Here is a 112,612-nt window from a genome sequence, read left to right as displayed (position 1 = left end):
AACTGAACCGGAATCGCGTTCACCAGATGCGCGAGCTCCACCGGCGAAAGCACCGCCAGCGAACGGCCGGAGGCGATGGCCGCTTCCTGCATCAGGCCGATGCCGACCGGCGACAATTGCGCTGCCTTGCGCAGGAAATTTGCGAGCGATTGCTTGCCGCGCGTGCCCGACATTCGCGTCGTCAGCGCGGCGGTATCAAGATCGGGCCGCAATGCGATCATCAGCGTTGCCTGCCCAATGCCGAGCACGGCTTCGCGTAGCTCTGCCGAAAGCGCGTAGATCGCGCCGCCTTCGATGCCGCTACGGGTGATCATCGCTTCGCCGCGCACGGTGTGCGCGCCGATCGTCAGACCCACGCCCTTCAGAGGCTGCCCCTCGAAACGATCGCGGAACACATCGGACCATGCGACCGTAAAGCCGGAATTGGCCGGCCGGAATTTTGAGACGCAAACGCCCTTCGCAGCGAGACCACTGACCCACGCGCCATTCGACCCAAGTCGCGGCCAGCTCGCACCGCCCAGTGCGAGCACTGTTGCGTTAGCGGCGACGGCAAGGGAGCCATCGGGCGTTTCAAATTGCAGACGCCCCTCGGCATCCCATCCGGTCCAGCGATGCCGAAACGCGAACTGCACGCCAGCGGCATCGAGCCGGCGCAGCCAGGCGCGCAGCAAGGGCGAGGCCTTGAATGTTTTTGGAAACACGCGCCCGCTGCTGCCGACAAAAGTCAGCTGCCCCAGGCCTGCGCTCCAGTCCCGTAGCGCGTCGGGCGGAAACAACTCCACTGCAGCACGCAGGTGCGGCAGCGCTTCGCGGTAGCGCGACAGGAAATCCGCCAGCGGCTCGCTATGGGTAAGATTGAGCCCGCCGCGGCCGGCCATCAGGAATTTGCGGCCCGCCGACGGCATGGCGTCATAGACCGTGACGCTGGCGCCGCCTCGCGCCAGCACCTCCGCCGCCATCAGCCCGGCGGGACCGGCCCCGATGACGGCGACGTCAGTCAGAGCTTGATCCCCGCCCGCACTGCTGCCTGCGCGACGTATTTCTGCGTCTGCTCGAACGCGCCAGCGAGCGCCCTCGCCTTCGACATGTCGCTGATCTCGGCGAAATGCGCGGCAATAGCATCCGGCGTCCATTCGGACTCCGGCAGGTTGATACCTTCGCTCTCGAGGATCTTGATCACGGCGAAGGAGCCGGCGCCGGCGCCCATGATGGTACGGGTCGGTGCGTCCTCGCTGAGCATGTACTCGACCGCCGGTGTAATCGCGTTCGGCTTCATCAGCTGCAGCGCCTGCGGCGGCAACAGCTCTTCGGTCATGCGGGTCGCGGCCGTCGGCGAGATGATGTTGACGCGAATGTTGTTTTTGCGGCCTTCCTCGGCGAGCACATTCATCAGGCCGACCATGCCCGACTTGGCCGCGCCGTAATTGGCCTGGCCGAAATTGCCGTACAGGCCGGACGACGACGTCGTCAGCACGATGCGGCCGTAGTTCCGGTCGCGCATGCCGGCCCAGACCGCCTTGCAGCAATAGAAGGTGCCGACGAGGTGCACGTCCAGCACCTTCTGGAAATCGGCCGCTTCCATCTTGCCGAACGACTTGTCGCGCAGGATGCCGGCATTCGCGCACATGATGTCGACGCTGCCCCACTCCTTGGTGGCGCGCTCGACCATGGCGGTCACCTGCTCGAAATTCGAGACGTCGGCGCCGTCGGCCATCGCGGTGCCGCCGGCTTTGCGGATCTCCTCGACCACTGCTTCGGCCGGCGAGAGCGAGGCGCCAGTGCCGTCGCGTGCACCGCCGAAATCGTTGACGACGACTTTGGCGCCGCGGCTCGCAAGGCCCAGCGCATGCGCCTTTCCGAGACCATTGCCCGCGCCGGTGACGATGGCGACGCGTCCGTCGAACCTGATTGCCATTGTGCGTTTCCTAGATGTTAGACCGTCATGGCCGGGCTTGACCCGGCCATCCATCAAAATCGACAGGCTTTTGAGCAGCGATGGGTTGCCGGGTCAAGCCCGGCAACGACGCCTCAGGTCAAGCGAAATAGGTCAGGCCGAGCCACTCGGCGACCAGCGCGGGCTTGTCCTCGCCCTCGATCTCGATCGTCACATTGGTGCGGGACTGCAACTCGTTGGGCTTGCGAAGCTTGGCCTCGGCCAGCACGAAACGGCCGCGGACGCGCTTGCCTGAACGGACCGGCGAGATGAAGCGCAGCTTGTCGAAGCCGTAATTGACGCCCATCGTGGTGCCCGCAATCGCCGGCATCACTTCGTAGGACATCACCGACAGCATCGACATGGTCAGGAAGCCGTGCGCAATGGTGGTGCCGAACGCCGTTTCCTTGGCCCTTTCAGGGTCGACATGGATGAACTGGTGATCCTCGGTCACGTCGGCATAGGTGTCGATGCGGGGCTGATCGATCAGATGCCAGGACGAAACGCCGATCTCCTTGCCGACCATGGCCTGATAGGCCTCTAGCGTGATCGGCGGCGACTTCCAGATTTGGTTCACTTAGGTCTCACTTCTTGTTTTCGGCAGCTCCGGAAAATCCTCCTCGCGGAATTCCCGGCCGCGCAGCGGATCGTCGCGATCATTGTCGCGTTCGAGCCGTCGTAGCTGCACGCGGCGGATTTTGCCAGAGATCGTCTTCGGCAGCTCAGTGACGATCTCGAGCCGGCGGATGCGCTTGAACGGCGCAAGCCGCGTGTGCAGGTGCTTGAAGATGGACAGCGCCGTCTCCGGCGTCCGCTCCGCGCCCGACGTTAGCAGCACGAAGGCCTTTGGGATCGCGAGCCGGATGGGGTCCGGGCTTGGCACCACCGCTGCTTCCGCGACGAGCTCATGCTCGAGCAGGACGCTCTCCAGCTCGAACGGGCTGATGCGATAGTCGGAGGATTTGAAAACGTCGTCGGAGCGGCCGACGAAGGTGAGATAGCCGTCTTCGTCTTCGAAGACCACGTCGCCGCTGCGATAGAGCTCGCCTTCGGCGCCGGACAGTTTGCCGTCGTCGCCCTGATAACCCTGCATCAGACCGGCGGGCCTGTTAGCGCCGAGCAGCAGGGCCACCTCGCCCTCCTTGACCCGATGGCCATCGGCGTCGCTGACCTGCACGCGGTAGCCTGGCAACGGCCGGCCCATCGAGCCGATCTTGATCTTCTGGCCCGGCGAATTGCCGGCGAGCGCCGTGGTCTCGGTCTGGCCGTAGCCGTCGCGGATGGTGAGCCCCCAGGCCGCTTGCACCTGGTCGATCACTTCAGGATTGAGCGGCTCGCCGGCGCCGCAGACCTCGCGCAAGCTCACTTTGAAGGACGCAAGGTTCTCCTGAATGAACAGCCGCCACACGGTCGGCGGCGCGCACAGCGTGGTGACGCCGCAGCGGCCGATGGTGCCGAGCAGCCCCTTGGCATCGAAGCGCGGCTGGTTCACCACGAACACGGTGGCGCCCGCATTCCACGGCGCGAAGAAGCAGCTCCAGGCGTGCTTGGCCCAGCCGGGCGATGAGATGTTGAGATGGATGTCGCCGGGCTTCAGCCCGATCCAGTACATGGTGGAGAGATGGCCAACGGGATAGCTGCGCTGGCTGTGCCGGACGAGCTTCGGTTTTGCCGTCGTGCCCGAGGTGAAATAGAGCAGCATCGGGTCGTCGGCATTGGTCGGACCATCGGGCGTAAAATTCTCCGACGCCTGCGCAGCCTCGTCAAAAGCGAGCCAGCCGTCGGATGCCTCGCCCACAACGATGCGGGCCACGCCTTCGACGCCAAGGCTCGCAAACTTCGCGACCTGGTCCTGCGCAGCCACCACCGCCTTCGCTCTGCCGCGATCGAGCCGGTCGCGCAATTCATCGGCGGTGAGCAGCGTCGTCGCAGGAATAACGACGACGCCGAGCTTGATCGCCGCCAGCATCGTCTCCCACAGCGGAACCACATTGCCGAGCAGCAGCAGCAGATGATCGCCGCGCTTCAGGCCCCGTGCGCGGAGGAAGTTGGCAACCTGGTTCGAGCGCTTCGAGAGCGCCGCGAAGGAGAGTTTTGTCTGCTTGTCCTGCGCAGCATCGACAATCCAGAGCGCGGGCCGGTCCCTGGCGTCCGCATCCTTCGCGAGCTCGTCGAACCAGTCGAGCGCCCAGTTGAAAGGGTCAGGATCGGGCCAACGGAAATCCCTGACCGCTGTCTCGTAATCCGTACGGTTAGCAAGCAGAAACGCGCGCGCTTCCTGAAATGTCGTCATCAAGCTTTCCCGGCTAGCCCCCTAACGTGCTTGATAATTCCGGAAAAATCCACCCCGCCCTGGCCGGCTGCGTCGAAAGACTGATAGATCTCCTGCGCATGCTTGCCGAGCGGCGTGGCCGCACCCGCGGCCTTCGCGGCGTCCTGCGCCAGGGTCAGGTCCTTCACCATCAGCGCCGAGGCGAAACCCGGCTTGTAGTCGTTGTTGGCCGGCGAGGTCGGCACCGGGCCAGGAACCGGGCAATAGGTGGTCAGCGACCAGCACTGGCCCGACGAGGTCGAGGCAACATCAAATAGGGCCTGATGCGAGAGACCGAGCTTTTCGCCAAGCGCGAACGCTTCGCTCACCGCGATCATGGAAATGCCGAGGATCATGTTGTTGCAGATCTTTGCTGCCTGCCCCGCGCCGGCGCCGCCGCAATGGACGATCTTCTTGCCCATCTTCTCCAGCACGGGTTTTGCCGCCGCGAACGCGCTCTCCTCGCCGCCGCACATGAAGGTGAGGGTCGCGCCCTTTGCACCACCGGTGCCACCGGACACCGGCGCGTCGACCGAGAGCACGCCATTCTTGGCGGCAAGCGCATGCGCCTGACGGGCGCTCTCGACGTCGATGGTGGAGCTGTCGATGATCAGCGTGCCCTTGGTCATAACAGGGACGACCTCGTTCCAGACGCCAAGCACGTGCTTGCCTGCGGGGAGCATCGTGACGACGACGTCGGCGCCCTTCACCGCGCCCACGGCGCTGTCGGCAATGCCGGCGCCATCGGCCTTGGCCTGATTGCGGGAGGCCTCGACGAGGTCGAACGCCACGACCTTGTGGCCAGCCTTGACCAGATTGGCGGCCATCGGGCCACCCATGTTGCCGAGACCGATGAATGCGATCGTGGCCATTGTCGTTTCCTCCGCTCGTTCCGTTGATTAGTTGAACTTCAGCTCATTAGCGCCGATCTCGGCGAGATACGGCGCCAGCATTTGCGGCGTGACATCCTCGATTCGCGGCGGCGACCAGGTCGGGTTGCGGTCCTTGTCGATCACGGCGGCGCGCACGCCCTCACGGAAATCATCGCTGCGGAAAACTTCGCAGGCGGCCCGATATTCGCGCACCAGGCATTCTTCCAGGCTTGATGCGGTGCGCGCCAGCCGCAGCAGTTTGAGCGTCACCACCATGCCGCGCGGCGATTTTTCGTTGAGCGTCTTCAGCGTCGCCAGCGCGAACTCGGAGCCGTCGCGCTTGAGCGCGGCAAAGATGTCTTCCATGCGGTCGAAGCCGAACAAGGCGTCGATGACCGGCTCCTTGGCGGCGACCGGCCCCGCGGTCTCCCCCGTCGCAAAGCCGTTGATGAGCTTGGTCACCTCGGCCGCGGTCGCGCCCTGGCGAACCCTGGTCAGCGCCTCGCGCAGCTCCGGCCATTTGGCTGCGGAGACCACGGCATCCGCGAATTTCGCGTGGATCGCGTCGGGCCCGTTCATGGTCTGGCCGGTCAAGCCAAAGTAAGTCCCGATCTCGCCGGGCGATCGCGACAGCAGCCATGTGCCGCCGACATCGGGGAAGAAGCCGAGGCCGACCTCGGGCATCGCCAGCCTGGTGCGGTCAGTGACCACGCGGTGGCTGGCATGGCCCGACAGCCCAACGCCGCCGCCCATCACGAGGCCGTCCATGAACGCGACATAGGGCTTCGGATATCTCGCGATCCGCGCGTTCATGACGTATTCCTGGCGCCAGAACCGCGCGCCGAGATCGCCGCCCTCGCACGAGCTCTCCCAGAGGCCGCGAATGTCGCCACCAGCGCAGAGACCGCGCTCGCCGGCGCCTTCCAGAATGATCAACGCGACTTCAGGATCTGTCTCGAAGCGATCGAGCGCCGCGTCGATGCCCTCGGACATCTCCAGCGTCATGGCGTTGATCGCCTTGGGACGGTTGAGGCGAATCACACCTGCCGCGCCCTCGCGGCGAACGATGAGGTCGCCTTCTTCCACTGAACTCATCGCGCGCCCTCGATCAGTTTGCGCGCCACAATGAGCCGCATGATTTCATTGGTGCCTTCGAGGATCTGGTGCACGCGCAGATCGCGCACGATCTTCTCGATGCCGTATTCGCTGAGGTAACCGTAGCCGCCGTGAAGCTGAAGGGCATGGTTGGCGACCTCGAAGCCAACATCGGTGCCGAAGCGTTTGGCCATCGCGCAGAGCATGGTGGCGTCGGGGTCCTTGCGGTCGAGCGCGGCGGCAGCGCGCCACAGGAATGTGCGCGCCGCCTCGAGCTCGATTGCCATGTCGGCGAGCTTGAATTGCAGCGCCTGGAATTCGTCGAGACGCTTTCCAAAGGCTTTGCGCTCCTTCATGTAGGCGCGCGCCTTGTCGAGCGCCGTTTGGGCACCGCCAAGAGAACACGCCGTGATGTTGAGGCGGCCGCCATCGAGGCCGGCCATCGCGATCTTGAAGCCTGTGCCCTCCTCGCTCAACCGGTTGGTAACCGGCACACGGGCGTTCTCGAACATCACCGCGCGGGTCGGCTGCGCGTTCCAGCCCATCTTGCGCTCGTTGGCGCCGTACGACACGCCTGATGTCTTGCCGTCGATGACCAGCGTCGAGATTCCGCCGGGGCCGTCGCTACCGGTGCGCACCATCGCGACCAGCAGATCGGTGCCGCCCGCGCCGGAGATGAACTGCTTCTGGCCGTTGAGTACGTAGTGGTCGCCGTCGCGCACGGCGCGCGTACGCAGCGCCGCCGCATCCGAGCCCGCGCCCGGTTCGGTCAGGCAGTAGCTCGCGATCAGCTCCATGGAGCAGAGCTTCGGCAACCACTGATGGCGCTGGGGGTCGCTGCCGAAGGCATCGATCATCCAGCTCGCCATGTTGTGGATGGAAATGAAGGCCGAGGTGGTCGGACAGCCCGTCGCCAGCGCCTCGAAGATCAGCGCCGCGTCGAAGCGTGTCATAGCGGAGCCGCCGACGTCCTCGCGAATGTAGATGCCGCCCATACCGAGCGTGGCTGCTTCGCGCATCACGTCGACGGGGAAATGCTTCTCCTCGTCCCAGCGCAGCGCGTGCGGCGCGATCTTTTCCGCCGCAAACGCCAGCGCCATGTCGCGAACCGCGACCTGATCCTCGTTCAGAGCGAATTGCATCGCGCCCTCGCTCTAAGCGTTTAGATTTTTCGCATGATCTTGCTCGGAAAACCGGTGTCCACTTTTCCGGATCATGCGAGATTACTTCATCAGCGGGATCGAGAACTCCGCACCTTCCTTGACACCCGACGGCCAGCGCGAGGTCACCGTCTTGGTCTTGGTGTAGAAGCGGACCGAGTCCGGGCCGTGCTGGTTGAGATCGCCGAAGCCGGACTTCTTCCAGCCGCCGAAGGTGTAATAGGCGATCGGCACCGGGATCGGCACGTTGATGCCGACCATGCCGACATTGACCTTGGCCGCGAAGTCGCGCGCCGCGTCGCCGTCGCGGGTGAAGATGGCAACGCCGTTGCCGTAGTCATGCTCCGACGGCAGCGCCAGCGCTTCCTTGTAGTCATGCGCGCGCACGACCGAGAGCACGGGGCCAAAGATCTCTTCCTTGTAGATACGCATGTCCTTGGTGACGTTGTCGAACAGCGAACCGCCGAGATAGAAGCCCTTCTCGTAGCCTTGCATCTTGAAGCCGCGGCCGTCGACGGCGAGGGTTGCGCCTTCCTTGATGCCGATGTCGATGTAGCTCTTGACCTTCTCGACCGCCTCGCGCGTGACCAGCGGACCGTAATCGGCCGACGGATCGATCGAGGTGCCGATTTTGAGGCTCTCGACGCGCGGAATCAGCTTTTCCATCAGCCGGTCGGCGGTGGACTTGCCGACGGGAACAGCAACCGAGACGGCCATGCAGCGCTCGCCGGCCGAGCCGTAGCCCGCGCCGATCAGCGCGTCGACGGCCTGGTCCATGTCGGCGTCCGGCATGACAATGGCGTGGTTCTTGGCGCCACCGAAGCACTGGCAGCGCTTGCCGGTCTGCGCCGCGCGCTCATAGATGTACTGCGCGATCGGCGTGGAGCCGACGAAGCCGATGGCCTTGATGTCGGGGTCGTCGAGGATGGCGTCGACCGCTTCCTTGTCGCCGTTGACGACGTTGAGGATGCCGGCCGGCAGGCCCGCTTCCATCATGAGCTCGGCGAGGAGCATCGGCACGCCGGGGTCACGCTCGGACGGCTTCAGGATAAAGGCGTTGCCGCAGGCGATCGCAGGGGCGAACTTCCACATCGGGATCATCGCCGGGAAGTTGAACGGCGTGATGCCGGCGACGACGCCGAGCGGCTGACGCATCGAATAGATGTCGATGCCGGGGCCGGCGCCCTCGGTGTACTCGCCCTTCATCAAATGCGGGATGCCGCAGGCGAACTCGGCAACCTCGAGGCCGCGCTGAATATCTCCCTTGGCATCGGGCACGGTCTTGCCGTGCTCGCGGGCGAGCAGCTCGGCGAGCTTGTCATAATCGCGCTGCACCAGCTCCACGAACTTCATCATGACGCGGGCGCGGCGCTGCGGGTTGGTCGCAGCCCATTCCGGCTGTGCGGCACGCGCGTTCTCGACGGCGGCGCGGACCTCGGCCTTGGACGCCAGCGCGACCTTGGCCTGAACGTCACCGGTCATCGGCTCGAAAACGTCGGCGGTGCGGCCCGAGGTGCCCTTGACCTCCTTGCCACCGATGAAATGTCCGATTGAACGCATGGAATGGTCTCCTTCAGGCCAGCCTGTTCGCTTTGACAAATCCTATCGACCTGCATTTTATAGGATTCAAGTCTGAGATAATGCACCATAGATGTGCGGAAATGCTGGATCAAGGTCACATCGACTGGGACGACTTTCGCTTCGTGCTGGCCATCGTGCGGGGCGGCTCGGTGTCGGCTGCGGCCAAGCAGCTCGGCGTCGACCATGCGACCGTGATCCGCCGCGTCGACCGGCTGGAAAAGCACCTCTCGGCAAAACTGTTCGACCGGCGCAAGACCGGCTACCTCCTCACCGAAGCGGGCCAGCGCGTCGCCGACAGCGCGGAAGCGATGGAATCGACCATCGTCGCCAACCAGGAGCAGGTCGGCGGCTCGGTGGCGCGGCTGACCGGCACGGTCCGGATCGGTGCGCCTGATGGCTTCGGCACCGCCTTCCTGGCGCCGCGGCTCGCCCCTTTCGCCGATCGCTATCCCGACCTCGATCTGCAACTTGTGGCGACCGCACGGCTATTCAGTCTCTCCAAGCGGGAAGCTGACATCGCGATCAGCCTGACCATGCCGAAGGAAGGCCGCATCGTCGGCCGCAAGCTGCTGGACTATCGGCTCGGACTTTACGCGGCTCCCGCCTATCTTGATCGTTTCCCGAAGATCGCCTCGCGGGAGGTGCTGCCCCAGCACCGCTTCGTCGGCTACATCGAGGAGCTCCTGTTCACGCCAGAGCTCGACTATCTGCCGCAAGTGTCACCGCGCATCTCCGCGCGCTTTCGCAGCGCCAATCTGATCGCACAGCTCAATGCCACGCTCTCGGGCTTCGGCATCGCCGTGCTGCCGCACTTCATGGCGAGCGATTATCCGCAGCTCGTCGCGGTGCTGCCGGAGGAGATCTCGATTGTCAGGACATTCTGGATGCTGATGCACGCCGACAGCAAGGATCTCGCGCGGATCCGGGCAGTGGCGGATTACATCGGCGAGATCGTGGAGCGCGAGCGGGCGTTGTTTGCGGGGCGAAACGTCTCGGCCTAGTTCTGCTTTGCTTTCTTCGCAGCCGCCACCTTCGGCTCCCGCTTCGCTCCCTCCAGCACGCTGTCCTTGCCCGCCTTCAACACTTCGTCCGACAATTCGCTGGAGCCGGCGATGCGCGCCAGCAGCATGGTTCCGGCCATCGTCGCCAACGTCGCGATCGCCTGCTTGCGCGCGGTCTTGCGGGGAAGATTGGGGATGAAATCGGTCATCATCTCGACCATCTCGTCGAGCTTGCCGGCAAAGGCTCTTCGCGTCTTCGGACTCTCGCGGGCGATCTCAGCGCCGAGCGCCGGGATTGAGCAGCCATGGCCGGGGTCGTCCCGGTGCAACGCCGAGAGATAGGTCTCGACCATCTGGCTGAGCTGCTTCTCGGGTGCGACCTGATCGGATCGCTTGCGCCAGTGCTCCATGGCGCGATCCATGGCGTAGGCAAAGGCCTCGATCACCAGCGCCTCGCGGGAATCGAAATGCGCGTAGAAACCGCCATGGGTCAGCCCCGCTTCCTTCATGAGGTCGGCGACACCAATGCCGTGGGCCCCCTTTTCGCGGAGCCGCACTGAGGCCTTCTTCACGATACGATCGTGGGTTTCCTGCTTGTGTTCCCGAGAATAGCGCATGCGGATCTCATTGGATGTCGGAAATCATCTTATAACACGGATATCGCCCAAGCGGCGCATTAATTCCCGGTAAAGATGTTGCCGATCATGGAAAAGGTTGCAGTTGCATGGACCGCAAGTGCCCCCTTACCGTCGCGCACAAAGCCCTCGGCGTAGCTGGTCTGGCGGCCGAGCTTGATCACCTTGCCTTCGGCCGAGATCAGCCCTGACCGGACCGAGAGCGGGCGCAGGAAGGTCATTTTCAGATCAAGCGTCACCGACGACTGCCCGGCCTGCAGCCGCGTTGAAATCGCGCAGCCCATGGCCGTGTCGAGGAGCGCCGCAGCGGTCGCCCCGTGCAGGAGGCCGATGGTGTTTTCAAGGTCCTCGCGCGGCTCCAGTTCCATCACGATCCGGCCCGGCTCGACCACGGCCATGGTGAAGCCGATTACCTTGGCGAAGGGCGGCGGCGGCAGCCGGCCATCGCGGATGCCGAGCATGGCGTCCATGCCCGACAGGCCCATCGCCACTTTCGCGACGGGCGCCGGGACCTGCCATTCCACAACGCGTTCGCGCCGCTGCGCGGGTGTAAACAGGTCGAGTTCAGCGTGGTCTGTCATGAGGCGCCTCTTTATATGATGTAAGTAATACTACGCTGCGGGCTTCGTGCTGGCAACTCCAGCGCGGCCGCTTGACAAGCGGGACGTTTCGGCCCGGAAGTGGCCCTGACGGACGCACCTGGCGCCTGTGCACCAAACCTTTGAGATGCCACGATGGAAATGCTCAACAATCACTGCGGCGTCACGCGCGATGCGCGGGGCGTCGTTCAGGTCGCGATCTGCAACGCCGGCTCGCTCAACATTCTGGGCTCGCCCGTGACCGATGCGGTCCGCGAAGGGCTGCAACAGCTCGCCACTGACCGCAGCATCCGCGTCGTGGTGCTGCGCGGCCAGAGCGAGAAAAGCATGATCGGGGGCGCCGACATCAAGGAGATGGCGAAGCTCGACCAGACATCGGCCGAGGCCTTCATCAGCCGGCTGCGCGATCTCTGCGAAGCCGTGCGCCAATTCCCTGCTCCCATGATCGCACGCATGCCCGGCTGGTGCCTCGGCGGCGGGCTCGAGGTCGCCGCCGCCTGCGACTTCCGGATCGCCGCGCACGATGCGCATTTTGGCATGCCGGAGGTGCGCGTCGGCATCCCCTCGGTGATCCACGCCGCGCTGCTGCCGCGCCTGATCGGCTGGGCCCGCGCGCGCTGGCTGGTGATGACGGCCGGGAACATCGACGCAGCCACGGCGCTGGCCTGGGGCCTGGTCGACAGGGTTGCTCCAGAGGACGGACTGGATGCCGAGATCGAGCACCTCGTGACCGCGCTGCTCGAATGCGGCCCCGAGGCACTGCGCTCGCAGAAGGCGCTGCTGCGGCAATGGGAGGAACTTCCGTTGACCGAGTCGGTGAACCTGAGCGTCAAGGTGTTCGGCGAATCGTTCCTCACCGACGAGCCGACCCGGCTGATGCAGGCTTTCGTGAACAGGAAGCGGTAAGCCACCCTCGTCCGCTCGAACGACCAAATCTCATCCGAACCACGACAATTTCTCATGCCGGGTATGGTTGCATTTTCCGCACCGCATCATATGATGGATATAATCTTATCCATCATTGCTGGGAGTTTGTCATGGCCGAAGCCGCCGATCCCGTCGTCATCGTCTCCGCCGCCCGCACCCCGCTCGGCCGCTTCATGGGCGAACTGTCGCCGCTCCCGGCGCACAAGCTCGGATCCCATGTGATCAATGCCGCGCTCGAACGTGCCAGGCTCGCGCCCGAGAAGGTCGACGAGGTCTTGATGGGTTGCGTGCTCCCGGCCGGCCAGGGCCAGGCACCGGCGCGGCAGGCGGCACGTAGCGCCGGCCTGCCTGATGCCACCGGGGCCACAACGGTGAACAAGGTCTGCGGTTCCGGCATGAAGGCGACCATGCTGGCGCACGACATCATCCGCGCCGGCTCGGCCGAGATCGTCGTCTCCGGCGGCATGGAGAGCATGAGCAATGCGCCTTATCTGCTGGCGAAGGCGCGCGGAGGCTATCGCGCCGGCCACGACCGCATCATCGACCACATGATGATGGACGGCCTCGAGGACGCCTACGAAACGGGCCGCTCGATGGGTGATTTCGGCGAGGCCACCGCCGAAGCCTATCAGTTCACCCGCAAGGACCAGGACGCCTATGCGATGGAAACGCTGAGCCGCGCGCGCAAGGCGGTCGAGGGCGGCGCGTTCAAGGCCGAGATCGCGCCGATCACGCTGACCGAGAAGGCAGGTCCACGCATCGTCGCCAATGACGAGCATCCGCTGAAGGTCGATCCCGCCAAGATACCCGGGCTGAAGCCAGCGTTCCGTGCCAACGGCACGATCACGCCGGCGGCCTCGTCCGCGAATGCCGACGGCGCTGCCGCGCTGGTGCTGACCAGGCGCTCGCTCGCCGATCGTACCGGCCTTCCGGCCATCGCCGAGATCAAGGGCCACGCTACCCATAGCCAGGAGCCGCAATGGTTCACCACGGCGCCGATCCCGGCGATCAGAAAACTGCTCGACAGGGTTGGCTGGAGCGCTGGTGATGTCGACCTGTTCGAGATCAATGAAGCCTTCGCCGTGGTGGCGATGGCGGCCCAGCGCGACCTCGGCATTCCGCGCGAAAAACTCAACATCAACGGCGGCGCCTGCGCGCTCGGCCATCCCATTGGCGCCACCGGCGCGCGCCTGATCGTGACGCTGCTGCATGCGCTCGAGGCCAACAACCTCAAGCGCGGCGTTGCGGCGCTCTGCATCGGCGGTGGTGAGGCCACGGCGATCGCCGTGGAACGTCTCGCGCACTAAAGGCGAATGACCTGAATTGAGGGAAGTCTGTCATTTCAGACTTCCCGTTTTCGTGCCAGACTGCAACGATGACGCGGGTCTTCCGGAGCCCGCCAAACTGGATTGACGGGCAATGATCTCGAACTCGCTTTCGGCCGCGCTCGGTCGTCGCAACATCCATTATGGCTGGGCGATGGTCGGCGTGACCTTCTTCGCCGCGCTGATCAGCGCAGGTACGGTCGGCGCGCCCGGCGTGTTCATCGTTCCGCTTCAGAAGGAGTTCGGCTGGAGCACGGCGGAGATTTCATCCGCGCTGTCCATTCGCTTCATCCTGTTCGGGCTGATGGCGCCGTTCGCGGCCGCCCTCCTCAACCGCTACGGCCTGCGCAATGTCACGCTGACGGCGCAGTTGATCGTCGTCTCGGCGCTCGTGCTCTCGCTCGGCATGACGCAGGTCTGGCAGCTCGTGGCGTTGTGGGGCGTGGTGATCGGTATCGGCACCGGCATGACCGCGCTGGTGCTCGGCGCCACGATCGCGACGCGCTGGTTCGCGGCGCGCCGCGGCCTCGTCATCGGCATTATGACCGCGAGCGTCGCGACCGGTCAGCTCGTGTTCCTGCCGCTGCTGGCGAGCCTCACCGAACGCTACGGCTGGCGCCTGGCGCTCGGCTTCGTCTGCATCATGCTCGGCGTTTCCGCGACTGCGGTCATGCTCATCATGCGCGACCGGCCGAGCGATTTGGGCTTGCGTCCCTTCGGCGACGAAGGCAGCGAGCCCCTGCCCGCGCCGCCCGTGAACCACGGCTCGATCACGGCGGTAGCGCTTGGCACCCTGCGCGATGCCTCGAAGTCGAGTGCGTTCTGGATCCTGTTTGCGACCTTCTTCGTCTGTGGCGCCTCGACCAACGGTCTCGTGCAGGTGCATTTGATTCCGATGTGCCTCGACTTCGGCATTCCGCAGGTGCAGGCGGCGAGCCTCCTGGCGGCGATGGGCATCTTCGACTTCTTCGGCACCATCATGTCGGGCTGGCTGTCGGACCGCTACGACAACCGCTACCTGCTGTTCTGGTATTACGGCCTGCGCGGGCTCTCGCTGATCTTCCTGCCGTTCAGCGATTTCTCGTTCTATGGCCTGTCGATCTTCGCGATGTTCTACGGCCTCGACTGGATCGCAACTGTGCCGCCGACGGTGCGGCTGACCGCGCAGAAATTCGGCCCCGAACGCGCCAATCTGGTGTTCGGCTGGATTTTTGCCGGCCACCAGCTCGGCGCCGGCACCGCCGCGTTCGGCGCAGGCTTGTCGCGGACGCTGCTGGCGAGCTATCTGCCCGCCTTCTTCGTCGCCGGCGCGCTCTGCGTGTTCGCCTCGCTGATCGTGCTGGCCCTGTCGCGGCAGCCGAAGCCGCAAGCAAAGCCAGCGATGGCTTAGTATTTGATCGTGGTGGTGACGCCGAACACGGCGGCGTCGCCGATGCGCGACACTACGATCCGGCGGACTGTAGGCGATGCGACCGAACGCCGTCACACCGGGGATCGAGGCCGAAACGATCTTCTCGGGCTCGGACCCTGGCGGTCGCCAGAGCGTCTGCTCGACGACTGCGTAGATTCCGTAATTGCCGCGAAGTTTGGCCGGGATGCCGGACCCGGTTGGGTCTGCGAGCGAGAAACCGTCCGCGGTGAAGCGCTGACTGTCGAAGTCGCCGAAATGATACCAGCCGCCGGGCGTGATGTTGCCGGCGAGCGAGCTTCCGCCGACATCGAGATGATAGTCGAAATGAATCTGCCCGATAAACCAGGGCGGATCATTGAGGCGAAACGCCAGTCCATGATTGTCGCGTGTCTGCGGATCGCCGTCGCCGGGTCGTGCCGGATTGCCGTTGAACACCGCACCGAAGACGGTGACGTTGTCCGCAACCTGATCCTTGACGCGAATGCCGGGCACCGCGATCGGCGGTGCGGGACCGCCAGCCGGCAAGTTGCTTGCCTTGATGGCCGGCCAGCCGAACGTACCGTTGATGAAGAGATCGTCGGTCTCGCTGTCGAAGAACTCGACATCGGCAGCCTGCTGACCGGCCTTGATGTTCAGCCTTCCGTCAAAGAGGCTCTGCTCGAAATAGGCGTTGTAGAGCCGCTGGTCAGGCAGCGCCTCGATCTCGCTGATAGTGGCGAGATTGTAGATATAGTTGCGGGTTAGCCCCCGGCCATAGATCACGAACCCGTTGGCGTAGAAGCGGCCGCCGGTCCAGCCGACCAGCTTGTCCAGATCCGCATCGACCGACAGGTCGAGTCGGCCGAAATGGATGGCACCGCGCGAGACGCCGCCCGAGACATTGCCGATGTTGTCGGCAATGTATGTGGCGCCGAAATTGAGGCCCTTGTTGGCGAGCCCGTCATGCCACTCGTTGGACCCTTTTGGAAACAGCCAGTCGGCGGCGCTCTCGTCCTTGGCGCCGGCGAAGGCGCCCGTGCTGGCGAGCAGCATCGCCGCGATCACGAGCGAAGGTCGCAACAAAGAGGTCTGGGCAGGCCCGCTCACGGCTGATTTCGCCGGCTATGCGCTACTTCTTGAAGATGCCCATGCGGCGCATGAACAGATAGGCAAGGCCGATCGAGCCCACCATCAGCGCCGCCGCCCCGAGAAAGCCCTCGTCGACGTCGGTCAGCGGCAGCCCCTTGGTGTTCATGCCGAAGATACCGGTGATCAGCGTCGGCGGCAGCAACAGCGTCGTGACAATCGAGAGCGTGTGAAGGTGACGATTGCCCTCTTCCTCGTTCTTGAAACGCAGCTCCTCCTCGAGCAGGCGGCTGCGCTCGCGGAGCTCGACGATGTCGTGATCGAGACCGTCGAGCCGCTGGGCGAGCTTGCCGGCCTGAATGCGCAGGCCCGGCGACAAGTGATCGGTGTTCTTTTGATCCAGCCGATGGAACAGCACGCGCAGGCCGGTGAGCTGGCGGTGAAGCCTGACGCAGGTCCTGCGCAGCTTTCCAAGCGTCCGGCGCATCTCCGGCCTGGCATCGTCCGCGAGGATGCGTTCCTCGATGCCGTCAATCTCCTGACCGAGCCTGTCGGCCATCCGATCCAGCGTATCGGCGACCTCGTCGACGATCTTTTCGAGGAGATGGGCGACGTTGTCCACGCGGTAGCCGCCTTCCAGCACGCGGCGCGTCGCATCGGCCGAGCACAGCGCCCGATGCCGGCCGGAGACCAACAGATGCTCGGTCATGGCGAAGCGCAGGAACGCGGTCTCTTCCGTCGCGCTGTCGATATCGCGGACGAGATCGGAGAACACGCCGTAGAAGCAGTGATCGATGACGTGCAACTGTTGGAACGTGTCGTTCGATAGCAGGAGCTCGCGCGCCAGCGGTGGCAGCGTTGAGGCGACGATCCACGGGCGCACGCGAGCATCCGTCAAATTGAAATGCAGCCAGAGTCGTCCATCATGGCTGAACTCGATCGGCTCATCGATCGGCAGCGCCTCGGCACTGCCGTCACTATGCAAACGAAACGCCCACACCAATCCAGGAATGACAGGCGCGACATCCGATGTCGCGCTGACAAGCATTGCCGGCTCAGCCATGCTGACCCCACATCATTGCAGCCCAATCCCGGGGGCCGTTGATCGGCCTCCTCCGGGTCCTTCGCGTGCAGTCAATTGCGGCAGTGTTACAGCTTGATGATGGCGCGCCGCCCTACTCCGCGGCCAGCCCCGTCGCGGCCGCAGCCTCCTTGACGTAGTCGTGCACCACGCGACCGAACGGCAGCGTGAGGTCGGCGATGTAATGATGCGCGCCGATGCAGCGGCGGACCGGGAAATCCGCAACCGGCGCGTTGACATGAGGCACAAGATGCAGCCGGCCCGGCCCCATCCAGGAGCCCTTCGGCACGATGTCGATCAGGTTGATTGCGACGAGCTGGCAGACCTCGAGATGGCCGTCGACGCCGGGGATCATCTTCAGATTGATCTGCGTCTTCGACAGCGTGGCGCGGGTGAGGTCGCCGTTGCCGGCCATGCTCTCGTGCTTGTAGCCCATGGTGCCCATGGCGACGAGCTGGCCGGCATATTCCAGCGTGCCCGTCAGCGTGTCCTTGACGATCTCAAGCTTGGGGTGGGCATATTTCTTCGGGAAGCCCCAGATCTCGCGGCCGGCCGCGATCGGCGGATCATCGTCGAGATACATCTGCGAGACGAAGTTGACCTCCTCGCCGTGCAGCCGCGCCGGGATCACAAGGCCTGACTCGGTGTAGCTACCGAAGCCGGAGGAATCAGGCATCTTGATCCATTCGTAATGCACGATCGGCTGCTCGACCGGCTCGAGCGGCTCGGGCAGGCCGGCGCGGATCAGGTCCGGATCGGTCTCGTAGGTGATGACGAGGAATTCGCGGTTGACGAAGCGATACGGTCCGGCCGGATAGCTCGGCCCGGCAGCCGGCATGGACGGAAGCCTCAGCACGTCTTCCCTGCGCATCCTGATCTCCTCTCGTGATGTCTGTGATGCCCGGCAGCTTCCAAGCTTACGTAAATTGCTAGCCGCCGTCATTGACTGCGATGTGACCGATTTCCGTCAGGGACACGATCTCCCCGCCATTCCCGCCAAGACCAAGGTGCATTCAAAGGATGCATTGGCCTGCTTTGTCATCACACCGTCACCGCGCGACTGAATCCTCGACAGACAGGCAGGAGGCATCGCCATGGACGCTCGCACGTCGCAACCGACACACCAGACCCATCAGCCTCCCGCGCGGAGCTGGCGGCCCGAGCGCTGCGACCGTGTCGCGCTGGTCCTGCAAGGCGGCGGCGCGCTCGGCGCCTACCAGGCCGGCGTCTACCAGGCGCTGCACGAGGCCGGCATCGAGCCCGACTGGGTCACCGGCGTCTCGATCGGCGCGATCAACTCCGCCATCATCGCCGGCAACAGGCCGGAAAAGCGGCTCGATGCGCTGCGCGTGTTCTGGGAGCGCATCACCAACCGCAAGATCTGGCACTACACGCCGGACGGCGACATCTTCCGCCAGTGGCGCAACCTCACCAGCGCCTGGATGACGTCGGCGATGGGCCAGCCGGGCTTCTTCACCCCGCACCAGGTCAACCCCTGGTTCAGCCCGGTTGGCGCCCGGACCGCGACCAGCTACTACGACACGACGCCGCTGAAGGAGAGCCTGCGCGAGCTCGTCGATTTCGACCTCATCAACGAGAAGAAGGTACGTTTCGCGGTCGGCGCGGTGAACGTGCTCTCAGGCAACTTCATCTATTTCGACAACGCCCATGACGAGATCGAACCGGAGCACATCATGGCCTCCGGCGCCCTGCCCCCGGCGCTGCCGATGGTGCGGATCGGCACCGACCATTTCTGGGACGGCGGCATCGTTTCCAACACGCCACTGCAACATCTGCTCGACCAAGAAGACGCGCTCAATTCGTTGGTGTTCCAGGTCGACCTGTTCAGCGCCCGTGGCGTGCTGCCGCGCTCGATCCAGGACGTGATGGCCCGCCACAAGGACATCATGTATTCCTCGCGCACCCGCCACAACACCGACGTCTACCGCCGCACCCATAATCTCAAAGTGCTGCTGTACAAGGCGCTGGCGAAGATTCCGGACGAGCAGCTCTCCGACGATGATCGCCAGCTGAAAGCGAGCCTGTGCAACATGCCGGAGATCGCGATCCTGCATCTGATCTACCAGCAGAAGGCCTACGAGGGCGACGCCAAGGACCACGAATTCTCGGGCACATCGATGCGCGAACACTGGACCAGCGGCTATGAAGACACCAAGCGCACGCTGAAGCGGCGCGACTGGATCAAGATGCCGGAAGAAGGCATGGGCCTCGTCGTGCACGACGTGCACCGGGAGACGGAGAGCGCGTGAGCGGCGGCCCCAACGGCCCTAGCAACTCTTCTGTTGCAGGTGCTGGATGCAGGTGCAGGTCGTCGTTGCCGGATATTTCACATCGTAGTACGGAAAGCTCGAATTGGCCGGGCCGTTGGTCGAGCAACGCGGGAACAGGTAGTAGCTGTCGGACAGCGTCACGGTCCCGCTGATCGTGTAGCCGAGGTTCGGCGTATAGGCGTAGGACACCTCGCTCAGGATCAGCGAAATGTTGGCGTTGTTAGTGCTCGAACCGGCGGTGTAGGACGACAGGGTCATCGTCTGCCCGACCGGCCGTGCGCCGGTCGAGCTGGTCGACTTGCTCCATTGAACCGTCGCCTTGCCGCTGCTGTCGGTGGAGACTTCGGAGACGGTGATCGTGATCAGGGAATTGCCGTTGGTATCCGTAACGGCGTAAGGCGCCATGATCGCCGTCGACGCCTGAAGGATGCCGGCCATCTGGGACGACGTCACCTGCGTGTTCTGCGAGATCATGTCCGCGACGCTGTGCGCCGTCGCAGTCACCTTGACGTTCGTGGCCAGCCCGTTGCCGAGCTCGACGCCACCGACATAGAGCACCAGCATGAACGGAACCACGATGGCGAACTCGGTCGCCGCCACGCCGCGGTCGTCGGTCCACAGGCGCCGTGCGCGAAACGACAGGCCGGCAATCATCAGCTAGCTCCTGGCTCGTTCTGGAACGCGGCGGATGACATGATCAGCCGGTTGCCGTTGGAAAGATTGGAGAGGTTGAAACCGAGCGGCCCGAGCATGACGGGCCAGACATACATCACCCGGAGCACGACGATGTCGCCGGCATTGCCCGGGTTGAATTGCCAGGTATTCGTGATGTTCCCGTTGCTGTCGAACGTTAGCGTGGGCATCGCCGTATTCGTGGACGACCAAGCATTAGCGACCTGCATGTCGACCATCAAGCCGTTGCAAGTGAACAGGATAACCACCTGATTGCAGACGGCCTGCTTGAATGTCGCCGCCGTCATCTGCTGCGACTGGACCTGCCCGGTCATGACCAGGCGCGCCGATTGACGCACAACGGATTCAAGCAGCTCCTGGGCGAAGAACACCAGAAAAGTCTGGATCAGCGCAATGATGAGGGCGAGGAACGGCGCGCCGACGAGTGCGAATTCGACGGCCGTGGCGCCTTTGCTGTCTTTGACGAAGGCGGCGCAGCGATGGCGGCGTCTTGTCCTCGATGCGGCGTTCAGTCCGAACATCGTGCTTTCCTTACTGAACGAGGCTGGCCGTGCTGGACGCGACCTTGATGAAGAGGTTCGTCAGCGCCGTGGAAATGTCGCCACCGTTCTGCACGTCGGCGAACAGGCCGGGCGAGGCACAGGATTGCAGCCGCGTTGCGATCGTGCCGGTGGAGGACGAGGGATTGTTGAACTGCGAGATGCGGCTCTGATACCAGGAATCCGCCAATTGCAGATACTCGGTGTAGAGGATCGCGATGCGAATGCCGCGGTTCTTGATGGTCGTGCAGACCGTCGTGTCGAGCGGCTGCTGACAGCGCAAGGTCGTGCTGTTCGCCGTCGGGAGCGCATAGGTGGCATTGGGGTCACAGCTGCCTCCCGTCTTCGGGATAAGCTTGTCGTCGACGCCGTCAGTGACGAGAAAGATCACCTCTTGCGGCGTATCGCCCTGCTGATTGGTGCCGGTGCCGGGCGCAGGCATCAGGTTGTTGACGCCCGTCAGCCCGCCCGAGATATCCGTGCCGAAGTCGGTGGTATAGGTGCAGGCGCCCTTGCTGTCGACAACGGGGCAGTTCTGGTGGTCGACTGTCAGGAGCGAAATGTTGGAGATCTTGGTGCCGGCGGTGCTCGGGGTCGTCAGCGTCTGGATCGTATTCAGATTGTAGTCGAAGGTGTAGATCGCCGCCTTGTAGGTCGTGTTGTTGATCGCCGACATGCACTGCATGACGCCGCCCGTCGTGCCTGACTGCGGGCAGTTCCAGGGACCGACGAGCAACTGCGTGACGGCATTCTGCACGAGATCGATGCGCAGCGTGATGTTGTTGGCACGCGCGACTGTCAGATTGTCCTTGTTCGAAGAGCTTGGAGCCTTGTTGTTGGGATTCGCCTCATGGCAGGCAAAGGCGCAATTCGCCGCATAGGAAGGCTGGTTCTTCGTCGCGGCGATCATGTTGGTGATGTCAGTCTGCGTCGCTGCGAGCGCCATCGACGGAGAATCGTCCAGCAATAGATAGAAATTCATATTGGGCGCACTGGAAGCCTTCGCGGTCGCCGAGCCAGAGATCTGCCAGGTGTCCTTGCCGAGCACGCCGGGGAAATTGTTGATTGACTGAGCGGTGTACGCAACGGTGATGGTCCGCGAGAGCCCGGAGTCGGTGACATTGATCGTGGGCGTCGGGACCGTCGATAGACCGGGAAGGTTTGCCTTGGCCGCAAACACGGCCGCCGCGGTCGCCTGGACGATGCTGTCGTCGGTTTGCGTCAGCATCGCCGGCCTGACCGCCGCGATGGCCGCCGCGTCGGCGGCGGCGTTCAACTGTTCCTGCTTGCGCAGAGCCAGCGTGTAGTCGAGCGCCATGCCCAGCAGGAAGATGATGGGGACCAGCATGAGCGCGAAGATGATGGCGACGTTGGCCTTCCGATCTCTCGCGAAACGATGCACTATGCGGCGGAGCATGAACCTTGATCCTGATTACCGTCGCTGCGGTAAGACACTTCCCTGGATTCGCGCGGATGAACGTGACGGGCCGACTTCATCGTCGGTCACTTTCGCTCGTCAGCGGACGGAACTATGGGTTTGGGCTCGTTACTCAAAACTTACGGAAATTCATAAACACAGCCCGCATTGGATTGCGCTGTGTCAGATTGAGACCGCATCATTAATGGCGACTAAATGCGATCACCGGGATTCCGGCATCGCTGGTATGGGAAAACTGACGTCGGCGTCCACCGACTGCGCGCTCGGCATCAAGATGTGCCCGCAAGACGACGCATCAAGACTACTGCGTATCCTTGTTCAATTCGATCGCGACCTCCGACATCCAGGATCCCGGCGCTTCCATCAGGAATGACTGATGACTGGCCCTGGTCTGGATCGTCACCAGCGCAGCGACGGTGTTTCCCTCAATGCGCGCCTCGATCAGGCCGTCTTTGTTCGTGCCATAAACCTTGCCGCCTTGCCGGTATTCGTGCTCGAACCAGTTGCCCGAAAGCTCGGTGCCGTTCTGATCGATATTCGCAGACAGCACCATTTTGTACGCATCGCTTGCGCAGCGCAGGTCGAGGCTTACGGAACGACCGGGCTTGGTGATGTTGTACGCCACCTTGCAGCGAACCTTCTCACGCGGACCGTCCGATGGCTTCATGGTGCCGCTGCCCGACCATGTGCCGCCCAGACTGTCGAACACCGGCTCCCCGCGCGCCGGATTGACGCCTGCCAGCATCAGGCAGGCCGCGCCTGCAGCCAACAATATCGCCGAGGAATTCGGTCGCATCTGCGAATCCTGATCGTTGAGGTCCTGCAACCTCCTAGGCCGCGACGGGCGCAAGATGTTGGCGAAGATGTTGAAAGATGTTGCGGGAAATTGTCCCGGCGTTGCCGATATTGCCGTTAGACTTCACGGCCCAAACGTGGACAATGGGACTCAAGCGCTTCGCGCGCGCAGTGCACACCAAGATGCGCCAGAGGAAACGATATGCCGACCGCCTTCCCCTCGCCCGTTCCCACCATTCCGACCGTTCCCTTGACCGCCCAGCTCCGCGACGCATTGCGCGCGATCGTCGGTGAGAAGGGTTTCATCGAAGACGCGCACGGCATGCAGCCGTTCGTGACGGACTGGCGCGGTGTTCTGTCCGGCAGCGCCGGCGCCGTCATACGACCCGGCAGCACCGAAGAAGTCTCCGATGTCGTCCGGCTTTGCAATGCGCACGGCGTCGCAATCGTGCCCCAGGGCGGCAACACCGGCCTGATGGGCGGCGCCACGCCTTGGCCTGATCATACCGGCATCGTGCTGTCGCTCGGCCGGATGAATCGCGTGCTCGACGTCGATCCCGTCGGCTATGCCATGACGGTCGAGGCCGGCTGTGTGCTGCAGACGCTGCAGGAGACCGCAGCTGGTCACGACCGGTTCCTGCCGCTCAGCCTCGGTGCCCAGGGCTCCTGCATGATCGGCGGCAATCTCTCCACCAACGCCGGCGGCGTACAGGTGCTGCGCTATGGCAATGCGCGCAATCTGGTGATGGGGCTCGAGGTGGTGCTGCCCAATGGCGATATCTGGAATGGGTTGCGCGCACTGAAGAAGGACAACACCGGCTACGACCTCAAGCATCTCTTCATGGGCGCCGAGGGAACGCTCGGCATCATCACCAAAGCCGTCCTCAAGTTGTGGCCGGCGCCCAAGGACGTCAGCACGGCGTGGCTGGCGGTGCGCGATCCCCGCGCAGCGTTGGAGATCCTCTCCGAAGCGCATGCGGCATCGGAGGACAATGTCGGCTCCTGCGAGCTCTTGAGCCGCGCAGCCGTCGACCTCGTGATGCGCCACATTCCCGGCGTGCAGGATCCGCTCAAGGCGGATACGCCGTGGTACCTGCTGCTGGAATGGTCGTCCTCACGCCCACGGCAGGAGGGCGCCGATGGCATGTCCGAAAAGCTGGAGGCGTTTCTCGCCGACCAGCTCGAGGCCGGCCGCGTACTGGATGCCACGATCGCACAAACCGTCAGTCAATCGCGCAACATGTGGCGCATCCGCGAAGCCATGGCGGAGGCGTCGCGCGCCGAGGGACCGGGGATCAGCTACGACATCTCGGTCGCGATCTCCAAAATCCCCGAATTCATCGACAAGGGGCTCACGGCCACGCTCAAGATTCTCCCGAGCATTCGTCCCTATCCGCTGGGACACATCGGCGATGGCAATCTGCATTTCTCGTTCATGGGGCCTGATGGCATGGATCAGCAGACGCTGAACCAATACGCCGCCGCCATCACGCGCGCCGTGAACGATCTCGTCACGTCCATGGGCGGCTCGATCTCGGCGGAGCATGGCATCGGCATCGAAAAGCTCGACGAGCTCAGCCACTACCGCTCGAAGACCGAGCTCGACATCATGCGTACCATCAAGCGCGCGCTCGATCCGCAGAACATCATGAATCCGGGCAAGGTGCTGCGGGTGTGAGGGAGCGCAATGATGGGGTTGAAAACGCGCGCCTCACTCGCGTTGCGTGCCCCGGACGCAATGCAGCGCGCCGCGCTTGCGGCGTGAAGCGTTGCAGAGCCGGGGCCCATCCCTCGGCAATCCAGCTTGTGGCTTGCTGGGTCCCGGCTCTGCGCGACAACGCTTGCGCGTTGCCGCTTGTCCGGGACACGAGAGCCTCACGGCCTGATCGAGAAATTCTCCGGCGGTCCCGCTTTCCGCAGCGGCTCGGCGAGGCGTGCGAACTCGCAGAGCAGCGAGCGCGTCTTCCTGGGATCGATGATCTCCTCGACCCAGAATTTTTCGGCCGAGCGGAACGGCGAGCGCAGCTTGTTGAGCCGCTCCTCGATCTCCTTCAGCTTGGCCGCCTTGTCCTCGGCCGCATCGATGTCGGCGCGATAGGCGGCTTCGATGCCGCCTTCAAGCGGCAGCGAGCCCCAATAGGCCGACGGCCAGGCATAGCGGATCGAGAAGCGATCGGCGGGCTGATGGACGACACCCGCAACACCAAACGCATTGCGCAGGATCACGGTGCACCAGGGCACGGTGGTCTGGTTCACCGCGGCCATGGCGCGGACGCCGTGGCGGATGGTCGCCGCCTTCTCGGCATCGAGGCCGATCATGAAGCCGGGGCAGTCCATCAGATAGACGATCGGCAGATGGAAGGTCTCGGCGAAGTCGACCCAGCGCACCACCTTCTGGCAGGCATCCGCCGTCCAGGAGCCGCCATAGTGAAAGCTGTCGCTGGCAAGCACCATCACCGCCCTGCCCTCGAGCCGCGCGAGACCGACGATGAGGGGCTTACCGAAATTGCTGGCGACCTCGAAGAACGAGCCCTTGTCGACGACCTGCTCAATGATCGGCCTGACCTTGTAGACCTGCTTGCGGTTGCGCGGCACCGCCTTCATCAGCGCTTCTTCCGCGCGCTCCGGATTGTCGATGCAAGGCAGGGTCGGCGGCAGCTCGTAGACCGACGACGGCAGATAGGACAGGAAACGCCGCGCGCAGGCAAAGGCCTCCTCCTCCGTGTCGACGGCATGATCGACCGCACCGGCCTTGGTCTGGATGTCGGCGCCGCCGAGCTCCTCTTTCGAAAGATTCTGGCCTAGCGCCTTCACCACCGGCGGCCCCGCGACGAACATCGCGGACTTCCGCGTCATGATGGAATAGTGGCTGGCGGCAAGACGCGCGGCACCCAAGCCCGCAACCGAGCCGAGGCCGAGCGCGACAACAGGCACGCGCGACAAATTCTCCGTTGTGAAGCGATACCAGCGGGTGCCGCCGATGCCGCCCGGCAAATTTGCTGCGCCCTTGGTCTCGATGGTCTTGACCGAGCCGCCGCCGCCGGAGCCTTCGATGATGCGGACGATGGGCAGACGGAAGTCGTGCGCCATCTCCTCCGCCATCAACGGCTTTGCCGAAATCGACGCATCGGCGGAGCCGCCGCGCACCGTGAAATCGTCACCGACCACGACTACGGTACGGCCGTCGACCTTGGCGCGGCCGAACACGCAGTTCGCCGGCGTCACGGTCTTCAGCTCGCCCCTGGGATCGTACTCACCGATGCCGGTGACGGCACCGATCTCGTGGAAGCTATTCTTGTCGATCAGTCTGTCGATGCGTTCCCGAACAGTCAGCCGGCCCTGATCATGCTGTCGCTTGACCTTGTCAACGCCGCCCATCTCCCGCGCGAAGGCTTCGCGCCGGGCGAGCTCGTCGAGTTCCGGCTTCCAGTTCATTCACTCCCTCCGAACTCATCGGCTTGTTATTGTTATGCACTGATATTGCGACCGGTTTGCGCGAGATGCGGTTGGCGAACGCGTCGCCTTCGGCGCCTTCCATCAGGCTGCCGAGCGAACGGCCGAGCGCGACCATCACCGGCGCGACTTCGGCATGCAGGCGCTGCTCGTCATACATCGCCGAGAGAAGGCCGATCGTGACGACGACGAAGGTCTGGTATTGCGGCGACCAGATCGGTACCGCGAGGCCATTGATGTGCGGGCTCCACAAGCCACAGGCCGTGACGTAGCCGCGCTCGCGCAGCGACTGCCTGTTGGCCTCAATGCGAGGCTTGAGGATCTTGGCGGCCTCGGGAGCCTCGCGCTCCATCTCGGCAATGTAGGCATCACCGACTTCGGGCGACAGCGCCGCGGTGTAGGCCGCGCCCGCGGCGGTCGAGGCCATCGAGATGCGGCTGCCCGTGCCCTCGTGAAGGCCGAGTGCGGCCGCCGAGCGCGCGAACTGCAGATAGACCAGATGGAAGCGATCCGGCACGACGAAGCCGACGGTGCCCGGAAGCTGCTCGGCCACTTCCTGCAATCGCTGCCGGATCATGCTGCGCAGCTGCGCGCCCTTCATCATCGAGGCGCTCATCGCCACCGCGCTCGGGCCGATGCGATATTTCTGGTCGCGTGGCAGATAGACCAGCTGGCCCATGCGCGTAAGCGTGTGCGTGAGACGCGACACGGTTGAGCGCGGCAGGCCGCAGCGATTTGAAATCTCGAGATTGCCGAGCCGGGCCTCATGGCCCTCGAAGCATCGCAACACGTCGAACGCGCGCGACACCACCTGGATCACGTCACCTTCACCGGCATCGCCAGCGAGTGCACCTTGCCTGCTTAACCGCTCCGAACGTCGTCCCATGTTCCCTACCGTTTGTTCCGCTGTGCGGAATTAAATTCCACATTGTGAACGACGCTACCTCAGGCATTCCGCGACGACAACAAAAAGGCGATGGCATGCCAGAAATTAAGATCGCACTGATGTCGCGGGCCGCATCTGCGCAACTCCCGTGCAAGTTGGAGGAACACTCGTCGATGGCGATGACGTTGTGGTCGTCGAAGCCATGAAGATGGAGATACCGGTGCCCTCGCCTGCGTCAGGCACCTTGAAATCACTGCTCGTAGAGATCGACGACCTCGTCGCCGAAGATCAGGCAATCGCGATCGTCGCAAGCTGAGCGCGCAGCCCTGCGGCTTTTCATCCGCGACATCATGAAACAGACAACACTGCAATGCCACGCGGCGTCTTGCGTCCGGACGCCACGACAGCGCGTCATCACGCGCCCGACGGTTGCGTGTATGCTTAATGCGTTGCACAAGGGAGGCGATGATAGCGCAACCGCCACATGCCTCCGCCTGGACCCGCTCGAAGCCGCCGCTGCTGCGGTTTCTCGACACATGCCTTAATGAGTTCTCCGCGGAGACTTCAGGCCATGTCGCGGATTACATTCCCGAATTGAGCAAAGCCGATCCTGCCTATTTTGGCATCAGCCTCGCCACGCTCGACGGTCATGTCTACGAAGTGGGCGACAGCCGCGTGCCCTTCACCATCCAGTCGATGTCAAAGCCGTTCGTGTTCGCGCTGGCACTCGACCTGCTCGGCGCGAGCAAGGTGGAGAGCGCGATCGGCGTCGAGCCTTCAGGTGATCCCTTTAACTCGATCCGGCTCAATGCGGAGAACCATCCATTCAACCCGATGGTGAATGCCGGCGCGATCGCGTGCACCGGGCTGATCCATGCCAGCAAGGGCGAAGGGGCGTTCGAGCAGATCAGGCTTGCGCTCAGCCGCTTTGCCGGGCGCGACCTTACTGTCGATGAGGCCGTCTACACCTCGGAGAGCCAGACCGGCGATCGCAATCGCGCGATCGGCTATCTGCTCAAGACCAATGCGGTGATCTCGGACAATGTGGCCGGCGTGCTCGACGTTTATTTCCGGCAATGCGCGGTGCTCGTCACCGCGCGCGACATCGCGGTGATGGCGGCGACGCTCGCCAATCGCGGCGTCAATCCGGTCACCGGCGAGCAGGTGCTGACGCCGTATGCGATCTCGCGCACGCTCTCGGTGATGACGTCGTCAGGCATGTACGACTATGCCGGCGAATGGATCTACCGCATCGGCATTCCCGCCAAGAGCGGCGTCGGCGGCGGCATCCTGGCCGCGCTTCCCGCCCGTCTCGGGCTCGGCAGCTATTCGCCGAAGCTCGACAAGCACGGCAACAGCGTGCGCGGCATCAAGGTCTGCGAGGCACTGTCCTCGCATTACGATTTGCACATGCTCAACCGCAGCGACGACGCCCGCAACGCCGTCATCGCCGACTACGACATCGGCAAGAGCCCCTCTCGCCGTGTCCGCCGTCAGCAGGAGCGCGACATCCTCGCCGCGCACGAGCAGGACGTACGGATCATCGAGCTGGTCGGCACGCTGTCGCTTTCGGCGGTCGACTATGTCTCGCGGCGGCTGGCCGAACGGCCGCGGCCGCAATTCGTGATCTTCGACCTGCACCGCGTCACCTCCACCACCCGTGCCGGCGCGCGGCTGATCGCCGAGGCCTTCGAGGACCTCGCCGCGCTGAACGTGACCGTCGTGCTCTCCGGCGTCAGGCGCGCGTCCAAGGAATGGAACACGCTACGCGAATGGACCGCGGAACTGAAGAACGTCCGCGATTTCTATCTGCTCGACACAGCGATCGAATGGGCGGAAGACCAGATCGTCTACCGCTATGGCGGCGCGATCGATTTTCACGAGACCACGGAACTGTCCGAGCAGCCCCTGCTCGACGGCCTCAGCATGGAAGAGCTGACGGATCTCGCCTCGATCTGCACTGTTAGGACCTATCAGTCCGGCGCCAAGATCCTCACCACCGGCGATCCCGCCGATGCGCTGTTCTTCCTGCGCAGCGGCGCGGTGCATGTCACCCTGCCTGACGGCGTCAGGCTGGCAACGCTCACCGCCGGCATGGCCTTTGGCGAGATGGCCCTGATCGAGACAACCCGCTCGGCCGACGTGTTCGCGGACATGGCTGCGACAGCGTTCGAGGTGCCACTGAAGGATTTCGAGCGCTTCCGCAAGCAGCACCCGCGCGCCTCCGAGCGTATCATGCGCAATCTGGCGCTGCTGCTAGCCGATCGCCTGATCGTCGCCAACACCAAGGTCGATATCCTGACGTCGACGTGAGCGGCTATCGGCTTGCCGCTTCGCTGATCCGCCGCTTGATCTTGGCAGCACTGGCTTGCAGCAATTCTGATGGCTGCTGGCCGGTCGCGGCGCACAGGCAGGCCCAATAGTAGATGACGTCGCCGAGCTCCTCGACGAGACCCGCCTTGTCGAGCCAGTCGTCGCGGAGCAGCTTCTTGATGTGTTCGGCGACCTCGCCGGCTTCACCGGCAAGGCCAAGCCCCAGGTAGGACAGCCGCTCGTTCGAGGGATGCGCATCGACTTTCGCAATGGTCGCAGCCCAGGCCGCATATTCATCGATCGTCATGACATCCCTCGCGAGCCTGGCCTGGATCAGCCCACCACTTCGGTGACGGGCTGGAGATCAATCTCGAATGTCTCGAGGAATTTCGAGGTCATGATGTAGAAGCCGACCGAGAGCTGCAGCTCGACCAATGCTGCCGGCGTCAGCTTCGCGGCGATCGCCTTGAAGATCGCATCCGTCGGCTTCTTCAGCTTGACGATCTCGTCGGTGAAGGCGAGCGCGGCCCGCTGGCTCTCGTCGAAGCAACTCGCTGCCTGCCAGTTCTCCAGAGCCTCGTTCTGCTCATCCGTGACGCCGACATTCTTGCCGATGCGCTTGTGCGCGATGATCTCGTACGGCGCCTCGCACAGAATGCCGGTGCGTGTGATCGCAAGCTCGCGCACGACAGGATCGAGTTCGCCCTTGTGGCGGATCGCGCCGCCGAGCCGGCAGTACTGCTCAAAATAGCTCGGCGAATGCGACATCATGCGGAAGATGTTGGCGTTGCGGTTCTTGTCGAGGATTTCGCGGGTGCGGTCGGACGCGTTGATCGGATCGCTGTAGGGGATGCGGGCCATAAGGGAATTTTTTCCTTGAGCTTTTGATGCTTGTTGTCGTTGTCGGAGCAAGTTCCAAAAAACTGTATTCGCGCGGCGACGCAGGAGCAACAACATCGAGTCAAAATGCCGCCGCATTGCTGATCGACCTTGGCACAGTCGATATTCGCCGCGTGGGGACTTGATCGCGGCGAATACTCGAAGTGGGGTGTTCCGAGTAAAACAATTGGCCGTCGGTGTGTGAGTAGCGCACAACGATGAGTCACGCCCAAGTCTAGGGAGAAAACGGCATGAAGGAAGCCACCAAGGGGGCGGCCTCGGAATCGCTCGCGCATGTGCTGGCGGTGATGGCAATGCTCGTCATCGCCAGCATCCTGTTCTACGCGCGTTAGTTTGAGTTTTGCAGTTTTCGTCATTCCGGGGTGGCTCTCGCACAGGCCAGGCCCAGAATACCCGTTCCAGGCTCGGTCCTTCGGACCGCCCCCGAATGACGGAATCCCCTTAAGTCTCCTTCGTGAAGAACGGCACGAGCTTACCGGCAAACGGCTTGAAGCTCGCAGTGACCGAATCGCCGATGGCCAGATCATTCTCGCCATGCGCCATCATCCGAAAACCCTCGGCACAATCGACCAGCAGGATGTTGTAGGGCACGTGCGCGCGGGTCTCGGGCGTGGCGGCGCGGCAGACCAGCGAGGTCGCGTAGACCCTGCCCTTGCCGCTGGCACGCTGCTCGCGGGGATCGGCGGCTCCGCAGGCCGCGCAGAAGGCACGATGAAAATACTGCACATGGCCACATGAGGCGCAGGTCTGAAAGGTGATCGCCTGCTCGCCCTTGGTCCAGTCTGCGAGACGCTCGCTCATCGCACCTGCTCCAGAAACATGCTGACATGGGACGACAGCACGCCGCCGTCGCCATGCAGCAACGCGATGGACGCGTCGCGCACCTGACGGGTAGCCGCCCGTCCCGTCATCTGCAAATGCGTTTCGACCAGATGCGCCATGGCGCCGCCAACGCCGCAATGGCCATAGCTGAGCAGGCCGCCATGGGTGTTGAGCGGCATCGCGCCGCCGCGGCTGAAATGGCCGGAGCGCACGCGGGCCGCCGCCTCGCCGCGGCCGGCAAGGCCGAGATCTTCCAGCAGCATCGCGAGCGTGATGGTGAAGCTGTCGTAGATCGCGGCGTAGCGCACGTCGGAGATCGCAAGGCCTGTGGCCTCCTTGGCGCGCGCGATGGAGATTTCGGCGCCAAGTTCGCTCAAGGCTGGCGCGGCGGTGACATGCTGATGCGTATGCGCCTGGGCGCAGCCACGGATGCGCACGCCGGCCTCCCCGGTCCGCTCGCGGCTGATGACGAAGGCGGCGCCGCCGTCGGACACCGGACAGCAGTCGAGCAGTTTTAGCGGCATCGCCACCGGCTTCGAGGCCATGACGTCGGTGACCGTGATGGGATCGTGGAATTGCGCGCCTGGATGAGTGCAGGCGTGAGCGCGCATCAGCACCGCGAATTCGGCGAGGTCCCTTTCGGTCACGCCGTATTCGTGCATGTAGCGCGTGGCGACCAGGCCGTAATAGGCGGGAATGGTCGGCCCGAGCGGCACCTCGTAGTCGGGGTGACCGACCTGGGCCAGCGCCTGGATCGAGGCGTCGCGGCTCTGCCCGGTGAGGCGGTTCTCACCGGCAACCACGAGCACATTGCGGCAGACACCTGACACAACGAGGTGATGCGCGAGCATGGTCATTGCAAGGCCCGTGGCGCCGCCGACTTGCACGGCATGGGCGTAGGACGGACGAATGCCGAAATGTTCGGCGAACACGGTCGCCAGCATGATGTGCGGCGAGACGGTGGAATAGCCGCAGAGGATGCCGTCGATCTCGGCGCGCTTCAGCCCGGCATCGTCGAGTGCGGCTTGCGCGGCCTTGCTCATCAGGTCGAGCGAGGACGAGCCTTCGTGCTTGCCGAAAGGCGTAAGGCCAACGCCGGTGATGAAGCTCATGACCTCTCCTCCTCGCCATTCCCCCTACTCCGGCGCCGATCGCGTGACGCCGTCACGGACCATGGCCGCGATCTCGTCGGGGGAGTAGCCGATCTCGCCCAGAATCTCCGCACCATGCTCGTTGAGCCGCGGCGCCAGGCGCACCGATTCGGCTTCGGTGTCCGACCAGGTCGCCGTTACCTTCATGCTGCGGATCGGCCCCTCGGTGGGGTGGTTCACGACGGGGAAGAAGCCGGTCGCCTCGAGGTGCTCATCATGCAGGATCGAGGCGAGGTCGTGCATCGGCATCACAGGCACATCGGCTTTGGTGAGCAGCTCGATCCACTCGGCCGTGGTGCGCGTTTCGAAGATTCGCGCGAGCTCGGCATAGACGACGTCGATATTCGCGGCGCGACCGGCGAAGGTTGCGAACTTGGGATCGGCGCGCAGGTCATCGCGGCCCGTCGCCTTGAAGAAATTCTCCCACTGCTTGTCGTTGTAGACGATGACGCTGAGATAGCCGTCCGAAGTCTTGTAGGGCCGGCGATCGCGCGAGAGGTGGCGGGCATAGCCGCCTTTGTCGAGCGGAGGCTCGTAGGTGAGCCCGCCCATGTGGTCGCCCATGACGAAGCCGGCCATGGTTTCGAACATCGGGATGTCGACGCGCTGGCCGCGCCCGGTGCGATCGCGATGGACGAGGCTGGCGCAGATCGCGCCGACCGCCGTGAGGCCTACGATGCGGTCGACCAGCGCGTTCGGCACATAGCGGGGCACGCCGTCGCCGGTCTGCGCCATCAATGCGGGGAGCGCGGTGGCGCCCTGGATGAGGTCATCATAGGCGGGCTTTGCGGCATAGGGCCCGTCCTGGCCGAAGCCGAACACGCCGGCATAGACGAGGCGCGGATTGATCGCGGAGACGACGTCATAGCCGAGTTGCAGCCGCGCCATCGCCTGCGGACGGACGTTGTAGACGAGGACGTCGGCGTCCTTCAGCAACCGCAGCACGGCTTCGCGCCCCGCCGGCTTCTTCAGGTCGAGGCAGATCGAGCGCTTGCTCCGGTTGGTGTTGAGGAAGACCGGGCCCATGCCGGTATGACGCATCGGGCCGATCAGGCGGGTAACATCGCCATCGAGCGATTCCACCTTGATCACGTCGGCGCCGTAGTCGCCGAGCATCTGGGTCGCATAGGGCCCCATCAGCACGGTGGTCATATCGACGACCTTGATGCCCTTCAGCGGCCCCATTCATTCGCTCCCGATTGCGCAGGCTCAAGGCGTCCTGCGATTTCGGTTCAGCTAAGGGCAGCAATGCCGCGTGCGCAAGGCCGGCCAGGGTATGGCCGCATGCGTCGCGCGGCCTGCTATTTCTTCTGACGGGATTCGCGGATTTTCATGAGGCGATCGAGCTCGTCGTTCTGCTGGTTGATGCGGTCGGCGATGCGCGACTCGCTCTGCTCGCCTGAAGCAGCGGCAGCCTGCTCGATCAGCTGGCGAATATTATCCTCGAGGATCGCGATACGATCGTTGAGGGCTTCGATAGAGAGTGAATCTTCGTAGTCATTGCTCATGATGCATTCCCTGCAAATCAATCAGAAGCATTAAGGCCAGCCGGAACCGGCCCACCATGATCTAACGCAAGGAAAAGGTGGGCCCGCATTTTCGCGCCTTTGCCCACCCGACAACACCTATTTCAATCGTTCGAGAACAGAGACGTAGTTGGCCACCGCAGCGCCGCCCATGTTGAAGATGCCGCCGAGCTTTGCGTTCTTGAGCTGCATGCCCTCGGGCGCCTGGCCGGCGAGCTGCATCGCGGTCATCACATGCATCGACACCCCGGTGGCGCCGATCGGGTGGCCCTTGGCCTTCAGGCCGCCGGACGGATTGACCGGCAGCTTGCCGTCCTTGAGCGTCCAGCCTTCCTTGATTGCGCGGGCACCCTGCCCCTTCGGCGTCAGGCCCATCGCTTCGTACTCGATCAACTCGGCGACGGTGAAGCAGTCATGGGTCTCGACGAAGGAGAGATCGGAGAGCGTCACGCCCGCCTGCTCCAGCGCGCGCTGCCAGGCGACCGTGCAGCCCTCGAACTGGAGGATGTCGCGCTTGGACATCGGCAGGAAGTCCTGAGCATGCGCGGTGGCGCGGAAGCCGATCGACTTGCTCATGCCCTTGGCGGTCTCGGCGTCGGCCAGCACCAGCGCAGCCGCCCCGTCGGAGACGAGCGAGCAGTCGGTGCGCTTCAGGGGACCAGCGACGTAAGGGTTCTTCTCGCTCTCGGCGCGGCAGAAGTCGAAGCCAAAATCCTTGCGCATCTGGGCGAAGGGATTGGCGACGCCGTTCTTGTGGTTCTTGGCCGCGATCAGCGCCAGCGCGTCGGACTGGTCGCCGTATTTCTGGAAGTAGGAGCTGGCGATCTTGCCGAACACGCCGGCAAAGCCGCCGACCGTATCGCCGTCCTCAGGCAGGTAGGACGCCTTGAGCAGGTTTTTGCCGATCTCAGGACCGGGCGTACGGGTCATCTGCTCGACGCCGACGACCAGCACGACCTTGGCCGCGCCTGCGGCGATCGCACGCAGGCCCTGGTGGACAGCCGCGGAGCCGGTTGCGCAGGCGTTCTCGACGCGGGTCGCCGGCTTGAAGCGCAGCTTCGGGTCGGCCTGGAGTACCAGCGAGGCGGTAAAATCCTGCGCCGAGAAGCCGGCGTTGAAATGGCCGAGCACGATCTCGTCGACATCGGAGGCCGAAATGCCGGCATCGGCCATCGCTTCATTGGCGACGCGGATGACGAGGCTTTCGACGGTTTCGGTGTCGAACTTGCCGAACGGCGTATGCGCCCATCCGACGATGCTGGCGGTCATGGTCTCTTCTCCCTAGGGGTCTTTTACCTGACCTAAATCTTAGCCTAGGGATGGCAAGACTTCACGCAGGTTTAAGGGCCTGGAGGGTGCGCTGGCAGATGGCAGTTATGCCGGCCCAGTTCCCGGCCTTGATCTCCGCCGTCGGGCACAGCCAGGAACCGCCGACCGCAACCACATTGGGCTCGGCGAGCCAGGTGGCGGCATTGGCCTCGCCGACCCCTCCGGTCGGGCAGAACCGCACGTTCGGGAACGGCCCGCCCAGCGAGCGCAGACCCTTGATGCCGCCGGCCTGCTCGGCCGGGAAGAACTTTGCGACATCAAAGCCGTGGGACAATGCCATCATCAGCTCGGACGCCGTGGCGATGCCCGGGGCAAAGGGCAAGGAGCTGTAGGCCGCGGCCTTGAGGAGATCGGGGGTCAGGCCGGGGCTGATGCCGAAGGCGACGCCGAGCTTCTCGACCCGGGTAAAGTCGGCCGGATTGAGAATCGTGCCGATGCCGACGACCGCGTCGGGGACCTCGGCCATGATCGCCCGCGCCGCCTCGATTGCAATCGGGGTGCGCAGGGTCACCTCCAGCGTGCGGACGCCGCCGGCCACCAGCGCCTGCGCCAGCGGCACGGCATCCTGGATCCGCTCGATGGTGAGGACGGGAATGACGGTCGCGGCCTTGAACAGCGCGACGAGATGGTTCTGTTGGGCAGACGTGGGCATAGGGCCTCAATTCTTAGCTAGGGCGTAGCGCAAGCCAGCCAAACCGGCAATGGTTCAACGGCTCTTCAGTTTCAACTCTCAAAAGGCTAAGCCGCCGCAGTCGCAGCGAAAAACGACTTTCTATTGGCATCATCAAGCGTTGCTCCATTGACGACAACGCAAAACAGGCTCTTGGCGAACTCGGCATTTTGCCTTGATCTGTTGTATTCGTCGATGCCGGCCGCCAACGCCCTACCAAGGGCCGCCATTTCAACCGGCTCATCCGCCAAAAACTCAGAAAATCCTGAAATCATCAGAACGAAGCTCGAGGCATTGAGCCAATCCAAATCTCCGAGGCATTCAGCAAGAGCGGCATAGTTCTCACCGAAATAGTATGGAAACTGGCACGCCGCCGACAATTCGTTGAACACGCCGTCCAACGTCCTCATCTTTTGGCCTCGAACAAACCGCACCGCCGCGGCTGGTTCGTCAATCGCCCGCTTCCAGCCATAATTGCAGAAGTCTGAGTCGCTCATTTCGACCACAGTGAGTGCTTCCTTGTATCTCACCATGGCTTACCCCGAGCATTGCCGACTACTTTGAGAAGACGCGAGGACGACGAGCACCTGCAACGCACCCGCCAGTTGCAAAACGTCTATTTGGCTTGGCGCGATGCCGCAGCCCGGTGCCGCTTCTTCGGCGGCATGGCATAGCCCGGAATGATGGCGCCGGGATAGCAGATCACCAGACTGGCGAGGCGATGCCCTGCCTGGGCGGCCTCGACCGGATCGGAACCGCCGAGCCGGGCCGCGATATAGGCGGCCGCAAAGCTATCGCCGGCCGCCGTGGTGTCAACGACCGGTTTTGTCATCGGTTCGGCGCGGACCTCGCTCGACCCGCCGGGAAAGCGCAGCAGGCTGACGGGCTCGGCAAGGCGGAACACCAGTTCAGGCGTCGGGATGCGCGCCATCAGTTGCTCAGGGCTTTCGCCCGGATAAAGCGCGAGCAGGTCCTCGGTCGAGGTCAGTACGATGTCGGCGGCCGCAAACGCTGTGGCAAACACTTCGCGGGCGACGTCGCGATCGGGCCAGCCGCGTGCGCGAAAATTGGTGTCAAATACGAAGCGGGTGCCGAGCAGGCGCGCGCGCTTGATCGCCGCGAACAGGCGGTCGCGCCCCGCTGCGTCGTAGATCGACAGCGTGATCGCTGAGAGATAGATGATATCGTAGCTCATCAGCGAGTTGAGCAGTTCGTCGGTCTCCGGCAGGCTCATCAGCTGCCGCGCCGCCGCGCTGTCGCGCCAGTGGAAGAACTGGCGCTCGCCCTTGGCATCAAGCTGGATCATGTAGAGGCCGGGCAGCTTGCCCGGCAGCCGCACGACGCGACGCGTGCCGACGCCCTCGGCATTCCAGGCTGCGATCATCTCCTCGCTCATGCCGTCGTCGCCGAGCGCCGTGAAATAGTCGACCTTGACCTCGAGCCGCGCCAGATACACCGCCGTGTTGAGGGTGTCGCCGCCGAAGCCGCGCGAGAACAAGCCACCGCCCTGCCCGGCAGACTGTCCGCCTTGAGCCTGCCGGAGCTCGACCATACATTCACCGATGCAAGCAACGCTCGCCATCGTCATATCCAGACTGTTCATCTCAAACGATCAGGCGACGAAATTGCCGCCCAGTTCGTCTTCGATGTGAATGCGGATGATGTCGTCAAACGTCTTTTCGGCTGTGGTGAAGCCGAGCTCGAGCGCCCGCTTGGCGTTGAAGTTGCGCGGCCAGCCACCGACGATGCCGACGATGAAGGGATCGGGCTCGCGCTTGATGCGGGCGGCAACCTTCTCGCCCGCAACGCGCTTCAAGGCCGCGATCTGCTCGCCGACCGTCGCCGACAGACCCGGCATCGTGAGATTGCGGCGCGGGCCGACCGTGGCGAGATCCATTGTGCCGGCGTGCAGCAGGAAGCCGACGGCGGAGCGCGGCGTGGCGTGCCAGTGGCGGACGTCCTCGGACACCGGGAGCACCGCTTCCTTGCCGGCGAGCGGCTCGCGCAGGATGTTGGAGAAGAAGCCCGATGCCGCCTTGTTGGGCAGGCCCGGCCGGATGCAGATGGTCGGCAGGCGGATGCCGATGCCGTCGAGGAAACCGCGGCGGGAATAGTCGGCCAGCAGCAATTCGCCGATCGCCTTCTGGGTGCCGTAGCTGAGCAGCGGGGTGTGGAAGAACTCGTCGCCGATGGCGTCCGGGAACGGGGCGCCGAACACCGCGATCGAGGACGTGAACACCACGCGCGGCTTGTAGCCGCCGCCGACGAGCCTGACAGCATCCAGCAGCATCCGCGTGCCGTCGAGATTGATGCGATAGCCCTTGTCGAAATCGAGCTCGGCTTCGCCGGAGACGATGGCGGCGAGATGGAAGATTACGTCGGGGCGGCCGGCGATCAGCTTTTCGGCCGCGCCCGGGACGGCGAAATCGCCCGAGACAGTCTCGACGGGGAAACCGGCCTTTTCCGGCTTCCTGGGCTCGACCACGTCATGCACGGTCAATTTGGTGATATCGCTCTTGCCGAGCCGGCCGTCGCGCAACAGCCGTTCACACAATTTGCGGCCGACCATGCCGGCAGCGCCCAGAACCAGGATGTGCAAGAACTTACTCCTTCTTATTGGCCGGAACGCGCCGCTCTTGAAACGTACTGTCGCGTTCTCAGGCGGGCTCCGCGATCATTCCTTCACGGCGCCGGTCATTGCCGACACATAATGCTCCACGAAGAAGGCGTAAAGGATAACCAGCGGCAGCGACCCCGCCAGCGCTCCCGCCATCAGCGAGCCCCAGCGGTAGATGTCGCCGTCCACGAACTCGTTGACGATCGCGACCGGCACCGTCTTGTTGCTGGTCGATTGCAGGAAGGTCAACGCGTAGATGAACTCGTTCCAGCACAGCGTGAAGCAGAAGATGAAGGCCGAGATCAGACCGGGGATCGCGAGCGGCAGCACGATCTTGATCAGGATCTGCCAGCGGCTCGCGCCATCGATCAATGCACACTCCTCGAGCTCGAACGGGATGGTCTTGAAATAGCCCATCAACAACCAGGTCGAAAATGGGATCAGGATGGTCGGATAAGTCAGGATCAATGCCATTGGCGTGTCGAACAGGCCATACTGGAACACGACTGTGGCGAGCGGGATGAAAAGGATCGACGGCGGCACCAGGTAGGCGAGGAAAATCAGCCCGCCAACCAGATTGGCCCCCTTGTAACGCAAACGCACGATGGCATAGGCCGCGAGCACCGACGCGATGATCGAGAGCACCGTGGCGCAGACTGCCACGTACATCGTGTTCCAGAGCCAGTGCGGATAGTAGCTCTCGAACAGAAGCTTGTAGAAATGCTTGAAGGTCGGATTCCAGGTCCAGAATGGGTTGTACCTGTCGAGATCGAGCAGTTGCTCGTCCGGTTTCACCGAGGTCAGCGCCATCCAGTAGAACGGAAACAGCAGGATCACGACGATGATCGTGAGCGGCAGGTACAGCGTCACGATCCGTCGCGGCACCGACTGCAGATAGCTCATGCCCTCGCTGTGATCGGCCGTCGGCGCCGAGCCCGACAGGACATTCTTGAGATCGATGGATCTGGTGGGCAGGTCAGTCATTGCTCTCTCCCTGCTGCCACTTGCGGCGCTGCAAGCCGAACCAGGAGATCATGATGGCCGCGAGCAAGAAGGGAATCATGGCGCTGGAGATCGCGGCGCCTTCGCCCAGCTGCCCGGCGATGATCGCGCGCTGGTAGGACAAGGTTGCCATCAGATGCGTGGCGTTGACCGGACCACCGCGCGTCATCGCCCAGATCAGCTGGAAGTCGGTGAAGGTGAACAGCACCGAGAAGGTCATGACGACCGCGATGATCGGGGTGAGAAGCGGATAGGTGATGTGGCGGAATCGCTGCCAGCTGGAGGCGCCATCGAGGGTTGCGGCTTCATAGAGCGACGGCGACACCGTCTGAAGGCCGGCGAGCAAGGTGATCGCCACGAACGGCACGCCGCGCCAAATGTTGGCGAAGATCACGCAAATGCGTGCCCAGGTCGTATCGCCGAGGAAATTGATGTTCTGGCTGATCAGACCGAGGTGTTTCAGCGACCACGAGATGATCGAGAACTGGGAGTCAAAGATCCACCAGAACGCCAGCGCCGAGAGCACCGTCGGCACGATGAAGGGGATCAGGACCATCGCGCGCAGAATCGCCTTGAACGGCATGTTCTCGTTCAAGAGCAGCGCGAGATAGAGCCCGATCGCGAATTTGATGGCACTGGCGACGGAGGTGTAGAGCAGCGTGTTGAACACCGCCAGCCAGAAGATGGAGTCGTCCCACAGCCACTCATAGTTCTCGGTGGCGATGAAATGCCCTACGCGTCCGATGCGGGTGTCGGTGAAGGACAGCCAGATGCCCAAGCCCAGCGGATACGCCAGGAAAAAGATCAGAAACGCCATGGCCGGCATCATGAACCAGAAGCCGAGCCAATTGCGGTTATGCTTAAGCTGATCCCAGGCGCTCGCTTCTCGGAACTGAGGCTTGGCCCGGGGAGCAACTGCGATATCAGCCATGCCCGACATCCCTGATCAGTGTGTTGACGAGCGGGCGGCCGAAACCGCCCGCTCCGTGACGTCAGCGATAGATGCGCTTCAACTGCCGTTCGGCTTCCGCCATCGCGCCCTTTAAGTCCTTCGAACCGGTGCAGTAGTTGGCGAACATGTCGACGACGATGAAGTCGGCGATCGCGGTCGCCGCCTTCTCTCCGACGGTGCCGATGCCGGACGCCGGCAGCGTACGTTTGGACGCCTGCGAGAACACCGCGTTCTTGGGATCCGCCGTCCAAACCGGCGCCGACTCATAGGCGTTCAGGGTCTGGGTCAGGTAACCCTGCGCGCCATCCAGCCACTTCTCGTAGTTCTCCTTCTCCAGCATGAAGGCAATGAAGGCCTTCGCCGCGTTCGGATATTTGGTGAAGTTGAAGGCGAGGATCGGCAGCGCGAGCTGCAATTCGGTCGGCTTGCCAACCGGGCCGACCGGCCACAAGGCGTGATAGGTGTCTTCGGTCAGCTCCTTCTTGGTCGGGTCCGTCTTCGCCGCGACATAGATCGAGATGCCATTGGCCGTGCAATAGAGCTCACCGGCAAGATAGGCCTTGTTGTTGGAAGAATCGTTCCAGGACGCGGTTCCCGGGATGAACGTTTCGGAGAGCGCCTTGCAATACTCCAGCGCCTTCGCAGTCTCGGGCGAATTGATGATGATCTTGTCGTTCTGGTCGACCGTGTAGGCACCGTGGCCCCACAGCACCCAGTGCAGCCAACCATTGGCGTCGCCGCTGGCGTGGCCGAGAGCGAAACCGGCAGGCGTGTTGTTCGCCTTGAGCGCCTTGCACATCTCGAGGAAGCCGGGGAAGTCCTTCGGGAACTCCTTGAAGCCCGCCTTGTCAGTCGCCGACTTGCGGTACGTCATGTAACCGCCGTTGGTCGCGACGGGAATGCCGAGCCAGTCGTCGCCGAGCTTGCAGGTCTTGGCGGCCGCATCCGTCCAGCCGCCATATTTCTTGCCGAGATAATCGGCGACATCATTCATCTTCAGCACTTTGGTGGGGAAGAGTTGCGGCAGCGTGTGCAGACCCCAGGCGAGATCGAGCCCGGAGCCGGTATTGGCCGCAACGGATGCCTTCGGCTGCACGTCCTCAAAGGACTCGCTGAAGACGTTCATTTCGGTGCCGGTCGCCGCCTTGAACGCCGCGACCATCGCGTTGAACGCATCGTCTTCCGCTGGCACGAAGCGCTTCCAGCGCATCACGGTCAGCTTGGCGCCCGGCTCGGCCTTCCATGGCGAGTCCGCCGCCCAGGCTTTCGCGAATTCGAACAGTGCAGGCCCAGTCAGTGCGCCGGTTGCAGCCAGCGCCGTTCCGCCTTGAAGCAATGCCCGGCGGGTAAAGTCTTGCATGTTGTCCTCCCAATGGCGTTTTTTATTTATTTAAGTCTGTCTTATGCGTTGAGCCGTTTCCCGGTCCCCTCGTCAAACAGGTGAACCACGTCGGGGTCGGGCTTCAGCTTGACCTTGTCGCCCGGATTGAACTGGTGACGCTCGCGGAAGACCGCCACGACCTGCTCGCCGCCGAGCTTCGCGAACACCTGGGTCTCCGAGCCGGTCGGCTCGACCACGACGATCTCGGCGTCGGCACCGTCGTCGGCAATCGTGAAATGCTCGGGACGGACGCCGTACACCACGGGCTTGCCGTCAGAGGCGGCCGGCGCGTTCTTGAGCGGCAGCTTGACCCCGTTCGGTCCCTCGAAGGTGGCAACGCCGTTGACGCGGATATGCCCCTTCAGGAAATTCATCGCCGGCGAGCCAATGAAGCCGGCGACGAACTGGTTTTCGGGCTTGTCGTAGAGCTCGAGCGGCGTGCCCATCTGCTCGACGATGCCGTCATGCATCACGACGATCTTGTCGGCCATGGTCATGGCCTCGATCTGGTCGTGGGTGACGTAGACGGTGGTGGTCTTGAGCCGCTGGTGCAGTTCCTTGATCTCGGTTCGCATGGCGACGCGCAGCTTGGCGTCGAGGTTCGACAAGGGCTCGTCGAACAGGAACACCTGCGGATCGCGCACGATGGCGCGGCCCATGGCAACGCGCTGGCGCTGGCCGCCGGAGAGCTGGCGCGGATAGCGATCGAGCAGCGGCGACAGCGCGAGGATTTCGGCGGCGCGCTTGACGCGCTTGTTGATTTCGTCCGAGCCCGCATTCCGCAGCTTCAGCGAGAAGCCCATGTTCTCGCCGACCGTCATGTGCGGATAGAGCGCGTAGTTCTGGAACACCATCGCAATGTCCCGCTCCTTGGGCTGGACATTGTTGACGACGCGGTCACCGATCGAGATCGTGCCTGATGTGATGTTTTCGAGGCCTGCGAGCATGCGCAGAAGCGTCGACTTGCCGCAGCCGGAGGGGCCTACCAGGACGACGAACTGGCCGTCCTCGATCGGGATCGACACGCCGTGCAGGACTTCAAAATTGCCGAACGATTTCCGCACGTCGCGGATTTGCACAGACGACATCTAGGCTCCCTCCTACGACTTAGACGACGCAACCGTGGCGCCGCCACCGTCTTGTTTTTTTGGACTTCGCCGACCCGAAGCCCTTCATAACAGGCGACATTGTCGGCAGTTTGTGCGGCTTTGGCAATTTGTCTTTGGTTAGTCGTTGCTGGTAGCGCTGTCAACGTTCCTTTGTTTGCGGGAGTGACTGTGTTAAGAGCAACAAATGGGTCGAAAGCGCACCAAGTCCGGCAAGATTCGGTTAGCGGAAGTCGCCGAGCTCGCCGGCGTCAGCCCGATTACGGCGTCCCGCTTCTTCCGCAATCCGGAGGCGCTGTCGGTTGCCAAGCGGACGCGGGTCGAGAGCGCGGCCCGGGAGCTCGGCTATGTGCCCAACCTTGCGGCACGCGCGCTGGCGTCGCAGCGCACCGAGGTGATCGGTGTCTTGATTCCGTCACTGACCAACAACGTGTTTTCCGACGTGCTGCGCGGCATCTATGACGCCTCCGAAGGCAGCCGTTACTCGATCCAATTGTCCAACACACGCTACAGCATTCTCCAGGAGGAGAAGCTGCTGCGTCTGTTTCTGGCGCAGAAGCCCGCGGGACTGATCGTCACAGGCATCGACCAGACGACGGAATCGCGCACGATGCTGGAGGCGGCCGATTGCCCGATCATGCAGATCATGGAGATCGGGCCCAATCCGATCGACATGATGATCGGCTTTTCCCATTATGATGCAGCGCGCGCGGCGATTGCGCATCTGTTCGACCAGGGCCACCGCAGGATCGGGTTCGTCGGCGCGCGCATGGACCCCAGGGTGCAGCGACGGCTCGACGGTTACGGCGCCGCCATGAAGGAAGCCGGCCTCCACGACCAAAGACTGATCGTGACGACGGCGACGCCGACCTCGGTCACGCTTGGCGGCGCGCTATTTGCCGATCTGCTCGCGCGCGAACCCGACATCGATGCGGTGTTCTGCGCCAATGACGATCTTGCGCTCGGCGTTCTCTTCGAATGCCGCCGCCGCGACATCGCGGTCCCTGACCAGATCGCGATCGTCGGCTTCAACGACCTCGAATTCATGGCCTCCGCGGTGCCGACGCTGACGAGCGTACGGACTAACCGTTACGAGATGGGCAGCACTGCTGCCGCGATGCTGATCGAGGCGATCGAGGGCAAGCGTCCCGAGCAGCCCGTGCTCGATCTCGGCTTCACGGTGATCGAACGGCAGAGTTCGCAGACGCAGCGTCAGGCGGCGAGCCCCCGTTCGCCGGAATGGGCGCCAGCCGTACAAAATGATAGCGTTACCAACGACCCGTGAGTAAGATTGCAACCATGAGGAAACGTTCGCCAGCAGGCGGGCCGTCATACCATGCTCGCGCTGCCGGGCAGCGCACCGATCGACATCCCAAACGTCGGCCCGTGCGTTTGCATTGAAGGAGAAACCAATGACAAAAATGCCAACCAATGGGCATGCGCCCGCCGGTAACGGCACCCGCCGCCATCTTCGCTCGCAGGATTGGTTCAACAACCCGCATAATCCGGGCATGACTGCGCTCTATCTGGAGCGCTATTTGAATTTCGGCCTCACCCGCGCCGAGCTGCAATCCGGCAAGCCGATCATCGGCATCGCCCAGACCGGCAACGATCTGTCCCCCTGCAACCGCCACCATATCGAGCTGGCCCACCGCGTCCGCGAAGGCATCCGCGAGGCCGGCGGCATCGCGATGGAATTCCCGACCCATCCGATCCAGGAAACCGGCAAGCGCCCGACCGCAGCACTCGACCGCAACCTCGCCTATCTCGGCCTGGTCGAGGTTCTCTACGGCTACCCGCTCGACGGCGTGGTGCTGACCACCGGCTGCGACAAGACCACGCCTGCCCTGATGATGGCGGCCGCGACCGTGAACCTGCCGGCGATCGTGCTGTCGGGGGGCCCGATGCTCAATGGCTGGCACAATGGCGAGCGCACTGGCTCGGGCACCATCGTCTGGAAGTCGCGCGAGCGGCTTGCCGCCGGCGAGATCGATTATGAAGAGTTCATGGAGATCGTGGCGTCCTCGGCGCCTTCGGTCGGCCATTGCAACACCATGGGCACGGCCTCGACCATGAACGGCCTTGCCGAAGCGCTCGGCTTCTCGCTGCCGGGCTGCGCGGCGATCCCCGCCCCCTACCGCGAGCGCGGCCAGATCGCCTATGAGACCGGAAAACGCGCCGTCGAGATGGTCTGGGAGGACCTCAAGCCCTCGGACATCCTGACCCGCAAGGCATTCGAGAACTGCATCGTCATCAACTCGGCGATCGGCGGCTCGACCAACGCGCCGATCCACATCAATGCGCTGGCCCGCCACATCGGCGTGGAGCTGTCGATCGAGGACTGGCAGAAATTCGGCCACGACGTGCCGCTGCTGGTCAACATGCAGCCCGCCGGCTTCTATCTCGGCGAGGAGTTCCACCGCGCCGGTGGTGTGCCGGCGGTGGTGCGCGAGTTGATGAAGCACAAGCGTATCCATGAGGACGCGGTCACCGTCAACGGCCGCGGCATCGGCGAGAACTGCAAGGATGCGCCCGCCCCCGACAACGACGTGATCCGGGCCTATGACAAGCCGCTGGTGAAGGACGCCGGCTTCCTGGTGTTGAAGGGCAATCTGTTCGATTCCGCAATCATGAAGACCAGCGTGATCTCGAAGGAGTTTCGCGATCGCTATTTGAGCAACCCCAAGGACCTGAACGCCTTCGAGGGTCGCGCCATCGTGTTCGAGGGTCCGGAGGATTATCACGGGCGGATCGACGATGCCTCGCTCGACATCGACGAGCACTGCGTGCTGTTCATCCGCGGCACCGGCCCGATCGGCTATCCCGGCGGTGCCGAGGTCGTGAACATGCAGCCGCCGGCGGCCCTGATCAAGCGCGGCATCCTGTCCCTGCCCTGCATCGGCGATGGCCGCCAGTCCGGCACCTCGGGCTCGCCGTCGATCCTCAATGCCTCGCCGGAAGCCGCCGCCAATGGCGGGCTTGCGATCCTCAGGAACGGCGACAAGGTCCGCATCGACCTCAACAAGGGCAGCGCCAACATCCTGATCTCGGACGAGGAACTGAAGAAGCGCCACGCCGAGCTCAAGGCCGCCGGCGGCTTCAAGCATCCGCCGAACCAGACGCCTTGGCAGGAGATCTATCGCAACACCGTCGGCCAGCAATCGACCGGCGCCTGCATGGAGCTCGCCACGCGCTACCAGAACATCGCCTCCGCATTTGGCGTGCCGCGGGATAATCACTGACGACTTCTGTCATTCCGGGGCGCGACGCAGTCGCGAGCCCGGAATCTATTCATCCACATACATCGCAGCACAATGGATTCCGGGCTCGCGCCAAGAGGCGCGCCCCGGAATGACCAATTCAAGGGAGAACAACAGCATGGCAGACCGCCTCAAGGGAAAGCGCGCCGTCATCACGGCCGCAGCGGCAGGCATCGGACGCGCATGCGCGCTCGCCTTCGCGCGTGAAGGCGCAACCGTCATCGCCACCGACATCAACGAGGCCGGCATCGCAGGCCTGACAAAGGAAGGCATCACTGAAGTCGCCAAGCTCGACGTCCGCAACACCGCCGACGTCAACGCCTTTGCAAAACGCGTTGGCAAGATCGACATCCTGCTCAACGCGGCCGGCTTCGTGCACCACGGCACCATCCTGGAATGCTCGGAAGAGGATTTCGATTTCTCGTTCGACCTCAACGTCAAGTCGATGCACCGGACCATCAAGGCGTTCCTGCCCGACATGATCGCGGGCGGCGGCGGCAGCATCGTCAACATCTCCTCCTGCGCCGCGCTGCGGCCGCCGGCCAATCGTTACGTCTACAGTTCGTCGAAGGCTGCGGTGTCGCTGCTGAGCCGCGCCGTCGCGCTCGACTTCATCACCAAGGGCATCCGCTGCAATTCGATCTGCCCCGGCACCGTCGAGACCCCCTCGATGCTCGACCGAGCGGCCGCGCAGGGGCCGCAGGGCAAGGAGATGTTCATCTCCCGCCAGAAGATGGGCCGGCTCGGCACCGCCGACGAGATCGCCAACATGGCGATCTATCTCGGCAGCGACGAGAGTGCCTTCACCACCGGCGTCGACCTCGTCGTCGACGGCGGCTACATGCTCTGACGCCCCAAGGGATCGGACAGGATCACATCCGATGAACAAGATTGATCTCAACGACCGCGTCGCCATCGTCACCGGCGGCGCGCAGGGCTTTGGCCGCGCCATCACCGAGCGCTTCGTCGCCTCCGGCGCCAGGGTCGCGATCTGGGATTTTGACGCCGCGCTCGCTGAGAAGACCGCCAAGGAAATCGGCGACGATGTTCGCGTCTTCAAGGTGGACGTCACCGACACCTCAGGCGTCGAGCAGGCGCGCGATGCGACGCTGGCCGCCTTTGGCAAGATCGACATCCTCGTCAACAATGCCGGCATCGCCGGCGTCAACAAGCCGGTCTGGGAGACCGATCTCGAGGAATGGCGGAAAGTTCTGCGCATCAACCTCGACGGCCCCTTCATCGTCTGCAAGGCCATCGTGCCCGTGATGCTCAGGCAGAAATACGGGCGCATCGTGAACATCGCCTCGATCGCCGGCAAGGAAGGCAATCCGAACGCCGCGCACTATTCGGCCTCCAAGGCCGGCCTGATCGCGCTGACGAAGTCGCTCGGCAAGGAGCTCGCCGCGCATGACATTCTCGTGAATGCGGTGACGCCGGCAGCGGCCAAGACCGCGATCTTCGACCAGATGACGCAGCAGCATATCGATTTCATGCTGTCGAAAATCCCCAAGGCGCGCTTCGTGCTGGTGGAGGAGCTCGCGGCGATGGCGGCGTGGCTTGCGTCTCAGGATTGTGCCTTCTCCACCGGCGCGGTCTTTGATATTTCCGGAGGCCGGGCGACCTACTGAGACATCGATGGTCCGCCCGCGGAGGCGAACCATGTCGCTCGGACGTCGGGATTTTGTGAAGCTCGCAGCAGGCGCAGGCGCGCTGCCGCTATTGTCGCGGGGCGCGCTTGCGCAGCTCGCGCCCAACCCGCCGAGCATCCATCCGCCCTCGCCGGCCGAACGCGCCGGGATGGGCCGGCTGGCGCAAGCGTTCATGGACAAGTTCGATGTACCGGGGCTCTCCTTTGCGATCGGCTATGCCGGCACGATCGTGCACCAGGCCGCCTTCGGCGTTGCCGACCGCGAGCAGAACGAAGCCACGACACCGCAGCATCTGTTTCGCATCGCCAGCGTCAGCAAGATGATCACCTCGGTCACGCTATTCCGGCTGATCGAGGAGAGCCGCGTCAGGCTCAGCGACCGCGTATTCGGGCCCGGTGCGCTGCTCGGCACCGATTACGGCGTGCCGCCCACCTCACCCGGCATCGACCAGATCACGCTCGAAAATCTCCTGACGCATACGGGCGGCGGCTGGACCAACGACGCCAGAGATCCCATGTTCACGCATCCGCACATGGACCACACGCAACTGATTACCTGGACGCTGGCCAACCGGCCGCTCGACCGGCCGCCGGGCCAGCACTACGCCTACTCCAATTTCGGCTATTGCGTGCTGGGCCGGGTCATCGAGAAACTCACCGGCCAGCACTATGCGGAGCACGTCCGAGCTGAAGTGCTCGGCCGTTGCGGCATCACCAACATGTCGATATCAGGCAACACCCGCGATCAGCGCCAGGCGGGCGAAGTCGCCTATTACTGCAAGGTCGAGAGTCCCTACGACATGAACGTCCGCCGGATGGATTCCCATGGCGGCTGGATCGCAACACCGACGGACCTCGTGCAATTCCTGATGCATGTCGACGGCTATGCCCGGCCGGCGAACATCCTGCGCCCGCACACGATCGAAATCATGACGACGGCGCCGAGCTACAGCCCCGACTATGCCAAGGGTTTTTGTATCAACAAGTCAGGCAATTGGTGGCACAATGGCAGCCTGCCCGGGACCAGCACGATCGCGGTCAGAACCCATGGCGGCTTCTGCTGGGCCGCCTTCACCAATGTGAGCCGGCCGAACACCAAGATGGATGACGAACTCGACGAACTCAACTGGAACATGGCGCGGCAAGTCAGCGAATGGCGGGTGGCCTGAGCCATGATCCGCGAAGGTGGATGCCTCTGCGGCGCAGTGCGGTTCAAGGCCGACGGCGAGCCGCTGAACGTGCGCATCTGTCATTGCCGCATGTGCCAGAAGGCGATGGGCTCGCCCTATTTCGCCCGCGCCCAGTTCGACCAGAAAAAGCTGACCGTCGAGGGCGACACCGGCCGCTATCAGTCGTCCGAAGCGATCGACCGCGTGTTCTGCACGACCTGCGGCACACGGCTGTTCTCCTGGCGACGCAACGGAACGCTGGCGGGCGTCGCGCTCGCGACCTTCGACGACCGCAACGCCTTTGCGCCGACGGAGCACATCTGGGTCTCGGAAAAGCTCGCCTGGGTGAAGCTCGACGATGGCCTGAAGCAATATCAGGGGACGATCCCGACCTGAGATCAGGGCGGGCTTGAAATGGTGATGGCCTGCACGCGCCGCCCGGTCGTCGTTGCCAACCAGATTCCGGCGAACACCGCAACGATCCCGGCCGCAAGATTCCAGCGCAGTGGCTCGTTCAGCAGCCAGGCGCCGACCAACGATGCCGTGATCGGGTTGACCGTCACCGAGATCGCCACGCGCGTCGGCGTGGTCCGCTCCAGCGCGAAGGCCCAGAGATAAAAGGTCAGCGCCGCACCGAAGGCACCGAGATAGAGCGCCGCGAGCCATTGCGGCGTGCCGAAATTTGCGACGGGCGCGAAGCTGCCGCGGAAACTCGAAAGCAGAATGAGGCAGACAGCGCCCGCGGCCATGCTCATGGTCGTAAACGCGATCGGGCTGGAGCGCCGGATCAGCGGCTTCGACCAGATGCCGTACAGCGCCATGCAGAGCGCAGCCGCCATCATCAGGAGATCGCCACGCCAGGCGCCTGATGGCGCCGCGCTCAAGTCAGAGAGAAGCGCGACGGCAACGCCTGACGTGGCCACCACGACGCCGATCGATTTGCGCCAGGTCAAGGCTTCGCTGCCGAGCGCGGCGCCAATCACCAGCGACAGCAACGGCAACGTCGACAGCGCGAGCGCGCCGCGCGCGGCCGTCGTGAAGATGAGCGATGCGTTGAACAGAATTGGAAACAGCGCGAAGAACAGAATGCCAAGCCCCGTCGCGGCCGCCCAGTCCTCCCGCTCCGGCCAGTGATCGCGACGCAACAGCGTGAGCGGCAGCAGCAACAGAAAGCCGATGCCGAACCGGAACGAGCCGATCGCCAGCGGATCGATGCTGCCGACGAGATAGCGCGTCGCGCCGATCGAGGTGCCGCCCAGCGCACTCGACAGCACCGCGGCCAGAATGGCGAGAATTTCGTTCACGATGCCTCCCTTCAACGTCTTGGCGGACAGCATAGGGGGCGTGCCGAAACTGGGAATGGAATTTCCGTCATGCTGGGATAACGTCTCGTGATGACCGTGCCCGACCTCGATCCAGATCTGCTCAAGGCCTTCCTCGCCGTCGCCGAGCATCGCTCGTTCACGCGCGCGGCAGAACAGCTCAACCGGACCCAGTCGGCCGTGAGCGTACAGATCAAGCGCCTCGAGCAGCGGCTCGGCACAAGACTGTTTCAGCGCGGCAGGGCCGGTGTGATGCCAACCGCTGCGGGAGACGAGCTGCGCACCTATGCGCAGCGCATCCTCGCGCTGCATGCGGAAGCGGTGGGCGCGCTGCGTGCGCGCAAGCCGGAGGCCGTCATCCGTCTTGGCTTGATGGACGATTATGGCACGATCGTCGTTCCGCCCCTGCTCGCGAGCTTCGCCAAGAGCCATCCGACTGTCAGGGTCGAGGTCGAGACCGGACTGACCGCGATGATGCCGGTCCGGCTCGGCGAGGCCTACGACCTGGTCATCGCCATGCATCCGGAAGGACGCGGCAACGGTGAGCTGTTGCGGCGCGAGCAGGCGGTGTGGGCGGCAGCGGCTTGCTGCCGCGCCACGGAAGAGCGCACCCTGCCCGTCGCACTCTATCCACCCGGCTGCCTGTTTCGCCAATGGGCCGCAGAGGCGCTCGATCGCGCCGGCCGGCCATGGCGGCTCGCCTTTGTCAGCCGGACGCTGGCGGCGGTGGAATCGATCGCGGCACAGGGTCTTGCGGTCACCGTGGTCAAGGCCGGCACCCTGCCGTCCCGCCTTCGCGCTCTCGGTCCGCGCGATGGCCTGCCGTCGTTGCCCGCGGCCGACATCCGCCTCCATCGCGCCCGCGATCTCTCGCGCTCGGCGGCTTTGCTCGCCGATCATTTGCAGCGTGGCATTTCGGAACCGGCCACCCTATGTTGACCTGAAGCGTTGCTGCACCGCCTGACGGTCGTCTGCAAGGCGACAGGCAGAAGCGGGCTGGATGCGACGTGAACATTTCCTACTATGACCTCTCGGTGTGGGTGCTGCCGGTCCTGCTCGCCATCACCTTCCATGAGGCCGCGCACGGCTTCGTCGCGCACCGTCTCGGCGACAACACTGCCTGGCAGCTCGGCCGGGTCAGCTTCAACCCGCTCCGTCACATCGACCCGTTCGGCACGCTCATTTTGCCGGCGATGCTGCTGTTTGCACATTCGCCGTTCCTGTTCGGCTACGCCAAGCCCGTGCCGGTGAATTATCGCAATCTCAACAATCCGAAGCTGGACATGGTCTGGGTCGCCCTGGCCGGCCCCGTCACCAACATCCTGCTGGCGCTGGCAGCAGGCCTCGCGCTCCATGCCCTCCCCTGGGCACCGGCCAACTCGGCGCAATGGATCTTCGACAATCTCAAGAATGCGCTGCTGATCAACGCGGTGCTAGCGGTCTTCAACATGATGCCGATCCCGCCGCTCGACGGCGGACGGGTCGCGGTCGGGCTACTGCCCCGATCGCTGGCCCTGCCCCTGTCGCGGCTGGAGCCGGTCGGCATGCTGATCCTGATTGCGCTGCTGATCCTGCTGCCGCTGGCGGGTTCCCAGTTCGGTCTAAATCTTGATGTTATTTCAGCAATACTGCGAACGTTGACCGGTTATGTGATTCAAGCTGTTCTCTTTGCTACCGGCAATGCGTAGTTGAGGTCGTACCCGTCATAGACACTTGAAGACAAAGCCGAAGGGCTAGAGGCCAACTTGGTCAAAGCTGCCGATATGCTGATCGCGCGACGCGCCGACACCCGTGCTCGCGCCGATTTCGCCACCTGGAAGATGATGGCCAAGCTGAACGGGTTGTCGGCGCTGCCCCCTGACGCGCAAGGCTTCCTCGACGGCTACAAGAAGCTGCTGGATCGGATGAGCGAGGCCGAGGCGACCGAAGCCGCCATCGTCGAGATCTACAAATCCTACTATCTGGACATGGGCGGCGGCGGGAACCCACCCGACGTCCGCACGCGGCCGGCCGAGCCCGTGGCGGACAATGTTACCGCCTTCCGCCGCCCCGCGCCCAAGCCAAAGAAGACCAGTTTCTTTGGGGCGACGGCAGTCGGAGGAACCCAGAAGCGCCCCCTCCCGGTGGCCCTCATCTTCGCCTGCCTGGTGGTGGTTTACGTCGGAATCAAGTTCTATTGGCGCTGAGCCGCCGCGTCCGCTACTTCTGCGGCTTCTTGAAATTCACCGGCAGGTTGAACGAGAACTGGTCGTCCGTCAGCTCGGCCGGCGGAATCGGCACGGGATCCGAGCGACGCACCATCGATATCGCCGCGTCGTCGAAGGCGGGATCGCCCGAGGACTCCGCCACGTCGACAGAAACGACATTGCCGCGGCGATTCAGGACCAGGTTGAGCTTGACCGTCGTCGTCTTGTTCTTGTCCTTGGGATAGCGCTTGTGAATCTCGAAATAGGCGCTGATCCGTTTACCCCATTCGGCCGTCAGCTTACGAATGTCCTTGCCGATGCCCTGGTGCGGAGCAGCCGCCTTTTCGTCCTCGCGTGCATTCTCGTCCAGTGCCTGCCTTGCCGATTCCTGCGCGTTCGGCATCTCCTCGACGGCCTGGGTCTCGACCTTGGCGACCTTCGTGGTCTCTTCAACCGGCTTCTTGGAGTCGTTCTCTGTGACGAGGCGGTCCGGGTCCTCGGCCTCCTGAGGGATTTCCTTCGGCAGGTCGGTCTCTTTCACCTCGGCCTGCTGCTGCATCTGCTGGGGCTGGTACTGCGAGGCCTCGCTGTCCGGTCCCGGCGGCAGATCCGTCTCGGGAAGCTTCGGTGAGGTCATTTCCACGGCGTATTCCGCGCCGTTGGCCCCGAGGCCATCATCGCCGTCGTCGGCACGCAGGTTGGCAAGCGCCAGCGCGGCCCCGCCGATATGCAGGCCGACTGCCACGACAGCGGCCAGGATCCACAAGGGCCGCGAGGATTTTGCCTCGAACACGGGGTCGGTCATCGCGCCGCCATCAGTGTTGAACCGCTCCTTGCGCCGGCCCAGCCGCCGCAGGAGGTGCTTCGAGCGCCACCAGCTTGATCCGAGAATAACCGCCGGAGCGCAGGATTTCCATGACGCCCATCAACTCGCCGTAAGGCACGGCCTTGTCGGCCCGCAGGAACACGTACTTGTCCTTGCCCATGTCGGCGATGGCATCGAGCGAGCTGACGAGGTCAGTCCGCTTGACCGCATTTTCGCCGATCGCCAGCGTCAGATCAGGCTTGATGCTGACATAGGTTGGCTTGTCCGGCTTCTTCTGCGGCTGCGCGCTCGACGTCGGCAGGTCGATCGGTAGATCGACCGTCGACAGCGGTGCCGCGACCATGAAGATGATCAGCAGCACCAGGATGACGTCGATGAACGGCGTGACGTTGATGTCATGCGTTTCCGAGAAATCGTCGTCATCATCGTTGTCGGTGAGCGAGACCGCCATGGCTCACTCCGCCGCGCGCGAATGCGCGCTGCCGTGGCTGCGATCGAGATCGCGCGACAACAGCCGCGCCGCAGCCCCCGAGGCGCGGCTGACGAGCTCGAGATAGCCCTTCGTGACGCGCGAGAAGTGATTGTAGATGATGACCGCAGGAATGGCGGCGACGAGACCGATTGCCGTTGCAAGCAGCGCCTCGGCGATGCCGGGGGCGACGACGGCAAGATTCGTCGTCTGCGACTTCGAGATGCCGATGAAGCTGTTCATGATGCCCCAGACGGTGCCGAACAGACCGACGAAGGGTGATGTCGAACCGATGGTCGCGAGAAAGCCCATGCCGATGCGAATGCGGCGCGCTTCCGCGCGCATGATCTCGGCGAAGCTGGAGGCCGCGCGCTCCTTGATGCCGCTGTCGCTGGAAAGCCCAGCCGACATCCGCGCCTCGCGCAGCGCAGCTGCCAGGAAGGACGGCAGGATGCCCCCCTTGGTGCCGAGCGCCATCTGCGCTTCGGCAAGCGAGCGCACCTCGGAGATCGTCCGCAGGGCCGAACGCAGCCTGCCGGAGGCGACCGACAGCTCGATCGACTTCGCGATGAAGACGGTCCAGGTCACGAGCGAGGCGAAGGCAAGTCCGATCATCACCGCCTTCACGATGATGTCCGCCGACATGAACATCACCCAGGGCGACAGCTCCTTCATGGCCGGTGCGATGCCAGCCTTCGGCGCAGCGTCAGGCGCCGGAGCCACGGCAGCCTCGGTCGCGGGCGGGCTCGGCATCGCGGCCACAGGCGCGGCAACCGAGGGAGCCGCAGTCGACTGCGCGGGCGCCGCGACAGGTGCCGGCACCGCGGGACGAGCCTGCACCGGGGCTTGCGTTTGTGTCTGGGCAGAAACAGGAATTGCGAGCCAGCTGGCCGTCAGCAGAACGGCTGCAACGAGGCTTGCCTGGAAAGATCTGATCTTCATACTTCGGCCCAGGTGCGAATGAGGTTGTGATAGATACCCGTCAATTTGACCGTTTCGGGATCGTCACGCCCGAGCCGTGCCACCAACGCCTGAATGGCGGCGTCGAGGTCAAAGATCATACTGCGGGCTTGATCGTCACGTATCATGCTCTGAAGCCAGAAGAAAGACGCAACCCGCGACCCCCGGGTCACGGGGGTGACCAGATGCAGGCTGGTCGAGGGATAGAGCACGCAGTCCCCGGCTGGCAACTTCACTTCGTGCGAACCGTAGGTGTCCTCGATCACAAGTTCGCCACCGTCATAGTCCTCGGGCTCGCTGAGGAACAGCGTGACCGACAGATCTGTGCGGATGCGAAGGCCGGTCAGGCGGTCGCCGCGGATCGCGTTGTCGACATGCAGGCCGAAATGGTGGCCGCTGTCGGCCGCATAGCGGTTGAACAGCGGCGGAAAGATCTGGAGCGGGATTGCGGCTGCGAGAAATCGCGGGCTCGCCGTCAGCGCCGAGATGATCCGATGGCCGAGCTTGCGCGCGACTTCGCTGTCCGGAGGCAATTGTTCATTGCGCTTGACCATTGCTGACTGCGCGCCCGCGGTCGACCGGCCGTCTTCCCATTCGCTGGCGTCCATGATGCGGCGGAACTCCGCCACATCATCCTTGCTCAGGACACCGTCTATGCATGTCAGCATGGCACCTCGTCATGTCTCCATCAGTAGTGAGCCGAGATCGTCAGATAAGCGGCGCGCCCTGGTGCTTCCAGCACGAAGGGCGCGGCGCTCTGGTACAGCGCGTCGTAGTAACGCTTGTCGAAGATGTTGTTCACCGCCAGCTTCAATCGCCAGTTCTTGTTGATCTTCGCCTCTGTGAACGCGTCAAATCGCCAATAGCCCGGGATCGACGTGCCCTGGTTGGCCGCGAGCAAGGTGCCGCCATAGATTTGCGAGCGGTACACCGCCTGCCCGCCCAGTTCCCAGATATCGTTGAACTGGTACTTCGAGAGCAGGCTGAACGACTGATGAGCGATGTTGGCGAGCGGCCGCCCGACATTCGACGCATAGAGCGTCGCGTTGGCCGGCGGCGCCAGCGATTTGGTCACTTCCGATTGCATCAATACGAGACCGGCAGACACGCTCCATCTGTCGGTGATATTGCCGCCCATGCCGAGATCGATACCGCGAATCCGGTACGCTGCACCGGCAGTGATACAGGACACTGTGGTCGCGGGAGCAACGGGCGCGTAAGTGCAGCCAAGTGGCGCTGCGGCAGCCGCGCTGCCGACATTCTGCGCCTCGCGCGCGTTTTCCTTCTCGGTCTGGAACAGCGCTGCCGTGACCAACAGATGACGATCGAACAGCTCCCATTTCGTGCCGAGTTCGATCGCCTTGTTCTTCTCCGGGCCGAAGATCTGGGTGTTACCGCCCGCCAGAGTGGGATTGATGCCGCCATAGGCGGTGCTGGTGCCGTCGAACTCGGCGCCGACAGGATTCGAAGACGTCGCATAGGCGACGTAGACGCTGCCGTTCGGCAACGGCTTCAACGTGAGCCCGAGATTGAAGCTCGGGATCAGGAACTCCGCCGACTGCTGACCAAAGGCACCGGCCGTCGAGTATCCCGATGTCTTGAGGCTGTAGTCGTCATAGCGAAAACCGCCATTGAGGATCAGCAAGTCGCGGTAGTTCGCGGAATCGACGACATATCCACTCGTGGTGTCGATGCTGATCTTGGTTGGTCTGCCTGTGAGGCCTCCCGGGATGGGAAACGGATTGTCGGTGGCTTGCGGATAAAAGACGCTCACGCCGGACGTCGATCCACCGCCGGTGAAAGGTGTTGTTCCCGTCGTAATCTCGGAGGCAAGCCCGGTGTAGCTATCGATCGACGATCGTTCCCTGTCATATTCGATGCCCGCAAGCAGCGTGTGCTTGAAGCCGGCGAGATCGTTGAACTTGTAGGTCGCCTCGGTCTGGTTGGCGAACACGTCGGTGGCCTGGTAGCGGCTCTGCGGGTTGGCCGTGAGCGTGTAGGCCGTGAACGGCGCTCCCGCAGCGAGCGTCGGTGACTCCGGCAATGTGCCGATATAGTTCTGCGTCGAGTGCGACTCCCGAATCTTGTTGCTGAGCATCAGGTCGGGCGTGATCTGGACCTCGGCGTTGACCGTGCCGATGTCCTGACCGGTCCGATAGAAGTCGCGGTTGACGAAGCCGTAGAAATTGTTGCGGTTGACGCCGAAGTCCGGGAACGGGCCACCTGCGGTCGACTTCGTGCTCGGCCGATAGTACGGCACGCCGAAATCGGGCATGCCCGTCAGCTCGGTATGAATGTAGTTGCTCGTGATCTTGATCGTATCGGTCGGTTTCCAGGTGGTCGCCACGAAGGCGCCATCGCGATTGTCCTTGACCCGGTCTCGCCCCGCAACATTGGCATCCTGGAACAGGCCTGCCGCACGAATCGCGAAGGTGGGATCGACGACCTGGTTGACGTCCAGCGTCACACGCTTGGTCTGGTCGGTGCCAAACGTGGTGTCCATGTTGTAGAAGCTCTTCTCCGTGGTGGCCTGCTTGGTGACGATGTTGATCGCGCCACCTGCCGTACCACGGCCGGCGAAAGACGAGGCCGGACCGCGCAGGATCTCGACCTGCTCGGTGAAGAAGTTCTCACGAACGCTGACGCCGGCATCCCGCATGCCGTCGATGAAGATGTCGTTGCGCGCGTCGAAGCCGCGAATGAAGAAGCGGTCACCGAAGGCATTACCGCCCTCGCCGGTGCCGAGCGTGACGCCGGCGGTGCTCAGGATCGCCTGCTTCAACGACGTGGCGCTCTTGTCCTCCAGCAACTCCTTGGAAAGCACCGTCACGGATCGCGGCGTGTCGACCAGCTTCTCCGGGAATTTCCCGGAGGCCTGCATGTGATCGACCTTGTAGGGCGCGGCTGGATCCGCGTAGGGATTGCGGTCGGGAGCACCGGGACTTGGGTTGGCGACCGGCGCCTGGGCCGCCTGCTGGCGCTGCGCGGCACGACGCAGCGCGTTGCGGGCGCGGACCTGATCGGGCGTCGGTTTTGCGGCGGTAGAGCGCGGCCGCTCCTTCGGCGCGTCGACATTCACGGGCGGCAGGTTCGTTTGCTGTGCATGTGCTCCGCTCGAGACGGACGCAACCGCAATCAGGCTTGCGACAGTGGAAACAGTCTTGCCGGCCGCACCATCGAAATTACCGACAAATGCTTGCCGTGCCGCGGTCGAACGCAACGACCGCGGAGCCCTCGCCATACCCATTCTACGCCCCATTCCATTGCTGCAGTGTGTCGCACTGTGACGATGCGACACGCTGGTGGTATCGAGCGGGGCAAACAGGGTCAACGCAATCGCGGCCATAGCAATCTTGAATCCATCCAGATCAAAACAATTCTAAATTCGAGTTTGAAACCGTTCTAAACTCGAGTTTGTAAGCGTTCTAAACTGGAGCAGAGTTTGTCCTTGCGATGCACGTTCATGCATCGCGATGAGCGCCAAAAGCGCGGGAACGCCTGCCGTGGGCAGGCATCCCTTGATGTAGCAGGCGCAATCAAAACTTCATCAGAACTTCGCCGTCGTGACGATGTAGAACGCCCGCCCCGGCGCGACCGCGACGAACGGCACGGCGCTGCGATAGAGCGTGTCGTAGTAGAGCTTGTTGGTGAGGTTCTGGGCGTAGAGCTTCATGGTCCAGTTCTTGTCGAGCTTCTTCTCGACGAACGCATCTAAGCGCCAGTAGCTAGGCAGCTCGTTGCCGGTGTTGGCCGCGAACGTGCCACCATAGACCTTGGAGCGGTACACCGCCTGGCCACCGACCTCCCAGTCACCGTCGAACTTGTACTTGGTCAGCATGCTGAACGACTGGTGGGCGACGTTGGCGAGCTGCAGGCCGAGATTCGAGGCAATGTTGCTTTGCGTGACCTTCGACTGCATCAGCACCAGGCCGCCGAAGACGCTCCAGCGATCGGTGATCTTGCCCTCGGCCTCGATGTCGATACCCTGGATGCGGTAGGCCGCATTCGAGGTGAGCACGCCGGCAGCATTGGTCTCGCGCGCGTTGTCCTTGGTGGTCCGGAACAACGCCGCGGAGACCAGCAGGTGACGATCGGCGAGCTCCCATTTCGTTCCGAGCTCGGCCGCCTTGTTGCGCTCAGGCCCGAGCAGGACGGCGGTGTTGGCGGGAACGCCGCCGTAATCGGTGCCGGTTGCATCAAGCTCCGAGCCGAACGGATTGGCCGAGGTCGCATAAGCGGCATAGATGCTGCCGATCGACACCGGCTTGTAGACCAGGCCGACATTGTAGTTGACCAGGTCGGAGTTCATTTTCAGATGGGCCGTGTTGGTCGACGAGCTCATGACGTAGCCGTCGTAACGGATGCCTCCGTTGACGATGATGGTGTCCCGCCAGTTCGCGGTGTCCATGGCGTAGACGCTGCTGGTGTTGACGCCATAGCGCGTCGGATTACCCGTCAGCGACGGCGTGCCGAAGGGAGCGTAGGTGTACTGGGGCGAATAGAGATTGACCCCCGAGACGGCGCCGTTGCTGGTAAAGCCGCTGCCGGCCAGTTCCGACGCGAGCCCCGAATAACGGTCGATCGAGACATTCTCGTTGGTGTACTCGACGCCGAACACCGCGGTGTGCTTGACCCCGCCGGTATCGAGTTTGAACGTGGCCTCGTTCTGGTTCGCCCACACGTCCACGGTCTGGTAGCGGCTCTGCGCGCTTGCCGTCGTGGTCCAGAGCAGCGGATTGACGTTGGTCGTCACCGGGTTCTGCGGCAGCGTGCCGATATAGTTCAACAGCGAATGCTCGCCGCGCACCTTGCTGCTGAGCGTGATGGCGTCGTTGACCTTGTACTCCGCAGTGCCGGTGCCGAAATCCTGTCGCGCGGTCTGGAAGTCGCGATTGAGGAAGCCGTACCAGGTGCCGCGCGGAATGCCGGCCGACGTCACCGGCACGTTGCCCTGCTTGTAATAGGGCACGCCGAAATCGGGCAGGCCGCTGAGATCAGTATGGACGTAGTTCGTCGTGATCTTGATGTCATTGGTCGGCGTGTACCTGGTTGAGAGGAACGCGCCCCAGCGATCGTCGGTCACGTAGTTGCGGCCGGCGACATTGGCATCCTGGAACAGGCCGCCAGTGCGCACCGAGAATGTGGGATCGACGACCTGGTTGACGTCGAGCGTGACGCGCTTGGTCCTGTCGGTGCCGAACTCGGTATCCATCCGCTTGAAGTTGACGTCACCGGCCTGCTTGGTGACGATGTTGATGGCGCCGCCGGCCGTGCCGCGGCCGGCATAGGACGATGCCGGCCCGCGCAAGATCTCGATCTGCTCGGTGAAGAAATTCTCGCGGATCGACACGGCGGGATCGCGGATGCCATCGATGAAGACGTCGTTGCGCGCATCGAAGCCGCGAATGAAGAAGCGATCACCGAAGGCGTTGCCGCCCTCGCCCGATCCCAGCGTCACGCCGGCGGTCGAGCGTCCGATCTCCTTCAGCGTCGTCGCGTTCTTGTCCTCGAGCACCTCCTTGCTGAGCACCGTGATCGTCTTCGGCGTGTTCAGCATCGGCTCGGGAAACTTGCCGGAGGCTTGGACGTGATCGACCTTGTAGGGCGCGGCCGGATCGGCATAGGGATTGCGATCGAGCGCACCGGCCGGGGCCGGCGTTGCGGCGGCGGCCTGCTGCTGCGCCTGCTGGCGCTGCGCGGCACGGCGAAGCGCGTTGCGCGCGCGGACCTGCTCGGGCGAGGGCTTCGAAGCCACAGGACGCGGACGCTCGACCGGTGCATCGACATTCACCGGCGGCAGGCTCGACTGCTGCGCCTGCGCGCCACTCGACACCGATGCCACCGCAATCAGGCCGGCGACGACTGATGTCGCCTTGCCGGAATTTCCGTCGAGCTTGTCTTCGTTTGAATTTCTTGCCGCGATCGCACGCAACGATCGCGGAGCCACCGCGAGCCCCATTGCAAAACACCCCATTCCAAATTCGTCGATGCGCAACATGCGCGACGAACGATGAGGCGGTGCTATCGACCGTAAAAAATCGGGTCAATGCGACGAGGCCTGCGCGAGCACTTGAATAGGTCTAGATCAAAGCGATTCTAACACTTCGATTTCGAAACAGCCGAAATGTCGCGCGACAGATTGATGCAGTCAGACATTTCATCGCTTGTCTTCGCGCATCGTCTCGCGCAGCCGTCAGTCGCTGCTCGGCGGCTTCATCAGCGAGAACAATTCGTCGACCGTGCGCTGCGCGGTCGCGCGCACGCGATCTGTGTTGTCCATGCCGGCGATGTTGACGCCGCCCACGACGGCCTTGATCTCGTCGCGGAAGTCGGTGAGGAAGCGCAAGGGATCGCGCTGCTCGTTGGCGACGCGTGCGATCAACCCCGTGATCAGTATCTGACACGCGATCAGCTTGCCGTTCAGCTCGTCCATTCCGTACTCCCGATGTGGCGGCGCTGATATGGACGAGGCTGATTTTGCTGACAACCGAAACGCGCCACAGGCGATTTAGAACCGTTCTCGCGAAGACAGATCCGGCGCGTTCGCGCGCGCCCTCGCACTGCGGCGCCCACGCCGCCTGCGAGCATTTCTTCTCGCCTGCACGCTCCTCGTTCGCAGCGGGAAAATGCAGCACTGCACACTGCTGCGTCACCCGTCTGCCTACGGGGTGCAAAGCTTTCCAATTGTTTAGGATTATCAACGGATAGTGCTGTTTACACTGGAACTTGGCGTGTATTATACAAGCCTTGCTGGAACCCCTTTGATTGCCCCGCAATTCGTTGTTTTGGGCATACAAGCCGATACGCTCACATATGAAAAAGTCACGGCCGATACTGTGGATTGTCATCATCGCAGCTGTGGCCGGTGGCGGCTATTACGGCTGGCAGCGATATCAGGCGCCCGACGCCGGGAACGCCCAGACCGCGCAGAAGGGTCCACCGCGCGCTTCCGCAGTGCCCGTCAGCATCGCGCCGGTCCAGAAGGCCGATTTCCCGGTTTACCTGACCGGCCTCGGCACCGTGCAGGGCTTCAACACCGTCCAAGTCCGGACCCGGGTGGACGGCCAGATCGACAAGATCGCCTTCACCGAGGGCCAAATGGTCAAGCAGGGCGATCTTTTGGTCGAGGTCGACCCGCGCCCGTTCCAGGCCGCCCTCGACCAGGCCAAGGCCAAAAAGCAGCAGGACGAGGCCAACCTCGCCAACGCCAATCTCGATCTTCAGCGCTTCACCAAGCTCGGCGAATTCGCGACGCGGCAGCAGACCGATACGCAGCGCTCCACCGTCGCCCAGCTCACCGCCCAGATCGCCGCCGACGATGCGTCGATCTCCAATGCCCAGACCCAGCTCGACTACACCCAGGTCAAGGCGCCGATCACCGGCGTCGCGGGGCTGCGCCAGGTCGATATCGGCAACATCGTCAATGCCTCGAACCAGACTGGCATCGTCAGCATCGCGCAGGTCGAGCCGATCACGGTGATCTTCACGGCGCCGGAGGACCAGCTGCCCTATATCAGCGAGGGCCAGAAGTCCGGCGAGCTGAGGGTGATCGCGTTCACCACCGACGGGAAAAAGACGCTGGCCGAAGGCAAGCTCGCGGTGATCAACAACCAGGTTGATACGACCAGCGGGACTATCAGGCTCAAGGCGGTGTTCGACAACAAGGAACACACGTTGTGGCCGGGACAATCGGTGTCGACACGCCTTTTGGTGCGGACCCTGAAGGATGCGACCGTCGTCCCCGATGACGCGGTTCTGCATTCGACCAACGGCCTCTACGCTTATACCGTCAGTCAGGACAACAAGGCCGAGGTTCGCAAGATCAAGGTCAGCTACGCCATCGACGGACGTTCGGTCATCGATGAAGGGCTGAGCCCCGGCCAGCAGGTGATCACCGGCGGTCAATACAAGGTGCAGCCCGGAAGCCTCGTCTCGACGACCGTGGCGAGTTCGGATCCGGTTCAGAAAAGCAAGGTTCAGCAGGAATGACCGAAGGCGGGATTTCGGCACCTTTCATCCGTTATCCCATCGGCACATCGCTGCTGATGGCCGGCATTCTTTTTGTCGGTCTTGTCGCCTATCCGCTGCTGCCGGTCGCACCGTTGCCGCAGGTGGACTTCCCGACCATCCAGATCACGGCCAATCTGCCGGGCGGCAGCCCGGAGACGATGGCCTCGTCGGTGGCGCAGCCGCTGGAGCGCCAGTTTGCCCAGATTCCCGGCATCGCGCAGATGACGTCGACGAGTTATCTGGGTACCGCTTCGATCACCATCCAGTTCGACCTCAACCGCAGCATCGACGGTGCCGCCAACGACGTCCAGGGCGCCATCAACGCCGCCAGCGGCCAGTTGCCGAAGAGCCTCCCCTCACCGCCGACCTATCGCAAGGTCAACCCGGCGGACTCGCCGATCCTGCTGCTGTCCGCGACATCAGACACGCTGCCCCTGACCACCGTCAGCGATTCGATCGACGCCCAACTCGCCCAGCAGATCAGCCAGATCTCCGGCGTCGCGCAGGTTTTCATCGGCGGCCAGCAGAAGCCCTCGATCCGCGTGCAGATTGATCCGGCGAAACTCGTCGCCAAGGGCCTGGCACTGGAAGACGTCCGGAGTGCGATCGGCATCACCACGGTAGATAGCCCGAAGGGCAATATCGACGGCGAGAAGCGCGCCTACACGATCTACGCCAACGACCAATTGCTGCAGTCCAAGGACTGGAACGACGTCATCATCGCCTACCGCAACGGCGGCCCGTTGCGGATCAAGGACATCGGCCAGGCGGTGACCGGGCCTGAGGACGCCAAGCAGGCGGCCTGGGCGAACGGCAAGCGCGGCGTGTTCCTGGTCGTGTTCAAGCAGCCGGGCGCCAACGTCATCGAGACCGTCGACCGGATCAAGGCGACCCTGCCCCGCCTCGTTGCGGCGATCCCGCCCGCGGTCAAGATAGAGGTCATCAGCGACCGCACCACGACCATCCGTGCGGCGGTCGAGGACGTGCAGTTCACGCTGCTCTTGACCATCGCCCTCGTGGTCATGGTCATCTTCGTCTTCCTGCGCAGCTTCTGGGCGACGGTGATCCCGACCATCACGGTTCCGCTGGCGCTGCTCGGCGCCTGCGCGCTGATGTGGGTGTTCGGCTATTCGCTCGACAATCTGTCGCTGATGGCGCTCACGATCGCGGTCGGCTTCGTCGTCGACGACGCCATCGTGATGCTCGAGAACATCACACGCTACATCGAGGAGGGCGAGAAGCCGCTCGCCGCCGCCTTCAAGGGCTCCAAGGAAATCGGCTTCACCATCGTCTCGATCTCGATCTCGCTGGTCGCGGTGCTGATCCCCCTGCTCTTGATGGGCGGCATCATCGGTCGCCTGTTCCGCGAATTCGCGGTCGTGCTGGCGATGACGATCTTCGTCTCCATGTTCGTGTCGCTGACCCTGACGCCGATGATGGCCTCGCGCTTCCTGCGCGCCCATGGCGAGGTCACCCACGGCAAGTTCTACCAGTGGAGCGAGCGCGCCTTCGACGCGATGCTGCGCGGCTACGAATCCGGACTCGACCTTGCCCTGGCCTGGCGGCGAACCACGCTCGTGGTCTTCTTCGCCACGCTCGCTCTATCGGTCTATCTGTTCATCCTGATCCCGAAGGGTTTCTTCCCGCAGCAGGACGTCGGCCTGATCACCGCGACCTCGGAAGCCTCCCAGGACATCTCCTTCGCCGAGATGCAACGTCGGCAGGTCGACCTCGGCCAGATCGTCATGGCGGATCCCGATATCGCCTCGATCGCGATGAACATCGGCGGCAGCGGCCGCGCCGGCAACAACGGCAACATGTTCATCACGCTGAAGCCGCGCAACGAGCGCGAGGCGTCTGCGCAGCAGATCATCGCGCGGCTGCGTCCCAAGCTCGAGAAGGTCGCCGGCGCCCGCCTCTACATGCAGGCGGCCCAGGACGTTCGCCTCGGTGGTCGTCCGACCCGCACGCAGTTCGAGTTCACCTTGCAGGACGCCGATCTCGGCGAGCTCAATTCGTGGGCGCCGAAGATCCTCGCCAAGATGCAGACGCTGCCGGAGCTGCGTGACGTCGCGACCGACCAGCAGACCCAGGGCACCACGGTCCAGCTCAAGATCAACCGCGACACCGCCTCGCGCTACGGCATCCAGCCGCAGCTGATCGACGACACGCTCTACGACGCCTTCGGCCAGCGCCAGGTCGCCCAGTACTTCACTCAGCTCAACAGCTATCACGTGATCCTGGAAATCCTGCCGGAGATGCAGGGCAATCTGGATTCGCTGAACAAGCTCTATCTGAAGTCACCGCTGACCGGCGACCAGGTGCCGCTGTCGACCTTTGCGACCTGGTCGACCGATCCGGTCCGCCCGCTTTCGATCAGCCACCAGGGCCAGTTCCCGGCGATCACGATCAGCTTCAACCTCGCCCAGGGCGTTGCGCTCGGCCAGGCCACCGAGGCCGTGCAGAAGGCGATGGCCGATCTCGGCGCGCCGGCGACGCTGAACTCGAGCTTCCAGGGCACCGCGCAGGCGTTCCAGCAATCGCTCGGCACCGTGCCGCTGCTCATCCTCGCGGCGCTGGTCGTGGTCTATCTGATCCTCGGCATCCTCTACGAGAGCTACATCCATCCGATCACGATTCTGTCGACCCTCCCCTCGGCCGGCGTCGGCGCGCTTGCGATCCTGATGGCGGCCGGCTTCGAGTTCAGCCTCATTGCCCTGATCGGCGTCATCCTGCTGATCGGCATCGTGAAGAAGAACGGCATCATGATGGTCGACTTCGCCATCGCCGCCGAACGCGACGGGAAGACACCGGAGGAATCGATCCGCCAGGCCGCGCTGCTCCGCTTCCGCCCGATCATGATGACCACGATGGCCGCGCTGCTCGGCGGTGTGCCGCTGATGCTTGGCCACGGCACCGGCGCCGAGATCCGCCAGCCGCTCGGCTACGCCATGGTTGGCGGCCTGATCGTCAGCCAGGCGTTGACGCTGTTCACCACTCCGGTGGTCTACCTTTACCTCGACAAGTTCTCGAACCTGTTCAAGAGCCAGTCGGTCGAGGACGACCACGAGACCTCGGGACATGGCACCGTCAAGGAAGCCGCCGAGTAAGCTTGCGCCGCGGCTTTGGCGACGCTACAGCGAGGCCCCCGGTTCACGCCAACGCGGTCTCGCCATGCCCATGCAATCCAGACTTGTTGCTCTCTTCGCCGCTGCCCTCATGTCGACAAGCGTTGCGTATGCCCAGCAGAGCGCCAAGAAGAACGCAGCTCCCCCTGCCCCGGCGACCGCGCAGCCCACGCCCGCGCCGACCCAGCCGCAGGCCCAAGCCCAGCCCGACGGCACGCCGCCGCAACCTGGTTGGATCGCGCGCTGCACCAGCGCCAGCCGCGACGCGCCGCTCGAATGCGCGATCGAGCAGAACGCCGTGCTGACCAAGACCGGCCAGACCATCGTCCTCATCAACATCCGCATTGCTCCCGACACCCGCACGCCGGTTGCACTGCTGCAGCTGCCGCTCGGCCTCAACCTGCCTGTTGGTGCCAAGCTGCAGGTCGACGAGGGCAAAACCGTCGATCTCCAGATCCAGACCTGCGAGAACCGCGGTTGCTACGCCTCGACGCCGATCGCGCCTGATATGCTCGCCGCCTTGCGCTCAGGCAAGCAACTGAAGGTCTCCTTCCAGAACATGGCGAAGGAAACGATCGCAATCCCGATGCCGCTGAACGATTTCGCGGCCGCCTACGATAAGATCAAGTAACGGAGCTCCCTTCGTTACTGCCGTGCCATCTGCGCGTTGCCGACGGCCTCGCCGTCCAGCGACTGGTCATCGTGCATGGTCACGGTGACGCGCAGCAGCCTGCCCTCGAATTCGAACGGCGACTCATAGTGCGACACCGGGCTGCCGCGGTCGCGGCCGATGTCGAGGCCGGACCACGAGATCAGCGTGTGGAAGCCGAGCTGGGTCTGGAGCGAGCCGGCCTTCTCGCCGTCGATCAGGAGTGTGTACTCGGTAATCCCGGTGCGCGAGCCTTTGGCCGGCGCCTCCTTGCGCACAAGACGCTCGACGTGAACACCGAGGCGCTGCGCGCCCAGCACCTTGCGGTCGGAGCGCACGATCTGGTGGCTGCCGCCGATGTTGAGGTCATGCACGAGGTGGCCGTCCTTGATGTAGAGGCTGTAGCCCGACGTCGCATCGCCGTGCGAGATCAGCACGCCGCTCGCACCAGCTTCCTCGATCTCGACATGCGCCTCGATCGTGTAACTGCGGCTGCGCACGTCGGGCGCCACGTCGGTCGGCACATGGCCCATGCCGTGGTGGAAGATGAAATGATGGCGCGCGCCGTGGAAGCGTGCGGCGTTCTCGGCAAAGCGCGGACCGAAACGGTCGTCGAGCGGCAGCACATTGTGCTTCCCGGCCTCGCCCCACCATGTCGCGATCATCTGCGTCAGCCGTTCCGGCTCCTTCGCAGCGAGATCGTCGGTCTCGGAGAAATCCCGATCGAGATGGAACAGCTCCCATTTGTCGTTCTCGAACGGCGTCCCCGGCGGATGGTATGCGACCGCCTTCCAGCCGTGCTGCCAGAGGCCGCGATGGCCGAACATCTCGAAATACTGCGCTGAGGTTTTCGACGGCGCCGAGGCATCGGTGATCGAGCGCGCGAAGCTCTCGCCTTCGAGCGGCATCTGACGACAGCCGGCGATTTCGGACGGCGCGTCGATTCCGATCAACTCCAGAAGCGTCGGCGTCAGGTCGCTGGCGTGCACGAACTGGTGACGCAACTCGCCCTTGGCTGCAATGCGCTTCGGCCAGTTGATGATGAAGGGATCGCGGATGCCGCCGCCATGGGTGTTCTGCTTGTAGCGGCGCAGCGGCGTGTTGGACGCCATGGCCCAGCCGTGCGGGAAATTGCTGTGGGTGTCGGGCCCGCCGATATCGTCGATACGGGCGAGCTTTTCCGCGATCGGCTCCGGCTTGAAGTTGAACGGCCCCATCGCATTGACGAAGCCGAGCGGGCCGCCCTCCTGGCTGGCCCCATTGTCGGACATCACGATGATGACGGTGTTGTCGCGAATGTCGGCCGTGTCGAGGAATGCGACCAGACGCGCCAGATGCCGATCGGAATGATCGAGCATGCCGGCGAAGGCCGCCTGCAGCCGCGTGAAGACGCGGCGCTCGTCGATGGAATGATCTTCCCAGGCCTTCACGCCGTCGTTGCGAGCAGGCATCCGCGTCTCCTGCGGCACCAGCCCCATCGCCTTCTGGCGCGCCAGCCGCCGTTCGCGCTCGACATCCCAGCCGTGCACGAACTCAGAATCGTAGCTGCGGATGATATCGACCGGCGCCTGATGCGGTGCATGGCAGGCGCCGAGCGCGACCCAGGTCAGCCAGGGAATGTCGGGCCGGTCGGCATGGTGATCGCCGATGAAGCGGATCGCCTGGTCGATCAGATCCTCGGTCAGATGATAGCCGTCGGCATAAGTGCCCGGAGGATCGATATGCGTGTTGTCAGAGACGAGCTCGGGCGCGTACTGGTCGGTCTCGGCGTCGAGGAAGCCGTAGAAGCGGTCGAAGCCGCGGCCCAGCGGCCAGCCGTCGAACGGACCGGTCGCGCCGCTCTCGGTCAGCGGCGTGACGTGCCACTTGCCGACCATGTAGTTGCGATAGCCGTGCACGCGCAGCATCTCGGCGAGCGTCCCCGCCTCGCGCGCGATCTTGCCGCGATATCCAGGGTAGCCCGAATCGAAATTGGCGAGGCACCCGACGCCGACCGAATGATGATTGCGCCCGGTGAGCAGTGCCGCACGCGTCGTCGAGCACATCGCGGTGGTGTGGAAGCCTGAATAGCGCAAGCCCTCCGCGGCGAGCCTGTCAATGGTCGGCGTCCTGATCGCCGAGCCGTAGCAGCCGAAATCGGAGAAGCCGACATCGTCGAACAGCACGATGAGAATGTTCGGCGCGCCCGCCGGCGGCTTCACGGCCTCCGGCCACCAGGGCTTCGACTCCGCAACCGTCTTGCCGACGGTGCCGCGGAACGGCGTGCCGCTGCCTGCGCTCATCTGTTGCTCCCTGTCCGGCCCTCGCGGTTGACCCGCGGCTCGTCTCATCCTAAAATATAATCCGAATTATGATTATCATTTAGGGCGAATGCAAGCGCGAACGCGGCCATCTTCCGACGACTCCCGATCCCGCGATTTCGACCTCCCGGGAGTCGCCCCGTCACGCCAGAAGCGCAGCCGCGAGACGACACTGGCCCTGCTCCGCGCCGGCGCCGAATTGCTGCGCACGCGAAGCCTCGCCGAACTTTCGATCGAGACGCTCTGCGCTGAGGTCAGCGTCACGGTCGGCGCCTTCTACAGCCGCTTCGAGAGCAAGGAGGCCTATTTCAACGCGCTCATGGCGCTGGCGACACGTGACGGCGAGCAACGGCTCGGCGAGATCCGACGCCCCTCGCCCGACACGGACCTCGACAAGCTCTGCCACATCATCGTCAGCGGCATCATCGTCTGGATGCGCCACCACGAGGGCGTGTTGCGCGCCGCACTTCAGCATGACGACACCCGCCCGGACAAATGGACGCCATTCAAGGCGCTGGCCAAGGCGACCACAGAACGTGCCACCCCTCTCCTGCTGCCGTCGATGGGGAAGGGCCGCAGGGCCGCCAAGACCCGCACCATGGCATTCGGCTTGCAGGTCGTGCTGGGCACGCTGGTCAACGCGATCCTCAACGATCCCGGACCGCTGTCGCTTCGATCGAAAGAGATGGAGACGCGCCTTGCGGGCTGCCTGCTGTTGCTGCTTCAGGCTGAAGTCGGTCATTCGCTTCCCCGATAGGTTAGCTGTCGAACGGCGGACACGGCATCGCGATCTCGCGGCCTGTTTCGCCCGAGTCATGCGCTTCTCTTCACACCCTCTCCGAAGAAAGGGCGCAGGGAAGACCGGGCGCCGGCTGGCACCCATAAGACCCCCATGCGAAAATGATGCACACGCAATGCACAGGGGAAACACAGGGCAACCGAAACTCGGCCTTCCCTGCGCGATGGTTTGACGGCCTATGCGCGCTCTCCCCGGAGACGAATTCCTCTTGTCTCCGTCACCTCAGCGAAATGCGCCGCATCACGCCGGTTGACGTGACGAGGCTTCGCGAAGGCTTGACCGTAGCGACGACGGCCAGGACCACACGGTTTCGCCGTACGCGAGCAGATCCCGCTTCGCCCGAAGGGGCTTCGCAGGACACGGCGCCGTTCGTACAACGCGGCTTGCATGCGGCTCACAGGGCTCGGCTCAATCCACTGCCCCGCCCTGCCACAAACATCCGCGACGGCGCTGCCCGCGTCCACCGCATCCCCAGCCCGCGTTCGTGACGACGTACGACCGCCCCTTTGGTGGGCTGGGATGTCAGACGCATACGACAAATCCGAATTTCGGTAAAGTGGAATATTTTTGCAACGAGGGATTGACGGCGCTTTTGGGTGTTTTGCCCGACGGGCCGATGAAGCCAGCACTACAATCCCGGTGATCGTGCCGCCCAGGCCTTGGTGGCCTGGCAGCTCTCCATCGCCCGGGCATAGGCATGGTGTGCCGTCGTGCGGGCGAGATAGTCCCGCTCGACAGAACCGGGAACGTAGTTGCCGGTTCGCAGGCCGAGCAAAAGGGCGTAGCTCACCGAGATGTCGGCGGCCGTGAACCGGTCGGCGGCGAGATAGGGGTGATCCTTGAGGCGACGGATAACCAAACCCAGCCGGCTCTCGAAGGTCTCGCGTGCCCAGCGGGTCACCCGGACATTCCGCTCGGCCTCGGGCGCGAATTGGCGGCCGACGATGACGGCATTCATCGGCCCGGCGAGCCCGGCCTCGCCCAGATGGAGAAATTGCAGATAGGACGCGAAGGCAGGATCATCCGGGTCGACGCCAAGCGAACCCGAGCCGTAACGCGCGAGCAGGTACTGAAGAATGGCGATCGACTCGACCATGATCGTCTCGCCGTCCTGAAGCGCTGGAATGAAGCCGGCTGGGTTGATGGCGAGGAAGTCGCGATCATTCTCAACCGCGAACAGATCGACCGGGCGCAGCCGATAAGCCAATCCCAACTCCTCGAGCAGCCAGACAACACGGAAGCCACGACCTTCGCCATAGACGGTGAGCATGGTTGAGACTTCCTCGATTGGATTGGATATAGCGGCCGGAGAGGCGTCACGGATAAAGCATGCGCTCAGCCCGCCATCTCACCCGCCTGCAGCAGCGTCGTGAAGCCGCCATAGATCAGGCGTTTGCCATCAAACGGCATGCCAAAGCTCTTGAACCGCTCGTCGGCCATAACCTTGGCATTGACGGCATCGCGGATCTGCCGGTCCGGATAGACGATCCAGGAGAACACCACGACCTCGTCCTCCTTCGCCATCACGGCGCGCGGAAACGACGTGAGGGTGCCATAGGGCAAATCATCGCCGATGCATTCGACGTAATCGAGCGCGCCATGCTCCATCCACACCGCGCACGCCGTTCGCGCCAGCGCCTTGTAGGCTTCGATGTTGTCCTTCGGCACGGCGAGCACGAAACCATCGACATAGGGCATCACGGATCTCCTTGGCTTGGGTCTCCCAAGGACGATGATGCGCGCGCCGATCCGACGCGCGAAGGCACATTTTTCCGGTGAGGCCAACCGTCGCGAGCGGTGACGCGCCGGACGGACGGATCAGAGGGAATTCAGACCTGCGGGACCGCCTGAAACCGGGAAGCACGATGACATCGTGTTGGCTGTGAGCTACGGGATCTGGTGGACGACGTCGGGGCCATGGACGATAGTTGAGCAGCTGATGATTTAGGCAGTTCAGAATGGAGCGAATGCGGATAGTTTTACTTTGTTCTCTTCAGCAATCTTGCTGAGTCTGGACACCATCACATCGAAGTCGGCCCTAGACTTCATCTGCGCAACTTCCGAGGCGATCGTTGCACGCTCGCGATCTGTTAGAAAGGGCCCAACAATGGTTTGGGATTGTTGGAGATAGGCGACTGTATTCATTATGTAGGTTTCACGAATGAGGGTTATCCAGCTGGTACCAGTTATCAATGCGATCGATCCGATGAGTAGGATAAAAGCAATCCGAAATAGTCTCACTAACCGGCGAAGGCGGTAAATCGCGCTATCTTCACTGAGAAGCTTTGCGGCCTGTACAAGATTAAAGTCGCGGGTTGCCCTGTGTAGTGTGCGGCCAGTCCAAGTCAGGGTAAACATGCTCACTAGTGCGAAGGATGAGCACATAAACATAGTAGTCAAGAATGAAGCGAAGATCCCCGCGCGGTCCAGTTGGCCCTTCGCGGCCTCCAAATACAAGCTGTCTCTGACTGATTGAATTCCTAGCGTTGCAACACTTAGCAGAAAGCTGCTAAGCCCATTTAACGTCGGCTTGAAAAGAATTTCCCAAAGCCCCGAGCCAAGCGCGCCCACAACAAGCGCGCCGACTATGGTGAGCACGGTGCTGAGTGAAAAATTTTTGAACACCTTATTCTCTCTTATGGCTTTAAGGTTTTTTTAGCGCCCTCAATTTGCTTACCAAGCTCGTGTACTGATACACGGCTTTCAGCAATTCCTTCGCTAACTCGATGGCGAGCGCAGCTTCGTCCTTGCCAATGGCGTCGTAGTTCTTCGCTTTGATGTGTGCCGCATCATTTCCGAGTAAGCGCAATTCGTCGGCCGCGTCCAAGAGATCCTTCGGCACAAGCACATTTTGCCCGAGCACTGCAAGCCGTGCCCTCAGGTCTCCTCCTGTAGCGTTTTTATCGTCGCAAAGGTCTTCGAGCACTCTCCGCACCATTAGGGCGCAAGCTTTGAAACAACCTGCGGCGTGGGCTTTGATCGCTTCTTCCAGCGAACTAAGGATCGGTGGAGGCAAATTAGTTGAGTCGAAATCGATAACTTCTGGAGGGAAGCTTTCGCAAAGCTCTCCTTGTCGGAGCACGACGTGAACCAAACTGCGACACGTGGGATTCGGGCATATGCGCACCCCAGCGGCGAATGGCACGGAGTTCAATCTACCATCTGCCATCCTCGAAGATTCCTGCCAACTTACGTCGCTACAATTGGCGGGGCCTGGAAACGCTCCGACGTGACCGCAGTGAGGACATCGCAATGTTGCGACCACCGGTGCTGCGTGAGTGGAGTTGTTGAGCTTGTGAGCTGTCATGGCGTCTCAAATTGAACAGTGACAATGGCTAGCAACGAATCAACGATCGATAGTGACACAGGCGCTCCGCACGCAGGACGCAGCTTGAATGCTATCCGACCTATTCACAGCCCTGTTGCGCCTCGTGTCGCGCCGAGCCGCCACGAGCCTACTTGAGGCACTGAATTTCCCCTGGATTTCAGCGCGACAGGCGCGACACAAAGATCGCAAAAATCAAACGACAAAAATGCGAAATATTGCAATATTTTGAAGGACTTAGGCGCTGGCTGGGGAACCTGGATTCGAACCAAGACAAACAGAGTCAGAGTCTGTTGTGCTACCGTTACACCATTCCCCAACGGAATAGCCGAACAAATTCAAGGGCTTATTGATTTGTCCGACTGCGGCCGGAAGCGCTGATAGCGCAAATCACGGCTCAGGCGTGCAGCCTTCTACCCGCTCAGCCCTGGGCTGGCAAGCGCGGCTGTGTATGGATCGCGGCCCGCTGGCTCTGACCCCACACTTCCGTGAAGGGCCGGTTCATTTGGCACGAGAGGAAGGATTTGAACCCTCGACGCACGGTTTTGGAGACCGGCATGTTGCCGCTACACCACTCTCGTAGATGGTACTGGCCTTCAGATTCGAACTGAATGCTCCCGGTTCACAGCCGGACCGCCCATTGCCATCGAGCATAGCCAGCATGGTCGCTCACGCGCGTGTCGATCGCGCCTGGCTGCCTTATGAGAGCAGCATCCTCGCCGGAGGGAGAGCGTCTGTTGGTAGCCGGTGAAGGAGTCGAACCTTCGTACCGGGATTCAAAGTCCCGCGTCCTGCCGTTGAACGAACCGGCTGGTGCTCCGTGACGGTTTCGATCCGTCTTCTTCGGTTTGAAGGACCGAGATGCTAGCCATTGCACCAACGGAGCATGATTAGAGCGGGCAGCGAGCAACGATCTCGCCTCCTCAGTTTGGAAGACTGGTGGACATCCATCTATCCCATGCCCGCATGGCGGAGGGCTGCTGGCACGATCAGCACGGGCGAACCCGCAGAACGCTTAGCAGGCGTCTCCAGGCCCCGCCTGGTTAGCCCTCCATATTGGTCTCGACGGGACTGTTCGAACGCCCACGCAACCGCTTATGTTTGAGCATGATCTTTTCGGAATACCGCTGCACACTTTTCCGGATCATGCCCTAGGAGGCGGTGGCTCTGTCCTGTTGAGCTACGTCGAGATGGAGTCCCGAGCAGGATTTGAACCCGCGTTTTCAGCTCCGCTACGGTCTCGCGACTTAGAAGATCGCGCCGGCTACCGGGACATGATGCAGGCCGGTTGGAGATGCAGGCCGGGATCGAACCGGCTCATCGTCAGTTTTGCAGACTGCGGCGTTCCCATTTCGCCACTGCACCATTGGCTGCCTCTCGCGGTTTCGAAACGTGGGTAGGGCGACGCCCTGCCATTCGAGCTAAGAGGCGATGTTGATGGGGCGCTTACGCCCCATCAATCCTTGAACGGGTCAAACTCGCCCTCGCCCGCCATTGCAACGGCGAAAGGCCGCAGCGTATGCAGGACGCGTACAGTGCCGGCGTGCTGCGCCAACACGTCGGGCAAGCGGCGATAGGCCATTGGGCTCTCGTCGAGGTCACCACCGATCAATGTGACGCCACGTTCGTTGAGCCACTGATCCATCTCGGAGCGCGAGAAGCGCCGCTTCGCCTCCTTTCGCCCGAACACGCGTCCGGCGCCGTGAACGGTCGAATAGAGAGAAGCCTTGGCCTGCGGACTATCGACGCCCTCGAGAATGACGGCGTCATCACCCATCGACCCGCCGACGAAACCCTTCTGACCTGGAAACGCCGGGGTCGCCCCCTTGCGAACCACCCACAAATCCTTGCCGTCGTGAGTCTCACGCCAGGCATAGTTGTGGTGGTTATGGACGCTCTCGGTCACGCTGCCGCCGATGATCTTCCGGACGCGCTCCACGACCCATTCCCGGCCCGCGTAGGAGTAGCGGCCGGCCAGTTCCATGGCCGCGATGTAGCGGCGGCCGAGTTCGGAATCCTCGTCGACCACGGCGGGCGGGACATGCATGCCGTCCTTGCCGCCGGCGGCCTTGAGGTAACGCGTCGCCGAAGTGTGCCCGAGGCCGCGGCTTCCGAAGTGGACGCCAATCCAGACGAAGCCTTCCTCGTCGCGCATGAGGTCGACATAGTGATTACCTGATCCAACCGTACCTAGCTGGCTAGCCGCCTTCTGGCGGTAGGATTCCATATCGCTCTCACGCCACGCATCGCCATCGTCGAACAACTCGTGTTCGGCCCGTTCGGCATTGGCACGGCCGACGCCGAACGAGATCACCTTGGCGACGTCGCGAATGATCGCGGGGACAATCGCCGCGATGTCGTCGAAGTGTGTGTCGAGTCGTACCGCCATGTTGCCGCAGCCGATATCGAAGCCGACGCCCGAGATGCTGATCTGTTTCTCGTAAGCGATGACCCCGCCGACGGGCTGAGCGTATCCGAGATGACCATCGGCGCAGATCACGCCGGACACAACATTGCCGACGGCCATGCAGTTGCGCATCTGGGCGATGGTCGCATCCTCGTGCTGCCCAAAGATCTTCAGCGGCGCATCCTGGAAGCGATCTTCCTGCGGACGCAGATGAGCGATCTCGTTTGCGGCCGCAATGGACTCGCGGGCAAGATGCTCTCTTCGCGCAGCGTCCCGATACGCGCACCAGGCAGGCTGTCCGCGGCCCTCGCCAACGCGGGAGTCCGGATCGACGCCGGCAGCCACACAAAGTTGTCTGGCTCGCTCTTGATAGGGATCTGATCTCATTTTCGCCTCCTGCGATAGCTTACTTCAAAATGGTCAGGATGGCAGGAGTTGAACCTGCACTGCAAGCATCCGAGGATTGCCGACTTCCGCAATCTTTCACCCTGATGGAGCACACGGCGTGAGTCGAACACGCATCTTCCGTCCAGTTACCTTTGTCCTGCTTCGTAGGCAGGAGGGCTACGTGTGCATGATGGTGGAGCCGGCTTGTATCGATCCCGCTCCCTCCGGTTGAGAACCGAAGATCGAGAACTGAAGATCCTGGCCAGTCAACGACGGCTCCCTATGGCTCCCGGAGCAGGAATCGAACCTGCCTGAACTGCGTTTAACAGACGCCCGCGTGCACCTTGCTCGCCTTCCGGAACCTGGTGGAGACTGAGGGTGTCGATCCCTCCCCGCGTTGCTTGCAAGGCATCGCTGCGCCCCGGCGCAGTCCCCGATCGTGGTGCTGGAAGATGGGCTTGAACCACCGACGCGCACGGCTTCAACGTGCCGCTCTACCACTGAGCTATTCCAGCAAGATGGTGCGGACACCGGGACTCGAACCCGGGCTGGAAGTGTGGCGCACTCCCCGACTTCCGTAATCTTTTGTCCGCGTGGTGCCTCGTCAGGGTAACGATCCCAGCCAGCGCATAGGCATCGGTTTTACAGACCGTGCTGCGTCCCTAGCAGCATACCGAGGCATGTTGGTTGCGGAACGCGGGAGTCGAACCCGCTATCGCCAGTGTATGAGACTGGAATGGTTGTCCGTTCCACTCGTCCGCAATAAAAGTGCGAGGCTTCCAACTCTCTCGCATGCGCGCTTTACGTCCGAGCTGCACAGAATTGGCGGTGAGCTGAGGTCCCGATCCCCAACGCTGTCGCGTCCATCCCGCTTCGAACGGGCGTCGGTCCCTGACCGATTAGCTCACCAATGTTGGCGGAGGGCTGAGAACACGAATCCCATGCGTTGCCGCACCATTCGCTTTCCAAGCGACGCCCAGACCTTCCGGGTTAACCCTCCATGGCGGATGCTCACTGTGTCGATCAGTCTCCGTTGCCGGGGCACGGTTTTCAGGACCGTTTGAGGGGCCGCCCTCGCAAGCATCCATGTTGGTGATCTCTCAGGGACTCAAACCCCGACCTTGGCCTTCGGAGGGCCGCGCTCTATCCAGTTAAGCTAAGAGACCGCTACTTCTTTTTCCCTTGCGGGAAGTATTTCGACATCGTCACCTTCTGAATCAGCCCATCGTCAGTCACGATCCCTGGAGATTTCAACGTTGCGCCATCAAGCGCCTGCTCCAGCGCCAGATAAGCGTTGCCAAGGTCGGGAGAAGACGGATTGACGAAGAAGACAGACAGATCGATCGGATGGTTCATCGGCGTAGCGATGCCGGCCCTCGAACACGCATCGCGGATGAACTCGCGATATTGCACAATCGTCCGGATGTGCATGCGCCGGTGTGGCGCATCATGTATCGCCAAGGTCAGCATTGGCGGGTGCATGTTCTCGGCATACTTCGCGATGATCTTCACTGGTGCACGTCCCAGGGATCGAACCTGGTCCTCTGGCTGTTATGAGCAGCCGGCCGTCCCATCTGGCTCGACGTGCTGATGGTCAGGGTGCGGTGATCCGCCCACCGTCATCCGGCTTCCAAGGCCGGTACTCTTCTCACGAGCTTCACCCTGGAAAATGGCGACCGCTGCGGGGAACGATCCCGCCTCACGTCATGGACAGTGACGCTGCCTCACCTGATGCATAAGCGGCCGTGTGTCTGCCGAGATTCGAACCCGGACTGAATGCCTTCTCGGGGCAACGCCTCTACCGTTGGGCTACAGACACGATGTTGGTACATCCTCGGAGAATCGAACTCCGCCCTCATGGGTTAAGAAGCCAGCGCACTGCCACTATGCTAAGGATGTATTCTACTTGTCAGACGGATCGACGTGCTTGACAGGCTTCTTCGTCGAAAGCTGCCGATCCAGCTCCTTCCGCTCTTCAAGAGACGTTGGAAGCTTGGTCGTCTTGATCTTTCGCCTCGTCGATCCGCCCTTTGCGGAATCTAAAATGAACTTGAGTTCGTCTGACTGGTGGACCGCCACGGTACTGCCCCGTGTTCTCATGGGTTAAAAGGCCAGCGTTCTACTTTCCTACTCGCGGTCCACTAGGACGCGCGTTTGAGGTGCTTCGCTGTTCTCTCTGCGCTCTTCTCTGCGACGCGGCGCAGGATCTCGGCGCTTTCGTCGGAAAGACGATGCACGCCGTCCGGCAACTTTTCGGTCATCGTCCTTCTCCTGTTGGTAGTCCCAGCCGGTTACGATCCGACGTCTTCCCCTTATCAGGGGGATGCACTTCCATTGTGCTATGGGACCATGATGGTGCGTCTTCGGTGAATCGAACACCGGGCAGCTTGCGTGTCGGGCAAGCGCTCTGCCACTGAGCTAAAGACGCGTGAATGGTACTCCGTCGCGGGATCGAGCCGCGTCTTGCCGGCGTGTAAAACCGGTGCCTTCCCATCTGGCTCACGGAGCATGGTGCCTGAGGCAGGAGTTGAACCTGCACCTGAACTTGTTTTGAGCAAGCGGCCTCTGCCGTTGGGCTACTCAGGCAATTGGTGCTCCAAGCAGGATTCGAACCTGCATCGCATGCGTTCTAAGCGCATCGTCTCTACCGATTGGACTATTGGAGCATGGTGCTGGTTGGCTGAATCAAACAACCGTCTCGACCTTACGAGGGGCGCGTCCTGTCACTGAACGAAACCAGCGAATTAATTCTTCTATGCTGGAGACCGGTCGCAATGACCACCAGACAAAGGACAGACTTATGCATGAGGTCTGTCAGCCAACGCGTGTAAGGCAGGGAGATTTGGAGTCGGTTTCCGCTTGCGCGGGGTCTTTGCTCTCTGCCTTTTCGGCAGAGGTTAGACCTGCTGCCGACTTACTTTTCCGATCCGATTCCGGATTCGGAGCGGGTATCGCTAAAGAGGCTATTGACGACGCACGGCATCGCCCACGGATACGACTGCCTTTGCAGTCGCCGTGCGGCGGCGGTGATATCGCTATGTAAAGCTATCTTCAGCATGGTCATCTCTTCAGTTCGGCCCGGGCTCCTAAGGGCCAATTCAGACTTCGTCAAGCGATTTTTTTGCTTGTGGCGGTGCTCCTGGCTTTCGCTGTGCTGAAGCCCACACACTTTGGCTCGGGAAAAAACGGATGTTTCAGCACCGTACACGGTTGCAGGAAGTTAGAACGCGACCTCGTACATCTCAAGGATCGCATCCCGGCTCAGATCGCGCGGGTTGTTGTCGAGCAGGCGCCTGATCGCGTGCGCCTCATCAGCCATGACGCCGAGATCAGTCTTGGGCACGCCGAGGGCCGACAGCCGCATCTCGACGCCGAGATTTTTGCAGAACGCGTAGGTCGCATCGAATGCATGCTTCGGATCGTTCTGCTCGGGCAAACCGAGCGCTGCGAGCACGGCCACAGTCTTTTCCTGCACCGCCGGCATGTTGAACGCCAGCGTGTGCGGAAAGATCATCGCGCAGGCAAGACCATGGGCAATGTGGTGCCGCGTGCCGAGCGGATAGGCCACGGCGTGACCGGCCGTGGTGTTCACCGGACCCAGGCAATAGCCGCCATAGAGCGAGGCCAGCGAAAGACCGGCGCGGGCCTCGCGATCGTTTCCATCGGCTACCGCGCGCTTGAGATATTGCCCGACCAGCCGCGCGCCTTCGAGCGCATAGAGATCGATCGTCGGATGCGCCTTGCGGCTGGTGTAGGCCTCGACGCAATGCGCCAGCGCATCGACGCCGGTGGCGGCCGTGATCTCCTTCGGCACGGTCATCGTCAGATCGGGGTCGACGATGGCGATATCGGCCAGCATGAAGCGGCTCTGCACCGCCTGCTTGTTCTGGCTGACGGGATCGGTGACGAGCGCGCGGGTGCCAGCCTCGCTGCCGGTGCCCGAGGTCGTCGGGATCTGCATCAGCGCGACGCTGCGGCCGGCGACCTTTTCCGGCCCGACGATGTCGGCAAAGGCGACGTCGCCCGTGCACATCACCGCGACCAGTTTTGCCAGGTCCATCGCGCTGCCGCCGCCGAAGCCGACAACGAGATCGGGCTTGATTTCGCGCGCCATCGCGACGACCTTTTCGAGGTTGGGCAGGTCAGGCTCTGGCTTGACCTCGCCAAACACCTTCACGGCCCCCGGCAGCGCCAGCGTATCGACGCGGCGCGCATTGAAGGGATCGGAAATCACCAGCGGCCGCCTGGCGCCGATCCGCTCGGCGAAGCGAGCGGCGGCTGTGATCGTGCCGTTGCCGAACTCCAGGATGGTCGGGCGAAGGATTTCGATGGGCGTGAAAGCGTTGGTCATCTCGGGCTCGATCTCAAGACTTGGATGCGGTGCTGCCGGCGGCAAGCCGCTCGGCGTAGTCGATGGCCTCAATCAGGCTATGCTCGTTGGCGATGCCCTTGCCGGCGATGTCGAAAGCGGTGCCGTGATCGACGGAGGTGCGGATGATCGGCAGGCCCAGCGTGATGTTGACGCCGGAGAGCTCCTGCCAGCGGCCGGTGGCCGGGTCGACCTGGAAGCCGAGCAGCTTGACGGGAATGTGCCCCTGATCGTGGTACATCGCGACAGCCGCATCGTACTGGCCGGCGCGCAGCTTGACGAAGATGGTGTCTCCAGGCACGGGGCCGACGACGTCGAGACCGTCGGCGACCGCCTTGGCAATCGTCGGCGCGGAGACGTCGATGTCCTGCCGGCCGAACAGGCCGCCTTCGCCGGCATGCGGATTGAGCGCAGCGATCGCGATCTTTGGCTTGGCGATGCCCAATCGCAAAAGCGCGTCGTTGGTGAGGTCGATCACCATGCGCAGCCGCTCCGGCGTCAGGCGCTTCGGCACGTCCTCCAGCGCCACATGAGTCGAGACGTGGCTGACGCGCATGTTGCCGTGGGCGAGCAGCATCACCGAGCCACGTACGCCGGTGAGATGCGCCAGCATCTCGGTATGACCAGGGAAATGATAGCCGGCCTTGTTGAGCGCTTCCTTGTTGAGCGGCGCCGTGACAATCGCCGCCGTGCGGCCGGCCTGGGTGAGACGGACGCCCTGCTCGATCGCCTTGTAGGCAAAGCGGCCGCCATCGGCGCTGAGCACGCCCGGCTTGATCGGATCGCCCTCAGCGTCGGCTTGCAGATAGCAAAGGTTTGGCCAGTCGCGATCGTCGGCCGTGACTTGCGGGATCGCAATATCAGCGCCGAGCGCGGCCTTTGCGCCGTCCAGCGCCGTGCCGCTGCCGATGATCAGCAGGCGCAGGTCGCCGGTCGCGATCCGCTCCTTCAACCCCACGCAGGCCTTGACGATGATCTCCGGCCCGATCCCGGCGGGATCGCCCATGGTGATGGCAAGATGACGAGAGGTCATGACGGTCTCTCCATGTTGAGCAAATGATTGTCCCGCAGCAGATCGCGCCACAGCTCGCGCGCGCCGAAGGCTCCGGATTTCGAGATGACGTCGACGCCGGCCCAGCGGCCGCCTTGCAGCGTCGAGCGCGGCAGACCCGGCACGATGCGTCCCGTGACCTCAAGCGCCTGCGCGCCGAGCGCAAGGCACACGGCCTTCAGCGTCTCGCCGCCGGCAACGATCAGCGTTCCCGGTGGATCGAGCGCGGCGGTCAGCGTCGTCAATTCATGCGCGATCCGCCGCGCTGCCTCGGCACGCGAGAGGCCGCCGGAAAGCGCGAACTTGACCAGGGCCACATGATCGTCCGCCAGCTTGCGCTGAACGGCCGCACCGCCCTCGCCTTCAGCCAGTGCAAGCGTTGCGTCGCCGCAGGCGGCGAGCTGGGATGCCGTGGCTGGCTGATCGGAGCCGAACAGCCCGAGCACCGGCCGCTTCAATTCAGCCGAATTATCTGCCCGATGATTGCGGGCGAGCGCGCCGGCCAAGCCGCCGCTGCCGCACCAGAGCACGGGTCCTGGCATGCGACGCCCCATCTCGACAACGCGATCGAGACAGAAATCGCTTTCGGCATCGAACACCTGGACGCCGCCCTGCGCCGGCGTATCGCTACCTGCCAGTCGCGCCTCGATGCCGTCCTGCTTCAACTGATCGACGAGATTGTCGCCGACCCGGTGCCAGTCACCCTGTTGAGTCCGCGCGAATTGTTGACCACCGACGGTGCGGCGCCCCTGATAGTCGAACGCAGGCGCGACCACGCAGGACGCCCAATGGCCAGTGCTCAGGCACGCCCCGAGCTCGGCGGCCCAGGCGCCGCGGAGCAGGCTGTCGACTTTCTTGTAGGCGATCGTGCCGTCGCGAAGCAGCGGCGCCAGCCGGGCGACAGTCTCGACGCTCTCCGCTTTCGAACGCTCGCGCGTACCGCTGTCGAACGCAAGGCTTTGCGAGCCTGAGGCCGCAGGCGCATCCGACCAGATCACATCAAACGGTCCGCACAGGCCGACAAACTCCGCCGCGGTGTCGAGCGCACCGGTGAGATCGTCGGCAAGCAGGCGAACGGTGATCATCGTTGTGCCGCTCTCGAGCCGAGCCCTAAGCAGCCCTCGCGAATGCTTCGGCATTCGCCAGCAGCTCTTTCCGTTGAGCCGCCGGGAGGGTCTCCAGCGGCGGCCGCAGGCGCTCCCAGCCGGCGTGACCGGTGCGCTCGGCGACCAAAGCCTTCAACGAAGGCATCTGCGCAAAACGCGAGACCAGTTCACGCGCCTTCACGATCCGCGCCTGCGCCGCCTTGAGCGCCGCGTCGTCGTCGCTGTCACGGAAATGCTTGAAGACATAGGCGAGATCGCGCGCAACGAGGTTCGAGGTCGCGGTGATGCAGCCCGCACCGCCCTTGCGCAAGAGCGGCAGCAGCAGCGGGTCGGCACCTGATAGCACCGAGAAGCCCTCGAAGCGCTCGACCATCGCGGTCATGTTGGCGAAATCGCCGGAGGAATCCTTGATGCCGACGATGGTCGACGGATAGGCCTTGCGCAGCCGCTCGATCAGCGCATGCGAGATCGGCTGCATCGACATCTGAGGGATGTGATAGAGCACGATCCTGAGCCTGGCATTGCCGATGCGCTGGATGATCTCGCTATAGGCGGCATAGACGCCGTCGTCGCTGACGTTCTTGTAGTAGAATGGCGGCAGCATCACCACGGTCTCGACGCCGACCGACAGGGCGTGACGCGTCAATGCGATGGTCTCGGTGAACGCGACGACGCCGGTGCCCGGCAGCAGCTGGTTCGGCTTGATGCCGCCGGCGATCACGGCCTCCAGCAGCGCGGTGCGCTCGGAGAGCGAGAAGGAGTTCGCCTCCCCTGTGGTGCCGAGCATGGCGATGCCGTCGCAGCCTTCATCCAGCAGGTAGCGGCAATGCGCGAGGAAGCGCGCATGATCGGGCGCGAGCTCGGCATCGAGCGGCGTCAACGCGGCGGAGAACACGCCATGCGGATGCAAGGACTGGGGGTGCAGCGATGATGTCGACAAAGCTTCCTCCGATCGTCAGATCGATGTTGTTCGGAATGCGAACATTTGTTATAATCTATCTTGTTGGTAGGAGCAGGCTGCCGCCGCGTCAAGGGCTGTGGCTGTCATGACAGGGCATTGAGACATGGCCAAGGTCGAAAAGAGGGCTTTGAAGCGGACATCGGAGACATCTGCGAAAACGCCCGAGCCCAAAAACCCCAAGAATAACCCCAAGAATTACGTCGCTTCCGTCGGCAAGGCCTTCGCGGTGCTCAAGAGCTTCACCAGCGAGGCTTTCGAGCTCACGCTGAGTGAAGTTGCCGCCCGCGCGGATCTCGACCGCGGGACGACGTTCCGGCTGATCCAGACCCTGATCGAGCTCGGCTATCTCCAGGCCGTGCCGCAGAGCCGCCGGTTCCGCCTTGGCGTCGCCTGTCTCGATCTCGGCTACACCGTGCTGTCGCACGGATCGTTGCGCACCATCGTCGAGCCGATGCTGCGCGATCTCGTGCCCGAGGCCGGCGATGCAGCCTCGCTTGGCATGCTCGATGGCGGCGATGTGATCTATCTCGCGCGCGTCAGTGCAGGCCTCGATCGTTACAAGATGGATCGCAGGCCGGGCGCGCGCATCCCCGCCTATAGCGCGGCGCTCGGCCATGTCATGCTTGCGCACCTCCAGCGCGACGAGCAGATCGCACGGCTGGAATCGCGTCCCCGCGTCAAGCTGTCGGAGCGGACGCTGACCGATCTCGATGCCTTGCTGACGCGGCTTGATCAGGTGAAGAAGAAAGGCCACGCCGTCTCCGACGGCGAGAACGCCTATGGGTTGCGCACGTTGGCGACGCCGATCCTCGACGCGCAGGGTTCCGTCATCGCAGGACTAAGCGTCACCGTGGATGCGATGCGCATGGATATGCCGACCTTCCGCGACCGGGCGCTGCCAAAGCTGATGCAGTTGACGGGCAAAGTGCAGGAGCTCGCGATCAAGTCAGGCCTGTCGAGCTGAGCGCGTCTTCCATCGGAGCGATGGCTATTCCGGCACGAGCGTCGCAAGTCCGGTCTCGATAATGGTGATTTCCTCACTCACCTGCGCGATGGTCTGCTTGGGATCGACGCCGGTCACCGAGACCAGTTGCCGAAGCAGATCCTGACGGTGAGCTAAAATATCTTCCAGCGCGTCGCGATCGTTCAGCCTCACATAGCCTTCGACGATCAATTCAACGGAACGGGACATAAGTACTCTCAATACGAGCTGATTTCCGATCCTCGAAAATATCGCGCTGGCGCAGGGCCGCGGGAATGAACTCGCGTCAACCTTGACAAGTAAGATTAATGGCCGTGCAACGGACTGCCTAAACAACGATACGATCGAAGTCCGCGGCGATCCGGACATTCGGAAAGATCATTGCCGCCTCGGCAAGGATCTCGTCGTCCTCATAGCGGCCCGACAGATGCGTGAGCACGAGTTGCTGCACGTTGTTCGCCGCAGCAAACCGGGCCGCCTCTGCCGCGGTGAGATGGCCATAGTCCCGTGCCGTCGACGCGTCCCGATCCAGGAACGTCGCTTCGATCACCAGCAGATCAGCGTTCACGACGTATTTGGACAGCCCCTCGGTGGTCTCGGTATCTCCGATCACGACCAGCTTCCTGCCACCGCTCGGCGGCCCCAGAACATCCTCGGGATCGATGGTCCGGCCGCCTTCGACGGTGATGGGTCGCCCCGCCGCCAGCTCGCCGCGCAGGGGACCATCAGGCACGCCAAGTGCGGCGAGACGATCGGCCAAGAGATGGCGGCGCGCGGGATTTTGGAAAACGAAGCCAAAACTATCGGTCCCGCGATGGCGGACCGGAAAACAGTCGATGTTGAAATCGCCGGCGTTGACGACCTGCCCTTCGGACAGCGGCGCGAACTGCACGGAAATCGGCGCCCGCCCCTCGCCCCACAGGCCTGCCAGCATGCGGATGACGAGATCGAGCGTGCCGGGCCCGCCGTGCATGGTCATCATTTCGGACGCCTGCCGTAGCCCCAATGTCGAGAACAGGCCGGGGATGCCGAGCACGTGGTCGAGATGACCATGCGTCAGCAGGATGCGATCAATCCGGCGAAGGCCGGCGCCGCTCCGCAGCAGCTGGCGCTGCGTCCCCTCACCGCAGTCGATGAGCATGCGCTGGCCCGCGACCTCAAGAAGAAGTGCCGGATGGTTACGCTCCCCGGATGGAACGCTGGCCGAGGTGCCGAGAAATGTCAGGGCGAACATTGCCTACTCTTGTGCGAGGTCGCAGGACTGATCGCTATGGAAGCCTTACACCCGCACCGACTGCGCCTCCACCGCCTGCACGGCCACATCAGCGACCTGCCGCAGTGCCTCGCGGTCGGAGCCGGAGGAGGCCATCACGCCCATGCCGACCGAGACTGCCGAAACATAGCGCGCGAGCGCGGCGGGATCGGACGTCTCGATGAGATCGCCTTCCGCCTTGGCGCGAACAAAACGGTCGCGGAGCTGATCTTCATTCTGCGCGCGACGCGCGGCGAGTTCGAAGGGCACGTTCTCGGAGCCGGTGCCGCAGGCGATGCCACCCTGCACGAGCAGGCAGCCGGGTGGATTGGCGGGATCGGTCTGCTTCTCGGCGATGCCCATCAGCATCCGCTCGGCGACATCGCGAGCGGTCGGCGCGGCCACCACCTCGTCCATCCAGGCGCCGCGCAATTTGGTGTAGCGGTCGAGAGCGGCCTTCAGCAGGCCTTCCTTGTTGCCGAAACAGGCATAGAGGCTCGGCGGGTTGATGCCCATCGCCTCCGTGAGCTGGGCAATCGTGGCGCCCTCATAGCCATGGCGCCAAAACACTTCCATCGCCTGATCCAACGCCATTTCAGCGTCGAATTCGCGGGGGCGTCCCATGGCCATGTCACTGATCTCCTCAGATTAGGCGTCGTCCCTCAACCTAACGCCAGAACCTATCTATTTGTTCTGTCTTTCTTTTCTCTTCCCGCTTCCCAATCTTGCGGTAAGCGGCTACAATTTTCTTAGTGAATGGTACATAAGTATCTTGCGCTGCGATATCCAGCTCCACATCTGTAGTGAACACTACATTTCTGGAGCGCGCAAATGCCCCCCTCCCAAAAAACCACTCGTCCCGGCCGTATCCGCCGCCTTCTCGGAGGCGTTGCTGTCGTTGGCGCCCTCGCCGCGGCCGGCTCGATGGCGACCGGCCATTATTTCCGTGCCGCGCAGGCGACCGCAACGGCGGCCGCAGCTGAACAGGCCGTCTCGGTGACGGTCGCTTTGATCGAACCAAAGCAAACCGTGCTGTGGGACGATTTCTCCGGCCGGCTGGAAGCCGTCAACCGCGTCGAGCTTCGTCCGCGCGTTGCCGGCGCGATCCTGGCGACCAACTTCACCGAAGGCGCGCTGGTGAAGGCTGGCGACGTCCTGTTCAAGATCGATCCCGCGCCTTACGAGGCCGAGGTCGACAAGGCCAAGGCCCAGCTCGAAGCCGCCAAGGCGCGCGTCGTCTTTACCCAGAGCGAGCTCGAGCGCGGCGCGCAGCTGGTCGGCAACGCCGTGGTCACGCGACGCGACTATGATCAGCGCGACAACGCCAACCGCGAGGCGATCGCCAATGTGAAGGCGGCCGAAGCGACGCTGCAGACCGCAAAACTCAATCTCGACTACACCGAGGTGCGCGCACCTGTGGACGGCCGCGTCGGCAAATTCGAGATCACCGTCGGCAATCTCGTTGCAGCCGGTACGGCCTCCCCGGTGCTGACCTCGCTGGTGTCGGTCAATCCGATCTACGCCTCGTTCGATGCGGATGAAGAGGTCGTGCTGCGCGCGCTGAACTCGATCGCGGACGCCTCCGGCAAGCGCGGCAATCTCGACCAGATCCCGGTGGAGATGGCGACCTCAGGCGGCCTCTCGGCCAAGGGCCACATCCAGCTGATCGACAACCAGGTCAACGGCTCGAGCGGCACCATCCGCGTCCGCGCGGTCTTCCCGAACGATGACGGACGCCTGATCCCCGGTCAGTTCGCGCGCGTGCGCATGGGCCAGCCGAAGCAGCAAACGCTGGTGATGATCGACGAGCGCGCGATCGGCACCGACCAGGACAAGAAGTTCGTGATGGCGGTCGGCGACGACAGCCGCGCGGTCTATCGGCCGATCACGCTCGGTGGCTCCGTTGATGGCCTGCGGATCGTGACGGCGGGGCTGAAGAACGGCGACCGCATCGTCGTCAACGGCTTGCAGCGTGTGCGTCCGGGCGCCCTCCTCAAGACCGAGGTGGCGGCGATGGGCGCGCGCGGGCAGCAGGCCTCCAACCACAGCAACCAGGACGTGGTGCAGCGCTAAGTCACGTCATTTCGGGGCGCGACGAAGTCGCGAACTACGGTGCGCAATTGCGCACCTGAGAATCTAGAAGTTTAAAAACTCCGATCACTTCACCTCGGGATTCCGGGTTCGCGGGCTTCGCCCACGCCCCGGAATGACGAGGGGAGCTGTCGGAGAACAGCGGGACATTGCCCAGGGGCAAAGCCATGAATCTCTCAAAGTTCTTCATTGATCGTCCGATTTTCGCCGGCGTGCTCTCGGTCCTGATCTTCCTCGGCGGCCTGATCTCGCTGTTCGCGATGCCGATCTCGGAATACCCCGATGTCGTGCCGCCCTCGGTGCTGGTGCGCGCGACCTATCCCGGGGCCAATCCCAAGGTGATCGCGGAAACGGTGGCGACGCCGATTGAGGAGCAGATCAACGGCGTCGAAGGCATGCTCTACATGTCGAGCCAGGCGACCACCGACGGCGCGATGACGCTGACGGTCACATTCCGCCTCGGCACCGACCCCGACAAGGCGACGCAGCTCGTTCAGAACCGCGTGCAGCAGGCCGAGCCGCGCCTGCCGGCCGTGGTGCGTCAGCTCGGCATCATCACCAAGAAGTCCTCGCCCGACCTGACGATGGTCGTGCATCTGCTGTCGCCGAACAACCGCTACGACATGACGTATTTGCGCAACTACGCAGTGCTCAACGTCAAGGATCGCCTGGCGCGGATCGACGGCGTCGGTGACGTCCAGCTCTACGGCGCCGGCGACTATTCGATGCGGGTCTGGGTCGATCCGCAGAAGGCGGCCGAGCACGGCCTGACCGCGAGCGACATCGTCAAGGCGATCCAGGCGCAGAACGTCGAGGCTGCCGCCGGCGTGGTCGGCTCCTCCCCCAACGTCAAAGGCATCGACCTGCAACTCTCGGTCAATGCCGAAGGCCGGCTCGCCAACGAAGAACAGTTCGGCGACATCGTGGTCAAGACGGGCACGCGCGGCGAAGTGGTTCGTCTTCGTGATGTCGCGCGCATCGAGCTTGGCGCGTCCGAATACGGCCTGCGCTCGCTGCTCGACAACAAGCAGGCGGTCGCGATTCCGATCTTCCAGGCGCCGGGCTCAAACGCGCTGGAGATTTCCGACCACGTCCGTGCGACCATGGCGGAGATCAAGAAGAACATGCCGGAAGGGGTGTCCTACCAGATCGTCTACGACCCCACCCAGTTCGTACGCTCCTCGATCGAGGCCGTCATCCACACCCTGCTGGAAGCGATAGCGCTGGTGGTGCTGGTCGTGATCCTGTTCCTGCAGACCTGGCGCGCCTCGATCATTCCGCTGCTGGCCGTGCCGGTGTCGATCGTCGGCACGTTCGCGGTGATGCACGTGTTCGGATTCTCCATCAATGCGCTCAGCCTGTTTGGTCTGGTGCTCGCGATCGGCATCGTTGTCGACGACGCCATCGTCGTGGTCGAGAACGTCGAGCGCAACATCGAAGGCGGGCTGTCGCCGCGCGACGCGACCTATCAGGCGATGCGCGAGGTGTCGGGACCGATCATCGCGATCGCGATGGTGCTGATCGCGGTGTTCGTGCCGCTCGCCTTCATCTCAGGCCTCACCGGGCAGTTCTACAAGCAATTCGCGCTCACGATTGCGATCTCGACCGTGATCTCGGCGGTCAACTCGCTGACCCTGTCGCCGGCACTCTCGGCGCTGCTGCTGAAGGGGCATGACGAGCCCAAGGACCGGCTGACGATCATCCTGGAAAAGAGCCTCGGCTGGTTCTTCCGCCGCTTCAACCGTGCCTTCACCTACTCCTCGAACAGCTACAGAGGCACCGTCTCCAAGGTGATCTCCGGCAAGGCCGCCGTGATGGGGCTCTACGTGGTGCTGGTCGGCCTCACCGCCTTCCTGTTCCAGCAGGTTCCGAGCGGCTTCGTGCCGGGCCAGGACAAGCAATATCTGGTCGGCTTCTCGCGCCTGCCCGACGGTGCAACGCTGGATCGCACCGAAGAGGTGATCCGCAAGATGAGCGACATCGCGCTGACCCAGCCCGGTGTCGAGAGCTCTGTCGCCTTCCCCGGCCTGTCGATCTCCGGCTTCACCAACTCCTCCAACGCCGGCATCGTGTTCTCGACGCTGAAGCCGTTCGACGAGCGCAAGGATCCCTCGCTCAGCGGACCGGCGCTCGCGGCCGAGCTGAACAAGAAATATGCCGGCATCCAGGAAGCCTTCATCGCGATGTTCCCGCCGCCGCCGGTCAACGGCCTCGGCACCATCGGTGGCTTCAAGCTGCAGATCGAGGACCGCGCTGGTTTGGGCTATGAGGCCCTCAACGATGCCACCAAGGCATTCATGGCAGCGATGCAGAAGGCGCCGGAGATCGCCGGCGTGTTCTCGAGCTTCCAGGTCAATGTGCCCCAGCTGTTCGCCGACATCGATCGTACCAAGGCGCTGCAACTCGGCGTGCCCGTGACTGAGGTCTTCAACACGCTGCAGATTTACCTGGGTTCCTACTACGTCAACGACTTCAACAAGTTTGGCCGCACCTACTCCGTCTACGTCCAGGCTGATGCGCCGTTCCGGGCGCGAGCCGACGACATCAGGCAGTTGAAGGTGCGTTCATCATCCGGCGACATGGTGCCGCTGTCGGCCCTGCTGACGATCCGCCAGAGTGCGGGACCGGAGCGCGCGATCCGCTACAACGGCTTCCTGTCCTCCGACATCAACGCGGCGGCCGCGCCCGGCTTCTCGTCGGGCCAGGCACAGGAGGCCGCGACGCGGATCGCGGCGGAGACGTTGCCGCCCGGCTTTGCCTTCGAATGGACCGACCTGACCTATCAGGAGTTCATCGCCGGCAATTCCGGACTCTGGGTATTCCCGTTGGCGATCCTGCTGGTGTTCCTGGTGCTGGCTGCGCTCTACGAGAGCCTGACTTTGCCGCTCTCGATCATCATGATCGTGCCAATGGGCCTGCTCGCGGCGATGTTCGGCGTCTGGCTTTCCAAGGGTGACAACAACGTCTTCACCCAGATCGGTCTGATCGTACTCGTCGGCCTCTCCGCCAAGAACGCGATCCTGATCGTCGAATTCGCGCGCGAGCTCGAATTCGCGGGGCGCACGCCGATCCGGGCCGCAATCGAGGCAAGCCGGCTGCGCTTGCGCCCGATCCTGATGACCTCGATGGCCTTCATCATGGGCGTGCTGCCGCTGGTGCTCTCGACCGGCGCCGGCTCGGAAATGCGGCGCGCGATGGGCGTTGCCGTGTTCTCGGGCATGATCGGCGTCACCGTGTTCGGCCTGTTCCTGACGCCGGTGTTCTATGTGCTGCTGCGGACCATCACCGGCATGAAGCCGCTGGTGCATCATGGTAGCGACATCAGCGCGGCGCCCGTGCAAGGCCTCAACCACGATGTCGCCGGCCACTAGATCAGGGTCATCCCTGAGATCAACAACAGAACGGGCACGGTCTTGCGAAAGACCGTCTCGTTGACCCGATGAAAGGCGATCACGCCGAGCGCAGACCCCGCGAACAGCGCCGGCAAGCTGACGGCCAGAGCTGCCACACTGCCCGCACGCTTCAGGCCTGGTCCCAACCCGTCTTCTCATTTCTCTCGGCCCAGACCGCAGCGCGATAGATCTCGTGTCCGCCATCGTCCCTGACGCGGATCCAGGCATTGCGATCGCGCAGATCGTCGCGCCAGACGAAGAGATGCTGCGCCATCTCGTCCGCAACCACGAAGGTCGCCTTGGCATGCTCGAACACCATGCCGCCGGGATCGATCTTCACGACATTGCCGACCAGGAGGTCGAAGAAGAAACGGCGCATTCAATACTCCACGGCTGCAATCACTCCGCCGCGCCCCTCCTGACAGCACTCGGCGTGGCGCCGTAAGCCCTCCGGAACGAGCGGTTGAAATAAGAGAGATCGCCGAAACCAACGTCGTAGGCGATCGAGCTGACAGGACGCTCGACGAATTCCGGTTCCCGTAGCATGCGATGGGCGCGCTTCAGGCGCTGCTCGATCAGGAAGGAGGAGAACGTCTTGCCGTCGGCCTCGAACAGGCGCTGAAGGTAGCGTGGCGTCACACTAAGCTCCTGCGCGACGCTGCCGACCGACAGATCGTGCCGCCAGCAATTGTTGACGATCAGAAACTTGGCCTTGCGCAGGCGGGCCGCCTTCGCGCCGTGCCGGCCGGCGCTTTCCCTGACGTCATCGGTTGGATCGAGCACGAGGGCCAGGAGATCGTGCAAATGCCCGGCGCCGAGTTCACGCAATGCCGGCGTCGCCAATGCGTGCTCCCGCACCAGCGAGGTGGCGTAGTCGACCAGCACCCCGATCTCGGCCTGCCGGTCCCTGATGACCTGCATCACGGCGTCATCGACGTCCATGATGATCGGCGCCAGCACCCGCCGCGGCACGCGCAGCGAGAAGCAGTCTCCTGCCACGAACCGTTCGAATGTCGTGGCGTCCTCGGCGCTGGCCAGCACGGCATCTCCAGGACCGAGCAGCAGATTCCGTCCCCGTCCCGTGACCCCGATGGTTCCAGACCGATTGAATACAAGCACGAGACTGTCGTCGCCGTCGTCGACGACGAACTGCCGGGAACGAACGAGCTTGGCGCCGAACAGCGTACCCAAGAGCAAGTGCGCATCGGGCAGCGAATGCGCAGTCAGGTTTGCGATGATCGGCTCACCGGCACGAATTTCGAGCTCGGCCTTCACTTCACCGCGGCAGTTGAAATCGCGCAGTCTCGTGACGCGTTCGCTTTCGGGAATGTCGCTCGACGAGACTTTGAGAACGGAAACATCATCATTGCTGGTCACTGCAATTCCTCCAATGGACGGACAGGCTCGGCCCCGCGCTGTTGTTTCTCCGCACTCGTATCCGGTGCCGCGCTTTGATGTGGTGGCGTGCATCGCCTCTCTCATGTCAGAAAATGCCTATACGAAAGTGTCAAATGACAAGCGTCATACGTTCGGAGGACGCGTGCCGCCTGGCCTTCACAATGGATTGGGATCGCGCAATTTGGGGGCGCGCGATGTGAACTGGATCACGCGGCGTCGTCTGGGCCGATCGGCTGCGCGAACGGAACGGCAAACCCCGCCGCAATCTTCACGAGGTCCGCCTGCCTGCCGGCGCCGGTCTTCTCAAACAGGCGACCGAGATGAGTTTTCACCGTCGTCTCGGCAATTCCAAGCTTTGCCGCGATATCTGGAACTCCGCCGAATTCAACAATGGCCGTCAGCACCCGCGTCTCGGACGGTGTCAGCCTGAACGCGGCAGCGATCGCGTTCGTTGCAAGTTGCGGCACCATCGAAGCTTTTTGCAGGAGAAGCACCGTGGCGACGCTATCACGCTGCAAGCTGCGCTCGTGCGTCAGCGCAAAGGCATGAGCGAGATAGTGTTCGCCATCGGCCGACGTCATGAGCTCGATCCGGCGGCGATCGGAGGCGCGGGTTCCGTCGCCAGCGACGATGTCAAACAAGTTGCGGAATATTTTGTCCGCCTGGGTGTTGCGAGCGAAGATGCGATCGCCGACCATCGCAAGCAGATTGCCGTCAGCGAGCATGTTCCGGCACGCCGCATTGGCATGAACAACCCGTCCCTCGGCATCGAGCAGGCAGATCGCCGTGCTCAGGCGGTCAAGGACCTCCGCGAGGTCGGCCGCCGTGTGCGAGCGGGCCCGGATCTGCCGGCCCATGACCCGCGAGCGCTGGATGTGCGGCGCAAGCAACTGCATGCGCTCGCGCATCGAATCATCGACCGTTCCGCGCGACCGTCCGCGCATGACCTGCAAAATTGTCGTGCGCGCAGTCGATCGCTCCAGCGCGACGGTTGCGAGATCGACCGCGCCCTGCGGTTCCACCCACTCGCGAAAGAAGCTTGTCGCCATGAAGTCCGAATAGGGCATGACGTCAGCGACGCCGATGGTCTGTTCGGCGGGCAGATCGAGGTGGCGATCGAGCAGAGGATCGAGCTCGACATAGCGGTCGCGGTAGAGCTCGCGGAAGCGGGAGTCCGTTCCATAGTGCTGGTGGATCTCGAGCGAGAGCCGGGCTGCATCCCGGGAGAGAATAGTCACGGCCGATCCGCCGACGAAGCCCGCAACCTGCTCGAGGGCAGCGCTTCGCTGCGCGGGGTCGAACGCCGCATCATAGATCTCGCCGACCAGCGAGGAGAACCTGTTCGCCCAAGGGATCGTCATCAGGCGAGCGATGATTTCGGCGACGGAAAAACGTCGGAGAAAAATGCTGGAATATCGAACATCGTCCTTGCGTAACGTCAACCGCAGGGTGCGGCTTGGACGTTTTCGCCAAAGACTAGGATAAATGCGAACAGCGACGGACTGTGTGCCGTGCATCACGCGCCCGCTTGCTGATGCCAGCGTCTCTTGCTCAAGTCGTGTTTGCCAATATCGGCAGTACCGACAATCTATTTCCGGTTCTCCTCACAGAACTTCAGTGCTGCGAGCGCTTCGCCGGCGCGCGGAATCTGCATCTCGATGCTGTCGTCGTCATCATCCTCGAAGTCGAGCGTGAGACGCTTCGCCTTCGACAGGCGGTCCATGATCGACTGATCGTATTCGAAGATGCCGCGCACGGTGGTCTTGTCCATGACCTCCCACTTCGCCTTCGACATGATGTCGGCGTCATCGGTGCCAACATCGGCGCGCAGGATCTCGCCGACCTTGTCCCATTCCCAGCCGTCATAGATCATCACGATCACGATGGCCTTGTCGGAATAGGTGATGACAATGACGTAGTCGCGGTTCTCGTCGTCCTTGTCCTTGTAGCCGCGGCTGGCGTTGCAGTGGGTGTCCTGGGTACGCTTCTCGATGGTCCAGTCACCAACCTTGGATTGTTGCGCGATCGTTGGCCCGGCACTCAAAGCGCCCACAAGCAGCGAAGCGGCGAGAAGAAATCGTTTCATATCAGCCTCCAGCGTTTCCCCTGACGAAGCTGACCATCTCTCCCCGCAAGCCGCAAGGGCTTCCCCGGCTCAAGCCGGCCGAACGGCGCGCGCCGCCTCATGCCCGCCGCGGCACGATCGCGATCGGGGTGAAGGTGTAAACCTCCTCGCCGTTCTGGTTGAACATCGTCCATTTCACCAGTGCGATGCCCTGCGGCTTGGACTTCGATGGCGTCAGGCCCATGACCTCGCCGACCAGATGCAGGCGGTCATTCGGCCGCACCGGAATGGTCCAGCGCAGCCCGTCGACGCCAGCACCGATCAGCGGGTGCGGCCCGAAGGGCCGGGCCTGGATTGCGAGGTTCATGGCGATCGCGGCGGTGTGCCAGCCCGAGGCAGCAAGGCCCTTGAACAGAGTGTCCTTGGCGGCCTCGTGGTCCAGATGCATCGGCTGCGGGTCGAACTCCGCGGCAAAACGCTTGATGTCGGCTTCGCTGACCACGACCTCCGGGGATTTGAAGCGCATGCCGACGGTGAGATCGTCGAACCAGGCGACCTGTGCCATGATTTTGCCTCGAAATGTGACGCGTCGCGCAAGCAATGCGCAGGGCCAAAGGGACGGATCGGTCCTGGGATGTAGCGGTTTCGCCGCGTGCAGGCCAGATCCCGGTTCCCCGCGAAACCCCTTTCCTATCTCGACGAAACACGCCTGAAACAGAGGGTTGGTTATCTGACAGTCAAAATCATACAGGGACGTGCGTCATGCAATTCTTTCTCGACCTGATCAGCGAATTTGCCTGCTGCCAGCATCTCGTCGCCCAGCCGCTTGGGGAGGACGTGCGATGATCGAGCTGATCTCCGTCCTTCTCGCCCTGTGCAGCATCGCCGTCTTTGCAGCGCATGCGCTGGATGCCTATCGCACCACGCACTTCTGACCACCGGTCACGGCGCCCGCTAGAACGGCCGCCGGTAGAAGTGCTCCGAATGCGTCGCCGGCGGAAACCGGTTGGCGAGCGCCAGCGCTCCCTTCTCGTCCGTCTCAAGCGCGATCTTCTGCGCCAGCATCACGTCGCCGGGCACCAGGAAGCCTGACGGGACGAAGCACCACCCCATCGTTGCATTGCCTGATGCGTCGACCTCGTGGACGTTGGCGGCGGTGCCGTAGTGAATGCGATAGCGCTTGCCGCTGTCGCAACCGACCACGTCAAAGTGCCGGTGCTGCTCGAACTGAGCGCGCTGCTCGTCAGACAGCCATTCGGACAACAGCCGCCTACCCCGCGCTTCCGGCGTGTTCTCGCCGAAGAAGCGCCGATAGAGCTCGCGGAGCGCGTGCAACCGCGCCCGCGCGGGCGCGCGGAGCCTGAAGACCGCGATCATGGGCCGTTCAGATCAACCGCCGACCAGGCGGGGAAAGAACAGCGTTTCCCGCGCAGTCGGGTCGAACGATTTGATACGCGTGACTTCGCCCGGCCCCGTCCGGTACGCGGCGGTAAAGCCCGCGCCGGTCAACTCCCGAAAGCGTTGTTCGGCCCGCGCCAACGCTTCGGCATTTTCGGGATCAAACTCGTGGCGTGTATCGCCAGTCTGATCCATCACGATCTGGGTAGCCATGTTGAGTTCTCCTCATGCCCAGCCCTGAACTTGATCTTAAGCAAACCTCGTGCCGTCGGTTCCTGAAAGCAACAACTTTCTCTCGCAAACAAGTCACGCCTTGCGGAGCAGCTCAACGCACGGCCGCCGCCCCGCCACCTCCGTCAATCTGCCGGCCCATCAACGCGATGGCCTTTTGATAGACGCCGGCCGCATTCCACGCCTGGATGGCGGCGAAATTCGGTTCGCCCGGCTGGTAACCGGCTCCCGCACGCCAGCCATTTGCTTTCAGGAAGTTCGCGGTCGAGCTCAAGGCATTGGCGGCGACGTCAAGGTTGCCGGTGCCATAGGCCAGGATGTTCTTGGGCATGAACTGGGTCTGGCCGACCTCGCCATGCATAGAGCCGCGGGTTGCGCCCGACAGCGCACCGCGGTCGACCAGCTTCAGCGCTGCATAGAGCTGCTCGGTAAAGAATTCGGGGCGGCGGCAGTCATAGGCTAGCGTTGCGATCGACGAGAGCATGTTCTGGTTGCCGCGCTGGCTGCCAAAGCCGGTTTCCATGCCCCAGATCGCGATCAACGGCCCCGGCGGCACGCCGTAGCGCTGCTCGATCGAGGCGAACATCGCGGCCTGCGACTGCTTCAGCGACCGGCCGCGCGCCACGATGGTAGTCGCGCCACGCTTGGCCAGGAACTGGTCGAGCGACAGCGAAAAACTGTGCTGGCTGCGATCGGCATTGATGGTGGCGCTCGCATAATTGGTCTGCAACAGCGCCGAGATCGCGGTCTGGCCGATGCCCTTGCCTTGGGCCTCCGCGCTGAATTCGCGCTTCCAGGCCTCGAAACCGCCCGGCCCGTTGCCGCATTGCGCGGCATGGGCGGCAGGCGCCAGGCATAACAGTAGCGCGGCCGCGCCGATCATCGCCGTCGCAACGGTCCTGCCCTTGGTCATTCCCCCGTTCCCTTTCCTCAATCTGCGCGACCGGCGCGCACGCTCGCATGATCCTACGTCAGCCGCGCCGGCTCAAGCCCCGACAGATGCAATCAATGCAGGCAATGTGCTTGACATGAATCAAAGGCGTATCAAGCGCCATCGGTCCCGAGCAGGAAATCCACCATGATGCTCTGGTGCTGCCGATACATGTCGGTGCCGGTCGCCGTGACGCAGCCGAGCTTCCGGGCCTCCGCGATGAAGGGCGAGACTTCCGGTTTTGTGATGACGCAGCCGCAATAGGCCGACGGCGCCAGCCGCGTGACGTCGACCGGCAGCGGGTCGCCGTCCTTCATTCCCGCGGGCGTCGCGTTGGCGATGAAATCGAAACCCGAGGGGTCGCTCGTTCCGACTCGCGCCTGTCCCTTGCCGAGCCCGTTGAGCTGACGGATCAGCGTATCCCGCCTCTCCACCGAACTATCGTGAATGGCGAGTTCGCGAACACCGCCCTCGATGAGTTCAAGCGCGATGGCCGAGCCGGCCCCACCCGCGCCGACGAGCAGCGCCCGCATTCCCTTCGGATCGATTCCTTTCGCCCGCGCTGCGCCGAGAAAGCCGAGACCGTCGACCATGTCGCCGTGCCACGAACCGTCGGCCCGCCGGCGCATCAGGTTGACGGTGCGCAGGAAATGCGCACGTTCCGTCGCGCTGGCGCAGATCTGGTAACAGGCGAATTTGTGCGGGATGGTCACGACGATGCCGTCGAGGTTCTTCAACCGGCTCGCCACCGAAAGAAAATCCGGCAAGTCCGCAACCGAGACCTGGACGGGCACCAGCATGCCGTCATGACCGCGCGCGGCAAACTCAGCCGAGACACCCGCGGGCGAACGCACCTGGGCGATGGGATCGCCGACGATGACGTAGAGCCGCGTTGCGCCAGTGGGGGCCGGAATCATGCGATCAAGTCAGGATGGGCGTGCCGTCGGCCTCCGCCCCATAGGTCAATTCCAGTCCGTCCAGATTGCCCTCCTTGCGCCACTTGTCCAGCAGCCGGAGAAACGCCATCGGCCCGCGCCAATACTGGCTGTTGCGCGCCGCGATCGGATCGAACACGCCTTCATTGTTGTAATAACCGGGCGTGCAATCGGCGAGATAGGTCTGGCGGCCGACCGCAGCCTTGACGACCTCGTCAACCCAGGCGTTCTCCGCCGCGAGCGTCGGCTCCAAGGTCCTTGCGCCGCGCTTGCGTGCCTCTGCGATCACATAGGCGATGTGCTGCGACTGCTCATCGATGATGTGCGGGAAGTTGGCGCTCTGGCCGGCCTGCACCGTCACGATCAGGAAGCAATTCGGAAAGCCGCGGCTGTAGAACCCGTGCATCGTCTTGACGCCGTCGCGCCAGCGCTCGGACAGGCTCTGGCCGTCGCGACCGTAAATCTCAAAACCCATGCGGCGCGCGTAGTCGGTACCAACCTCGAAACCGCTCGCGTAGATCAGGCAGTCCAGCTCGTAAGCCTTGCCGTCGACGACGACCGCATTCTCGGTGATGCGCTCAACGCCTTTGCCCATGGTGTCGACGAGATGCACGTTGGGACGATTGAACGTGTCGAGATATTCGTCGTGAAAACACGGCCGCTTGCAGAACGCCTTGTACCAGGGCTTGAGAGCCGCCGCGGCTGCTTCGTCCTTGACGATCGCATCGACGCGGGCGCGGATTTCTTCCATCTTGCGATAGTCGGCCTGCTCGATCACCTTCAGTGCCTCCTCCATCGAGGTCACCGGCTGCGGCTGGCGGCGCGGCGCCAGCAATATCTCGCCGAGCAGCCCGGTCCAGCCGTCCTGCACCAGATCCTGCTCGAACGGCTCGCCTGATATCACCGCGGTGAAATTGTCCATCCGCTCGCGCTGCCAGCCGGGCTTGAGGCTTTCAGCCCAAGCTGCATCGGTCGGGCGGTCGGCGCGCACGCCGATCGCGGACGGTGTGCGCTGGAACACGTAGAGCTCCTTCGCCGATCGGCCGAGATGCGGCACGCATTGCACTGATGTGGCGCCGGTGCCGATGATGCCGACACGCTTGTCGGCAAGGCCATCGAGATCGCCCTCCGCAGTGCCGCCCGTGTAGGCGTAGTCCCAGCGGCTAGTATGGAAGCTGTGCCCTTTGAATGTCTCGATGCCGGGAATGCCCGGCAGCTTCGGACGGCTGAGCGGACCTCCGGCGAGAATGACGAAGCGCGCGCGGATGCGATCGCCGCGATCGGTCTCGACCAGCCAACGTCCCTCGCCCTCGTTCCATTCCATGCGCGAGATGACGGTCTGAAACAGCGCACGATCGTAAAGCTCGAAGTGGCGGCCGATGCGACGGGAGTGCTCGTAGATCTCCGGCGCTCGCGCATATTTACGCACCGGCATGTAGCCGGTCTCTTCCAGCAGCGGCAGGTAGATGTAGCTCTCGGTATCGCAGGCAGCTCCAGGATAGCGATTCCAGTACCAAGTGCCGCCGAAATCGGCGGCCTTTTCCACGATGCGGAAATCCGTGATGCCGGCCGCGCGCAGGCGCGCGCCGCACAATAGACCTCCGAAGCCGCCGCCAACAATGACGACTTCCGTCTCTTCGCTGACGGGCGCGCGCGCAAATCCAGGATCGGCCCAGGGATCGTCGAGATAGCGGGCAAAGCCGCCTGTTGCCTGGACATACTGCGCCTTGCCCTCGGAGCGCAGACGCAGGTCGCGCTCGTCACGATAGCGCGCACGCAAGGCTATGATATCGATGCTAGGCGCACCGGCTGCACCGGTCTTGTGTCTTTCCGCTGACATCGATCTCCTCCACCGCGGCCGCTGCTTCGGCCTGCAATTTGCGTCAGTTAGCCCCGAAAAAGTGACGCATGCAATCGCCTCAGCCGCTTTTTGCGTGGACGTCGCGCGACGTTGCGCTACCCTGCATGCAAGTGCAAAGCGTCATGCAACGACATGACTTCACGGCGGTTGGCTTTTCGGAGGGGACGATGCAGGGATTGATGATGGATATGCCGCTGCTGATCAGCGGCCTGATCCAGTATGCCGCCGACTACCACGGCGAGGCCGAGATCGTCGCGCGCGAGATCGAGGGCGACATCCATCGCTACACCTATGCCGAGGCTCATCCGCGCATCAAGCGGATGGCGCTGGCGCTGAAGCGGCTTGGCCTGAAGCAAGGCGACCGCATCGGCACGCTGGCCTGGAATACCCACCGCCATTTCGAGATGTTCTACGCGGCGCCGGGCATGGGCTATGTGCTGCACACCGTCAATCCGCGACTGTTCCCCGAACAACTCGTCTACATCATCAACCACGCCGAAGACCGCATCCTCTACGTCGACCGCGCGACGCTGCCGATCGTCGAGGCAATCGCGCCGCAGCTGACGACGGTCGAAGCCTACGTCATGATGTCATCGCGCGAGCGCATGCCGGAGACGAAGCTTGCGAACGTGCATTGCTACGAGGAGCTGCTGGACAAGGAGGACGATGCGGGCTTCACCTGGCCGGAGTTCGACGAGAAATCCGCATCCACCATCTGCTACACCTCGGGCACAACGGGAAATCCCAAGGGCGTGATCTATTCGCACCGCGCCGCCCTGCTCCAGACCATGGTCTGCTCCGGTTTCGACTTCCTGCCGGGGCATATGGAAGGCGTGCGCGAGGTGATGATGCCGATGGCACCGCTGTTCCACGGCAATGGCTGGAACATGCCGTTCACCGCACCCTACTCCGGCTCGAAGCTGGTGCTGCCCGGCCGCAATTACGAGCCAGACAAGCTTTATGAACTGCTCGAAGGCGAGAAGGTGACGGTGTCGGCGGGCGTCCCGAGCTTCTGGCTGATCCTGCTCGACTGGTTGGGCCGCACCGGCAACAAATTCTCGACCTTGCGCGCGACACTGTCGTCGGGCTCGGCGCCCCCGCGCGCGATGATCGAGAAGCTCAAGCGCGACTACAGGATCGACTATGTTCAGGCCTGGGGCATGACGGAAGCGCTGGGCTGCTCGATGCCGGGCTTGCGGCCGGGCTCGGAGCATCTCAGCGAAACCGAATTCTTCGATCGGCGCCAGGTCTCGGGCCGCGCCTGCTTCGGCACGACCTTGCGCATCGTCGACGACGGCGGCACTGAGCTGCCCCGCGACGGCAAGACCGTCGGCCATCTGCGCGCCCGCGGCCCGTGGGTCGCCTCCGGCTACATGAAACTCGATGAAGGGCTCGACAAGGATGGCTGGCTGATCACCGGCGACATGGCCGTGATCGACCAATATGGTCATGTGACGCTCACCGACCGCTCCAAGGACGTGATCAAGTCGGGCGGCGAATGGATCTCCTCGATCCAGCTCGAGGACATCGCGCTGTCCCATCCCGACGTGCTGCAGGCAGCAGTGGTCGCGATTGCGCATGAGAAATGGCAGGAGCGCCCGCTCCTCCTGGTCGTCCGCAAGAAGGGCGCAACCGTCGACGCCAAGACCCTGCTCGACCACATGCGTCCCAAGATCGCGAGCTGGTGGATGCCCGACGCCGTCGAATTCCTCGACGAATTCCCGATGACCGGCACCGGGAAGGTGCTCAAATCGGCGCTGCGCGAGAAGTTCAAAGCCTATCGCGCCGGCTAGGCCGGCCCTGATCACGACAAGGCCTGCACCCCGCCCGTCGATCGAGGAGACGACAAATGCTCTACCCGATGTCGCCAAAAGTGGTCGAGCTCAAGCGCAGGCTCGAGAGTTTCATGGACCGGCACATCTATCCGAACGAGGAGCGGTTCTATCGCGAGGCGGAGGAGCTCGGGCCCTGGAAAGTCTATCCCGTCGTCGAGGAGCTGAAACCGCTGGCGCGTGCCGAAGGCCTCTGGAACCTGTTTCTGCCGGAATCGACCCATGGCGCTGGGCTCACCAATCTCGAATACGCCCCGCTGTGCGAAGTAATGGGCCGCTCGCATCTCGCACCTGAGGTGTTCAACTGCTCGGCGCCTGATACCGGCAATATGGAGGTGCTGGAACGCTACGGCTCCGATAAGGACAAGGAGCGCTGGCTGAAGCCGCTGCTCGCGGGCGAAATCCGCTCCTGTTTCGCCATGACCGAGCCCGCGGTAGCCTCATCGGACGCGACCAACATCGAGAGCTCGATCGTGCGCGACGGCGACCACTACGTCATCAACGGTCGCAAATGGTACACGACGAATGCGACCGACCCGCGCTGCAAGATCTGCATCTTCATGGGCAAGACCGATCCTGACAATCCGGATCGTCACAAGCAGCAATCGATGATCCTGGTGCCGATGGACACGCCTGGCGTCGAGGTGAAACGGCCCCTGCCCGTGTTCGGCTTCTATGGCGTGCCCGATCGCGCTTCGGAAGTGGTCTTCACCAATGTCCGCGTGCTGAAGGAGAACATGCTGCTCGGCGAAGGCCGCGGCTTCGAGATCGCACAGGGCCGCCTCGGCCCGGGCCGCATCCATCATTGCATGCGGCTGATTGGGCTCGCGGAGCGCACGCTGGAAAAGATGTGCCGGCGCGTGCGCAGCCGCGTCGCCTTCGGCAAGCCGGTCTCGGAGCAGACGGTGACGCAGGAGCGCATCGCCGAGGCGCGCATCATGATCGAGCAGGCCCGCCTGCTGACGCTGAACGCCGCCTACGCGATGGACACGGTCGGCAACAAGGTGGCGAAGGCCGAGATTGCGATGATCAAGGTTGCCGTGCCCAACATGGCCTGCCAGATCATCGACTGGGCCATCCAGGCGCATGGCGGCGGCGGCACGTCCAACGATTTCGGCCTGACCCAGGCCTATGCGACGGCGCGATTGCTGCGTTTGGCTGATGGGCCAGACGAGGTGCACCGGAACCAGATCGCGCGGTTCGAGCTGAAGAAATATTCGAACGCGTAGACGAGGCGCCTTTCTTCCTTCTCCCCCTTTGCAAGCCGGGAGAGGTGATAAGCGCGCCCTCGCTTCACTTCAACACATAGACGTCCGGGTCTGCGCTCGAGCTCGGGTTCTTGAACGCATTGCGCAAGGCTGCCGACATCGGAACATTGTAGTTGATGCCGTTCGGCGGCGTCGGCGATTCCAGCCACTTCCTGTACATCACCTCGATCTCGGGGCTTGCATAGAGCTCGGCGGTGGCGCGGTCGGCGAGCGCCTTGAACGGTGCGTCCTCCCGACGCAGCATGATGCCGAACGGCTCGGCCTTCGAGAACGTTTCCTCGCTGATCATGAACAGGCCTGGCTCCTTCGACCGCGCGATCGCCACGGCAAGCTGCACATCGTCGAGCGCATAGGCCTGAGCGCGGTCGGTCTCGAGCAGCAGGAACGCTTCGGCCTGATCCACCGCCGGCATGATCTTGATGCCGAGATTGCGCTCGGTATTGACCTTGGCGAGCTGGTTCAAATTGACCGAGCCGGCCACCGCCGTCACGGCCTTGCCCTTCAGATCGTCGATGGTGTTGATGTTGGCAGCCTTCTTGGCGGCAAAGCGCGTCGCGCTGAGGAAGTGCGTATTCGTAAAGGCCACCTGCTTCTGGCGGTCCGCATTGTTGGTGGTTGCCGAACAGTGCAGGTCGAGCGTGCCATTCACCATCAGCGGGATGCGGTTCGACGAGGTCACCGCGACATATTCGACAGCGATGTCGGGCATGGCGAGCTGCTTCCTCACGGCGTCGACGATTCTGAGGCAGATATCCATGGCAAAGCCGACCGGCTTCTGGTTGCCATCGAGATAGCTGAAGGGCACGGAGGCTTCCTGATAGCCCAGCGCGATTTTCCTGGTCTCCTTGATCTTCTGGAGCGTGCCCGTCAGATCTTCGGCTGACGCTGCGCCGGCAAGACAGGTAACGGCCAAGAGAACGGCGGGTAGACGCATCGGGAGGCTCCTGAAAAGGGGTGCGCCGCCATGCCGGGCGCGATCTAGCGCGTGATAGCCCAAGCCCTCGCCAGCCGCCAGAGCAGCCTGCGCCTACCAGCTATCGCGGCTTTCGATATGGCGGCAGCCCCTTGGTCTCCGCTACATTGCTGTCGTCCAGGACTCGCCGCCTTATCAGCCAGATCCCCTCCATGACCGCCCTGCCTGCCTTTGACCTGATCTTCCGCAACGCCCTGTTGCGATCATCCGCTGCACCCGTCGATATCGGCGTGAGGAGCGGACGCATCACCGCGATCGAACCCCACCTGGGCTGCGAGGCCGTCGAGGTCGACGTCGGAGGACGGCTCGCCCTGCCCGGCTTCGTCGACACCCACATCCATCTTGACAAGGCGTGCCTGCTCGAGCGCTGCGGGCACATCCATGGCACGCTCGGGGATGCCATTCGCGCCGTCTCGGCGATGAAGCGGGATTTCAGCACCGACGATGTCTATGCGCGCGGCGCAAAGGTGCTCGAACGCGCCATCGTGCACGGCACCACGCATATGCGCACCCATGTCGAGATCGACCCGCGCATCGGCCTCCGCAGCTTCGAGGCGGTCAAGGCGCTCAAGCGCGACTATGCTTGGGCGATCAATCTTGCGCTCTGCGTCTTCCCGCAGGAAGGCCTGACCAACGATCCCGGAGCCGAGGATCTGCTGATTCAGGCCTTGCGCGATGGCGCCAACGCAATCGGCGGCTGCCCCTATACCGACACCGATCCGAACGCGCATCTCGCGCGCATCTTCGACCTGGCCCAGGAGTTCGATCTCGACGTCGATCTCCATCTCGATTTCGATCTCGATCCCTCCTGGTCGCATCTTGACGAAGTCATCAGGCAGACCGAGCAGCGCAACTACGGAGGCCGCGTCGCGATCGGGCACGTGACGAAGCTCTCGGCCTTGCCCCCGGAGCGGCTGAAGGCCGCCACCGCGCAACTGGCGAAGGCCGGTGTTGCCGTCACCGTGCTGCCGGCGACCGATCTCTATCTGATGGGGCGCGAGGCCACCCACAACGCGCCGCGTGGGCTGACACTCGCGCACAAGCTTGCGGGCGACGGCATCGTCTGCTCGGTCGCGACCAACAACGTACTCAATCCCTTCACGCCGTTCGGCGACGCCTCGCTGCTGCGGATGGCGAACTTCTACGCCAACGTTGCCCACGCCGCCGTCGGCGATTTCGACACCTGCCTCGACCTCGTCACCGAGCTGCCGGCGCGGCTGATGAACCTCAGAGATTACGGGATCGCGGTTGGAAAGCCCGCCGATCTCATCGTGCTCGACATCAAGGACAGCCGTTTTGCCATCGCCGAGCTCCCGGATATCCTGATGGGCTTCAAGAACGGCCGGCAGACGTTTGAGCGGTCGCCCGCTAAGCTGCTGTCCCCGCGAAACTAGATCGCGCGGCCACAAACCGACCAACGGAGCAACCGGATGGCCTTCGACAAGATCTTCCTGAACGCGCGCTTCGACGGCGGAGCGCAGCATCACATTGCGGTCAGGGACGGCCGCATCGCCGCGCTCTTGCCGGCCGACGCTCCCGCGAGCGGCGCCGAGACTGTTGACCTCGGCAATACCCTCGTCGTTCCCGGCTTCGTCGAGGGTCACATCCATCTCGACACCAGCTTCTATGGCGATGCTTGGCGTCCGCACAAGCCGTGCACTGACGGATTCAACGTGCACGAACGCGTGGCCTTCCAGGCGGAGAACATGGCCGAGGCTGCGCCGATGGACGTGCGGGCGCGCAACCAGCTCGATCTCTGCATCGGCCACGGCTCGACGCAGATGCGCAGCCACGTCATGGTCGACGGCTCCGTCGGGCTGAAGTCGCTGGAGACGATTTTGCGCGTGCGGGAGGAATACAAGAGCCTGATCGACATCCAGCTCGTCGCCTTCCCCCAGAGCGGCATCCTGGCGAGCCCGGGCACGCCGCAATTGCTCGATGAGGCCATCGGGCTCGGCGCGAACCTGGTCGGCGGGCTCGATCCCGCGAGCTTCGATCGCGATGTCGAGAAGCATCTCGACGTCGTGTTCGGCGTCGCCGGGAAGCACGGCGTCGATGTCGACATCCATCTGCACGACATGGGCACGCTCGGCGCTTTCGAGATCGAGCAGATCGCCGCGAGGACGCGCGCGCTCGGCATGGAGGGCCATGTCGCCATCAGCCACGCTTACGGGCTCGGCGATATCACGGTGGATCAGCTCAAGTCAGTCGCCGACATCCTCGCCCGCTCCGGCGTCGCCATCATGACCAACGCGCCGGGCGCCCGTGCCTTTCCGCCGATCCTTATCCTGCGCAACGCCGGGGTCACCGTGTTCAGCGGCAACGACAACATCCGCGATTCCTGGTGGCCCTATGGCGACGGCGACATGCTGCGGCGGGCGACGACGCTCGGCTATCGCTCGGGCTTCAACATCGATGAGGAATTGCGTGTCGCGTTCGACATGGTCACCGCATCAGGTGCCAAGGCGCTGCGACTCGAGGGCTACGGTCTGCGCATCGGCGCGACGGCCGATTTCGTGACGCTGAACGCGGAACACGTTCCGGAAGCCGTCGTCGCGGTGCCGCAGGCCCGCGCTGTCTACAAGGCAGGTATGCTCGTTGCGCGCGACGGTAAGATTGTCAGGAAACAGCGCTGATCCCTACGGCTTTCTGGCCCGATTCACGCCAATTCGGCTTGAAATCCGAGTCCGGTAGAATCCCGGACCGTAGCTCCACGAATTGCGGGAAACGTGGCCCTAACCATAATCGGGCGCGCGCACTGACCATCTGCGTTCTCCGGGGAAGTTATGGATACGTTCAGCGCATTCAGCAGCATTGATTATCAATCCATCCGGGCGAAGACGCCCGCCGAGACGGCCATCAAGCGATTGAGCGGCATCGGCGAAGTGTTATCGGGGCTCGACATCGCCACGATCCACTCCCAGAACGACACGGCCCGCGCGCTGCGCACGCTCGATACTGCCGACAAGTGCATTCGCATGATCCTCACCGAGTTCAAAAGCGAACGCACCAAGGACGTCATCCGCGAAGCCACTCGCCTGATCGACTCGATCGAACTCGCCCGCGACGAAATCTCGGGCCTGCACCACGCCAGCGGCCTCCCGAGCTGAGCACTACCGCTTGATCTTCGCCAGGATGCGATCCGCCTCGATGCGCCAATCGGCGCTGCGAGCGAATTCCGTCGTCCCCTTCGTGCCGAACAAGCCTTCGTCGGCGAGATCTGCGACCCAGGCCTGACGCTCGGCCGTGCCCTGAGCCGACCAAGGCGTCAGCCCGGCCTCGCGTACGGTCTCTGCGACCTCACGCACCTCTTCGGCGCGGCGGCGGCCGTGCTCGATCACGCGCTGGAAGAAATAGGCGCCCTGCTTCTCCCAATTGATCGTGGGGAAGGTTTCAGTGAGCGACGCCAGCACCGCATCCTCGACGCCATAAGCACGTGCAGTGGTGAAGCTTTCGATCACCATGGCCTCGAGACCCTTGATCATGATGCTACGGCACATTTTAACGGCGGAAGACACGCCGAGCTTGTCGCTTGCAACTTTCGCCGCAAAGCCGATTGCGTTCAGCAATGGCTCCAGCTCCCTGGCGCCGGGACCACCAAGCAACAGCGGCACCTTGATCCGATAGGGCGGCACCGAAGTCATCACCGCGCCCTCGACATAGCGTCCAGCAGCGCCATCGATCAGCGCGGCGGCGCGCTGCTTGGCGCCCGGAGAGGCCGAGTTGAAATCGAGGAACCAGGTGCCCTGATTGATCGCCGCCGCGCAGGCTTTTGCGACGGGCACGGCCTGGCTCGCCGTCACCGCTGAAATGATGAAATCGGATTTCGCAGTCAGCTCGGCATGAGAGCTTGCGAGCAACACACCGAACTTGGCCGCATGCTCTTGCAGCGCAGCGCCCTGCCCAGCTCCGAGCTTGATGTCGTAAGCCGCGACCTTGATGTCCTGCTGGCGCAAATCCTCGGCCAGGATCCGGCCGACCTCACCATAGCCAACCAGCCCGATCTGCCACCGTTTCGGATCCGCCATCAGTTCAGTCCTCGTGTCGTCGCGTCGAACAGCTCCTCGACCGCATAGCGGCGCGGGATCAACCCCTGCTGAAACGCGTAGTCGACGATCAGCTCCAACGGCTTCCTGTTCGCCTCAATCCCGAACGGCAAAAAGTCGGGCGTTGCCGCTGGCCCCACCAGGTCCTTGTTCCGCTTGAGCAGATCATAGACGCCCGCGACCATTTCGGGGCGCGATTTTGCGAGGCTCTCGGTCACGACCACGAGATGATTGACCGGCACGACGCCGCGGCGGGCGTACCATTTGGCGGCCTCCGCCGCCGGGTCGGGAAACAGCGGCTTCAGATTGGGATTGTTCGAAGTCTCGCCAAGGACCGCGTCGACCTCGCCGTCGAGCAGCATCTGCAAGACCTTCTTGTCCTTTGGCGCGCGCTCGGTGGTGTCGACATATTCGGCGACATGCGGATCTTCGAACGTGACCCAGCGGATCTTATCGAGATTGACGCCGTAATCGTTGGCGAGAATGCCCCTGATCCAGGCGCCCGTCGTGGTCGTGAAGGAGCGGATGCCGACACGCTTGCCCTCGAGATCGGATGGCCCCAGCGTTCCGTGCGCGGGATTGTAGAGCGCATAGGAATGCTGAAAACGGCCGAGCATGGTCGCCGGCAGCAGCACCAGCGGCTTGCCGTGCGCCTTCGCCATCAGATAGGTGACGATCGCCATCTCGCAGACATCGAACGCCTGCTCGCGCACCATCGGCTTGAACGCCGTATTGATCGGAGTGTACTCGATGAAGTCGAGATCGAACAGGTCGGCGCGGAGCTCGCCGCTCTTCACCGCCTTGACGTGGGGGTGACTGCCGAGCACGGCCTTCAGCTTGAGACGATCCATCCACCCGCTCCCTCCCGGTCAGACAATGTTGCGAACGACGACCGGCTTCATGCCAGCTCCTCCTCTTTCGTTCGTCAACATCATGGGCTGCCCACGTCGTGCCGGCAGTCATTTCATCAAGCAGCGGCAGCCGCCGGTTCCTCGCCGTCGAGCACGCGCGTCAGGCGCTCACCATCGAGCGCACCTTCCCATTTGGCAATCGCGATGGTCGCGACCGCGTTCCCGATCAGGTTGGTCGGCGTCAGCCCTTGCGACATCAGCCGGTGGATGCCCAGCACGAGCGCGACGCTGGTCACCGGAATCGTGCCGGTGGCCGACAGCGTTGCCGCCAGCACGACAAAGGCCGCCCCCGCGATGCCCGCCGCGCCCTTGGAGGTCACAAGCAGGATCAGCAGCAGCTCGATCTGCTCGCCGAGCCCGAACGGCGTATTCGTCGCCTGCGCCAGGAACACCGAAGCGGCGGCGAGATAGAGACAGGTGCCGTCGAGATTGAAGGAATAGCCGGTCGGGATGACGAGCCCGACCACGCTCTTCTCGCAACCAGCCTTCTCCAGCTTGGTCAGCATGCGCGGCAGCACCGTCTCCGACGAGGTCGTGGCAATACAGATCAGCAGCTCTTCCCAGATGTAGCGGATCAGCTTCAGCAAGGAGAAGCCGCAGAGCCGTGCGACGGGGCCGAGCGCGACGATGATGAAGATCACGCAGGTCAGGTAAAATCCGCCGAGTAGCTTGCCTAGCGAGGCCAGCGAGCCAACCCCAAACTTGCCGACCGTGAACGCAATAGCCCCGAATGCGCCGATCGGCGCCGCCCACATCACGAAGCCGACGACGGCGAACACCATCTTGGCCGCGATGTCGATCAGGCTGACCAGCGGCGCGGCACGCTCGCCGAGCTGCACTAGCGCGAAACCGCAGAGCACGGAGATGAACAACACCTGGAGAATATTGCCCTCGGCAAAGGCACCGATGAAGGTCCCCGGCACGATGTTCATCAGGAACGGCACAAAGCCGATCACGGCGGTCTGTTTGACGTAGGGCTCGACCGCGCTGGCATTGATGCTGGCGGGATCGATGTTCATGCCGACGCCGGGCTTGAGCAGGTTCACCGCGACGAGACCGATGATAAGCGCGATCGTGGTCATGATCTCGAAATAGATGATCGCCTTGACGGCGACACGCCCGACCCGCGCCATGTCGGCCATATGGGCAATACCATGGACCACGGTGCAGAAGATGATCGGCGCGATCAGCATCCGGATCGCCTTGATGAAGGCATCCCCAAGCGGCTGCATTTTGGCGCCGGCCTCGGGACTGACAATCCCGAGCGCGACGCCGGCCGCCATGGCGATGAGCACCTGGATCCAGAGCTCCTTCCACCAGACGCGCCCGCGGGGCCTGTCGATCGCCGTTGCGGTCATTGGTCGAACCCGAACAGGCGCGCTGGGTTGTCGACCAGGATCTTTTGCTGGAACTCCACCTCCGGCGCGAACAGCGGGATCAGATCGACGATCTCGCCGTCATTGGGCATGACCTTGACGTTGGGATGCGGCCAGTCGGTGCCCCAGATGACACGATCAGGCGCGTTGTCGATCAGCGCCCTGGCGAACGGCACGGCGTCGTGGAACGGTTTGCCGGCGGCCGACGCACGTTCGAGGCCGGTGATCTTCACCCAGCACTTCTCGTCTTTCCTCTGAAGGTCGAGCAACGCGGTGAAGCCGGGATCGTCGAGACCTTTCGCGGCCTGAACGGTCCCCATGTGATCGATCACATAAGGCGTCGGCAGAGCGGTGAGAACAGGCGCGAATTCAGCGACCGTACCCGGCTCGAAATAGACATCGATATGCCAGCCGAGTTCGGCGACGCGATGCACGATGCGCTGGAACTTGTTCATGTCGCCGACGCCGCCGAGGCGCTTGAGGAATGCAAAACGGCAGCCGCAGATGCCGCCCTTGTCGAGCGCCGCCAGCTCCTTCTCGGCCATCTCGTCGCTGACATTCGCGATGCCCTTGTAGGCGCCCTTGCTCTGGGCGATGGCATCGGTAACGACGCGATTGTCGGTGCCATGCACCGTGGCATTGACGATCACGCAGCGCTCGACGCCGATCTTCTCGTGCACGCTGCGGAATGACTCCAGCGGGGCATCGGCCGTGTTATAAGGCCGCTTTTCCGAGTAAGGATAGCGGGACGCAGGCCCAAAGATGTGGGTGTGGCTGTCACAGGATTTCGGCGGCAGCTTGAATGACGGCGTCTTGGGATTTGGGTCCGGCGGATCGATCGTCGGGATCGACTTCTGCTCGGCCCCTTGCGCGCGCACTTCGCCCGCGAGCGCGGCGCCGGCCAGTCCGGTCAAGAGATGCAAGCACTCCCGCCTGTTCATTTCCCCAAACACCCCATCACATGTCCGCTTGCGAGCGGAGGCGCTGTTGCACGCCTCCCCTCGGGCGATTTCTTTCAAGTCTTGCTGCTTGCGGTCGTTCGCCGTCGGGCCGGCGCGGCCTGATCCAGCGCCGGCGCCTGGAACGCGGCGACGGTCGCCTGCACCAATTGCTCGATCGCATTGGCAGGATCGCTGCCGTCAGCCTCGCCGCGCGACAGGCGCGAGACCCGGTCCGGCGTCACCAGCGAGTAATAGAGTGCACCGAGCAGGAAGTGGCTGCGCCAGACGATGTCGGTGCGCGGAATGTGCGGCAGGCTGTCGTGGATTGCGTCGATGAAGGCGTGACTGGTGTCGTCAAAGGTCTGCGCGATGATTTTCCGCGCGACTTCGTTACCCTCCGCCGACATCACCGCACGCAGCCGCGTGAAGCGCGCCCCGCCGCCGGCGAGATCGCTGCCCGAGGTGAAGGCCGGTACCACATAGGCCCGCACGACGGCTTCCAGCCGGTCCTGGAGATCGCGCACACGTTTGGCCGCGGCGAGCAGCTCGGAGCGGCGCAAATTCATCGGCCCGCAATGCCTCCGGTAGATCTCCAGCAGCAGGCCGTCCTTGGTCTTGAAATGATAGGTCACGCTGCCGGGATTGGCCCCGGCGGCCTGCGCGATATCGCGCACCGAGACGGCGTTGAAGCCGTTGGTGGCGAACAGCTCCTCGGCCGCAGCAAGGATCGCCTCGCGCATGTTCGGCTTGCGGGCCGTTTCCTTGCTGGTGGGCTTGCGTACCATGTGATTTGTACTATCGTACAAAAGATCAGGTCTCGTCAACAAGAACCACGGGCAACGTCCTGAAGCGGCTGGGAAGACCGCGCGCGGACGCGAATGGGAGTGCTGGACTATGCTGGGTCTCGACAAGAAGATCGGCGCGTTGATGCTGGGCGCCGGTCTGCTGCTGACGGGCCATGTCGCGCAGGCCGCTGACACCTATCCGAGCAAGCCAGTGCATATTCTGGTGCCTTACGCGGCCGGCGGCGCGGTCGACGTGCTGGCCCGCACGCTGGGCCAGGCTCTCGCGAAAAGCTGGGGCCAGCAGCCCGTGATCGACAACCGCCCCGGTGCCGGCGGCATCGTTGCCTCGCAGGCGCTGACGCAAGCCGCGCCCGATGGCTACACCCTGATCCTGGTCGCGAGCGGCCATCCGCTCAACCAGTTCATCTATCCGAGTGTGCCCTATGACACCTTCAAGGATTTCACCGCGATCAGCGAAGTCGCCTCCTCGCCGCTTGCGATCGTCGTGGCTAAGGACAGCCCTTACAAGACGCTCGGCGACCTGCTGGCGGCGGCAAAGAAAGAGCCGGACAAGCTCTCCTATGGCATGTCCGGCAACGGCACCTCGGCGCATCTCGCCGGCGAGCTGCTCAAATACATGTCCGGCACCAGGATCGTCGCGATCCCCTACAAGGGTGGTGCGCCGGCGCTGACCGCCGTGATCGCGGGCGAAATTCCGCTCAGCATCAATCCGCTCGCGGAGGCCATCGGCC

103 protein-coding genes, 22 tRNA genes and 2 pseudogenes (2 of these 127 running past the window's edge) are annotated in these 112,612 nt (G+C 63.3%); 32 read left to right on the top strand and 95 right to left on the bottom strand.

Annotation, left to right across the window (positions count from 1 at the left end):
- The 8 genes from M2427_RS13020 to M2427_RS12985 form a co-directional block, all read right to left on the bottom strand.
- Positions 1-1,001: the 5' portion of a TIGR03862 family flavoprotein gene (locus tag M2427_RS13020; protein ID WP_280706804.1), read on the bottom strand. Its footprint begins 217 nt before the window's first position; only the first 1,001 of its 1,218 coding nucleotides appear in the window; the start codon lies at positions 999-1,001; its stop codon lies off the left edge, out of view.
- Complete coding sequence (locus M2427_RS13015; protein WP_280706706.1) at positions 998-1,915, bottom strand: SDR family NAD(P)-dependent oxidoreductase; 918 nt, start codon at positions 1,913-1,915, stop codon at positions 998-1,000. The genes M2427_RS13020 and M2427_RS13015 overlap by 4 nt, the downstream gene beginning before the upstream one ends.
- Before the next feature lie 118 nt (positions 1,916-2,033).
- Positions 2,034-2,510, bottom strand: coding sequence for a MaoC family dehydratase (locus M2427_RS13010; protein ID WP_280706704.1), 477 nt, complete (start codon positions 2,508-2,510; stop codon positions 2,034-2,036).
- A complete protein-coding gene (locus tag M2427_RS13005) occupies positions 2,511-4,226 on the bottom strand; it encodes an AMP-binding protein (protein ID WP_280706703.1) in 1,716 nt (571 codons plus the stop codon).
- Complete coding sequence (gene mmsB / locus M2427_RS13000) at positions 4,226-5,116, bottom strand: 3-hydroxyisobutyrate dehydrogenase (protein ID WP_280706702.1); 891 nt, start codon at positions 5,114-5,116, stop codon at positions 4,226-4,228. Before mmsB ends, M2427_RS13005 begins: the two co-directional genes overlap by 1 nt.
- Before the next feature lie 27 nt (positions 5,117-5,143).
- Positions 5,144-6,211: an enoyl-CoA hydratase/isomerase family protein gene (locus M2427_RS12995; protein ID WP_280706701.1), complete on the bottom strand. Its 1,068-nt coding sequence runs from the start codon at positions 6,209-6,211 to the stop codon at positions 5,144-5,146.
- Positions 6,208-7,353: an isobutyryl-CoA dehydrogenase gene (locus M2427_RS12990; RefSeq protein WP_280706700.1), complete on the bottom strand. Its 1,146-nt coding sequence runs from the start codon at positions 7,351-7,353 to the stop codon at positions 6,208-6,210. Before M2427_RS12990 ends, M2427_RS12995 begins: the two co-directional genes overlap by 4 nt.
- Before the next feature lie 81 nt (positions 7,354-7,434).
- Positions 7,435-8,931 carry a CoA-acylating methylmalonate-semialdehyde dehydrogenase gene (locus M2427_RS12985; protein WP_280706699.1) on the bottom strand — a complete coding sequence of 499 codons (1,497 nt, stop codon included), beginning with the start codon at positions 8,929-8,931 and terminating at the stop codon, positions 7,435-7,437.
- Positions 8,932-9,032: 101 nt separating this feature from the next.
- Here M2427_RS12985 and M2427_RS12980 point away from each other — a divergent pair, with 101 nt between their 5' ends.
- Positions 9,033-9,953: a LysR family transcriptional regulator gene (locus tag M2427_RS12980; protein ID WP_280706698.1), complete on the top strand. Its 921-nt coding sequence runs from the start codon at positions 9,033-9,035 to the stop codon at positions 9,951-9,953.
- On the opposite strand, the gene M2427_RS12975 is transcribed toward M2427_RS12980, so the two are convergent.
- Positions 9,950-10,570, bottom strand: coding sequence for a TetR/AcrR family transcriptional regulator (locus tag M2427_RS12975; RefSeq protein WP_280706697.1), 621 nt, complete (start codon positions 10,568-10,570; stop codon positions 9,950-9,952). The genes M2427_RS12980 and M2427_RS12975 overlap by 4 nt on opposite strands.
- 59 nt (positions 10,571-10,629) lie before the next feature.
- Complete coding sequence (locus M2427_RS12970) at positions 10,630-11,169, bottom strand: PaaI family thioesterase (protein ID WP_280706696.1); 540 nt, start codon at positions 11,167-11,169, stop codon at positions 10,630-10,632.
- Between the two features lie 153 nt (positions 11,170-11,322).
- Between M2427_RS12970 and M2427_RS12965 the strand changes: the two genes are divergently transcribed.
- From M2427_RS12965 to M2427_RS12955, 3 genes are all read left to right on the top strand, one after another.
- Complete coding sequence (locus M2427_RS12965; protein ID WP_280706695.1) at positions 11,323-12,093, top strand: enoyl-CoA hydratase; 771 nt, start codon at positions 11,323-11,325, stop codon at positions 12,091-12,093.
- Between the two features lie 131 nt (positions 12,094-12,224).
- A complete protein-coding gene (locus tag M2427_RS12960) occupies positions 12,225-13,421 on the top strand; it encodes an acetyl-CoA C-acyltransferase (RefSeq protein ID WP_280706694.1) in 1,197 nt (398 codons plus the stop codon).
- A 112-nt stretch (positions 13,422-13,533) separates the two neighbouring features.
- Positions 13,534-14,829 carry an MFS transporter gene (locus tag M2427_RS12955; RefSeq protein ID WP_280706693.1) on the top strand — a complete coding sequence of 432 codons (1,296 nt, stop codon included), beginning with the start codon at positions 13,534-13,536 and terminating at the stop codon, positions 14,827-14,829.
- A gap of 105 nt (positions 14,830-14,934) precedes the next feature.
- Here M2427_RS12955 and M2427_RS12950 read toward each other — a convergent pair.
- The 3 genes and pseudogenes from M2427_RS12950 to M2427_RS12940 all read right to left on the bottom strand — a co-directional run.
- Positions 14,935-15,882, bottom strand: a pseudogene (locus tag M2427_RS12950) (carbohydrate porin); the annotation flags it as partial.
- A gap of 76 nt (positions 15,883-15,958) precedes the next feature.
- Positions 15,959-16,978 carry a transporter gene (locus tag M2427_RS12945; RefSeq protein ID WP_280706692.1) on the bottom strand — a complete coding sequence of 340 codons (1,020 nt, stop codon included), beginning with the start codon at positions 16,976-16,978 and terminating at the stop codon, positions 15,959-15,961.
- 112 nt (positions 16,979-17,090) lie between these two features.
- Positions 17,091-17,867 (bottom strand): acetoacetate decarboxylase, encoded by a 777-nt coding sequence (locus M2427_RS12940; RefSeq protein ID WP_280706691.1) that lies wholly within the window; start codon positions 17,865-17,867, stop codon positions 17,091-17,093.
- Between M2427_RS12940 and M2427_RS12935 the strand changes: the two genes are divergently transcribed.
- The gene (locus M2427_RS12935) at positions 17,833-18,060 is read left to right on the top strand and encodes a hypothetical protein (RefSeq protein ID WP_280706805.1); all 228 of its coding nucleotides are present in this window, start codon (positions 17,833-17,835) and stop codon (positions 18,058-18,060) included. The two genes, M2427_RS12940 and M2427_RS12935, sit on opposite strands and share 35 nt — an antisense overlap.
- 30 nt (positions 18,061-18,090) lie before the next feature.
- Positions 18,091-19,266: a patatin-like phospholipase family protein gene (locus M2427_RS12930; protein WP_280706690.1), complete on the top strand. Its 1,176-nt coding sequence runs from the start codon at positions 18,091-18,093 to the stop codon at positions 19,264-19,266.
- Between the two features lie 18 nt (positions 19,267-19,284).
- Here M2427_RS12930 and M2427_RS12925 read toward each other — a convergent pair whose 3' ends face one another.
- The 4 genes from M2427_RS12925 to M2427_RS12910 all read right to left on the bottom strand — a co-directional run bounded on the left by M2427_RS12925 (position 19,285) and on the right by M2427_RS12910 (position 22,783).
- Positions 19,285-19,941, bottom strand: coding sequence for a pilus assembly protein (locus tag M2427_RS12925; protein WP_280706689.1), 657 nt, complete (start codon positions 19,939-19,941; stop codon positions 19,285-19,287).
- Positions 19,941-20,501 carry a pilus assembly protein gene (locus M2427_RS12920; RefSeq protein WP_280706687.1) on the bottom strand — a complete coding sequence of 187 codons (561 nt, stop codon included), beginning with the start codon at positions 20,499-20,501 and terminating at the stop codon, positions 19,941-19,943. The genes M2427_RS12925 and M2427_RS12920 overlap by 1 nt, the downstream gene beginning before the upstream one ends.
- A 10-nt stretch (positions 20,502-20,511) precedes the next feature.
- Complete coding sequence (locus tag M2427_RS12915; RefSeq protein WP_280706686.1) at positions 20,512-21,936, bottom strand: pilus assembly protein TadG-related protein; 1,425 nt, start codon at positions 21,934-21,936, stop codon at positions 20,512-20,514.
- 322 nt (positions 21,937-22,258) lie between these two features.
- A complete protein-coding gene (locus M2427_RS12910; protein ID WP_280706685.1) occupies positions 22,259-22,783 on the bottom strand; it encodes a hypothetical protein in 525 nt (174 codons plus the stop codon).
- 171 nt (positions 22,784-22,954) lie between these two features.
- Here M2427_RS12910 and M2427_RS12905 point away from each other — a divergent pair, with 171 nt between their 5' ends.
- Positions 22,955-24,430, top strand: a complete 1,476-nt coding sequence (locus M2427_RS12905; RefSeq protein WP_280706684.1) for an FAD-binding oxidoreductase — start codon at positions 22,955-22,957, stop codon at positions 24,428-24,430.
- A 197-nt stretch (positions 24,431-24,627) separates the two neighbouring features.
- Here the strand turns inward: M2427_RS12905 and M2427_RS12900 are convergent, their stop codons facing one another.
- Both M2427_RS12900 and M2427_RS12895 read right to left on the bottom strand, forming a co-directional pair.
- Positions 24,628-26,187 (bottom strand): carboxyl transferase domain-containing protein, encoded by a 1,560-nt coding sequence (locus tag M2427_RS12900; protein WP_280706682.1) that lies wholly within the window; start codon positions 26,185-26,187, stop codon positions 24,628-24,630.
- Positions 26,117-27,091 carry a helix-turn-helix domain-containing protein gene (locus M2427_RS12895; RefSeq protein WP_280706680.1) on the bottom strand — a complete coding sequence of 325 codons (975 nt, stop codon included), beginning with the start codon at positions 27,089-27,091 and terminating at the stop codon, positions 26,117-26,119. Before M2427_RS12895 ends, M2427_RS12900 begins: the two co-directional genes overlap by 71 nt.
- 95 nt (positions 27,092-27,186) lie before the next feature.
- Here M2427_RS12895 and M2427_RS12890 point away from each other — a divergent pair.
- Positions 27,187-27,407: pseudogene (locus M2427_RS12890) on the top strand (biotin/lipoyl-containing protein).
- Between the two features lie 149 nt (positions 27,408-27,556).
- A complete protein-coding gene (gene glsA / locus M2427_RS12885; protein ID WP_280706679.1) occupies positions 27,557-29,404 on the top strand; it encodes a glutaminase A in 1,848 nt (615 codons plus the stop codon).
- A 4-nt stretch (positions 29,405-29,408) separates the two neighbouring features.
- Here the strand turns inward: glsA and M2427_RS12880 are convergent, their stop codons facing one another.
- Together M2427_RS12880 and M2427_RS12875 are read right to left on the bottom strand one after the other, a co-directional pair.
- Positions 29,409-29,711: a nucleoside triphosphate pyrophosphohydrolase family protein gene (locus M2427_RS12880; RefSeq protein WP_280706678.1), complete on the bottom strand. Its 303-nt coding sequence runs from the start codon at positions 29,709-29,711 to the stop codon at positions 29,409-29,411.
- A gap of 26 nt (positions 29,712-29,737) precedes the next feature.
- Positions 29,738-30,265, bottom strand: coding sequence for a carboxymuconolactone decarboxylase family protein (locus M2427_RS12875; protein ID WP_280706677.1), 528 nt, complete (start codon positions 30,263-30,265; stop codon positions 29,738-29,740).
- Positions 30,266-30,291: 26 nt separating this feature from the next.
- Here M2427_RS12875 and M2427_RS12870 point away from each other — a divergent pair, with 26 nt between their 5' ends.
- Positions 30,292-30,429 (top strand): hypothetical protein, encoded by a 138-nt coding sequence (locus M2427_RS12870; protein WP_280706676.1) that lies wholly within the window; start codon positions 30,292-30,294, stop codon positions 30,427-30,429.
- 316 nt (positions 30,430-30,745) lie between these two features.
- Here M2427_RS12870 and M2427_RS12865 read toward each other — a convergent pair whose 3' ends face one another.
- The 13 genes from M2427_RS12865 to ugpC all read right to left on the bottom strand — a co-directional run bounded on the left by M2427_RS12865 (position 30,746) and on the right by ugpC (position 42,842).
- Positions 30,746-31,105 carry an OB-fold domain-containing protein gene (locus M2427_RS12865; protein ID WP_280706675.1) on the bottom strand — a complete coding sequence of 120 codons (360 nt, stop codon included), beginning with the start codon at positions 31,103-31,105 and terminating at the stop codon, positions 30,746-30,748.
- Entirely contained in the window at positions 31,102-32,238 is a 1,137-nt protein-coding gene (locus tag M2427_RS12860; protein WP_280706674.1) for a thiolase family protein, read from the bottom strand. The genes M2427_RS12865 and M2427_RS12860 overlap by 4 nt, the downstream gene beginning before the upstream one ends.
- Before the next feature lie 24 nt (positions 32,239-32,262).
- Positions 32,263-33,462 (bottom strand): CoA transferase, encoded by a 1,200-nt coding sequence (locus M2427_RS12855; RefSeq protein WP_280706672.1) that lies wholly within the window; start codon positions 33,460-33,462, stop codon positions 32,263-32,265.
- A 116-nt stretch (positions 33,463-33,578) separates the two neighbouring features.
- Positions 33,579-33,785: a hypothetical protein gene (locus tag M2427_RS12850; RefSeq protein ID WP_280706671.1), complete on the bottom strand. Its 207-nt coding sequence runs from the start codon at positions 33,783-33,785 to the stop codon at positions 33,579-33,581.
- A 117-nt stretch (positions 33,786-33,902) separates the two neighbouring features.
- The gene (locus M2427_RS12845; RefSeq protein ID WP_280706669.1) at positions 33,903-35,072 is read right to left on the bottom strand and encodes an acetyl-CoA acetyltransferase; all 1,170 of its coding nucleotides are present in this window, start codon (positions 35,070-35,072) and stop codon (positions 33,903-33,905) included.
- A gap of 61 nt (positions 35,073-35,133) precedes the next feature.
- The gene (gene eda, locus M2427_RS12840) at positions 35,134-35,784 is read right to left on the bottom strand and encodes a bifunctional 4-hydroxy-2-oxoglutarate aldolase/2-dehydro-3-deoxy-phosphogluconate aldolase (RefSeq protein WP_280706668.1); all 651 of its coding nucleotides are present in this window, start codon (positions 35,782-35,784) and stop codon (positions 35,134-35,136) included.
- Positions 35,785-35,870: 86 nt separating this feature from the next.
- Positions 35,871-36,335: a barstar family protein gene (locus M2427_RS12835; protein WP_280706667.1), complete on the bottom strand. Its 465-nt coding sequence runs from the start codon at positions 36,333-36,335 to the stop codon at positions 35,871-35,873.
- Between the two features lie 83 nt (positions 36,336-36,418).
- On the bottom strand, positions 36,419-37,384 hold the full coding sequence (locus tag M2427_RS12830; RefSeq protein WP_280706666.1) for a sugar kinase: 966 nt from the start codon (positions 37,382-37,384) through the stop codon (positions 36,419-36,421).
- Between the two features lie 30 nt (positions 37,385-37,414).
- A complete protein-coding gene (denD, locus tag M2427_RS12825) occupies positions 37,415-38,401 on the bottom strand; it encodes a D-erythronate dehydrogenase (RefSeq protein WP_280706665.1) in 987 nt (328 codons plus the stop codon).
- 75 nt (positions 38,402-38,476) lie between these two features.
- A complete protein-coding gene (locus M2427_RS12820; RefSeq protein ID WP_280706663.1) occupies positions 38,477-39,403 on the bottom strand; it encodes a carbohydrate ABC transporter permease in 927 nt (308 codons plus the stop codon).
- Positions 39,396-40,352 (bottom strand): sugar ABC transporter permease, encoded by a 957-nt coding sequence (locus tag M2427_RS12815; RefSeq protein ID WP_280706662.1) that lies wholly within the window; start codon positions 40,350-40,352, stop codon positions 39,396-39,398. Before M2427_RS12815 ends, M2427_RS12820 begins: the two co-directional genes overlap by 8 nt.
- A gap of 61 nt (positions 40,353-40,413) precedes the next feature.
- A complete protein-coding gene (locus M2427_RS12810) occupies positions 40,414-41,733 on the bottom strand; it encodes an ABC transporter substrate-binding protein (protein ID WP_280706661.1) in 1,320 nt (439 codons plus the stop codon).
- A 41-nt stretch (positions 41,734-41,774) separates the two neighbouring features.
- On the bottom strand, positions 41,775-42,842 hold the full coding sequence (gene ugpC, locus M2427_RS12805) for a sn-glycerol-3-phosphate ABC transporter ATP-binding protein UgpC (RefSeq protein ID WP_280706659.1): 1,068 nt from the start codon (positions 42,840-42,842) through the stop codon (positions 41,775-41,777).
- Between the two features lie 205 nt (positions 42,843-43,047).
- Between ugpC and M2427_RS12800 the strand changes: the two genes are divergently transcribed.
- The 6 genes from M2427_RS12800 to M2427_RS12775 all read left to right on the top strand — a co-directional run bounded on the left by M2427_RS12800 (position 43,048) and on the right by M2427_RS12775 (position 49,333).
- Positions 43,048-44,145: a LacI family DNA-binding transcriptional regulator gene (locus M2427_RS12800; RefSeq protein ID WP_280706658.1), complete on the top strand. Its 1,098-nt coding sequence runs from the start codon at positions 43,048-43,050 to the stop codon at positions 44,143-44,145.
- 127 nt (positions 44,146-44,272) lie between these two features.
- The gene (locus tag M2427_RS12795) at positions 44,273-46,102 is read left to right on the top strand and encodes an IlvD/Edd family dehydratase (protein WP_280706657.1); all 1,830 of its coding nucleotides are present in this window, start codon (positions 44,273-44,275) and stop codon (positions 46,100-46,102) included.
- A 136-nt stretch (positions 46,103-46,238) separates the two neighbouring features.
- A complete protein-coding gene (locus M2427_RS12790; RefSeq protein WP_280706656.1) occupies positions 46,239-46,970 on the top strand; it encodes an SDR family oxidoreductase in 732 nt (243 codons plus the stop codon).
- Between the two features lie 31 nt (positions 46,971-47,001).
- Positions 47,002-47,748: an SDR family NAD(P)-dependent oxidoreductase gene (locus M2427_RS12785; protein WP_280706655.1), complete on the top strand. Its 747-nt coding sequence runs from the start codon at positions 47,002-47,004 to the stop codon at positions 47,746-47,748.
- Positions 47,749-47,779: 31 nt separating this feature from the next.
- The gene (locus M2427_RS12780) at positions 47,780-48,937 is read left to right on the top strand and encodes a serine hydrolase domain-containing protein (protein ID WP_280706654.1); all 1,158 of its coding nucleotides are present in this window, start codon (positions 47,780-47,782) and stop codon (positions 48,935-48,937) included.
- A gap of 3 nt (positions 48,938-48,940) precedes the next feature.
- Positions 48,941-49,333 (top strand): GFA family protein, encoded by a 393-nt coding sequence (locus M2427_RS12775; RefSeq protein WP_280706653.1) that lies wholly within the window; start codon positions 48,941-48,943, stop codon positions 49,331-49,333.
- A gap of 2 nt (positions 49,334-49,335) precedes the next feature.
- On the opposite strand, the gene M2427_RS12770 is transcribed toward M2427_RS12775, so the two are convergent.
- Positions 49,336-50,241, bottom strand: a complete 906-nt coding sequence (locus M2427_RS12770; RefSeq protein ID WP_280706652.1) for a DMT family transporter — start codon at positions 50,239-50,241, stop codon at positions 49,336-49,338.
- A 90-nt stretch (positions 50,242-50,331) separates the two neighbouring features.
- Here M2427_RS12770 and M2427_RS12765 point away from each other — a divergent pair, with 90 nt between their 5' ends.
- The 3 genes from M2427_RS12765 (at position 50,332) to M2427_RS12755 (ending at position 52,445) form a co-directional block, all read left to right on the top strand.
- Positions 50,332-51,198, top strand: coding sequence for a LysR family transcriptional regulator (locus M2427_RS12765; protein WP_280706651.1), 867 nt, complete (start codon positions 50,332-50,334; stop codon positions 51,196-51,198).
- Positions 51,199-51,266: 68 nt separating this feature from the next.
- Entirely contained in the window at positions 51,267-51,947 is a 681-nt protein-coding gene (locus M2427_RS12760; RefSeq protein WP_280706650.1) for a site-2 protease family protein, read from the top strand.
- Positions 51,948-52,022: 75 nt separating this feature from the next.
- Positions 52,023-52,445: a hypothetical protein gene (locus tag M2427_RS12755; RefSeq protein WP_280706803.1), complete on the top strand. Its 423-nt coding sequence runs from the start codon at positions 52,023-52,025 to the stop codon at positions 52,443-52,445.
- A 13-nt stretch (positions 52,446-52,458) separates the two neighbouring features.
- On the opposite strand, the gene M2427_RS12750 is transcribed toward M2427_RS12755, so the two are convergent.
- The 7 genes from M2427_RS12750 to M2427_RS12720 all read right to left on the bottom strand — a co-directional run bounded on the left by M2427_RS12750 (position 52,459) and on the right by M2427_RS12720 (position 61,133).
- Positions 52,459-53,250 (bottom strand): TonB family protein, encoded by a 792-nt coding sequence (locus M2427_RS12750; RefSeq protein ID WP_280706649.1) that lies wholly within the window; start codon positions 53,248-53,250, stop codon positions 52,459-52,461.
- 10 nt (positions 53,251-53,260) lie between these two features.
- Complete coding sequence (gene exbD / locus M2427_RS12745; protein ID WP_280706648.1) at positions 53,261-53,722, bottom strand: TonB system transport protein ExbD; 462 nt, start codon at positions 53,720-53,722, stop codon at positions 53,261-53,263.
- Positions 53,723-53,725: 3 nt separating this feature from the next.
- Entirely contained in the window at positions 53,726-54,682 is a 957-nt protein-coding gene (exbB, locus tag M2427_RS12740) for a tonB-system energizer ExbB (RefSeq protein ID WP_280706647.1), read from the bottom strand.
- Positions 54,679-55,368, bottom strand: a complete 690-nt coding sequence (locus M2427_RS12735; protein WP_280706646.1) for a Fe2+-dependent dioxygenase — start codon at positions 55,366-55,368, stop codon at positions 54,679-54,681. Before M2427_RS12735 ends, exbB begins: the two co-directional genes overlap by 4 nt.
- Before the next feature lie 20 nt (positions 55,369-55,388).
- Positions 55,389-57,947 carry a TonB-dependent receptor gene (locus M2427_RS12730; RefSeq protein ID WP_280706645.1) on the bottom strand — a complete coding sequence of 853 codons (2,559 nt, stop codon included), beginning with the start codon at positions 57,945-57,947 and terminating at the stop codon, positions 55,389-55,391.
- 300 nt (positions 57,948-58,247) lie between these two features.
- Entirely contained in the window at positions 58,248-60,659 is a 2,412-nt protein-coding gene (locus tag M2427_RS12725; RefSeq protein WP_280706802.1) for a TonB-dependent receptor, read from the bottom strand.
- A gap of 234 nt (positions 60,660-60,893) precedes the next feature.
- On the bottom strand, positions 60,894-61,133 hold the full coding sequence (locus M2427_RS12720) for a hypothetical protein (protein WP_128960038.1): 240 nt from the start codon (positions 61,131-61,133) through the stop codon (positions 60,894-60,896).
- A 380-nt stretch (positions 61,134-61,513) separates the two neighbouring features.
- On the opposite strand from M2427_RS12720, the gene M2427_RS12715 reads away from it, so the two are divergent.
- From M2427_RS12715 to M2427_RS12705, 3 genes are all read left to right on the top strand, one after another.
- Positions 61,514-62,689 carry an efflux RND transporter periplasmic adaptor subunit gene (locus tag M2427_RS12715; protein ID WP_280706644.1) on the top strand — a complete coding sequence of 392 codons (1,176 nt, stop codon included), beginning with the start codon at positions 61,514-61,516 and terminating at the stop codon, positions 62,687-62,689.
- Complete coding sequence (locus M2427_RS12710; RefSeq protein WP_280706643.1) at positions 62,686-65,820, top strand: efflux RND transporter permease subunit; 3,135 nt, start codon at positions 62,686-62,688, stop codon at positions 65,818-65,820. The genes M2427_RS12715 and M2427_RS12710 overlap by 4 nt, the downstream gene beginning before the upstream one ends.
- A 64-nt stretch (positions 65,821-65,884) precedes the next feature.
- Positions 65,885-66,469 carry an invasion associated locus B family protein gene (locus M2427_RS12705; protein WP_280706642.1) on the top strand — a complete coding sequence of 195 codons (585 nt, stop codon included), beginning with the start codon at positions 65,885-65,887 and terminating at the stop codon, positions 66,467-66,469.
- Positions 66,470-66,483: 14 nt separating this feature from the next.
- Here M2427_RS12705 and M2427_RS12700 read toward each other — a convergent pair whose 3' ends face one another.
- Positions 66,484-68,769: an arylsulfatase gene (locus tag M2427_RS12700; RefSeq protein ID WP_280706641.1), complete on the bottom strand. Its 2,286-nt coding sequence runs from the start codon at positions 68,767-68,769 to the stop codon at positions 66,484-66,486.
- A gap of 88 nt (positions 68,770-68,857) precedes the next feature.
- Here M2427_RS12700 and M2427_RS12695 point away from each other — a divergent pair, with 88 nt between their 5' ends.
- Entirely contained in the window at positions 68,858-69,544 is a 687-nt protein-coding gene (locus M2427_RS12695) for a TetR/AcrR family transcriptional regulator (RefSeq protein ID WP_280706640.1), read from the top strand.
- Positions 69,545-70,214: 670 nt separating this feature from the next.
- On the opposite strand, the gene M2427_RS12690 is transcribed toward M2427_RS12695, so the two are convergent.
- The 32 genes from M2427_RS12690 to M2427_RS12535 all read right to left on the bottom strand — a co-directional run bounded on the left by M2427_RS12690 (position 70,215) and on the right by M2427_RS12535 (position 83,156).
- Positions 70,215-70,856 carry a glutathione S-transferase family protein gene (locus tag M2427_RS12690; RefSeq protein WP_280706639.1) on the bottom strand — a complete coding sequence of 214 codons (642 nt, stop codon included), beginning with the start codon at positions 70,854-70,856 and terminating at the stop codon, positions 70,215-70,217.
- A 65-nt stretch (positions 70,857-70,921) separates the two neighbouring features.
- Positions 70,922-71,284 carry a DUF1428 domain-containing protein gene (locus M2427_RS12685; RefSeq protein ID WP_280706638.1) on the bottom strand — a complete coding sequence of 121 codons (363 nt, stop codon included), beginning with the start codon at positions 71,282-71,284 and terminating at the stop codon, positions 70,922-70,924.
- A 255-nt stretch (positions 71,285-71,539) separates the two neighbouring features.
- Entirely contained in the window at positions 71,540-72,211 is a 672-nt protein-coding gene (locus tag M2427_RS12680; RefSeq protein WP_280706637.1) for a hypothetical protein, read from the bottom strand.
- Positions 72,212-72,230: 19 nt separating this feature from the next.
- Positions 72,231-72,680, bottom strand: a complete 450-nt coding sequence (locus M2427_RS12675) for a DUF4145 domain-containing protein (protein WP_280706636.1) — start codon at positions 72,678-72,680, stop codon at positions 72,231-72,233.
- Positions 72,681-73,156: 476 nt separating this feature from the next.
- Positions 73,157-73,230 (bottom strand) — tRNA-Gln (locus M2427_RS12670).
- 187 nt (positions 73,231-73,417) lie between these two features.
- A tRNA-Trp gene (locus M2427_RS12665) sits at positions 73,418-73,492 on the bottom strand.
- A gap of 157 nt (positions 73,493-73,649) precedes the next feature.
- Positions 73,650-73,723 (bottom strand) — tRNA-Gln (locus tag M2427_RS12660).
- Positions 73,723-73,797: transfer RNA gene (locus tag M2427_RS12655), tRNA-Glu, on the bottom strand. Before M2427_RS12655 ends, M2427_RS12660 begins: the two co-directional genes overlap by 1 nt.
- A 171-nt stretch (positions 73,798-73,968) precedes the next feature.
- Positions 73,969-74,101, bottom strand: a tRNA-OTHER gene (locus M2427_RS12650).
- A gap of 1 nt (position 74,102) precedes the next feature.
- Positions 74,103-74,185, bottom strand: a tRNA-OTHER gene (locus M2427_RS12645).
- 15 nt (positions 74,186-74,200) lie between these two features.
- Positions 74,201-74,276, bottom strand: a tRNA-Cys gene (locus tag M2427_RS12640).
- Positions 74,277-74,367: 91 nt separating this feature from the next.
- Positions 74,368-75,705: an RtcB family protein gene (locus M2427_RS12635; protein WP_280706635.1), complete on the bottom strand. Its 1,338-nt coding sequence runs from the start codon at positions 75,703-75,705 to the stop codon at positions 74,368-74,370.
- A 105-nt stretch (positions 75,706-75,810) separates the two neighbouring features.
- Positions 75,811-75,892 (bottom strand) — tRNA-Arg (locus M2427_RS12630).
- Positions 75,893-75,988: 96 nt separating this feature from the next.
- Positions 75,989-76,066, bottom strand: a tRNA-Asn gene (locus tag M2427_RS12625).
- A gap of 2 nt (positions 76,067-76,068) precedes the next feature.
- Positions 76,069-76,140 (bottom strand) — tRNA-Ala (locus M2427_RS12620).
- Positions 76,141-76,145: 5 nt separating this feature from the next.
- A tRNA-Phe gene (locus M2427_RS12615) sits at positions 76,146-76,220 on the bottom strand.
- A gap of 169 nt (positions 76,221-76,389) precedes the next feature.
- Positions 76,390-76,467: transfer RNA gene (locus M2427_RS12610), tRNA-Met, on the bottom strand.
- Between the two features lie 328 nt (positions 76,468-76,795).
- Positions 76,796-76,871: transfer RNA gene (locus M2427_RS12605), tRNA-Arg, on the bottom strand.
- Position 76,872: 1 nt separating this feature from the next.
- Positions 76,873-77,217, bottom strand: coding sequence for a hypothetical protein (locus M2427_RS12600; protein ID WP_280706633.1), 345 nt, complete (start codon positions 77,215-77,217; stop codon positions 76,873-76,875).
- Positions 77,218-77,293 (bottom strand) — tRNA-Ile (locus M2427_RS12595). It lies immediately after the preceding gene.
- 158 nt (positions 77,294-77,451) lie between these two features.
- Positions 77,452-77,524 (bottom strand) — tRNA-Leu (locus tag M2427_RS12590).
- A gap of 5 nt (positions 77,525-77,529) precedes the next feature.
- A tRNA-Lys gene (locus tag M2427_RS12585) sits at positions 77,530-77,604 on the bottom strand.
- Positions 77,605-77,980: 376 nt separating this feature from the next.
- Positions 77,981-78,054: transfer RNA gene (locus M2427_RS12580), tRNA-Ile, on the bottom strand.
- Positions 78,055-78,058: 4 nt separating this feature from the next.
- Positions 78,059-78,133 (bottom strand) — tRNA-Val (locus M2427_RS12575).
- 5 nt (positions 78,134-78,138) lie between these two features.
- A tRNA-Val gene (locus M2427_RS12570) sits at positions 78,139-78,213 on the bottom strand.
- Between the two features lies 1 nt (position 78,214).
- Positions 78,215-78,291: transfer RNA gene (locus M2427_RS12565), tRNA-Leu, on the bottom strand.
- Between the two features lie 3 nt (positions 78,292-78,294).
- Positions 78,295-78,371: transfer RNA gene (locus M2427_RS12560), tRNA-Leu, on the bottom strand.
- 1 nt (position 78,372) lies between these two features.
- Positions 78,373-78,446, bottom strand: a tRNA-Thr gene (locus tag M2427_RS12555).
- A 479-nt stretch (positions 78,447-78,925) separates the two neighbouring features.
- Positions 78,926-80,056: an iron-containing alcohol dehydrogenase gene (locus tag M2427_RS12550; RefSeq protein ID WP_280706632.1), complete on the bottom strand. Its 1,131-nt coding sequence runs from the start codon at positions 80,054-80,056 to the stop codon at positions 78,926-78,928.
- Positions 80,057-80,069: 13 nt separating this feature from the next.
- A complete protein-coding gene (gene pdxA / locus M2427_RS12545) occupies positions 80,070-81,107 on the bottom strand; it encodes a 4-hydroxythreonine-4-phosphate dehydrogenase PdxA (protein ID WP_280706631.1) in 1,038 nt (345 codons plus the stop codon).
- Entirely contained in the window at positions 81,104-82,210 is a 1,107-nt protein-coding gene (locus tag M2427_RS12540; RefSeq protein WP_280706630.1) for a four-carbon acid sugar kinase family protein, read from the bottom strand. Before M2427_RS12540 ends, pdxA begins: the two co-directional genes overlap by 4 nt.
- A 25-nt stretch (positions 82,211-82,235) precedes the next feature.
- Positions 82,236-83,156, bottom strand: a complete 921-nt coding sequence (locus M2427_RS12535; RefSeq protein WP_280706801.1) for a dihydrodipicolinate synthase family protein — start codon at positions 83,154-83,156, stop codon at positions 82,236-82,238.
- A gap of 139 nt (positions 83,157-83,295) precedes the next feature.
- On the opposite strand from M2427_RS12535, the gene M2427_RS12530 reads away from it, so the two are divergent.
- Positions 83,296-84,156: an IclR family transcriptional regulator gene (locus M2427_RS12530; RefSeq protein ID WP_280706629.1), complete on the top strand. Its 861-nt coding sequence runs from the start codon at positions 83,296-83,298 to the stop codon at positions 84,154-84,156.
- Positions 84,157-84,180: 24 nt separating this feature from the next.
- Here M2427_RS12530 and M2427_RS12525 read toward each other — a convergent pair whose 3' ends face one another.
- From M2427_RS12525 to M2427_RS12515, 3 genes are all read right to left on the bottom strand, one after another.
- Positions 84,181-84,384, bottom strand: coding sequence for a hypothetical protein (locus tag M2427_RS12525; protein ID WP_280706628.1), 204 nt, complete (start codon positions 84,382-84,384; stop codon positions 84,181-84,183).
- 118 nt (positions 84,385-84,502) lie between these two features.
- Positions 84,503-85,408 carry a ribonuclease Z gene (rnz, locus tag M2427_RS12520; protein ID WP_280706626.1) on the bottom strand — a complete coding sequence of 302 codons (906 nt, stop codon included), beginning with the start codon at positions 85,406-85,408 and terminating at the stop codon, positions 84,503-84,505.
- Between the two features lie 45 nt (positions 85,409-85,453).
- Positions 85,454-86,056: a TetR/AcrR family transcriptional regulator gene (locus tag M2427_RS12515; RefSeq protein WP_280706625.1), complete on the bottom strand. Its 603-nt coding sequence runs from the start codon at positions 86,054-86,056 to the stop codon at positions 85,454-85,456.
- Between the two features lie 201 nt (positions 86,057-86,257).
- On the opposite strand from M2427_RS12515, the gene M2427_RS12510 reads away from it, so the two are divergent.
- Positions 86,258-87,499 (top strand): efflux RND transporter periplasmic adaptor subunit, encoded by a 1,242-nt coding sequence (locus M2427_RS12510; protein WP_280706624.1) that lies wholly within the window; start codon positions 86,258-86,260, stop codon positions 87,497-87,499.
- 185 nt (positions 87,500-87,684) lie between these two features.
- Complete coding sequence (locus M2427_RS12505) at positions 87,685-90,888, top strand: efflux RND transporter permease subunit (RefSeq protein WP_280706623.1); 3,204 nt, start codon at positions 87,685-87,687, stop codon at positions 90,886-90,888.
- On the opposite strand, the gene M2427_RS12500 is transcribed toward M2427_RS12505, so the two are convergent.
- The 11 genes from M2427_RS12500 to M2427_RS12450 form a co-directional block, all read right to left on the bottom strand.
- Positions 90,885-91,025 (bottom strand): hypothetical protein, encoded by a 141-nt coding sequence (locus tag M2427_RS12500; RefSeq protein WP_280706622.1) that lies wholly within the window; start codon positions 91,023-91,025, stop codon positions 90,885-90,887. The genes M2427_RS12505 and M2427_RS12500 overlap by 4 nt on opposite strands.
- A gap of 14 nt (positions 91,026-91,039) precedes the next feature.
- A complete protein-coding gene (locus tag M2427_RS12495) occupies positions 91,040-91,288 on the bottom strand; it encodes a hypothetical protein (RefSeq protein WP_280706621.1) in 249 nt (82 codons plus the stop codon).
- Positions 91,289-91,308: 20 nt separating this feature from the next.
- Positions 91,309-92,286, bottom strand: coding sequence for an AraC family transcriptional regulator (locus M2427_RS12490; protein WP_280706620.1), 978 nt, complete (start codon positions 92,284-92,286; stop codon positions 91,309-91,311).
- Positions 92,287-92,513: 227 nt separating this feature from the next.
- Positions 92,514-93,668: a LuxR C-terminal-related transcriptional regulator gene (locus tag M2427_RS12485; protein ID WP_280706619.1), complete on the bottom strand. Its 1,155-nt coding sequence runs from the start codon at positions 93,666-93,668 to the stop codon at positions 92,514-92,516.
- Positions 93,669-93,895: 227 nt separating this feature from the next.
- The gene (locus M2427_RS12480) at positions 93,896-94,393 is read right to left on the bottom strand and encodes a hypothetical protein (RefSeq protein WP_280706618.1); all 498 of its coding nucleotides are present in this window, start codon (positions 94,391-94,393) and stop codon (positions 93,896-93,898) included.
- Between the two features lie 97 nt (positions 94,394-94,490).
- Positions 94,491-94,937: a MaoC family dehydratase gene (locus M2427_RS12475; RefSeq protein WP_280706617.1), complete on the bottom strand. Its 447-nt coding sequence runs from the start codon at positions 94,935-94,937 to the stop codon at positions 94,491-94,493.
- Between the two features lie 389 nt (positions 94,938-95,326).
- Positions 95,327-95,749, bottom strand: coding sequence for a hypothetical protein (locus M2427_RS12470; protein ID WP_280706616.1), 423 nt, complete (start codon positions 95,747-95,749; stop codon positions 95,327-95,329).
- 12 nt (positions 95,750-95,761) lie between these two features.
- Positions 95,762-95,983 (bottom strand): hypothetical protein, encoded by a 222-nt coding sequence (locus M2427_RS12465; RefSeq protein ID WP_280706615.1) that lies wholly within the window; start codon positions 95,981-95,983, stop codon positions 95,762-95,764.
- 112 nt (positions 95,984-96,095) lie between these two features.
- The gene (locus M2427_RS12460; RefSeq protein ID WP_280706613.1) at positions 96,096-96,914 is read right to left on the bottom strand and encodes a lytic murein transglycosylase; all 819 of its coding nucleotides are present in this window, start codon (positions 96,912-96,914) and stop codon (positions 96,096-96,098) included.
- 131 nt (positions 96,915-97,045) lie between these two features.
- Entirely contained in the window at positions 97,046-97,849 is an 804-nt protein-coding gene (locus M2427_RS12455) for a shikimate dehydrogenase (RefSeq protein WP_280706612.1), read from the bottom strand.
- Positions 97,850-97,853: 4 nt separating this feature from the next.
- Positions 97,854-99,707 (bottom strand): NAD(P)/FAD-dependent oxidoreductase, encoded by a 1,854-nt coding sequence (locus M2427_RS12450; RefSeq protein ID WP_280706611.1) that lies wholly within the window; start codon positions 99,705-99,707, stop codon positions 97,854-97,856.
- Between the two features lie 188 nt (positions 99,708-99,895).
- Here M2427_RS12450 and M2427_RS12445 point away from each other — a divergent pair, with 188 nt between their 5' ends.
- Entirely contained in the window at positions 99,896-101,521 is a 1,626-nt protein-coding gene (locus tag M2427_RS12445; protein WP_280706610.1) for a long-chain fatty acid--CoA ligase, read from the top strand.
- A 56-nt stretch (positions 101,522-101,577) separates the two neighbouring features.
- Positions 101,578-102,789, top strand: coding sequence for an acyl-CoA dehydrogenase family protein (locus M2427_RS12440; RefSeq protein ID WP_280706609.1), 1,212 nt, complete (start codon positions 101,578-101,580; stop codon positions 102,787-102,789).
- 64 nt (positions 102,790-102,853) lie between these two features.
- Here M2427_RS12440 and M2427_RS12435 read toward each other — a convergent pair whose 3' ends face one another.
- Complete coding sequence (locus M2427_RS12435) at positions 102,854-103,762, bottom strand: amino acid ABC transporter substrate-binding protein (RefSeq protein ID WP_280706607.1); 909 nt, start codon at positions 103,760-103,762, stop codon at positions 102,854-102,856.
- Between the two features lie 191 nt (positions 103,763-103,953).
- On the opposite strand from M2427_RS12435, the gene M2427_RS12430 reads away from it, so the two are divergent.
- The 3 genes from M2427_RS12430 to M2427_RS12420 all read left to right on the top strand — a co-directional run bounded on the left by M2427_RS12430 (position 103,954) and on the right by M2427_RS12420 (position 106,911).
- The gene (locus M2427_RS12430; protein ID WP_280706606.1) at positions 103,954-105,195 is read left to right on the top strand and encodes an amidohydrolase family protein; all 1,242 of its coding nucleotides are present in this window, start codon (positions 103,954-103,956) and stop codon (positions 105,193-105,195) included.
- 36 nt (positions 105,196-105,231) lie between these two features.
- Entirely contained in the window at positions 105,232-106,437 is a 1,206-nt protein-coding gene (locus M2427_RS12425) for an amidohydrolase family protein (protein WP_280706605.1), read from the top strand.
- A gap of 150 nt (positions 106,438-106,587) precedes the next feature.
- Complete coding sequence (locus tag M2427_RS12420) at positions 106,588-106,911, top strand: hypothetical protein (RefSeq protein WP_280706604.1); 324 nt, start codon at positions 106,588-106,590, stop codon at positions 106,909-106,911.
- Positions 106,912-106,914: 3 nt separating this feature from the next.
- Here M2427_RS12420 and M2427_RS12415 read toward each other — a convergent pair whose 3' ends face one another.
- The 5 genes from M2427_RS12415 to M2427_RS12395 all read right to left on the bottom strand — a co-directional run bounded on the left by M2427_RS12415 (position 106,915) and on the right by M2427_RS12395 (position 111,860).
- Positions 106,915-107,832: a DUF1932 domain-containing protein gene (locus M2427_RS12415; RefSeq protein WP_280706800.1), complete on the bottom strand. Its 918-nt coding sequence runs from the start codon at positions 107,830-107,832 to the stop codon at positions 106,915-106,917.
- Positions 107,829-108,698 (bottom strand): hypothetical protein, encoded by an 870-nt coding sequence (locus M2427_RS12410; protein WP_280706603.1) that lies wholly within the window; start codon positions 108,696-108,698, stop codon positions 107,829-107,831. The genes M2427_RS12415 and M2427_RS12410 overlap by 4 nt, the downstream gene beginning before the upstream one ends.
- Before the next feature lie 116 nt (positions 108,699-108,814).
- Positions 108,815-110,116, bottom strand: coding sequence for a C4-dicarboxylate transporter DctA (gene dctA / locus M2427_RS12405; RefSeq protein ID WP_280706602.1), 1,302 nt, complete (start codon positions 110,114-110,116; stop codon positions 108,815-108,817).
- Positions 110,113-111,075, bottom strand: coding sequence for an amidohydrolase family protein (locus tag M2427_RS12400; RefSeq protein WP_280706601.1), 963 nt, complete (start codon positions 111,073-111,075; stop codon positions 110,113-110,115). The genes dctA and M2427_RS12400 overlap by 4 nt, the downstream gene beginning before the upstream one ends.
- A 74-nt stretch (positions 111,076-111,149) precedes the next feature.
- A complete protein-coding gene (locus M2427_RS12395) occupies positions 111,150-111,860 on the bottom strand; it encodes a TetR family transcriptional regulator (protein WP_280706599.1) in 711 nt (236 codons plus the stop codon).
- Positions 111,861-111,969: 109 nt separating this feature from the next.
- On the opposite strand from M2427_RS12395, the gene M2427_RS12390 reads away from it, so the two are divergent.
- Positions 111,970-112,612, top strand: partial view of a tripartite tricarboxylate transporter substrate binding protein gene (locus tag M2427_RS12390; protein ID WP_280706598.1) — the 5' portion only. 338 nt of this gene lie beyond the right edge of the window; only the first 643 of its 981 coding nucleotides appear in the window; its start codon is at positions 111,970-111,972; its stop codon lies off the right edge, out of view.

Source organism: Bradyrhizobium sp. BR13661, assembly GCF_029892425.1.
GTDB lineage: Bacteria > Pseudomonadota > Alphaproteobacteria > Rhizobiales > Xanthobacteraceae > Bradyrhizobium.
This window is presented reverse-complemented; position numbering and strand designations above follow the sequence as displayed.

Excerpts from the sequence above, each read along its gene's own strand:
- M2427_RS13015 (WP_280706706.1), bottom strand. The coding sequence starts at position 1,915 with ATGGCAATCAGGTTCGACGGACGCGTCGCCATCGTCACCGGCGCGGGC.
- M2427_RS13005 (WP_280706703.1), bottom strand. The coding sequence starts at position 4,226 with ATGACGACATTTCAGGAAGCGCGCGCGTTTCTGCTTGCTAACCGTACG.
- mmsB (WP_280706702.1), bottom strand. The coding sequence starts at position 5,116 with ATGGCCACGATCGCATTCATCGGTCTCGGCAACATGGGTGGCCCGATG.
- M2427_RS12995 (WP_280706701.1), bottom strand. The coding sequence starts at position 6,211 with ATGAGTTCAGTGGAAGAAGGCGACCTCATCGTTCGCCGCGAGGGCGCG.
- M2427_RS12990 (WP_280706700.1), bottom strand. The coding sequence starts at position 7,353 with ATGCAATTCGCTCTGAACGAGGATCAGGTCGCGGTTCGCGACATGGCG.
- M2427_RS12985 (WP_280706699.1), bottom strand. The coding sequence starts at position 8,931 with ATGCGTTCAATCGGACATTTCATCGGTGGCAAGGAGGTCAAGGGCACC.
- M2427_RS12980 (WP_280706698.1), top strand. The coding sequence starts at position 9,033 with ATGCTGGATCAAGGTCACATCGACTGGGACGACTTTCGCTTCGTGCTG.
- M2427_RS12975 (WP_280706697.1), bottom strand. The coding sequence starts at position 10,570 with ATGCGCTATTCTCGGGAACACAAGCAGGAAACCCACGATCGTATCGTG.
- M2427_RS12970 (WP_280706696.1), bottom strand. The coding sequence starts at position 11,169 with ATGACAGACCACGCTGAACTCGACCTGTTTACACCCGCGCAGCGGCGC.
- M2427_RS12965 (WP_280706695.1), top strand. The coding sequence starts at position 11,323 with ATGGAAATGCTCAACAATCACTGCGGCGTCACGCGCGATGCGCGGGGC.
- M2427_RS12960 (WP_280706694.1), top strand. The coding sequence starts at position 12,225 with ATGGCCGAAGCCGCCGATCCCGTCGTCATCGTCTCCGCCGCCCGCACC.
- M2427_RS12955 (WP_280706693.1), top strand. The coding sequence starts at position 13,534 with ATGATCTCGAACTCGCTTTCGGCCGCGCTCGGTCGTCGCAACATCCAT.
- M2427_RS12945 (WP_280706692.1), bottom strand. The coding sequence starts at position 16,978 with ATGGCTGAGCCGGCAATGCTTGTCAGCGCGACATCGGATGTCGCGCCT.
- M2427_RS12935 (WP_280706805.1), top strand. The coding sequence starts at position 17,833 with ATGGACGGAAGCCTCAGCACGTCTTCCCTGCGCATCCTGATCTCCTCT.
- M2427_RS12940 (WP_280706691.1), bottom strand. The coding sequence starts at position 17,867 with ATGCGCAGGGAAGACGTGCTGAGGCTTCCGTCCATGCCGGCTGCCGGG.
- M2427_RS12930 (WP_280706690.1), top strand. The coding sequence starts at position 18,091 with ATGGACGCTCGCACGTCGCAACCGACACACCAGACCCATCAGCCTCCC.
- M2427_RS12925 (WP_280706689.1), bottom strand. The coding sequence starts at position 19,941 with ATGATTGCCGGCCTGTCGTTTCGCGCACGGCGCCTGTGGACCGACGAC.
- M2427_RS12920 (WP_280706687.1), bottom strand. The coding sequence starts at position 20,501 with ATGTTCGGACTGAACGCCGCATCGAGGACAAGACGCCGCCATCGCTGC.
- M2427_RS12915 (WP_280706686.1), bottom strand. The coding sequence starts at position 21,936 with ATGCTCCGCCGCATAGTGCATCGTTTCGCGAGAGATCGGAAGGCCAAC.
- M2427_RS12905 (WP_280706684.1), top strand. The coding sequence starts at position 22,955 with ATGCCGACCGCCTTCCCCTCGCCCGTTCCCACCATTCCGACCGTTCCC.
- M2427_RS12900 (WP_280706682.1), bottom strand. The coding sequence starts at position 26,187 with ATGAACTGGAAGCCGGAACTCGACGAGCTCGCCCGGCGCGAAGCCTTC.
- M2427_RS12895 (WP_280706680.1), bottom strand. The coding sequence starts at position 27,091 with ATGGGACGACGTTCGGAGCGGTTAAGCAGGCAAGGTGCACTCGCTGGC.
- glsA (WP_280706679.1), top strand. The coding sequence starts at position 27,557 with ATGATAGCGCAACCGCCACATGCCTCCGCCTGGACCCGCTCGAAGCCG.
- M2427_RS12880 (WP_280706678.1), bottom strand. The coding sequence starts at position 29,711 with ATGACGATCGATGAATATGCGGCCTGGGCTGCGACCATTGCGAAAGTC.
- M2427_RS12875 (WP_280706677.1), bottom strand. The coding sequence starts at position 30,265 with ATGGCCCGCATCCCCTACAGCGATCCGATCAACGCGTCCGACCGCACC.
- M2427_RS12870 (WP_280706676.1), top strand. The coding sequence starts at position 30,292 with ATGCTTGTTGTCGTTGTCGGAGCAAGTTCCAAAAAACTGTATTCGCGC.
- M2427_RS12865 (WP_280706675.1), bottom strand. The coding sequence starts at position 31,105 with ATGAGCGAGCGTCTCGCAGACTGGACCAAGGGCGAGCAGGCGATCACC.
- M2427_RS12860 (WP_280706674.1), bottom strand. The coding sequence starts at position 32,238 with ATGAGCTTCATCACCGGCGTTGGCCTTACGCCTTTCGGCAAGCACGAA.
- M2427_RS12855 (WP_280706672.1), bottom strand. The coding sequence starts at position 33,462 with ATGGGGCCGCTGAAGGGCATCAAGGTCGTCGATATGACCACCGTGCTG.
- M2427_RS12850 (WP_280706671.1), bottom strand. The coding sequence starts at position 33,785 with ATGAGCAATGACTACGAAGATTCACTCTCTATCGAAGCCCTCAACGAT.
- M2427_RS12845 (WP_280706669.1), bottom strand. The coding sequence starts at position 35,072 with ATGACCGCCAGCATCGTCGGATGGGCGCATACGCCGTTCGGCAAGTTC.
- eda (WP_280706668.1), bottom strand. The coding sequence starts at position 35,784 with ATGCCCACGTCTGCCCAACAGAACCATCTCGTCGCGCTGTTCAAGGCC.
- M2427_RS12835 (WP_280706667.1), bottom strand. The coding sequence starts at position 36,335 with ATGGTGAGATACAAGGAAGCACTCACTGTGGTCGAAATGAGCGACTCA.
- M2427_RS12830 (WP_280706666.1), bottom strand. The coding sequence starts at position 37,384 with ATGGCGAGCGTTGCTTGCATCGGTGAATGTATGGTCGAGCTCCGGCAG.
- M2427_RS12820 (WP_280706663.1), bottom strand. The coding sequence starts at position 39,403 with ATGACTGACCTGCCCACCAGATCCATCGATCTCAAGAATGTCCTGTCG.
- M2427_RS12815 (WP_280706662.1), bottom strand. The coding sequence starts at position 40,352 with ATGGCTGATATCGCAGTTGCTCCCCGGGCCAAGCCTCAGTTCCGAGAA.
- M2427_RS12810 (WP_280706661.1), bottom strand. The coding sequence starts at position 41,733 with ATGCAAGACTTTACCCGCCGGGCATTGCTTCAAGGCGGAACGGCGCTG.
- ugpC (WP_280706659.1), bottom strand. The coding sequence starts at position 42,842 with ATGTCGTCTGTGCAAATCCGCGACGTGCGGAAATCGTTCGGCAATTTT.
- M2427_RS12800 (WP_280706658.1), top strand. The coding sequence starts at position 43,048 with ATGGGTCGAAAGCGCACCAAGTCCGGCAAGATTCGGTTAGCGGAAGTC.
- M2427_RS12795 (WP_280706657.1), top strand. The coding sequence starts at position 44,273 with ATGACAAAAATGCCAACCAATGGGCATGCGCCCGCCGGTAACGGCACC.
- M2427_RS12790 (WP_280706656.1), top strand. The coding sequence starts at position 46,239 with ATGGCAGACCGCCTCAAGGGAAAGCGCGCCGTCATCACGGCCGCAGCG.
- M2427_RS12785 (WP_280706655.1), top strand. The coding sequence starts at position 47,002 with ATGAACAAGATTGATCTCAACGACCGCGTCGCCATCGTCACCGGCGGC.
- M2427_RS12780 (WP_280706654.1), top strand. The coding sequence starts at position 47,780 with ATGTCGCTCGGACGTCGGGATTTTGTGAAGCTCGCAGCAGGCGCAGGC.
- M2427_RS12775 (WP_280706653.1), top strand. The coding sequence starts at position 48,941 with ATGATCCGCGAAGGTGGATGCCTCTGCGGCGCAGTGCGGTTCAAGGCC.
- M2427_RS12765 (WP_280706651.1), top strand. The coding sequence starts at position 50,332 with ATGACCGTGCCCGACCTCGATCCAGATCTGCTCAAGGCCTTCCTCGCC.
- M2427_RS12755 (WP_280706803.1), top strand. The coding sequence starts at position 52,023 with ATGCTGATCGCGCGACGCGCCGACACCCGTGCTCGCGCCGATTTCGCC.
- M2427_RS12750 (WP_280706649.1), bottom strand. The coding sequence starts at position 53,250 with ATGACCGACCCCGTGTTCGAGGCAAAATCCTCGCGGCCCTTGTGGATC.
- exbD (WP_280706648.1), bottom strand. The coding sequence starts at position 53,722 with ATGGCGGTCTCGCTCACCGACAACGATGATGACGACGATTTCTCGGAA.
- exbB (WP_280706647.1), bottom strand. The coding sequence starts at position 54,682 with ATGAAGATCAGATCTTTCCAGGCAAGCCTCGTTGCAGCCGTTCTGCTG.
- M2427_RS12735 (WP_280706646.1), bottom strand. The coding sequence starts at position 55,368 with ATGCTGACATGCATAGACGGTGTCCTGAGCAAGGATGATGTGGCGGAG.
- M2427_RS12730 (WP_280706645.1), bottom strand. The coding sequence starts at position 57,947 with ATGGGTATGGCGAGGGCTCCGCGGTCGTTGCGTTCGACCGCGGCACGG.
- M2427_RS12725 (WP_280706802.1), bottom strand. The coding sequence starts at position 60,659 with ATGGGGCTCGCGGTGGCTCCGCGATCGTTGCGTGCGATCGCGGCAAGA.
- M2427_RS12720 (WP_128960038.1), bottom strand. The coding sequence starts at position 61,133 with ATGGACGAGCTGAACGGCAAGCTGATCGCGTGTCAGATACTGATCACG.
- M2427_RS12715 (WP_280706644.1), top strand. The coding sequence starts at position 61,514 with ATGAAAAAGTCACGGCCGATACTGTGGATTGTCATCATCGCAGCTGTG.
- M2427_RS12710 (WP_280706643.1), top strand. The coding sequence starts at position 62,686 with ATGACCGAAGGCGGGATTTCGGCACCTTTCATCCGTTATCCCATCGGC.
- M2427_RS12705 (WP_280706642.1), top strand. The coding sequence starts at position 65,885 with ATGCCCATGCAATCCAGACTTGTTGCTCTCTTCGCCGCTGCCCTCATG.
- M2427_RS12700 (WP_280706641.1), bottom strand. The coding sequence starts at position 68,769 with ATGAGCGCAGGCAGCGGCACGCCGTTCCGCGGCACCGTCGGCAAGACG.
- M2427_RS12695 (WP_280706640.1), top strand. The coding sequence starts at position 68,858 with ATGCAAGCGCGAACGCGGCCATCTTCCGACGACTCCCGATCCCGCGAT.
- M2427_RS12690 (WP_280706639.1), bottom strand. The coding sequence starts at position 70,856 with ATGCTCACCGTCTATGGCGAAGGTCGTGGCTTCCGTGTTGTCTGGCTG.
- M2427_RS12685 (WP_280706638.1), bottom strand. The coding sequence starts at position 71,284 with ATGCCCTATGTCGATGGTTTCGTGCTCGCCGTGCCGAAGGACAACATC.
- M2427_RS12635 (WP_280706635.1), bottom strand. The coding sequence starts at position 75,705 with ATGAGATCAGATCCCTATCAAGAGCGAGCCAGACAACTTTGTGTGGCT.
- M2427_RS12550 (WP_280706632.1), bottom strand. The coding sequence starts at position 80,056 with ATGACCAACGCTTTCACGCCCATCGAAATCCTTCGCCCGACCATCCTG.
- pdxA (WP_280706631.1), bottom strand. The coding sequence starts at position 81,107 with ATGACCTCTCGTCATCTTGCCATCACCATGGGCGATCCCGCCGGGATC.
- M2427_RS12540 (WP_280706630.1), bottom strand. The coding sequence starts at position 82,210 with ATGATCACCGTTCGCCTGCTTGCCGACGATCTCACCGGTGCGCTCGAC.
- M2427_RS12530 (WP_280706629.1), top strand. The coding sequence starts at position 83,296 with ATGGCCAAGGTCGAAAAGAGGGCTTTGAAGCGGACATCGGAGACATCT.
- M2427_RS12525 (WP_280706628.1), bottom strand. The coding sequence starts at position 84,384 with ATGTCCCGTTCCGTTGAATTGATCGTCGAAGGCTATGTGAGGCTGAAC.
- rnz (WP_280706626.1), bottom strand. The coding sequence starts at position 85,408 with ATGTTCGCCCTGACATTTCTCGGCACCTCGGCCAGCGTTCCATCCGGG.
- M2427_RS12515 (WP_280706625.1), bottom strand. The coding sequence starts at position 86,056 with ATGGCCATGGGACGCCCCCGCGAATTCGACGCTGAAATGGCGTTGGAT.
- M2427_RS12510 (WP_280706624.1), top strand. The coding sequence starts at position 86,258 with ATGCCCCCCTCCCAAAAAACCACTCGTCCCGGCCGTATCCGCCGCCTT.
- M2427_RS12505 (WP_280706623.1), top strand. The coding sequence starts at position 87,685 with ATGAATCTCTCAAAGTTCTTCATTGATCGTCCGATTTTCGCCGGCGTG.
- M2427_RS12495 (WP_280706621.1), bottom strand. The coding sequence starts at position 91,288 with ATGCGCCGTTTCTTCTTCGACCTCCTGGTCGGCAATGTCGTGAAGATC.
- M2427_RS12485 (WP_280706619.1), bottom strand. The coding sequence starts at position 93,668 with ATGACGATCCCTTGGGCGAACAGGTTCTCCTCGCTGGTCGGCGAGATC.
- M2427_RS12480 (WP_280706618.1), bottom strand. The coding sequence starts at position 94,393 with ATGAAACGATTTCTTCTCGCCGCTTCGCTGCTTGTGGGCGCTTTGAGT.
- M2427_RS12475 (WP_280706617.1), bottom strand. The coding sequence starts at position 94,937 with ATGGCACAGGTCGCCTGGTTCGACGATCTCACCGTCGGCATGCGCTTC.
- M2427_RS12470 (WP_280706616.1), bottom strand. The coding sequence starts at position 95,749 with ATGATCGCGGTCTTCAGGCTCCGCGCGCCCGCGCGGGCGCGGTTGCAC.
- M2427_RS12465 (WP_280706615.1), bottom strand. The coding sequence starts at position 95,983 with ATGGCTACCCAGATCGTGATGGATCAGACTGGCGATACACGCCACGAG.
- M2427_RS12460 (WP_280706613.1), bottom strand. The coding sequence starts at position 96,914 with ATGACCAAGGGCAGGACCGTTGCGACGGCGATGATCGGCGCGGCCGCG.
- M2427_RS12455 (WP_280706612.1), bottom strand. The coding sequence starts at position 97,849 with ATGATTCCGGCCCCCACTGGCGCAACGCGGCTCTACGTCATCGTCGGC.
- M2427_RS12450 (WP_280706611.1), bottom strand. The coding sequence starts at position 99,707 with ATGTCAGCGGAAAGACACAAGACCGGTGCAGCCGGTGCGCCTAGCATC.
- M2427_RS12445 (WP_280706610.1), top strand. The coding sequence starts at position 99,896 with ATGCAGGGATTGATGATGGATATGCCGCTGCTGATCAGCGGCCTGATC.
- M2427_RS12440 (WP_280706609.1), top strand. The coding sequence starts at position 101,578 with ATGCTCTACCCGATGTCGCCAAAAGTGGTCGAGCTCAAGCGCAGGCTC.
- M2427_RS12435 (WP_280706607.1), bottom strand. The coding sequence starts at position 103,762 with ATGCGTCTACCCGCCGTTCTCTTGGCCGTTACCTGTCTTGCCGGCGCA.
- M2427_RS12430 (WP_280706606.1), top strand. The coding sequence starts at position 103,954 with ATGACCGCCCTGCCTGCCTTTGACCTGATCTTCCGCAACGCCCTGTTG.
- M2427_RS12425 (WP_280706605.1), top strand. The coding sequence starts at position 105,232 with ATGGCCTTCGACAAGATCTTCCTGAACGCGCGCTTCGACGGCGGAGCG.
- M2427_RS12420 (WP_280706604.1), top strand. The coding sequence starts at position 106,588 with ATGGATACGTTCAGCGCATTCAGCAGCATTGATTATCAATCCATCCGG.
- M2427_RS12410 (WP_280706603.1), bottom strand. The coding sequence starts at position 108,698 with ATGGATCGTCTCAAGCTGAAGGCCGTGCTCGGCAGTCACCCCCACGTC.
- dctA (WP_280706602.1), bottom strand. The coding sequence starts at position 110,116 with ATGACCGCAACGGCGATCGACAGGCCCCGCGGGCGCGTCTGGTGGAAG.
- M2427_RS12400 (WP_280706601.1), bottom strand. The coding sequence starts at position 111,075 with ATGAACAGGCGGGAGTGCTTGCATCTCTTGACCGGACTGGCCGGCGCC.
- M2427_RS12395 (WP_280706599.1), bottom strand. The coding sequence starts at position 111,860 with ATGGTACGCAAGCCCACCAGCAAGGAAACGGCCCGCAAGCCGAACATG.